We start from the raw sequence: 110,418 nt of genomic DNA, 5'->3' as shown, positions 1-110,418 counted from the left end.
TGCGGATCAGTTCCTTGGCTTCCTCGACGCCGGCGTCCTCGCCGACCGTGACCAGGCGCTTGCGCGGCGTCATGATCGACTTCACCGGCTGGTCGAGATTGGTCTCGAAACGCAGGTCGCGGTTGGTGACGATGCCGACCACCTTGCCCGACTTGTCGAGTACCGGCAGACCGGAAATCTTGTGCTGGCGGGTGATTTCGAGCACGTCACGCACCGTCATGTTCGGTGTCACGGTAATCGGGTCGCGCAGGATGCCCGACTCGAAACGCTTGACCTTGGCCACTTCAGCGGCCTGGGCGCGGGACGAGAGATTCTTGTGAATGATGCCGATGCCGCCTTCCTGGGCCATGGCGATGGCCAGCCGGCCTTCAGTCACGGTATCCATGGCAGCCGACAGCAGCGGCAGGTTCAGGGTGATGTCGCGGGTCAGGCGCGTGGCGAGGCTGACATCGCGGGGGAGAACTTGAGAATGCGCGGGGACGAGCAGGACGTCGTCGAAAGTCAGGGCTTTTTGCAGAAGTCGCATGGCCTTTAATCCAAGGTCACAAAATCGTATTATACAGAAATCCTCTGCAAACCCCGATGACCGGACCATGAAGAAATCGCTGATTGTTGCCCTGGCACTGGTTTCGAGTGTCAGCCTGATGACCGCGCAAGCCCAGACTTACCAGTGGAAGGACGCCAATGGCAAGACGGTGATCTCCGACACGCCGCCACCGACGAGTGTGCGCGACACCCGCGCGCTTGGCGTGCGTCAGCCGAATGCAGTCACCGGCACCACAGAACCTGAAAAGATAGGCAATGGGGAGGCGCCAGCCAAAGCCGCTCCCCAGACGGCAGCCGAACAAGACGTCGAGTTTCGCAAGCGCCAGCAAGAGGCCAGGGAGAAAGCCGAAAAAGCCGAGAAAGAAGCTGCTGCGCTCAAGGAAAAACGAGATACCTGCGAGCGGGCACGCAACAACTACCGCATGCTGCAATCGGATACGCCGGTCAGTCAGGCCGCCAAAGATGGCAGCGTTTCGGTCATGAGCCCGACCCAACGCCGCCAGGAGCTTGAACGCACCCGCCGCATCATGCAGGACGCCTGCAAGTAAATCTCAGGCGTCGGCGTCGCCGGCACCCTTTTTCATGACTTTGCCTTCGGCTGCCCGCTGCTTGCGCACCTCCTTGGGGTCGGCGATCAACGGGCGATAGATTTCCACACGATCGAAGTCGCGCAAGGCCGCGTCGAGTTTGGACAACTTGTTCCAGATGCCGAACTTGTTCTTCGCCAGATCGATTTCCGGATACTTCTCCAGCAGACCGGATGCAGCCACCGCCTGCTGCAGTGCACTGCCGGCGGGCAGGCGCAAACGGACAACCTCCTGCTTGCTGGGCAGCGGGTAACAGACTTCAACGTTGATCATTTCATCCGCCATGCTTGGCTCCATAGACCTGCGCGGCGCGGCGCACAAAGGCATCGACAAAGGTGTTGGCAATATGGCTGAACACCGGACCGATGATCTTCTCGAACAATTTGCTGGAAAACTCGTAATGCAGCCTGAACTCGATCTTGCAGGCATTTTCAGCCAAAGGGCGGAAATGCCAGGCCCCTTCTAGATGTCGGAACGGACCATCGACCAGACGGATTTTCATCAGGGTCGGGAATTCCTTGTCGTTCTCGGTGGTGAAACTCGACTTCACTGCGTGGTAATTGATGTGCAGCGTCGCCACGGTTTTCGTGTCGTCGCGCAATTTGAGCTCGGTGCGACTGCACCACGGCAGAAAAGCCGGATAGTCCTCGCAACGATCCACCAACTCAAACATCTGCTGCGCAGAATGTTCGATCAAGACTGTTTTTTCGACCAGGGCCATGCGGCGGCAGCGTTCCTGTAATCCTGTAGAATCGCGGATTTTAATGGATCGCGTGGCGGCATGAGCATTACGGTCAACAAAAAAGCCTTTCACGATTACTTCGTTGAAGAGAAGTATGAGGCGGGCATGGTCCTTGAGGGTTGGGAAGTCAAGGCGATTCGTGCTGGCCGCATGAACATCAAGGAATCCTACGTCATCATCCGCCATGGCGAGTTGTTCCTGATCGGCATGCACATCAGCCCGCTGTCGACGGCATCGACCCACAACCACCACGACCCGGTACGTACCCGGAAGTTGCTGCTGCACGCGCGCGAGATCGGCAAGCTGATCGGCAAGGTCGAGCGTGCCGGCTACGCGCTGGTCCCGCTCGACCTGCATTTCGTGCGCGGCCGGATCAAGCTCGAAATCGGCCTGGCCAAGGGCAAGAAGCAATACGACAAACGCGCCGACCAGCAGGAAAAGGAAGGCAAGCGTGAAGCTCAGCGGGCAATGAAGGAAAAGCTGCGCTGACATGAGCATGGACGCCCTGCTCTACTGGGTCGGCATGTCCGCCGTGGCAGTCAACGCGCTGACCGGGGTGCTCGACGCCAGCCGCAAGCAGATGGACCTGATTGGCGCATTGCTGGTTGCCGTGGCTACGGCGCTGGGCGGCGGCACGGTCCGCGACCTGCTGCTCGATCGCAACGTTTTCTGGGTTGCCGACCAGGCCTATCTGATGGCTGCCCTGGCCACCGGCATGATCGCTTTTTTCGTGGTCCGCCGCGTCAACGTGCCGCACCAGTTGTTCCAGATTCCCGACGCCATCGGACTGGCCTTGTTCACGATCATCGGCACCCAGATTGCGTTGCAATGGCACGTACCCTGGCTGGCCGCCAGCCTGATGGGCGTGATCACCGGCGTGGTCGGCGGCGTGCTCCGCGACATCCTGTGCAATGACGTCCCCAGCATTTTCCTCAAAGGGGAACTGTATGCAACGGCAGCCTGGGTTGGCGCACTTTCGCTGATTGCCATGCAGGAACTCGGACTGCCGGCGGTCAATGCAGCCTGGGCGGCGATGGGCATCGTCTTTCTGCTACGCCTGCTCTCCCTGCGCTTGGGCATAACCATGCCGGTGCTTGGCGCCCCAAGGTAAAACCCCAGTGGCTGGCACAAGGCGTCGGTTTTGGCATATGCTGTCCGCACGATGAATACCGTGCGAATAGTTTTAGTAGACGACCACTTGCTGGTCCGCGCAGGCATTCGGGCATTGCTCGAATCGCTCCCCGGCTATCAGGTGATTGCCGAATGCGCCGATGGCCGGCAGGCCGTAGACGACATCGAACGCACCCGCCCTGACGTCGTGCTGCTGGACATCGCCATGCCAGGCCTTTCGGGCATTGAAGTGGCTCGCCTGGTTCGCCGCAGCAATTCGGATGTGCGCATCCTGATCCTGTCGAGCATCGATCGGCGGGAGATTGTCGACCAGGCTTTCGAGGCTGGCGCGAACGGCTATCTGCTCAAGGATTTCATTCTCGACGAGTTGCAACAGGCTTTGCTGGCAGTGATGGAGCAACGCCCCTTCCTGTCGTCAAAAATCAACGAGCGAGCCGTTACCGATCCGGGTTCGCCTTGCGAAGGACTCACCCCGCGCCAGACCGAGATCCTGCGTCTGGTCGCCAACGGGCACACCACCAAGGAAATTGCCCGCGATCTCGGCATCAGCCCGAAGACCGTCGAATTTCATCGGGCGAGGCTGATGCAGCGGATCGGCGTCCACGATGTGACCGGACTGACTCGTTTCGCCGTTCAGAACGACCTGCTCAACTAAGGTCGGAAACCGGACTTTCTTCCTGATAGCGCTTCAGCTCATCGTGTACATCGGTGAGCGCGTTGCGCAGCGCAGCACTGCGCGCCAGCCAGTTGATACCTGTCCCATCCTGGCGGTGACAATGCAGGACGTATTCAAGCTCGCGCGCCAGCGCTACGGCACGGTGCGCCGAAAAAAGTACACAGCTGCCGCGGATGTCGTGAACGACATCCTGCATCGCGGAAATATCGTTATCCATTGCCGCTTGTTCAAGCCGGGCAACCAGTTGCGGATGATTTTCAAGGAATAGCTGAACCAAGCGATTGGCAGCTGCCCGATTACGACCAAGATTGACCAACAGGTAATCGAGATTGCAGATTGGCCCGCCGTTGTTTGCGTCGATGGAATTCGACATGGACGAACACCTTCTTCTTCTTTGTGTTGTTCGTCATAGCTTAAAAACAAAGGCATGCCGGGGGAACCGGGTATTACCCTAGGGGCTGTTAATTTTATTGATTTACCCGGTTCAGAAGGCGGCGGGCAAACAGCAGATCTTCCCAGGCCTTGGCCTTGTCCGGCAGATTGCGCAGCAGGTAAGCCGGGTGGTAGGTCACCGCCACAGGGATGCCCTTGTAGTCGAAAGTCTGGCCGCGCATGGCGCCGAGCGCCCGGTCATCGCCCAGCACCGAATGTACGGCCGCCTTGCCGAGCAGCACGATCACCCGCGGTTTGAGCAACTCGATCTGGCGTTCCAGCCAGGGACGGCAGGCTGCCATTTCGGCGGCCTCCGGCGTGCGGTTGTTGGGCGGCCGGCACTTCACGGCATTGGCGATATACACCTTTTCACCGCGAGCCAGATCGATCGCCGCCAGCATGGCATCAAGCAGCTTGCCGGCTTGCCCGACGAAGGGTTCTCCACGCATGTCCTCTTCCGCACCCGGCCCCTCGCCGATGAACAGCCAGTCTGGATTGCGGTCTCCCACCCCGGGAACTACCTGCTTGCGTTGCTGACACAGGCCGCAGTTGCGGCATTCGCGGATCGCCGCGTCCAATGCCGGCCAGTCCATCGTCTCGGTGGCGGCGGTTGATGGCAATGCCTGCTCCGGGGCTTGCTCCACGGCCGGTGCTTCTGCCGCGACCACCGGTAGCGGCTCGGGCGCCGATGCCGGCAGCGCATCCCGCAGCACCCACAGGGGCGAGATGCCCATTTCGACCAGCATCTGTTCCCGGCTCAGGCTCATGCCAGCTCCTTTTCGAAAACCAGCGCATCCTCGCGACCGATGGTGGCCGGATAATATTCCCGACGAACCCCCAGCTGCTGGAAGCCAAAATGGCGATAGAGTTCGACCGCGCGTGCGTTGCTCGGCCTGACTTCAAGGAACATCCGATGCGTACCGGCCATGCGGGCGGCGTCCATGGCATTGCGCAGCAAACGCGCACCGTAGCCCTGCCCCTGATATTTCCCGGCGACGCCGATGTTCAGCAGATGCGCTTCGTCGAGCACGCGCATCACCACCGAAAACCCGATCAGTTCGCCGCCCAGACGCGCCACCCAGGCGCTGTAGCCGGCATGCAGGGAATCGGCAAAATTACCCCGGGTCCAGGGAAAAACCTGTAACGAGGCTTCCAGCGCAGCCACTGCGTCGAGATCGGACTCGGCCATCGGAAAATACTCGACAGTCAGCAAGGGTAGCGGGTGATTCACGCGCGCCCGCCTTCGCTCAAACGTTCGCTGATCGTCTTGGCCACCTTGTCGCGAATGTACAGTGGCGCCGCCAGCGCCGGATCGATGCCCTCGCCGGCCGCAAATTTCAATGCGCCCAGACGGGCCAGCCACGTAGCCTCGGGCAGGATGGCCGGCATCAAGACCCGTCCGGCAGTGCCCAGGCGCTCAGCCAGCGCCGGATAGGCCGTCAGCGCATTGCCGCAGGCCAGCCAGTCGGCGGATGGCAGATCGACATTGTCCGGTGCCGTTACCCGGATCTCGCCTTGCAGAACCATGGCGTCGCCCTGGCGCTGATAGCTGGCGCTGTAAACTTCGCCCATGCGGGCATCGAGCAATGAAAGCACCCGAGCCGCACCCGTGGCAGCAGCCATGGCCTCCAGACTGACCACCGGCAACAGCGGCAAGTCGGCGGCGACTGCCAGTCCCTGAGCGGCACCGCAGGCCACGCGCAAGCCGGTAAAGGCGCCGGGGCCGGTATCGAAAGCAATCGCGTCGAGCTGGCCGATCGCCATACCGCTTTCGGCCAGCAATTCGCGCACCAGCGGCAACAGCGTTTCCGAATGCGAGCGTCCGGGCGGACAAATGCGTTCGATCACCGCACCGTCCTGCCACAAGGCGCAGGAGCCGGATTCGGTGGAGGTTTCCAGGGCGAGTATCTGCATGGGGCGACATTCTACCGGAGAGCCCCAAGGCAGCGGTATCAGTCGTCCTTGCGCGGGCGACGCTTGTCCCGGCGATCGTCGCGGTCGTGCTGCTCGCGCATTTCCTCGCGCAAGCGGCGACGCTCCTCGGGCGGCAAGTCGCGCCAGTTTGCCGGACGCGCATCGTCAGGACGTTGTGGGCCGGTGTTTTCGCGATGCCAGTGCTCTCGCATCTGCTGGCGTATTTCCCGTTTTTCCTCGGGCGGCAACTCGCGCCGCGGCGGCTCGGCCAGCGCCGGCGCGACTGCGGTCGCCATCAGCGAGAGAATCAGGATCAGTGAGCGGGACTTCATGGTGCGGCGTATTCTATCCTTTTCGGAGCGCTCTCATTGTCCATCCGCCTTCGCCATCGCTGCATGGCAAGTTGTAATCGAATGTTTCCCGGCGCGGCTCGTCGATATCCTTTGTTACCATTTACTGCATTCCATTTTCCGCCAGGCGCTATCCTTCGAGCATGAACGAAAACAACCAACACCTCCTGGTCGTCGACGACGACGCCCGCCTGCGTGATCTGCTCACCCGTTATCTCGGCGAACAGGGTTTTGTCGTCAAGGCGGTCGGCGACGGTCAGCAAATGGACAAGGCACGCAGCCGCGAGCATTACCACCTGATCGTCCTTGATTTGATGATGCCGGGCGAAGACGGTTTGTCGATCTGCCGGCGCCTGCGCGGCCAGGGAGACCGCACGCCGATCATCATGCTGACGGCCAAGGGCGACGAAGTGGACCGCATCGTCGGCCTGGAAATGGGCGCCGACGACTATCTGCCCAAGCCCTTCAATCCGCGCGAGTTGCTCGCCCGTGTGCATGCTGTCCTGCGCCGCCAGGGCAACATGCCGCCCGGCGCGCCTGAGGAAACCCTGGAAAGCATCCGCTTCGGCAATCTCGAAGTCGATTTTTCCGCCCGCACGCTGAAACGCGGTGACGAGCTGCTGCCGTTGACCACCGGTGAATTTGCCGTGCTCAAGGTGCTGTTGCAGAATCCCCGCCAGCCGCTGTCGCGCGACAAGTTGATGACCCTGGCCCGGGGCCGTGAGCAAGGCCCCTTTGACCGCGCCATCGACGTCCAGGTCAGCCGCCTGCGCAAGCTGATCGAGAAGGACCCGTCGCAGCCGCGCTACCTGCAGACCGTGTGGGGCTTCGGCTACGTCTTCATGCCTGACGGCGCCGCCAAGGAAAACTGATGCCGCGCTCGCTGCTGGCGCGCACCTTCCTGTTGCTGGCCCTGCTGGTACTGAGCAGCACGGCGGGCTGGCTGGCGCTGTTCAGCCATATCGATGTCGAACCGCGTGCCCGCGAATCCGCCAACATGGCCGCGTCGGCGGTCAATCTGATCCGCGCCTCGCTATTTGCTGCGGCACCGGACAAGCGCCCCGGGCTGTTCGCCGAGTTCTCGTCGCGTGAAGGCATCCGCCTGCTGCCGGCCGAACCCCAGGATCGCATCCTGCCAATGCCGGATTCGCGTTTTCACCAGTTGATGCGCGAAGCAGTCGTCGCCCGGCTCGGGCCGGCGACACGAATCGCCGCCGAGGTTAACGACGAAGCCGGTTTCTGGATCAGTTTCCGACTCGACGAGCGCGACGAGGACGAATTCTGGCTGGTCCTGCCGCGCGAACGGGTCAGCCGGAGTTTTGCCACCCGCTGGCTGAGTTGGGCGGCACTGGCGGTAGCACTGGCGCTGCTGGTGGCCTGGCTGATCGCTTCACGGATTACCCTGCCACTGAAGGCGATGGCCCGTTCGGCGCAGGCCGTTGGCCGCGGCCAGACACCGTCGCCCCTGCCCGAGAATGGGGCCGAGGAAATGCGAGCGCTGGCATCGGCCTTCAACACCATGGCCAGCGACCTCGCCCGCCATGAAAAGGATCGTTCGGAAGTGCTGGCCGGTATTTCGCACGACCTGCGCACCCCGCTGACCCGGCTGCGCCTGGAAGCCGAAATGAGCGTCGCCGACGAGAATGCCCGCCAAGGCATCGTTGCCGATATCGAGCAGATGGAAGCCGTCATCTCGCAATTCATGGACTACGCCCGTACCGAGTCCGGTGAGGCGCCGGAGACGACCGATCTGGCGGCTTTGCTCGCGGCCATCGGCGAGCGTCAGGCCGCCATCGGGCGGCCGTTGGCACTCGACCTTGATGGGATAACGACTGCGCGCATCCGGCCCAAGGCAGTCAGCCGGGCGGTCATCAACTTGATCGACAACGCCTGGAAATATGGTGGCGGTGCCGTCAGCCTGAGGGCTGAGGTGGTCGGACGGGAAGTACACCTGGAAATCGCCGACCGTGGGCCAGGCATTCCGGAAAGCGAGATGGAACGCCTCAAGCGCCCCTTCACCCGCCTGGAAGTCGCGCGTACAGATGTCACCGGCACCGGCCTCGGACTAGCCATCGTCGAGCGCATCGCCCGCCTGCATGGCGGACGACTGGAATTGCTGACCAACCCCGGCGGCGGCCTGGTCGCCCGCCTGGTGTTGGGGGATCAGCCGCGCAGCTGATCCCTTACCACCAGAACCACAGCCTGCGCCTCAATCGCTTCCTCGCGCCCAAGATAACCGAGCTTCTCGTTGGTCTTGCCCTTGATGTTGACGCAGTCAGCGGCGATGCCGAGATCGGCGGCAACATTGGCGACCATGGCCGGCGCGTGCGGTGCCAGCTTGGGCTTCTGGGCGATCAGCGTGGCGTCGACATTGACCGGTTTCCAGCCCTTTTCAGCCAATAGTGCAACAGCAGCGCGCAACAGCACGCGGCTGTCTGCGCCGGCGTAGCGCGGGTCGGTATCGGGAAAATGGCGGCCGATGTCGCCGAGCGCGACAGCCCCGAGCAAGGCGTCGGTGATCGCGTGCAGCAGCGCGTCGGCGTCGGAATGACCGAGCAGCCCGGTCGGATGGTCGATCTCGACGCCGCCAAGGATCAGCTTGCGGCCTTCGACCAGTTTGTGGACGTCGTAGCCCTGCCCGACTCGGATATTCATTTGCGTCCTCTCAGGATCATCGCGGCCAGCGCCAGGTCGGCTGGAAAAGTGACTTTCAGGTTGGTCGAATCGCCGCGTACCAGTTTCGGCTTCAGCCCAAGCGCCTCGATGGCGCCGGCTTCGTCGGTGACAGCATTGTGCTTTTCCAGCGCCTCGACCAGGCGGCCGTAGCGGAACATCTGCGGCGTCTGCGCCTGCCACAGTCCGTCGCGCGGCTCGGTGGCGGTCACGCGTTGCTGATCGTCTGCGCGCTTCAAGGTATCGGCGACCGGCACGGCGAGGATGCCGCCGACCGGGTCGTCGGCCAGTTTGTCGCACAGCGCGTCGAGCATCTGCCGGCTGAGACAGGGGCGCGCCGCGTCGTGTACCAGAATCCAGTCATCGTCGGCCGCCGCCAGCGCTGCCGCCTGCAGGCCGTTACCGACGCTCTCGGCGCGGGTGGCGCCGCCACAGCGTACGGTTTCCAGCTTGGGTCCGAGTTCGGACCAGTCGTAACGCGGCCACCAGGGGTCGTCCGGCGCCAGCACCACCCACACGCGCTCGATGGCGGGATGCGCGGTCAATGCCGCGAGCGTGTGGAAAATCAGCGGCCGACCGAGCAGGTCGAGGTACTGTTTCGGCTTCTCCGCGCCGAAGCGGGAACCGCTGCCGGCAGCGGGAACGATTGCGTAATGTCTGGGCATGGCTTAATTTTAACGAAGAACACGCAAAAGAGAGGAAAGGCATGAGTTTCGTCGCCCCAGAACTGGCCGCCCCGGTCGAAGCTTTCGCCACGGCGCTCGGCATCGGCCTGCTGATCGGCATGGAGCGCGAGCGGCGCCCGGACTCGGCGGCCGGCCTGCGCACTTTCTCGCTGGTCGCCATGCTCGGCTGCCTGTTCGCCATGCTCGGCGAGAAAAGCGGCAGCCCTTGGCTGCTGGCGGTCGGGCTGGTGGTGCTGGCGGCGTCTATGGTCGCCTCCAACTTTTCCACGCAACAGGAAGAACAGTATCGCGGCTTCACCTCGGAGGCGGCGATCATCGTCACCTACGGCCTGGGCGCCGCCGTCTGGCTGGGTTACGCGACGCTGGCGGTGATGCTGGCGATTACCACGACAGTGCTGCTCTACTTCAAGGCCGAACTGAAACAGTTCAGCGAGCGGACGACGCCGAAAGATCTCAATTCCATCCTGCAGTTCGCCGTGCTCTCGCTGGTCATCCTGCCCATCCTGCCCAACCAGAGCTTCGGCCCCTACGACGCGATCAACCCGCGCCAGGTCTGGTGGATGGTGGTGCTGATTTCCGGGCTGGCGCTCGCCGGCTACCTTGCGCTGCGCATCATCGGTGCCCGCCACGGCGCGGCGCTGCTCGGCATTTTCGGCGGTCTGGCCTCGTCGACCGCAACGACCATGATGTTCTCCCGTCACGCCGCCGAACATGGCCATCTGGTACGCATGTCGGCGATCGTCATCCTGATCGCCAACGTCATGGTCATGATCCGGCTCGGCATCATTGCCAGTGTCGTCGCGCACAGCCTGATCGGGCCGATCGCCATCGTCTTCGCCTGCGGCATCGTGCCCGGCGTGATCATGTCGCTGTACGGCTGGAAGATACTCAACGATGCCGGCGAGTTGCCGATGCCGGAAGTGAAGAATCCGACCGAGCTGAAGACCGCCGTCTCCTTCGGCCTGCTCTACGCCGTCGTGCTGCTGGCGGCCGCCTGGCTGCAGGACATCGCCGGCAACAGCGGCCTGTTCATCGTCGCATTGGTGTCCGGCCTGACCGACGCCGACGCCAGCGTGCTGTCCACGCTGCGCATGTTCAACCTGGAACGCGTGCTGCAGGCCGATGCGGTCATCGCCGTGACGCTGGCGCTGGTCGCCAACCTGGTGTTCAAGATCGGTCTGGTCGTCAGCATCGGCGGCAAGACCCTGGCCCGCCACGCCCTGCCCGGCCTGCTCGCCATCGGCGGCGGCATGGGTGTCGGCTTGGCGCTGGTTTGAGGCAGCCATGACGATCCGGGCGCCCGCCGTCGCCGGCATGTTCTACCCGGCCGACCCCGGCCAGTTGCAGGCTACGGTCGATCAACTGCTGGCCGTGGCCCAGACGACGCCCCTGCAGCAACCCAAGGCGCTGATCGTGCCGCATGCCGGCTACGTCTATTCCGGCCCGACCGCGGCCCTTGCCTACGCCACGCTGGCACCATGGCGGACGACAATCCGCCGCGTGATCCTGCTCGGCCCGACGCATCGGGTTGCCGTGCGCGGTCTGGCCTTGCCCGATTGCGAAGCATTCGCCACACCACTGGGCAAGGTGCGCCTGGATACGGCGGCACGCGCGCTGATCGCGCAACTGCCGCAGGTCGGCGTCAGCGCGGCGGCACACGCACAGGAACATTCGCTGGAAGTCCACCTGCCTTTCCTGCAGCGCGCCCTCGACGATTTCACGCTGCTGCCGCTGGCCGTCGGCAACGCCACACCGGAGGCCGTCGCCGAAGTGCTCGAACGCCTGTGGGGCGGCGCGGAAACCCTGATCGTCATCAGTTCCGACCTGTCGCATTTCCTGACTTACGCCGCCGCGCAACAGGTCGACCGCGCCACCTGCAGCCACATCCTCAACCTGGCCACCGACATCCGCCCTGAGCAAGCCTGCGGCGCCTTCCCGGTCAACGGCCTGTTGCTCGCCGCGCAACGGCATGGCCTGCGCCCGAGCTTGCTCGATCTGTGCAATTCCGGCGACACCGCCGGCGACCGCCAGCGCGTCGTCGGCTACGCCGCCTTCGCTTTCCATGAGGACGATCATGGATGAACTCGGCCAAACCCTGCTGCAACTGGCGCGTCGGAGCATAAGCGAAGCACTGGGCCAAGCCGCGCCAGCAACGCCCGACCTGCCGGCATTGCACGAGCCCGGCGCGACCTTCGTCACCCTGACGCAAGCCGGCGAACTGCACGGCTGCATCGGCAGCCTGGAGGCGCACCGACCATTGATCGACGACGTCCAGGCCAACGCCCACGCCGCCGCTTTCCGCGATCCGCGCTTCCCGCCGCTAACCCGCGACGAACTGGCGCGCACTCGGGTCGAGGTCTCCCTGCTGTCCCCGGCCGAACCGCTGTTCGTCACCGACGAAGCCGACGCGCTGGCCCGCTTGCGGCCACAGGTGGACGGCCTGATCCTGGCCGCTGGCGGACGCCGGGCCACCTTCCTGCCGCAAGTCTGGGAACAACTGCCGGAGCCGGCCGTCTTCCTCGCCCGCCTGAAGCAAAAGGCTGGCCTATCGGGGACTTACTGGTCGCCGGAACTCCGGTTATGGCGTTACACGGTGCAAAAATGGCAGGAAAATCCCCGTTGACCGCAACGAAGCTATATCACGCCCGCTGGTGGCACCCCCTGGCCGACGGGCGCATCCAGTGCGACCTGTGCCCGCGCGACTGCCAGTTGCATGAAGGCCAGCGCGGCGCCTGCTTCGTCCGCCAGATGCACGACGGGGCGATGCAACTGACCACCTACGGCCGCTCCTCCGGTTTCTGCATCGATCCGATCGAAAAGAAACCGCTCAATCATTTCCATCCGGGCAGCAGCGTGCTGTCTTTCGGCACCGCCGGCTGCAACCTCGCCTGCAAGTTCTGCCAGAACTGGGACATCTCGCGCTCGAAGGACATGGACCGCCTGATGGACGAAGCCACCCCGGCGATGATCGCCGACGCCGCCAGGCACCACGGCGCCGACGCCGTCGCCTACACCTACAACGACCCGGTGATCTTTGCCGAGTACGCCATCGACACCGCGCTGGCTTGCCGCGAACAGGGCATCCGCAATGTCGCCGTCACTGCCGGCTACATCCATGCCGAACCGGCGCGCGAATTCTTCGCCGTCATGGACGCCGCCAACGTCGACCTCAAGGCCTTCACCGACGACTTCTACCGCAGCTTGTGCGGCGCCCGCCTGCAACCGGTGCTCGATACCCTGAGCTATCTGCACCACGACACCGCTTGCTGGCTGGAGATCACGACGCTGCTGATTCCGGGCCGAAACGACAGCGCCGACGAGATCGCCGCACTGTCCGCCTGGATTGCCCGCGAACTCGGCCCGGACGTGCCGCTGCATTTCACCGCCTTCCACCCCGACTGGAAACTCGGCGACATCCCGCCGACGCCGCCAGCAACACTGACGCAGGCCCGGCGCATCGCCCGCGATGCCGGGCTGAACCATGTCTACACCGGCAATGTCCACGATAAGGAGGGCGGCACGACTTACTGCCCCAGCTGTCACGCCGCCCTGATCGTCCGCGACTGGTACGAAATCCGGCGCTACGACCTCAATCCGCTGGGGCAATGTCCACACTGCCGGAGCCGCCTGGCCGGCCGCTTCGGCAGTCAGCTCGGGCACGACGGCAAGGCTTTCGGCGCCCGGCGCATTCCTGTTCGCCTGGCGCCATGAACCGACACCTGAACATCCAGACCTCGCACGGCACCCTGCTCGGCCATCTGGCCTTGCCGGAGCATCCGCGCAGCCTTGTCCTGCTGCCACGGATACAGCCGTTGGCGGTGGACGATCCGTTCGCGGGCAATCTGTTCAACCGCGGCCATGCCGTACTGACCATGGAAGTGATCAGCGAACGTGAACGCCATTTCGTCGATACGCCCCAGGACGTCTCGCGTCTGGCACGCCGGATAACCGACATCCTCGACCTGATCCGCCGCGATGGCGACATGCAGGAACTGCCGTTGGCGATTCACGCCAGTGGCGATGTCACTCCGGCGGCGATCCGGGTAGCCGCCCTGCGCGACACCCAGGTCAGCACCTTGAGTTGCCATGGTGGTCTGGTCGACCGGGCTGGCCTGCAGGCGCTGGAAATGCTGGTGGCGCCGCTGCTGATACTGATCGATGGCAACGACCCGGCGGCGCTCGCCTCATGGCAAAGAGCGCATCGCCATGTCGCCTGCCCATGCGCAATGCACGTGCTGCAAACCGGAGAGAATCAGGAAGAGCGCGTGTCGGGGTGGTTCGTCGAACACGCAAGGCGTCTGCCGGGGATTCCGGATTCGCTTACTTGACGCCGCTACCGGCCTGTTTCTTGTAGTGGGCAAACTGGGTCGCCCATTCGACGAAGGATATTTCCATCAAGGCGACTTGTCGGCGCTCGGCAGCGCGACGTTCAACCATGTTCCTGCCGGTGCGTTCGCGCCCGACACGACGTTCCAGACCTGCACGTTTTTCTTTGAACAAGGACATCAGAGTGACCCGGATTGAGCGCTTTCAAGGTATGAGGCCGCAATAATATAATGACATCGCCAATTTGCGCATCCCCAACGGTCACTAGGACACGACATTGTTCCGAAAATTCCGCATCCTGATTCTCCTGCTCGTGCTGACCACCGTCGGCCTTGCCGCCTGGCGCGCCACGACCCGTCTCAGCGCCTGGGAACATACCGTCCATGTCGCGCTCTATCCGATCGCCGCCGACAACTCCCCGGCAACCACTGCGTATCTGAACACGCTGGAGAACGAAAGTTTCGCGGATATCGGCCAGTGGATCGCCCAGGAGAGTCAGCGCTACGGCAAGACCGTGCTGCAACCTGTGGTGGTCCGGGTTGCGCCGCCGCTGCGCGAACAACCGCCGCTGCCGGTCGAGCACGGCAGTGCACTCGACAACATGCTGTGGAGCCTGAAGCTGCGCTGGTGGCCCATGAACAACGACGCCATTGCCGGCCCGCAACCGCAGGTCCGCCTGTTCGTGCTCTACCACGACCCCGAGCGCAATGCGCAAGTGCCGCATTCGATCGGTCTGAGCAAGGGCCAACTCGGTTTGATTCACGCCTATGCCAGCCGACGCCAGCACCGCCAGAACAATGTCGTGATCGCCCACGAATTGCTTCACACCTTTGGCGCCACCGACAAATACCACCTGGCGAGTCTGCAGCCCATCCATCCGCACGGTTACGCCGAACCGGATAAAACGCCGCTGCTGCCGCAACGCAGCGCCGAGATCATGGGCGGGCGGATTCCGCTGACTGCCGAGCGCGCCGAAATACCGGCCAGCCTGCTGCACACCCTGATTGGCGAACAGACGGCACGCGAGATCGGGCTGCTCAAATAGCCATCGCCGGCAAGGCGGCCAACGGCAAGCAGCTATAATCGCAACCCCTGTCGTTGTCCCGTAGTCACGCCGTGTCCGTCACCCCGCTCCTGTTGTCCCTCCCCGCCCTGCCCAAGGCCGGCCAGCGCATCGACCTGCCGGCTCATGCCGGTTCCGCCGATGCCCTGACACTGGCTGAACTGGCGGCCAGCAACCCGCAACGGACTTTCGCCGTGGTCACCGCCAGCGCCGCCGACGCGCAGCGCCTGTTGGAAGAAATCCCGTGGTTCGCGCCGCAGCTCAAGGTGCGCCTGCTACCGGACTGGGAAACCCTGCCCTACGACCATTTCTCGCCACACCAGGACCTCGTTTCCGAACGCCTGGCGACGCTGTGGGCCGCATTGCAGGGCGAGGTGCAGATCCTGCTGGTGCCGGCGGCGACCGCGGTCAACCGGCTGGCGCCGCCGGAGTTCATGGCCGCCTACACGTTTGCATTCAGGAAGGGCCAGACGCTCGACGCCGAGAAGTTCCGCGCCCAGGTGACACTGGCCGGCTACGCCAACGTCACCCAGGTTGTCTCGCCCGGTGAATACTCGATCCGTGGCGGGCTGATCGACCTTTTCCCGATGGGCTCGCAACTGCCCTACCGGCTCGACCTGTTCGACGACGAGGTCGAGAGCATCAAGACCTTCGACGTCGACACCCAGCGTACCGTCTACCCGGTGCCGGAAGTGCGCCTGCTGCCGGCGCGCGAGTTCCCGTTGGACGATAAAGGCCGCACCCACTTCCGCCAGGCCTTCCGCGAGCGTTTCGAGGGCGACCCGGCCAAGTCCGGCATCTACAAGGACATTTCGACCGGCATCGCCAGCGCCGGCATCGAGTATTACCTGCCGTTGTTCTTCGACGCGACGGCGACGCTGTTCGACTACCTGCCCAAGGACGCGGTCTTCGTCACCCACGGCGACGCGCCGGCCGCCATCGCTGCCTTCTGGAACGACACCCGCTCGCGCTACAACCTGCTGCAGGGCGACAAGGCGCGGCCACTGCTCGCGCCGGAAGAACTGTTCCTGACCGACGAAGCCTTTTTCACGGCGGCCAAATCTTACGGTCGACTGGCGCTGGGTAAAACCGGGGACAGACCACAATTTTGCGAATCTGAAAATCGTGGTCTGTCCCCGGTTTTACTGCCCAACGTCGCCGTCGATCGGCGCAGCGACGATCCGCTGGGCGCCTTGAAGAACCATCTCGCCAGCTATCCCGGACGCGTGCTGCTGCTTGCCGAGACCGCCGGCCGGCGCGAGACGCTGGCTGCGATGTTTGCCGAACACGGCCTCAAGCCCGCTGCCTGCGCCGACTTTGCCGCCTTCGCCGGCGGCAAGGAAACGTTGGCGCTGACCGTCAGCCCGCTGCAGCAGGGCTTTGCCCTCGACCAGGTCGCCTTCATCAGCGAAACCGAGCTGTTCGCCGGCAGCCCGCGCCGCACTCGGCGCGAAGCGGCGCGCAAGGCGAGCTTCGACAACTGGCTGAAGGACCTCACCGAACTCAAGGTCGGCGACCCGGTGGTGCACGAAAGCCACGGCATCGGCCGCTATCGCGGTCTGGTACGGATGGACCTCGGCCTCGGCGAGCAGGAATTCCTCGAGCTGCACTACGCCAACGACGCCAAGCTCTTCGTGCCGGTGGCGCAACTGCACGTGATCTCGCGTTATTCCGGCGCCGAACCGGACGCCGCGCCGCTGCATACGCTCGGTTCCGGCCAATGGGAAAAGGCCAAGCGCAAGGCCGCCGAGCAGGCGCGCGACACCGCCGCCGAACTGCTTGCGCTGTACGCCGCGCGCGCCGCCCGTCAGGGCCACGCCTTCGATTTTTCGGAAAACGACTACGAGGCTTTCGCCGACGGCTTCGGTTTCGAGGAAACCGCCGACCAAGCGCAGGCCATCGCCGCCGTCATCGCCGACATGAAGTCGGGCAAGCCGATGGACCGGCTGGTCTGCGGCGACGTCGGCTTCGGCAAAACCGAGGTCGCCCTGCGCGCCGCCTTTTGCGCGGTGGCCGGCGGCAAGCAGGTGGCCGTGCTTTGCCCGACCACCTTGCTCTGCGAACAGCATTACCAGACCTTCGTCGACCGCTTTGCCGACTGGCCGGTCAAGGTTGCTGAAATCTCCCGCTTCAAGACCGCCAAGGAAACCGCGCAGGCGCTGCAGGACCTAGCCGAGGGCAAGATCGACATCATCATCGGCACCCACAAGCTGATCGGCAAGGACGTGAAATTCAATCGCCTGGGCCTGGTCATCATCGACGAGGAACACCGTTTCGGCGTGCGTCAGAAGGAGACGCTGAAGGCGATGCGCGCCGAGGTCGATGTGCTGACGCTGACGGCGACGCCGATCCCGCGCACGCTGGCGCTGTCGATGGAAGGCCTGCGCGACTTCTCGGTAATCGCCACGGCGCCGCAGAAGCGCCTGGCGATCAAGACCTTCGTCAGCCGCTTTTCCGACGGCATCATCCGCGAAGCGGTGCTGCGCGAATTGAAGCGCGGCGGCCAGGTGTACTTCCTGCACAACGAGGTCGACACCATCGAGAACATGCGCGAGAAGCTGGAAAAGCTGGTGCCGGAAGCGCGCATCGTCATCGGCCACGGCCAGATGAACGAGCGCGAACTGGAACGGGTCATGCGCGATTTCACCGGCCAGCGCGCCAACCTGCTCTTGTGCACGACGATCATCGAGACCGGCATCGACAATCCGCACGCCAATACCATCCTGATCAACCGTTCCGAGAAATTCGGCCTCGCCCAGCTCCACCAGCTGCGCGGCCGCGTCGGCCGTTCGCACCACCAGGCCTACGCCTACCTGCTCGTCCAGGACGAGAAGGCGATGACCAAGCAGGCCAAGATGCGCCTGGAGGCCATCCAGGCCATGGAGGAACTCGGTTCCGGCTTCTTCCTGGCCATGCACGATCTCGAAATCCGCGGTGCCGGCGAGGTGCTCGGCGACAACCAGTCGGGCGAAATGCAGGAAGTCGGCTTCACGATGTTCAGCGAGATGCTCAACCGCGCCGTCGCCCACCTGAAACAGGGCAAGGTGCTGGAAACCGCCGACCTGACGCAGCCGATCGGCGTCAGCGGCGAAATCAACCTGCGCACCCCGGCGCTGCTGCCCGACGCCTACTGCCCCGACGTGCACGAGCGGCTGACGCTGTACAAGCGCCTGGCCAACTGCGAAGCTGACGACGAGATCGACACGCTGCAGGAAGAACTGGTCGACCGCTTCGGCGAATTGCCGCTGCAAGCGCAGGCGCTGGTCGCCACGCACCGGCTGCGCCTCTTGGTCAAGCCGCTGCTGGTGCAGAAGCTCGACGCCGGCAACGACCAGGTGACAATCCAGTTCGCGCCGGAATTCTCGAAGAATCCGCCGATCGAACCGATCAAGATCATCAATTTGATCCAGAAGAACCGCAGCTATAAGCTGGCGGGACAGGATAAAATCTCCCTTTTGCGCCACTGCCCGGCCTTGCAGGACAAGGTTGCGGCGGTGAAAGACATGATACGCGAGCTGACCAAATGACCCAGATTCTCGAAAACATCAACGTTTCCGCCTTCGACGCCATGCCGACGCCGGCGGAAATCCACCAGAAACTGCCGCTGACCGCCAAGGCTGAAGCCACCGTCAGCGAAGGTCGCGAGTTGCTGCGCAACATCCTCGACCGCAAGGACCACCGCCTGTTCGTCGTCGTCGGCCCGTGCTCGATCCACGACCCGGTCGCCGGCATGGACTACGCCCGCCGCCTGAAGGCGCTGGCCGACGAAATCGGTGACACGCTGCAGATCATCATGCGCGTCTATTTCGAAAAGCCGCGCACCACCGTCGGCTGGAAGGGCTACATCAACGACCCGTTCATGGACGACTCCTTCCAGGTCAACGTCGGCATGGAAAAGGCCCGCGACTTCCTGCGCCAGGTCAATGAACTCGGCCTGCCCGCCGGCACCGAGGCGCTCGATCCCTACGGCCCGCAATACTACGGCGACCTGATCACCTGGACCGCCATCGGCGCCCGCACCACCGAATCGCAGACGCACCGCGAAATGTCGTCCGGCCTGTCCACCCCGGTCGGCTTCAAGAACGCGACCAGCGGCGACCTGACCGTGGCCACCAACGCCATCCTGTCGGCCTCCAACCCGCACTCCTTCCTCGGCCTGAACAACGAAGGCCGCGTTTCCATCGTCCGCACCACCGGCAACCCGCACGGCCATGTCGTCCTGCGTGGCGGCGACAAAGGCCCGAACTACGACACCGTCTCGGTCGCCGTCGCCGAAGCAGCGATGGTCAAAGCCAAGCTGCCGACCAACATCGTCGTCGACTGCTCGCACGCCAACAGCTCGAAAAAGCCGGAACTGCAACCGCTGGTCATGGCCGACGTGGTCAACCAGATCCGTGCCGGCAACAAGTCCATCCTCGGCGTGATGATCGAATCGAACCTCGAAGCTGGCAACCAGCCCATCCCCGCCGACCTCTCGCAACTCAAATACGGCTGCTCGGTCACCGACGGCTGCGTCGGCTGGGACACGACCGAGAAGATGCTGCGCGATGCGGCCGTGATGTTGCGCGATGTGCTGCCGGAACGCCTGAACTGATGAATCTCATCATCCAGGGCGGTGCCCTGCCGACTTTCCTGCTGGACCGCATTCTGGCCGCCACCAGCGCGTCGGCCGCAGAACCCTTGCCGCCGCAGGTGGTTCGTCTGCGCGATGCCCAACGTACGCCGGAATTCGATGCGCTGATTCCGCTGATCGAAGCGGAAAGACTGGACTGGGCGTTTATCGAGGCCGGGCGCAAGCTGTACGATTTCGGGTTGATCTGCTTCGACATGGATTCGACGCTGATCACCATCGAGTGCATCGACGAACTCGCCGATTTCGCCGGCAAGAAGGCTGAAGTTTCGGAGGTCACCGAGGCGGCGATGCGTGGCGAGATCGATTACCGCGAAAGTCTGCGCCGCCGTCTGGCGCTGATGGCCGGGCTGGATGCCCGCGTGCTGGCGCGGGTGTTCGGCGAGCGTCTGCTGCTTTCCGACGGCGCCCGCGAACTGCTGGAAGCGGTGCAGAACGCCGGCCTGCGTACGGCCATCCTGTCCGGCGGTTTCACCTATTTCACCGAGCGCCTGCGCATCGAGCTGGGTTTCGATTTCGCCACCTCGAACGAACTCGAAATTTCCGGCGGCAAGCTGACCGGCCGGGTCGTCGGCGACATCATCGATGCCGCCGCCAAGGCGCACCACCTGGGCCGTCTGCGCGACGAACTGGGCCTGCGCAAGGATCAGGTGATCGCCGTCGGCGATGGCGCCAATGACCTGATGATGATGGCCGAGGCCGGCCTGTCGGTGGCCTTCCACGCCAAGCCGGCGACACGTGCCAAGGCTGATGTGGCGATCAATTTCGGCGGCCTGGACGCCCTCCTCAACCTGTTTGAGGATTAAGCACCGGCCGTTTCCGGTGCGGGCGACTTGCGCCGGAAAATCAGCGGCATCAGATTGTCGGCGAGCAGCAGGCCGACGGCCAGGACGGCGCCGGTGAGCAGCATTTCGGTGATCAAGGCGATGCCGGCGGCGCTGTCCTGCGCCATCAATGCATGCAAGCCGCGAAAGCCCATGCTGCCGGGGACCAGCGTGATCAGGCCGGGAATCTGCACCAGCACCGAGGGCCGGTTGCTGACGAACTGGTAGAGATGCCCGGCCGCCGCCACGGCAAAGGCGGCGCAGAAAGCACCGACGACATTGCCCATGCCAGCCCCGACCACGGAATACACGGCCCAGGCCAGCAGGCAGCCGCCGGCCGAGACCAGCACCGCCGACCACGGCGCCTGCAGCACCGCCAGCAAGGACACGCCAAGAACCGCCACCGCCGGCCAGATCACCCAGGCCGGCAGGCTGGTGACGACGCCCAGGGTTTCGACCGGATAGAGCGTCTGGCCGATCTTGGTGCCGATGGCCAACCCCGCGCCCATCAGGAAAAGTTGCAGGAAGGCGCCGATCAGCCGGCCGCTGCCGGCGAGGTAGTTCTGGGTCGCCAGTTCGGACATGGCCACGGTGAGCATGAAGCCGGGCAGCAGGAAAACCACGCCGGCGACCGCCGAGACGAAGGGACTCTGCTGCGGGAAGAACCAGGCCAGCGCCTGCGCCATCAGTGCCGCCAGCGTGCACAGGATGACCGGTACCGCCGGGCCGAGTCGGGGAATGCGGGCACAACCGAGTACCCCGGCGACGAAGCCCATGCCGATCAGGCCGCCGCAGAGCATTTCCATCCAGCCACCGCGCAGCAGCAGGGCCACCGACGCCGACAGCAGGAAACCCATGGCGACGAAAGCCAGGCCGGACCAGGGCGCCGGCGTGGCCATCGCGGCGGCCAGGCGCTGTTCGTAGGCGTCCAGTCGTTCGCTGCCGTCGATCTCACGACATAGCGCTTCGAGTTCGATCAGCCGGGCCATGTTGTAGTCGTAGGGCGGCAGGCGCAGCATTTCCACCCGCCGCTTGCCGTCGGCGTCGACCAGCGTCAGCGCCAGGAAGGTGAGCACGGCAAAGCCTTCGACGCGCACCCCGAGCTGCCGGCCGGTTTCGTTCAGGCGGCGCTCCAGTTCGTGCGCTGGCGCCCCGCTGAGATGCAGGGCCCGGCCGAGATCGCGCAGGAAGCGGCCGAGTCGGTAGAGGCGGTCGTCAGTCATCGTTATCCGGATTTTTCCGGCGCGCCAGTTGCTTGGCAAAGGCCTCGTCGCTCTTGGTCATGCGGCGTACCGGCTGGGGGCCGGTGGCATCGACCAGGCGGACGAAATCGTCGAGCGGAAGGGCATCCGACAGGTCGCGGTCGGTGCCGTCGATGCGCTCGCGCAACTGGAATAGCCCGCCGCCGGTCATCACCATCAGGTAATGCCGGCCTGCGCTGCGCTGGTTGAGCCGGGCAACGGCGGCGGTGGCACGGGTCGAGCGCATGTTTACTTGTACTTCTTGTAGACGGCTTTGGCGTCGAGGTGCGCGCGGTCCAGCGTACAGATCGCCGGATTGTCGTCGTGGCCGCTGAAGAAATCGTCGGCCTGGGCGCGCATCACCATCTTGATTGCTGCCTGGTCGGCAACATCGTACTTTTCGGTGATCAGCGTGGTCACCTCGTCGAGGTGTTCTTCGTAAGTCATGGCTGCTCCTGTCGTGCAGGCGGGGTGTAATACAGGGTGCGCACGGCGACGCAGTCGCTGTCGCCCATGGCAAAATCACGGCAGATGTCCGGCCGGCGCTCGTAGATGGTGCAACGCATGGTGTCACGGTCGAGCGCCGCGCACCAGCCGTCGTCGAGCCGGCGCATCACCTGCCCGCCCCAGCGGTTGTCGGCGACAAAGCGCGCCGGCACGTCGCGGTCGCAGATCAGCATGACCTCAAGCTGGCAGCAACAGGCGTCGCAGCGCTCGCAGGTAACGGCCGAGGTATCGGAAGACAGGGAATTCATCGGCGGCATTTTCCCACGACTGGGCATCGGCGTCCGCAGGATTGCACCAGCACGGTGCCCGGGCACCGAAACGAGACCTGTGCCTGTCACATTTTCCAGACAATATCCGGCAAACACGCCCGTTTGCGACTAGCGGCAATGGGCATGTGACTTGCTTCTTATCACTCATCTGGCAGCAAGCAGGAGTATGGCGTGGCGAAATACAAGGGAATCGAAGTCAAGGACAACGTGCGTCAGTTGTTGCCGCACATGCCGCTGATCGAGGAATACCGGGAAATGCTGCAGTCGTTGCAGGCCGTCTGGGACAACCTCAACCTGCTCGGACAACTTTCCGGCACCACCGCCGAGATCGGCCAGACCCGCGAAGCTTTCGCCAGCCTGACCGGCGACCTGCTCAACAATCTCGCCGAACAGACGCTGGCCAAGCGCGAACAGGAAATGAAGGCGCGTTCGCAGGTGGTCATCGACATTCTGGTCCGCAATCTGTTCGAACGCACCGCCGACATCGGTTTTCTCAGCACCGACGACGCCATCCGGCAATTTGCCGCCGAACCGGGTGACCTGTGGGCCTTGCAGCAGCGCTTCCAGGAATACGTACGCAAATACTCGGTTTACGAGGATCTTGTGCTGACCGACCGCAACGGCCGCATCCTTGCCCGGCTGCAGCCCGATGACCGGGTCACCGCCATCCGCGACAACTGGGTGCGCGAGGCGGTCAACACCACGGACGCGTATGTCGAATCCTATGCCCATTCCGAACTCTTCCCCGAGCAGGGGCGCTCGCTGATCTACGCCTACCGGATCAAGTCCGAGCGCGGCGAAACGCTCGGCGTGCTGGCGCTCTGCTTCCGCTTTGCCGATGAAATGCAGCGCATCTTTCACGGCCTGGCGCTGCCCGACGATCCCGGCGTGATGGTCCTGCTGGATGGCGCCAGCCAGGTGATTTCCAGCAGCGATCCGTGGCAGATCCCGATCGGTGCGGAATTGCAACTCGCTTCCGGCAGCCTGCAGCGTCTGCGCTTTGCCGGGCGCAGCTACCTCGCCTTCGCCAGCGACACCAAGGGCTACCAGGGTTACCAGGGGCCGGGCTGGCGTGGCCTGGTGATGATGCCGGTGGCCCAGGCTTTCGACCTGCACGACGACGATACGCTCGACATCTCCGAACCGGCGCTGCTCGCTTCGGTGATGGCCGGTGGCCGCGCATTTTCCGAGGAATTGCGGGCGATTCCACTGAAGGCCGAAGCGATCCAGCGCGATCTCAGCCGCGCCGTCTGGAACGGCACGGTACGCCAGGGCACGGTATCGGCGGCGGTCAACAGCGCATTCTCGAAAATCCTGCTGCGTGAGATCAGCCGCGTCGGCATGAGCATGCGCGAAGTCTTCTCTCGCTCGATCGGCAACCTGCAGTCGACGGTGCTTTCCTCGCAGCTTGCCGACAGCCAGTTCTTCGCCGCACTGGCCATCGACATCATGGACCGCAATCTCTACGAGCGGGCCAACGACTGCCGTTGGTGGGCGCTCGACTCGACCATCCGCGCCCTGCTCGCCGACAGCGCGGCCAAGGGCCGACGTGAAAGCCTGGAGCGGGTCATCGGCTATATCAACAGCCTGTACACGGTGTACGACAACATCCTGCTGTTCGATACAGAGGGCCGGGTTCAGGCCGTTTCCAATCCGGACCATGGCGAACTGGTCGGGCAGATGCTCGATGCGCCCTGGGTCGACGAATGCCTCGGCCTGCGCGACAGCCAGGCTTACGCAGTGTCCCGCTTCGACAACAGCCCGCTCTATGGCAACCGGCCGACCTATGTTTACCTGTCGGCAGTGCGTGCGCCGGGCAATCAGCAGGTTGTCGGCGGCATCGCCATCGTCTTCGACAGTGCGCCGCAGTTTTCGGCCATGCTCAACGACGCCCTGCCGCGCGAGGCCAGCGGCGAACCAGTAGCCGGCAGCTTCGCGTTGTTCATCGATGGCGAGGCCCGAGTCATTGCCGCCAGCGACACCAGCTACCGCCCCGGGCAGCAACTGGCGCTGCTGCCGGAACTGCTCAGGCCCGACACCAATGGCTGCGCCCGTCTGATCGCGCTCGACGGCCAGGTGATGGCCGTCGGTGCCGCACCGTCCAGCGGCTATCGCGAATTCAAGGGCCAGGAGGACGCCTACCGCAACGAGGTTACGGCCCTGGTCTTCATCCCGCTGGGTGCTTACGACGCCAATTCCCGCCTGAGCGCCTCGGCCGGCGAAGTCGCCATGCGCCACACGGCCTTTGCCGCCGATGTGGCAGTACGCGAAATCGCCACTTTCCACCTCGGCGCGCACTGGCTGGGCCTGCCGGTTTCATCGGTGATCGAGGCGGTCGAACTGAACGGTGCGACAACCTTGGCCAACGCACCGAAACAGGTCTATGGCGCGATGATCCACCGCAACGAGACCCTGCCGATCTACAACTTGCACGCGGCCCTGGGGCTGCCCGAGCCGGCGGAAAATACCGGCATCCGGCAGCAGGTCGTGGTGGTGCGCGGTGACGACGGCAAGGCTTTCGGCATCCTGGTCGACCGCCTGGGCGAGATCATGGAAGTCCCGGAAAGCGACATCGACGATCTCTCGAACATCTATGTTGGCATCGCCTCGGTACTGGCCTCGGTGGTCAAGACGCAACCGGGCAGCGGCCAGCCGATGCTGGTGCTGCTGTCGGTGGCCAGCATGAGCGAGCAGTTACGCGGCAGTGGCATTGCCGTGGCGGTCGACGCCTGATCAGGCGACTTCGTCGATCCAGGCTTGCTGGATGGCTTCGAGGATTTTCTCGCCGCAGTGCTTGGGATCGTCGTCGAAGCCGGGCAGCGCCATCACCCAGTCGCGCAGGTCAACGAAATTGACCTTGAGCGGGTCGGTGTCCGGCTGGCTGTCGGCGAGTTCGATGGCGATGTCGTTGATGTCGGTCCACTTCATTTGCGATGTCCCTCCTTCGCCATGTTGATGCTGTACTTGGGGATTTCGACGACCAGCGGCGTATCGCTGACGATGGCCTGACAGCCCAGGCGCGAATTCGGCTCCAGGCCCCAGGCCTTGTCGAGCAGGTCTTCCTCGATCTCGCTTGCTTCTTCCAGCGAGGCAAAACCTTCGCGCACGATGACGTGACAGGTGGTGCAGGCGCAGGACATTTCGCAGGCGTGATCGAGTTCGATCTCGTTGGCGAGCAGGTTGTCGCAGATCGACTTGCCGGCTTCGGCCTCGATCACGGCACCGTCCGGGCACAACTCAAGATGCGGCAATACGATGATCTGGGTCATTCTTCGTCTCCCGTGCCGATTTCTTCGACCTTGCGGCCGGACAGCACTTTCTTGATGCTTTGATCCATGCGACGGTGGGCAAATTCCTGGGTTTCGAAGCCGAGGTCGTCCATCGCAATGTTGATGATGCGGCGGTTGTCGCCGGCCGCCGCTTCCTGCAGCTTGGCGATCGCGTTGCGTATCCTGGCGGTTTCCGCTTCGTTGAGCAGATGCGGGTCTTCGGCCAGTGCCGCTTCGGTCGCCTCGATCATGCGTTCGGCCTCGACCTGCGCTTCGCGCAGTGCGCGCGCCATCGCGTCGTCCTTGGCGTGGGCCAGCGAATCCTGGAGCATGCCGGCGATCTCGTCGTCGGACAGGCCGTAGGACGGCTTGACGGTAATGCTCGACTCGACGCCGGTGGTCTGCTCGCGCGCGGTGACCGACAACAGGCCGTCGGCGTCCACCTGGAAGGTGACGCGGATGCGCGCTGCACCAGCCACCATCGGCGGAATGCCGCGCAGTTCGAAGCGCGCCAGCGAGCGGCAATCGGCAATCATCTCGCGTTCGCCCTGGACGACATGAATGGCCATCGCCGTCTGCCCGTCCTTGAAGGTGGTGAATTCCTGGGCGCGCGCGGTCGGGATCGTCGAATTGCGCGGGATCACCTTCTCGGTCAGCCCACCCATGGTTTCCAGGCCGAGCGACAGCGGAATCACGTCGAGCAGCAGCCAGTCGTCCTTGCCGGTCTTGTTGCCGGCCAGCAGGTTGGCCTGCGTCGCCGCGCCGAGCGCGACAACCTTGTCCGGATCGAGATTGGTCAGCGGTTCCTGGCCGAAGAAGTCGCCAACCGCCTTCTGAATCTGTGGCATGCGCGTCGCGCCGCCGACCATGACCACGCCCTTGACGTCATCGGCGCGCAGGCCGGCGTCGCGCAGCGCCTTCTTGACCGGCTGCAGCGTCTTCGAGACCAGCGTCCGGGTGATTTCGGCAAAGGTCGCGACGTCGAGCTTGAGATCGACCATCTCGCCCGTGGACAGGCGCGCGGTGATCGGTGCCTCCGGGTTCTTGGTCAGGAATTCCTTGGCTTCCCGGCAGCGCATCATCAGCAACCGGCCGTCGGCCGCCGACAGCGGCTGCAGCTTGCCCTGCTCGATCACCCAGCAGAAGATGCGGTGGTCGAAATCGTCGCCGCCGAGCGCCGAATCGCCGCCGGTCGCCATGACCTCGAAAACACCCTTGGTCAGCTTGAGGATGGAGATGTCGAAGGTGCCGCCGCCGAGGTCATAGACTGCATAGACCCCCTCGGCGCCGTTGTCGAGCCCATAGGCGATGGCCGCCGCAGTCGGTTCGTTCAACAGGCGCAGAACGTTGAGGCCGGCCAATTTGGCAGCGTCCTTGGTGGCCTGGCGCTGGGCGTCGTCGAAATAGGCCGGCACGGTGATCACGGCGCCGACCAGTTCGCCGCCGAGACCGGCTTCTGCCCTCGCCTTCAGCGTCTTCAGGATTTCCGCCGAAACCTCGACCGGACTCTTGATGCCGGCCTGGGTCTTGAGCTTGACCATGCCCGGCGCATCGACGAAGTCGTAGGCCATGCTCTCGATGTGGGCGATGTCGTGCTTGCCCCGGCCCATGAAGCGCTTGACCGAGACGATGGTGTTCTTCGGATCGACCGCCTGGTCCTTGCGCGCGTCGTAGCCGACGACCGTGCTGCCGTCAGCGTTGTAATGGACGACCGAAGGCAGCAGCGGCCGCCCCTGTTCGTCGTTGAGGCAGACGGCAATGCCGGAACGCACCGTGGCGACCAGCGAATTGGTGGTGCCGAGGTCGATGCCGACGGCCAGTTTATGCTCGTGCGGGGCTGCGGATTCGCCGGGTTCGGCGATCTGGAACAAGGCCATTGTTATATTCTTTCAGTCGTCCAGCGACGCCAGCGCGTCGTCGATTTCGTAAAGCAGTTTTTCCAGGAACATCAGCCGGCGCACCCGGTCGGTGGCCAGCGCGTAATCCCGAGCGTCGTCGAGCAAGGCGGCAACCTCGACGTAACGACCATCGATGTCGCCGCGCAGGCGCTGGTAGAGATGTTCGAGTTCGTGATGATCGCCGCCAGCGCGCGCTTCCATCACCGCCTCGCGCCATTCCATCTGTTCCATCAGGAAATCGGCCGGCATCGCGGTATTGCTCTCGGCCTGCAGATCGTGCCCGGCCAGCTCAAGCAGGTATTTTGCCCGCTCCAGCGGCTTCTTCAGCGTCAGGTAAGCCTCGTTGGCGCGCGTCGCCCACTGCATCGACAACCGCCGCTCGCCCTCCGGCGCATTGGCGAAACGATCCGGATGCACCTGCGCCTGCACGTCGCGGTAACGCGAATCGAGCTCGGACAGGCTGAGCCGGAAAGTTTTCGGCAAGCCGAACAAAGCGAAAAAGTCAGCAGTTAAATCCATCAAACGTTGAAGGACTCACCGCAGCCGCACTGGTCCTTGACGTTGGGGTTATTGAACTTGAACCCTTCGTTCAGGCCTTCGCGGGCGAAGTCGAGCTCCATGCCTTCAAGATACGGCAGGCTCTTGGCATCGACCACGACCTTGACGCCCGAGGTTTCGAAAATCAGGTCGTCTTCATTCACCTCGTCGACGAATTCCAGCTTGTAGGCCATGCCGGAACAGCCGGAAGTCCGTACGCCAAGGCGCAGGCCGATGCCTTTGCCGCGTTTCTGCAGGAAATTGGCGACATGCTTCGCCGCCGAGTCGGTCAAGGTCACGCCCATGCTTATTCTCCGTGCTTTTTCTTGTAATCCGCCACGGCCGCCTTGATGGCGTCCTCAGCCAGGATCGAGCAGTGGATTTTAACCGGCGGCAGCGCCAGTTCTTCGGCAATCTCGGTATTTTTGATGGACAGCGCCTGGTCGACCGTCTTGCCCTTGACCCATTCGGTCACCAGCGACGACGAAGCGATGGCAGAGCCGCAACCGTAGGTCTTGAACTTGGCGTCTTCGATCACGCCGGACTTGTTGACCTTGATCTGCAGCTTCATCACGTCGCCGCAGGCCGGCGCGCCGACCATGCCGGTGCCGACGCTGGAATCGTCCTTGTCGAGCGAACCGACGTTGCGAGGATTCTCATAGTGATCAATGACTTTTACGCTATAGCTCATGTTATTTCTCCGTTGTTTCGTTCAGTGGGCAGCCCATTGAACCGTGTTCAGATCGATGCCTTCCTTGTACATATCCCAGAGCGGGGAAAGGTCTCGCAGTTTCTGGATCTTGGTGTGCAGCAGCTTGACCGCGTAGTCGATTTCTTCCTCGGTGGTGAAGCGACCGATGGAGAAACGGATCGAGCTGTGCGCCAGTTCGTCGTCGCGCCCGAGTGCGCGCAGCACGTAGGACGGCTCCAGGCTGGCCGAGGTACAGGCCGAGCCGGACGACACGGCGAGATCCTTGATCGCCATGATCATCGACTCGCCTTCGACGTAGGCGAAGCTGATGTTGAGGTTATGGGCGACGCGATGCTCGAGGTCGCCATTGACGAAAGTCGCTTCAATATCTTGAAGTCCTTTCAGAAGTTTATCGCGTAAGGCTTTGACTCGATTGTTTTCTTCGACCATTTCCTCGCGTGCAATGCGGAAGGCTTCGCCCATGCCAACGATCTGGTGCGTGGCCAGCGTGCCCGAGCGGAAACCGCGCTCGTGGCCACCGCCGTGCATCTGCGCTTCCAGGCGGATGCGCGGCTTGCGGCGCACGTAGAGGGCGCCGATGCCCTTCGGGCCGTAGGTCTTGTGGGCCGAGAAGCTCATCAGGTCGACCTTGAGCTTGCTCAGGTCGATATCGACCTTGCCAGTCGCCTGCGCCGCATCGACGTGGAAGATGATGCCCTTCTCGCGGCAGATTTCGCCGAGTTCGGCGATCGGCTGAATGACGCCGACTTCGTTATTGACGAACATGACCGAGGCGAGCACGGTATCCGGGCGGATCGCCGCCTTGAACACTTCCAGATCGAGCAGGCCGTTTTCCTGGACGTCGAGGTAGGTCGCCTCGAAACCCTGGCGCTCCATCTCGCGCACCGTGTCGAGGACCGCCTTGTGCTCAGTCTTGACGGTGATGATGTGCTTGCCCTTGGTGCCAGCGTAGAAATTGGCCGCACCCTTGATCGCCAGGTTGTTCGACTCGGTGGCACCGGAGGTCCAGACGATTTGCTTGGGATCGGCGCCGACCAGCGCGGCAACCTGCTCGCGCGCTTCCTCGACACCGGCTTCGGCAACCCAGCCGAAACTGTGCGAACGCGAGGCCGGATTCCCGAAGTTCTCGTAGAGATAGGGAATCATTTTTTCCGCAACGCGCGGGTCGACCGGCGTCGTCGCCGAGTAATCCAGGTAGATGGGCAGTTTCATCGTCATTCTCGCTAGGTCGTCGGGTGGTTTCAGACGGTCATCGCCGTCAGTCCCTGCAGGCGTCCGACCGTAGCCCGCAAGGCGTTGATGAATTGTTCGACTTCGTTTTCGTCGTTGCCGGCACCGAGGCTGACCCGGACCGCGCCGCGCGCGATCTCCGGGGCTACGCCCATCGCCCGCAACACGTGCGACGGTTCCGGGTTGGCGCTCGAACAGGCAGCACCGCTGGCCACCGCAAAGCCTTCGCGATCCAGCTTGCCGACCAGGGTTTCGCCGTCGATATCGGGAAAAGCGAAATAACTGGTATTGGGCAGGCGTGGCGCGTCGACCGCAAAAATCCTTGCCCCGAGCGCCGTCAAGCCACGCTCCAGCGTATTTCTCAGCTGCGTCAGACGTGCCGGGAGTTCGGCAACGCGCTGCGCTGCAAGTTCCGCCGCCACGCCAAAACCGACGATGGCCGGCACGTTTTCCGTACCCGAACGCAAACCGCGCTCGTGGCCACCACCGGCAATCAGCGGCTGAAGTTCGACACGCTTGTCGAGCACCAGCGCCGCCGCGCCCTTGGGACCGTTGATCTTGTGCGCCGACACCGTCAAGGCATGGACGCCAGCCGCATTGAGCAACCGGAAATCTACCGGCAGCTTGCCCAGGGCCTGCACCGCATCGCTGTGGAACCAGGCACCGCTCGAGCGCGCCGCCGCAGCCAGTGCGGCGACATCCTGAACCACGCCGGTCTCGTTGTTGGCCAGCATCACCGAAACCAGCGCCGGGCGCTGCCGCAGCAGTTCGGCGTAGTCTTGCGCCTCAATCCGGCCAGCCGCATCGACCGCGATTTCCCGCAGCGTCCAGCCCTGGCGCACCAGTTGCGCCGCCGGTTTGAGCACACAGGGATGCTCGACCGCGCTGACGGCAAGCAGCCCCGGCTTCATGCCGGCTGCCGCGCCCTTGATGAACAGGTTGTTGGCTTCGCTGCCGCCGCTGGTGAACACCACTTCGGTCGGATGCGCGCCGAGTGCTGCTGCCACTTTCTGGCGTGCCTCGTCGATCGCCTGCCGCGCCCGCCGCCCATACTCGTGCCGGCTCGACGCATTGCCGCACAGGCCGTCGAGCCAGGGCAGCATCGCCGCCTTCACCGCAGGGTCGAGCGGTGTCGTGGCGTTATGGTCGAGATAGACGGGCTGGAACATGATAGCTCTCAGGCGAGCGCCACAGCCTTTTCACGCACGACGCGACGCGGGTGCGGGCCGAGCGGACCGCTGATCACCGCTTCACCGCGTGCGGCAGCCTTGACCTTCTCGCGATCGACGAGATCGGCCAGGGTGACTGAGGCCAGGTATTCGAACATTTTCGCGTTCAGCGTGGACCACAGGTCGTGCGTCATGCAGCGATGCTCGTCCTGGCAGTTTTCCTGACCACCGCACTGGGTGGCGTCGAGATGCTCGTCGACAGCACGGATGATGTCGGCGACAGTCACCCGCTCCAGCGGCCGGGCAATCCGGTAGCCGCCACCGGGTCCGCGCACGGAATCGACCAGCTTGTAACGGCGCAGCTTGCCGAACAACTGTTCCAGGTAAGACAGCGAGATGCTCTGCCGCTCGGCAACGCCGGCCAGCGCAACCGGCCCATCCTCGCCGCGCAGTGCAAGATCCATCATCGCCGTTACGGCAAAACGTCCTTTGGTGGTCAAACGCATTTCGGTCTCCCGATCAATAACCTAGTGTTGCGGTCAACTATATACAAACCAGACAAAATCAGTCAACTATTTTGCTCAGGTATTTCGGATCAAAATCGTCGGCCGCCTGGACTTCCTGATCGCACTTCACGCCCTGCGCCTCCAGCTCCTTCAGCAGCGAGGCCAGGCGGCGGTCGGTTTCGGCAGCGTGATCGAGCAGACCATGGATGGCCTTGGCCAGCGGATCGTCCTGATCACGACCGACGGCATAGGCCGAAAAGCCCAGCTTCTCGGCCTGCTGCTCACGTTCGCGGGTCTGCGGATCGAGAATGCGCGCCGGATTGCCGACCGCGGTTGCACCGGCCGGCAACGGCTTGGTAACGACGGCGTTGGAACCGATCTTGGCGCCGGCAGCAATGATGATAGGACCGAGCACCTTGGCCCCGGCACCGACCACCACCCCGTTCTCCAGCGTCGGATGGCGCTTGCCCTTGTTCCACGACGTCCCGCCCAGCGTGACCCCGTGATAAAGCGTGACATCGTCCTTGATCTCGGCCGTCTCGCCGATCACCACGCCCATGCCGTGGTCGATGAAGAACCGCCGGCCGATGGTCGCCCCGGGATGAATCTCGATCCCGGTCAGGAAACGCGACAGATGTGCAGTGAACCGCGCCAGCCAGCGCAACCGATGCCCCCACAGCCAGTGGGCCACCCGATGCAGGATCAGCGCATGAATGCCGGGATAACAGGTCAGCACCTCCCAGAACGAGCGAGCCGCCGGGTCGCGGTCGAAGACCGCGCGGATATCCTCACGCAAGTGCCGGAACATGGGGTGCTATCTCCCTATTGAAAGGGGGTGAATTCTAGAATACTCGACTGAATTTGTCAGCTATTTCCTGCAACATCTTCGACGGCCGCCTGCGCCCTCGCCAACGCCAGCCGCCGGACCAGTTCTGGAATCATCGCCGCATCGGCCATGCCGTAACCGAGGACCAGGCCGTTGGCGGCACTGGCCCCGGCGAAGTAACGACTGAGCGCCCGGGCGCTGACGCCCTGCCCGGCTGCGGCGGCGACGATTGCGGTATCCGGTGGGGCGGCGGGCAAATGCAGCGTCAGGTGCAGGCCGGCGTTGCCGCCGGCGATGCGTGCCTCCGGAAAATGTCTGGCCAGCGCCGTGCGCAGCACCTGCTGGCGTTCGCGATAGATCGGCGCCATCGCGCGCAGATGGCGGGTCAGCCTACCGCTGTCGAGAAAACGGGCCAGCGCACGCTGTTCGACCGCCTGCCCGCCCCGGTAAAGATCGGACAAGGCCTGACCGAAGCTGTCGACCGCCCAGCGCGGCACCACCAGGTAGGCGATGCGCAGCCCCGGATAGAGCAGCTTGCTGAAGGTGCCGAGATAGACCACCGGCGCCTCCGGGCGCAGCCCCTGAATTGCCGGTAACGGTCGCGCATCGGGACGGGCGTGGTTGAATTCGCTGTCGTAGTCGTCCTCGATCAACCAGTTGCTGCCTGCCTCGAGGCGGTTGAGCAAGGCCAGCCGCCGTTCCAGGCTGAGCACGCTGCCGCCGGGGTACTGGTGGGACGGCGTCAGGAAGATCAGGCGAGGCGGCTGCGTCCGCCACAAGGTCTCGTCTGCGGCCATGCCGTCGTCGTCAACGGCAACCGGCACGGTACGCAAGCCAGCGGCCAGCATGGCATTTCGTGCCACCTGGTAAGCCGGATCTTCAATCCAGGCAATATCCCCGGGGTCGGCCAACAGACGGGCGCAGGCGTCGAGCGCGACATTGCCGCCCGGGACGATGAACACCTGTTCCGGCGCGCAGGCTACGCCGCGCCGGGCCGCCAGGAAATCGGCGACCGCCCGGCGCAGCGCCGGCTCACCGCCGGCGGCGGCATACGCCAGATGGCGCGCCCCGACCTCGCGCCAGGCCGTCTGCAGCAGACGCGCCCAGACCGGCCACGGAAAGGCGTTGAGATCGGGCACGCCCGGCGCGAAGGGCAAGGTGGCCTCACCCGCCTGCATGGCGATCAGGCTGCCGGCACGCCGCGACAGGACACCGGCCCGCGCCACGCTGGCCGTCGCCGTCTTGCGCTGCGGCAAGGCGGCGACCCGGGTACCGCCACGATCGGCTTCGAGAAACCCCTCAGCGACCAGTTGCTGATAGGCGTAGAGCACGCCGTTGCGGGACATGCCGCAATCGAGCGCCAGTTGGCGGCTGGCCGGCAAGCGCAGGCCGGCGTGCAGGCGCGCGTCGAGAATCGCCTGCTTGAGCACGCGATAGAGACGTTGCTGACGCGCTTCGCCCGCAAGCGGCAAACGAAGTTCGGCAAGGACAAGTTCGAGGGCCATCTGGCTCCGTGAAATCAGACGATCGTGGTTCCATGAATGGTGCCACATGACGCGCATACTGGCCGAACTTTCCAGGAGACCTCATGCAACACCCAGCCCCCAGCCTACGCACCCGGGTTCGTCGCAAGCCGCAACGCGGTCATTACGATCCGGCCACCATTGCCGCCATCGTCGATACCGCCCTGATCTGCCAGATTGCCTTCAACCAGGGCGATAGCGTCCATTGCCTGCCGACGGCCTGCTGGCGGGTCGGCGACGCGCTGTACATCCACGGTGCCAACAACTCGCGCCTGACGCAAACCCTGCTCGACAGCGACTGCTCGGTCTGCATCGCCCACGTCGATGGATTGGTCATGGCGCGCTCGGCCTTCCACCATTCGATGAATTTCCGCTCGGTGGTGATTTACGGGCGATTTGTCGCGGTCGACGCGCCAGACGAGAAGAGGACCGCCCTCACCGCCTTCGTCGAACACGTCAGCCCGGGGCGCGCGGCGCTGGTGCGGCCGCCGAGCGATGCGGAACTGGCGGGTACGGCCGTCCTGCGCCTGGCGTTGAACGAAGCGGCGGCCAAGATCCGCAACTGGGGCGTCGAGGACGACGCTGCCGACCTCGACATCCCCGTCTGGGCCGGCGTTGTGCCACTGCGCCAAGTTGCCGGCCAGCCAGAAAGTGATACCGGTGCGGCAGAATTCACGCCAGCCGCGCTGCCCGAATGGCTGATTTCCTGAGCACAAAAGCAATTCGCCGGCACTGGGCCGGCGAATCGTGTTTCAGGCAGTGGTAATCAATGCGCGCCGGGGTGCGATTGCGTCCGCGAAGCGCCGGCCTCCTTGTTGATCTGCTTCACTGCGTAATAGCCGATATAGACGGCCATCACCAGGATGAACAAGATCGTAAACAGGCTGAGCAAGCCGATATCGGATGTAAAAAGCAGATTCCACGCCATTGCTGTTCTCCCTCGAATTGTTTGAAAGTGCCGGTTAAGCGGACATGCCGGCGCAATAACCATGCCCGGTCGATGGTGCTACGGCAGCACTTCATGACATTCGCCAGAAACGGCCGCTGCCAGCGGCTCGCCGGACTATCGGGGGAAACCCGGTCGCAGGAAGGATGGCATCTCACAGCGCACTTCATGCCATAAATGACAGTCACACTCCGCCATGCTTGACAATTTCGACACAGTCTTAATGCCGTGCGGCCGCCAGGAAAGCGTCGAGCACGGGCGCGCAGTCGAGCAAACCGCCGTCACCGTGGTGGTGGAATTCCGGGTGCCACTGAACGCCGCAGACGAAACTACGCCCCTTCCAGCGGATCGCTTCGATGATGCCGTCGTCGGCCTCAGCCTCGACGATCACTTCGCTTCCCAGGCGATGCACCGCCTGATGATGAATCGACACCACCGCACCGCCCGCTTCGCCGCCGAACCAGCGCGCGAACTGACCGTCGGCGGAAAAGCGCACGCCATGCACATGGCGGTCGTAATCCTCATGCTCGTGGGCAATCGCCGTCGGGCACTGAGTCGGCAGATCCTGGTACAGGGAACCGCCGAGCGCGACGTTGATCAGCTGCATGCCGCGACAGATGCCGAGCACCGGCTTGCCTGCCTCCATGAACTCGTGCAGCAACTCCAGTTCATAGGCATCGCGCACCGGATCACCGGCCCACGCCGGTTGCAGTGGCGTTTCGCCGTAGGCCAGCGGGCTGACGTCGGCACCGCCCTGCAGGATCAGGCCGTCGAGATACTCGGCGTAATCGCGCAGGCGGATGTTGCTGCGCATCAGGATGCCGTCCTGCAGGACCGACGGCACCATCAGTACCAGCACGTCGCGCGACTGCACCCACTGGGCAATCGACTGCTCCAGCACCTGCAAGGTCCGCGTATGTATCCCTTGGCTATCCGGCACAGGATGATGAATCCTTGCAGAGAGCCCAACATGGATGGGACGACGGCGAAAACTCATGATTCATCTCCCCGGAAAGTGCGTACCGCGGCATCGACCATGCCGCGCAGCCCGCCCGATTCGCCATACCAGCGGCGCAGGTCGCCGGCATGGTTGCCGCTAGCGACCACCCGGCGCAGCACATCGAGCGCACCGGTGCTGCCCAGAACGGCAGCGTGCGGCGCCAGTTGGGCCAGGGTTGCCAGCACATCGTCGCGCAGGGGCAGCGTCTCATGCCGGCGCGGATGCACCAGCGTCGCGTCGAGGCCGAAACGGCAGGCCTGGAAACGGTTGTAGTTGTAGACCAGATAGTCGTCTTCGCTGACCGGCTCGCCCTGCTCGCCCTGCTCGCGCAGCATCCGGCACAGGGCCTGCAGGTAGGCGGCCAGGGCCGCCGCCCGCTCGACGCTGAGCGGGGTGTCGCAGACGCGCAGTTCGATGGTCCCGTATTCGGGCTTGGGCCGGATGTCCCAGTAGAAGTCCTTCATGCTCTTGACCACGCCGGTGCTTTCCATCTTGCCGAAATAGTCCTGGGCAAAGTCCTCCCAGCGCAGCAGGAAAGGCGCCCGCCCGGACAAGGGAAAGGCAAACACCGAGTTCAGCCGCGCCGAATCGAACAGCGTATCGACCCCCTGCAGGAAAGGCGACGACGCCGACAGCGCGATGAAATGTGGCAGGTAGCGATTGAGCGCGTGCAGGAGGTAGAGCCCCTCGTCGGCACTGGCGCAACCGATGTGCACGTGCTGACCGAAAACCGTGAACTGTTTGGCCAGGTAGCCGTACAGCGCCGATAACTCCTGAAAGCGCGGCTTGTCGAAAATGCGCTGCTCCGACCAACGCTGGAAGGGATGCGTGCCACCGCCGCAGACGCCGACGTTGAGGCGGTCGCCGGCCTCGACCAGGGCGTTCCGCATCTGCCCGAGCTGGCCGAGCAAGGCGCCGTAATCGGTGTGCACGTCGGTCGAAATCTCGATCATGCTCTCGGTGATTTCCGGCTTCACATCGCCCGGGAAAGGCTGCTTGCCGAGCAGGAAAAGCATGTCGGCCGCCGCCGCGGTCAGGTCGAAATCGGTCAGATCGACCAGTTGCAGCTCCAGCTCGACGCCCATGGTCAGCGCTTCGCCCGCCTTGAATGCTTCCAGCGTCATCTCAGCCGCCCTCCTCGCGCCCGGCCTCGCCGGCCAGGATCAACGCCCGCTGCGTCGCCACCGGCCCAAGCAGTTCGAGCGCCAGCACCAGCAGACCCAGACCGGCCACCTGGGCGAATACATCGATACCGAGATGGCGCGTCTGTTCGAGCAGCAGGATGGCGAACACCGACATCGGCGTCAGCGCCAGCCCGGTCAGCGCCCCCTTGCGCCAGCCGATGCCTGACAGACCGGCAAAGGCCACGCAGGCGCCGACCTTGCACAGCGTGCGCACCACCAGGACCGCCAGCGCCAGCCCGGCCCCCTGGGCCACCTGCGACCAGGACAAGGTCGCCGAAGCAAAGACGAACAGCAGGATGGTCAGCAGGCTGCCCAGCGTACCGAAACCACGATCCGCGCCGGAAAAGACGATGCGCCGGTAACGTACGACCAGGCCGAAGACCAGTGCCGCCAATAGGGCCGAGAACTGCAGGGCGTGCGTCAGGGACACCAGCAGCAGCGTGGCGATGGCGAAGATCACCGTCGCATCGCCACCACCGCGCCGCTGCCAACGCAGCAGGGTCGGCACGGCGACGCCGAACATCGCGCCGATCCCCGCCGACACGCCGATCACGGCCAGGCTGCTCCACAAGGCAGGAAGCAGGCCGCCGGCGCTGGTCAGCACCCAGTAACCGGCAATCGCCTTGAAGACCAGCACCGCGAAAACACAGTTGAACGCCGACAAATGCAGCATGCGTTCGGTAACCTGACCGGAACAGTGCAGTTCGTTGGCCACCCGCAGCGCCGCCACCGGCGACGAAGACATCGCCAGCGCTGCCAGCAACAGGGCCGGCAGCGGTGCCAGGCCGAAGCCCCGGGCCACCAGCAGCACGACGATAAAGGTGCCGAAGGCCTCGACCAGGCTGGTCACGGCCAGCCAGCGGTTATGCCGCAGCCAGTTCAGGTTGATGCGCTGGCCGAGTTCGAACAGCACCAGCGCAATGGCGAAATCAGCCAGCAGCGCCACCGGCGTTCCGGCCGGCTGGGGCAACAGGCCAAGCTGACCGCTGGCCAGCACGAAACCGGCCAGCGCATAACCGCAGACGCGCGGCAACGACAGCCAGCGGCTGATCGCTTCACCAGCCAGCCAGGCCAGCAGCAAAGCCAGTGGCCAGGCCATGCCGGCAAGCGGATTTCCAAGAGACTCAAGCATCATGACGACTCCCGCGATGATTCGGTTGTGTCCTGCGCAGCCTTGAGCTTAACGCAATTTTCGCCGCACATGCCAGAAGTTGCCGACATGGTGTCAGCCAGATCAATGAAAATCCCGGCTGCGGGTTTCCAGTCGCCCCAGCCAGGCGGACAGGTCGACCAGGCGCTGGGCGACCAGATGCACCACGCCATCGGCACATTGAAGTTGACCGTAAACCCCGAGCAATGGTGCCCCGAGCAATTCGCGCCGCTGTTTTTCCACCAGCCCCGGCTTGACGACGACGTTGGTCCAGCCGGACTCGTCCTCCAGCGTGACGAAGACGATGCCGGTCGCCGTGCCCGGCCGCTGGCGGCCGGTGACGATGCCGGCGACGCGGACCAGCGCGCGGTCGCCGCGTTGCGCCAGTTCGCCGGCACTGAGGAAGCGCCGCGCTGCGAGATGTTCGCGCAGCAGGGTCAGCGGGTGCGGGCGCAGGCTGTGGCCGAGCTGGCGGTAATCGGCGACCAGGTTGTCAGCCAGCGTCGGCGCCGCCAGCTCGACCGCCGTTTCTGGCGCCGGCAAGCCGGCGAAAAGATCGCCCTGGATCGCCCGCCGGCCGCTGTCGGCGACCGCCCAGGCCGCCTGGCGGCGATGACCGGCGAGACCGCGCAAGGCGTCGGCAGCAGCGAGCTGATCCAGATCGCGCTTGCCCAGGGCGCAGCGCGCCGCGAGGTCGGCGACATCGGCAAACGGCGCCCGCCGCCGCGCGTCGGCGATCCGCACGGCCGCTTCCCGGCTCAGTCCCTTGATCTCGCGCAGGCCGAGGCGCACCGCGCCGCGCTCGTCGATCCGGCTGTCCCAGTCGCTGGCCGTGACATCGGCGGGCAGCACGCTGACACCATGGCGGCGGGCGTCCTGGATCAACATCGACGGCGAATAGAAACCCATCGGCTGGCTGTTGAGCAAGCCGCACAGGAAGGCCGCCGGATGGTGGCGCTTGACCCAGGCCGAGGCATAGACCAGCAGCGCGAAGCTGGCGGCGTGCGATTCGGGGAAGCCGTACTCGCCGAAGCCCTGGATCTGGGCGACGATGCGCTCGATGAAGGCGGCCGGCACGCCGTTGCGCGCCATGCCGGCGCGCAGCTTGTCCTGATAGCGGGCGAGATTGCCTTTACGCCGCCAGGCCGCCATCGCCCGCCGCAGTTCGTCGGCCTCGCCGGGCGTGAAGCCGGCGGCGACGATGGCCAGTTGCATCACCTGTTCCTGGAAGATCGGCACGCCGCAGGTACGCGCCAGCACCGCGTCGATGGCCGGCGTGATCTCCTCGATGCGCTCTTTACCCTGGCGCCGCTTCAGGTAGGGATGGACCATGTCGCCCAGGATCGGCCCGGGCCGCACCAGCGAGACCTCGATCACCAGATCATAGTAGTTGCGCGGCTTCAGGCGCGGCAGCATGCTCATCTGCGCCCGCGATTCGACCTGGAAGACGCCCATGCTGTCGGCGCGACAGAGCATGTCGTAGGTCGCCTTGTCGCCTTCGGGGATTTCGTTCAATGCCAGCGGCCCGATCATCGCCAGCATCCGGCGCAGCGCCGACAGCATGCCGAGCGCCAGCACGTCGACCTTCATCAGGCCGACCGCGTCGAGGTCATCCTTGTCCCACTGGATCACCGTGCGCTCGGCCATTGCCGTGTTCTCGACCGGCACCAGCCGCGCCAGCGGCCCGCGCGACATGACGAAGCCGCCGACATGCTGGGTCAGGTGGCGGGGAAAGCCGCGCAGTTGCTCGGCCAGCCACAGCCACTTGGCGACGCGCGGCGACGCCGGGTCCAGCCCCTGCTCGGCGAAGCGTTCCGGCATCTGTTCGCGCTTGTCCCACCAGGCGAGCGATGCGGTCAGCGCGTCGATGCGGGCGATGTCGAAGCCGAGCGCGCGACCGGCGTCGCGCAACGCGCCCTTGGTCCGGTAGGTGATGACGGCGGCGGCCAGCGCCGTGCGCTCGCGGCCGTATTTCTCGTAGATGTAGGCGATGACCTCGTCACGCCGCTCGTGCTCGAAATCGACGTCGATGTCAGGCGGTTCGCCGCGCTCCTTGGAGACGAAGCGCTCGAACAGCATCGCCGAGCGCGCCGGATCGACTTCGGTGACGCCGAGCGCGAAGCAGACCGTCGAATTCGCCGCCGAGCCGCGCCCCTGGCAGAGGATGCCGGCGCCGCGGGCGAAGCAGACGATGTCGTAGACGGTCAGGAAATAGGCTTCGTAGCTCAGCTCGGCAATCAGCCGCAATTCGTGCTCGATGCGCTCACGCACCGCGTCCGGCACGCCCGCCGGATAGCGCCGGCGCAGCCCGGCCTCGGTTTCGTGGCGCAGCCAGGAGGTCGGCGTGTGGCCGGCGGGGACGATTTCCTCCGGATATTCGTAGCGCAACTCGTCCAGAGAAAACATGCACAAGGCCGCGATGCGCAGCGTCTCGGCCAGCAGTTCGGGCGGATAGAGCCGCGCCAGCCGCAGACGCGAGCGCAAATGCCGTTCGCCGTTCGGAAACAGCGCATGGCCGGCGTCGAACACCGAGGTCTTCAGGCGCAGCGCGGTCAGCACATCCTGCACCGGCCGCCGTGCCCGCACGTGCATGTGCACATCGCCCGCGGCCACCAGCGGCAGGCCGCAGGCGGCGCCGAGCGCCTGCAGTTCCGCGAGCTTGGCCGCATCATCCGGGCCGGCGTGCAGTTCGACGGCGATCCAGCAGCGCCCGGGAAAACGTTCGGCCAGCCAGCGCCCGTCGGCAACCGAGGGCGTCGCCTCGGGCACCCATAGCACCAGGCAGTCGGGCAGCGCGCCATTCGGCGAGATGGCGTTCAGGTCGTGGCGCTGCAGCGTGTAGGCGCCCTTCTCCGCCCGCCGCCGGGCAAGCGTGATCAGCGCCGACAGGTTGCCGTAGCCCTCCCGGTTCTGCGCCAGAAAGACCAGCTTCAGGCCGTCGACCGTGCGCATCTCGCTGCCGATGACGAGGCGCGTCGCCCCGCCCTGCGCCCGGAACGCCTGATGCACGCGCACCACGCCGGCCAGGGAGCACTCGTCGGTCAGCGCCAGCGCCGCGTAGCCCTGCGCCACCGCCTGCGCCGCCAGTTCCTCCGGGTGCGAGGCACCGCGCAGGAAACTGAAGTTGGACAGGCAGTGCAGCTCGGCGTAGCCGGGGAGCGCGGACGAGGCAGTCAATGCGGGCCTCTGACAAACAACTGTATTTTCATACAGTCATTTTAGCCCAGCCCGCGTTTCAGTCCCAGCGCTGCTGGTAGGAAAAGGTCGGCAGCTTCCAGGCGAAGCGCAGCGCCAGCATGCGGAAACCGAAACCGGCGCCGAAACAGACCAGGGTGATCAGGTCGCTGTCCCAGCCGAGGCCGCGCAGCACCAGGAAGAGCACGCAGACGAACAGCGAGACGCTGGCGTAGAGCTCGCGGCAGAAAACCACCGGCACCTGGTTGCACAGCACGTCGCGCAGCACACCGCCGGAAATCCCGGTGAGCATGCCGGCCATGATCACGACCACCACCGGGTAATCGAGTTGCAGCGCGACGTTGCAGCCGATCAGCGAGAAGGCGACCAAGCCGAGCGCATCGAGCATCAGGAAGACGCGCTTCATGTGGTGCATGAAGCGGGCGATCAGCGTCGTCGCCAGGCCGGCGAGGATGACCAGATAAACGTACTCGGGATGCTGGGTCCAGCCGATCGGGTAGTTGCCGAGCACGACGTCGCGGATCGTCCCACCGCCGAGCGCGGTAACAAAGGCGATCACGGCGACGCCGAAGAAATCCATGTCGCGGCGGCCGGCGGCCAGCGCGCCAGACATCGCCTCGGCGGCGATGGCGACCAGGTAGACGACCAGCAGCAGATCGAACTGCTTGGTGGCGAGCGGTTGAAAAACGTGGGCGAGACTGTCGAACAGCGAGGCAAACATCAAAAGGACTCCGTCAGAAAGCGGAAACCCCTGAGCGGGTGTTTCCGTGACGCCTCTCCCCCTGTCCTTTTACCTGAGAGTTTCGGCTCCTCGGAGCCTGCCCCTTCGGTGAGTTGCCAAGCGCCGGGACGCTCGCAACTACTCTCCAGCCGGCGAATCATTTCAGCAGTTCGGCATGCCTGAGCGATTATGGGAGTTTGCGCCTTCGGCGGAGCGCTGGCCAAGCAGCGCTCTCTCTCCTGCAGAGCGGCGGATTATCGGCAGCGCCGGGGCTACCTGTCAATCGGTTCAGGCGAACAGGCCGGGCAGCTCGGCGTATTCGAGAATAGCAGGACCAGATTCAACTCAAGGGATAGGCCATATGCACCCGTTCCGGGGCCAGCCGACGCAATTCCTGCATGAGTTCCGGCGCAGAAAAGCTGTATTGGTGCGACAACAGCCGCACATAACCGATCACTTGCGCGTTGCCGATGCTGTAAATGTGATCGAGCACCGAATACCCCCGCAACGGCAGCGACGGATCGATCTTGAACCACAGGCTCATGCCGTTGTAGCCCTGATGCACCTGAATGTCGTGAACCTGCGCCCAGGGGATCAAGCCATCGTACCTTAGCGGGTAATGGATGCCCTGGCGGTCGAGGCGCACGGCCATAGACGGCCGCAAGCCGCTGAACAGCACCGCGATGTGGCCCCAGAGCACATACAGGGAACCGAGCACGAACAGGAAGATGAAAACGATCAGGAAGATAAGCAGCAGCCAGTCGAAGAGCGCCGGGCCAAAAACATCCTTGCGCGTCAGCGCAAGCAACATGACGAGAGAAATGCCGGCAGCAAACCCCAGCAGGAGAATGGCCATCAGCAGCCCAGGATAATTCGGCCTGATCGTCAAGGTATCGGCATCGTCCATGAGGAACCGTCCCTACTCGGCGCCGCGATTTTCAGCCTGGACCGGCTCGGGCACTTGAGCCGGCCTGGCAATCCGGCGTCCAAGCCAGACAACGAGCAGACCTGCGCCGAGGAAAAAGATGCCTTCAATGGCAATCAGCCAGGCATAGGCGCGGATTGAGGCATCCGAGTTAGCATCCAGCAAAGCAAAGCCGTAAGTCCATAACGAATGTGCCACGCTGAACCAGCCCAGCCATTGCACGACTTTGCCGATTGTCTGATTGCTCAGGCTCATCACGGTCCCCCACCATGGTTTTGATTGACGCAATCGATTGCACCGATCTGCGTGTGGCTCATTCTAAGTCAATCATGGCAGACCCAGATAGCAAAAAGCCCGCTGATTAGCGGGCTAAGTGCTTGAATCCATGGCTCCTCGACCTGGGCTCGAACCAGGGACCTACGGATTAACAGTCCGGCGCTCTACCGACTGAGCTATCGAGGAATCTCGCTGCCTGAGCGGCGAAGGCGCGCATTATAGACGTAAAAACCGCACCCGGACCAGACTTTTTCCGCTGTCTTTCAGGCGGTCAGTGGCGGCGCGATCACCACCCGGTTGCGGCCCTGCGCCTTGGCTGCGTACATTGCCTGGTCGCCGCGTCGCATCAGAGACGACAGGCTCTCGCCTGCTCCTTCGGTAATCGCCACGCCAATGCTCACCGTCGGCGTCACCAGCCCTTCGTGGAGTTGGCAGCGTAGCTGCTCCACCGCGACACGCAGCCGCTCGGCCGCCGCGCCTGCCTCGTCGAGCCCGGTTTCCGGCATCAGGATGGCAAATTCCTCACCGCCCAGCCGGGCCAGGCAATCGTTGCCGCGCACGCTTTCGGCGCACACCGCGGCCACCGCCTTGAGCACCTCGTCGCCGGCCAGATGACCATAGGTATCGTTGATCGGCTTGAAGTGGTCGATATCCACCATCAGCAGTGCCAACGGATGGCGGTAACGCGCCGCCCGCTGCAGTTCCACCTCGCCGGTCTCGATGAAATGGCGGCGGTTGGCCAGCCCGGTCAGTGCATCACGCTTGACCTGACGTTCCAGTTCGCTGATCAACTGGTCGTTGCGCTGGCGCAGCAGCAGAGCCTCCAGCGTACTGGCATGGATCTTCAGGCCGACCAGCAGCATCAGCGCAATGTAGAGCAAGCCGAGCGCGGTCAGGCCGACACTGAACAGACTGCCGTCAATCAACGGCGGTCCGACCAGCGCCACCGCCGGCGCCACCAGATCGGACAGCAGCAGGCGCCGGTGCGGATTGCTCATCACCACAGTCAGCGAGATCAAACCCACATGCACCAGCATGACGAACATCAAGCTGCTCAGATCACCCGGCTGATAAGCCCAGACCACGATGGACGACCACATCGCCATGTGCGCCCCGTGCGCCAGCGCAATCCGCCGCGCCCAGTGTCCGGCCTCCTCGACCGGCGCACGACGGAAGCGCAGATACACGCTCACATAGACCGCGATCACCACCAGTTCCACGCCCGCCCACAGCACCGCCTGCCATACCGGCACCCACAAGGTCAGCAGCGCTGCCACCACGACGGTCAGTGGCGGTGCCAGAAAACGGTCGTGCAGATGATTGTCGACGTACAGTCGCAATTGATGCCAGCGCACAGCGGCGCCATTGACTTCTTCCATGCCCCTCCCCGAATCGGCGACAACTTCGGCCAAGGCCCATGTTAGCGCACAAGGCAGCGGACCATCATTATGCAGGGTAATTCCCCTGACAAAACCCAAGCGCCGGACTATCCTTCGGATTCCGGACCACCCCGAAACCACGACCCCCATGCTCCCGGCCCTCAGCGAGATACACTGGTATGTGGATCATCCTCATTCCTGCTGGCAATGATCGGCACCGTCTTCAAGAACAACATGCGCGAAAAAACCCTGTCCAGATTCATTGTCCTGGCAATCCTACTTGGCGTAGTCAGCTACATACTCGGTCTCAGCGACTTGCTTTCTGACGCTGACCTGAAAATCCAATTCAGATACGTCTTCATGTGTGCTTTGGGTGTAACGCCGTTACTGATAATGGTGAAGATCGTTTCGCGCTTATCCCTGGAGGCGCTCAAGGGAACGCGGCTGTCGACGCTTGAAGGCATGTTCATGCTCTACTATTTATTCCTGTCCAAGGAAGCACGTGAAGCTTGGCGAGCTTATATAGAAGAACAGAAAGCAAAGGAGACAAAATGAGCGTCAAGATCATCGGCCTGATCCGCCTGAAAGACCCGGCAGCCTTCGAAACCTACCGCAGCCAGGTCGGCGCCACCGTCGAACGCCACGGCGGCAGCGTCGTCGCCCGTGGCACGGTCGACAAGACATACTGGAACCAACTCGCCTGCACACCCTTCGAGGCCTACGTCGAACTCAGCTTCCCGAGCGCCGAAGATGCCGACCGCTGGGCTGCCAGTCTGGAATATCAGGCCATCGTGCCTGTCCGGACTGAAGCGATGGATTTGATGCTATTTCGGGTTGTTGGGTAGGGGGAAAGGCGCTGAAGTTCGTTGGACCTTTCGCCTGCAATCGGCCAACTGCGGCCATACAAAAAATTTCTGCAAAGCAGACGCTCGACAAGATGTCCGTTGCATGAATGGTTGATTGCAGCCATCAACGCCACATGGATCAGTCGAGCTGAGCAGCAAAATGCAGCAAAACCTTCGGACAACAAAAAGCCCACTCCGAAAAGTGGGCTTTTTGCTTGAGTCCTGGCTCCTCGACCTGGGCTCGAACCAGGGACCTACGGATTAACAGTCCGGCGCTCTACCGACTGAGCTATCGAGGAAAAGTCTCGCCGGGTGGCGAGCGGCGCGAATTATAACCAGCTTTTTGGAAAAGGCCTAGTGGTCGCCGTCTTCATCGGTTATTGGGGTGTTTTCCGGATTTTCCGGGGGAAGCGCTGCGGCCTGGGCCAATTGCGCCTGACGGGCTTCGCGCAGGCTCGGGGTTTCCAGGCTGATGCGGCCGAGGGTGCCGGTACGGTAATCGTTGAGCAGGATGCCGGCGGCTTTTTCGAGGTCGAGTTCGCCGCCGCGGCCCTTGATCAGGCAGCCGCGCTTTTTGGCGATGCCTTCGAGCACGGCGACCGCGTCCATGCCCTGCAGGTCGAAGCCGTAGCGGGCCTTGAGCAGCGCCGGGTAGTGGTCGAGCAGGTAGCCGGCGAGCCAGGTGGCGACTTCATCGTCGATGTAAGCGTTGACGCCGACCGAGTGGCTGGCGGCCATCATCAGGCCGTCGATCGGGTGGTCGATCTTCGGCCAGAGCATGCCCGGCGTGTCGTAGATGGTCAGCCGCGAGCTGATGTCGATGCGCTGCTGGCTCTTGGTCACCGCCGGCTGGTCGCCGACGGCGGCGACCTTCTTCTTGACCAGCGCGTTCATCAGCGTCGATTTGCCGACGTTGGGGATGCCCATGATCATCAGTCGCAGCGGCTTGACCGCGTCGTTGCGGTGCGGCGCCAGCTTCTGCGCCAGGCCGGGAATCTTGGCGACGTCGCCGGCCTTCTTGCACGAGATGGCGACCGCCATCACGCCCGGCTGCTTGCCGAAGTATTCCAGCCAGGCCTTGGTCACCGCCGGGTCGGCGATGTCGGCCTTGTTCAGCAGCTTCAGGCAGGGGCGCTGGCGGAAGGTGCGCAGCTCGTGAATCATCGGGTTGCTGGACGCCTGCGGCAGGCGGGCGTCGAGCACTTCGACGACGACGTCGGCCATGGCCAGCGTCTCGCCCGCTTTCTTGCGGGCCTGGGTCATGTGACCGGGGAACCATTGAATCGACATCGTTCAGCCTCCGGTCACGGGCGGGAAGAAGGCAATTTCGTCGCCGGCCTTGACCGGCGCGTCGGCCTTGCACATTTCCTGGTTGACCGCGCAGCGCAGGTTCTTGGCGGTCGCCAGTTCGGCCCTGCCCTGCCCGACCAGCCAGTCGCGCAACTGGCCAACGGTGGCGACGCCGGCCGGCAACTCGACGGTTTCGCCGGCAGTACCGAAGGCTTCGCGCAGGCTGGCGAAGTAAAGGATGTTCACGCTCATGCCAGCAACTCCGCAAAAGTGACGAAGCGGACGCTGTCGCCCGCTTGAACCGCCTGTCCCGGCGGATTGAGGACCAGCCCGTCGCTCCAGCACAGCGAGGTGACGACGGCCGAGCCCTGGTTCGGGTAAAGCTCGACGCGGCCGGCGTCGTTGATCCGGGCGCGCAGGAATTCGAGGCGGCTGTCCGGCCGGCTCCAGGTGAAATCGGCAGTCAGCGGCAGCACCTTGGGGCGCACGTCGGCAACGCCTTGCAGGCGCAGGATGAAGGGGCGGACCAGCATCAGGCAGGTGACAAAGGCGGCGACCGGGTTGCCCGGCAGGCCGATGAACCAGGCGGTGCCACCTTCCGGTTTATTGACTTCGCCGAAAGCCAGCGGCTTGCCCGGCTTGATCGCGATCTTCCACATGTCGAGCCGGCCTTCGGCTTCGACCGCCGGTTTGACGTGGTCTTCCTCGCCGACCGAGACGCCGCCGCTGGTGACGATCAGGTCGTTGTCGGCGGCGGCGCGGCGCAGTGCGTCGCGGGTGGCGTCGAGGCAATCGGGCACGCTGCCGAGGTCGCGCACTTCGCAGCCCAGGCCTTCGAGCAGTGCGCGCAGCGCGTAGCGGTTGGAGTTGTAGATGGCGCCGGGCGGCAGCGGCTCGCCGGGCTGGACCAGTTCGTCGCCGGTAAAGAACATGCCGACGCGAACGCGCCGATGCACCGGCAGTTCCGGCAGGCCGGCCGAGGCGGCGAGCGCGATTTCCTGGGCGCGCAGGCGGATGCCGGCGGGCAGGATTTCGTTACCGGTGGCGATGTCCTCGCCGCTGCGGCGGATGTTCTCGCCATCGCGCGGGACGTGGTTGATGACGACGCTGTCGCCGACGGCTTCGCAGCGTTCCTGCATGATCACCGCGTCGCAGCCGGGCGGCACCGGCGCGCCGGTGAAGATGCGGGCGGCGGTGCCGGGCTGCAGTGCACTGCCGACCGTGCCGGCGGGAATGCGCTGGCTGACCGGCAAGGTCACGCCGATCTGCGCCACATCGGCCAGGCGCACAGCGTAGCCGTCCATCGCCGAATTGTCGAGCGGCGGCACATTCACCGTGGCTACCTGCGCCTGCGCCAGCACGCGGCCAGCGGCGGCGGTAATCGGCACATGGCGGGTTTCGGCCACCGGGCTGGCAGCGGCGAGCAGTTGTTCAAGCGCTTGTTCGTAACTGAGCATGGTCAGACCTTGAGTTGGCAGTGATCGACGATGAAGTCGGCGACGGCGGCGATGTCGTTGAGCGGCAGCACCGGAATGGTCGCGGCAATAGCTTCGTCGCTGGCCACGGCGACGATGTCGTCGCGCTCGGCGAACAGTGGCGGCTTGCCGCTGGCCGGCCGGTGGACTTCCAGCTTGGGCACCGGTTCCTGCTTGAAGCCTTCGACCAGCACTAGGTCGCACGGCGCCAGTCGGGTCAGCAGGTCGGCCAGTTGCGGCTCGGGTTCGTCGCGGCATTCGTGCATCAGCGCCCAGCGCGTGCCGCAGGCGAGCATGACTTCGGAGGCGCCGGCCTCGCGGTGGCGGTAGGAATCCTTGCCGGGTTTGTCGATGTCGAAACCGTGGTGCGCGTGCTTGATCACCGAGACCTTGAGGCCGCGCGCGGTCAGCGCCGGAATCAGCTTTTCCAGCAGCGTCGTCTTGCCGGAGCCGGACCAGCCGGCGATGCCAAAAACTTTCATGGCCGAATTCTACCTGTTCAAGCCGCAAACACCGGCGCGAAACCGCCGCCGGGAGTACGGAAATTGGTCGTCTGCCCCTGATACAGGCGGGCGGCGACACACTGGATATGGCCGTCGTATACGAAGCAGCGGAAGTCGGCCTTCATCGTCTGCGCCTCGCCATTGACGATGACCTCGTGCTCGGACGGCGGCGCGATTTCCTGGGCAATGTAGTGGCCGGCGAGGATGTCTTCGAAGACGCGCTTGGTCAGCTTGTCGCCGCGATAGGCGGCGCGACTGCCGAAGCCGGTGGGCGGCTTGAAGAACCAGCGCTTGCGCTCGGCCCACAGCGTTTCGGCCTGCGCCGGATCGACGGCGATGGTGCGCGGCACGCCAGCCAGCAGGATGCGCTGCGTGGCGGCATCGATGCCGAGCGCGGCGAGCTTGTCGGCATCGGACAAAAGCATCAGGTGGCGCTTGTCGGCATGTGTGGCGTGCGCCGCCGGATGCGGGGTCAGGACCACGCCGCCGGCCTGGAAGAGTGCGCGGATGGCGCGGCAGGGCTCGCCTTCGAGATAGAAATCGGTCAGCCGGTTGTACACCAGATCGATCGGCTGGCCGTCGTGAAGCAGACGCTGGCCGTCGCGGACGAAATCGGCCGGGTCGGCGATCACCGCATCGATGCCGTTGGCGGCGAACAGATCGCGGAACAACTCGAACTCCGGCGCCAGAAACTGCCCGGCCGGCGCTTCATCGACGATGGCGATGCGCGTCAGCGGCGCGTCGCCGCGTTCCAGCCGCCATTCGGCGCGGAACATCTCGAGGATCTCGGCAACGAAGGTGGCCGCCTCGTCGGCATGGCCGTGCGCGGCGAGCAGGTAGGCGTTGAGCAGACCACCGCCGGCATTGGTGTTGATCTCGATGAGTTTCGGGCCGGCCGGCGTCAGATGGAAGTCGTAGCCCATGAACACGCTGCGCGCGACGACCGGCCAGCGCGCGCTTTCCGGCGCCCGGGCGAGCACCTCGGCGCGGAAGGCGGGCAAGGCCAGGACCATCTCGATGGCGCCGACAATCTCGGCCATGGCTTCGAGCTGCGCCTTGTCGACGCGGATGTCGGCGGCAGAGAAAAGTTGCGGCTGGCGGGCGGCCAGTTGGTCGAAGGTGGTTTTCATCGGTTGGCAAAAAAGTCGAGGACGACCTGCAGTTCGCGGGTGCGCTTCATCGGTGGCAGACTTTGCCATACGCGACGGCCGTAAGGCTTTGATATAAGTCGTGGATCGCAGATCATCAGCACGCCCTTGTCGGTCTCGTCGCGGATCAGCCGGCCGGCGCCCTGCTTGACGTTGATCACGGCGCGCGGCAGCTGGTATTCCATGAAGGCGTTGCGGCCCTGCTTCTTCATTTCCTCGATGCGTGCCGCCAGCACCGGATCGTCGGGCGGTGCGAAGGGAATCTTGTCGATGACCACCAGCGACAGCGCCTCGCCGCGCACGTCGACGCCTTCCCAGAAACTCTGGCTGCCGACCAGGATCGCCGCGCCGTGGTGGCGGAAGCGCTGCAGCAGGTCGTTCTTGCTGCCCTCGCCCTGGACCAGCAGCGGCATGTCGAGGCCTTCGTCTTCGAGCCTGGCCTTGAGCAGTTCGTGGGTACGGCGCATCGCGCGCAGACTGGTGCACAGGAAGAAGGCACCGCCACCGGCCGCCTTGACCGCCGGCCATGCGGCGTCGACGACGGACTCGGTGTAGTTCCAGGCGTTCGGGTCGGGCATGCCCAGCGGCGCGTAGAGCACGGCCTGCTCGCCGTAGTCGAAGGGACTGTGCCAGCAGGCCGAATCCGGTTCGCCGAGGCCGAGTTCGGCGCAGTAATGGTGGAACTTGCCCTGCACGGCTAGCGTTGCCGAGGTGAAGATCCAGGCGCGCGGATGACCGCCCATCTGCTTGCGGAAGATGTTGGCGACGTCGAGCGGCGTCGCGTTCAGTTGCAGCGAGTGGGTGAAAGCCTCACCCCAATACACATAGCCGGCGTCGGCCGGCTGCTGCCACTGACTCAGGCGCTGGACCAGTTCGCCGGCGCGCTGCCAGCATTTTTCCAGCCCTTCGGCGCGCTCGGCCTGGGTTTCGAGGATGGCGGCAAAGCGGGCGATTTCTTCGAGCAGCCCCTGCAGTGCCGGGGCGAATTCCGGTTTTTCCAGCAACTGGCCGGCGGAAAAACGGCCGGCGTCGATGCCGACGGCCAGGCGCAGATCCTTGGCCGCCTTCTCCAGCGACTTGCTGGCGACCGGCAGATCGAGGCAGTCACGGGCGTGAGTCAGCGCCTCGGTCCGCGCATCGCGGGCGAGATCGAGGAATTGCGCGGTCGACACGCTGTCGCCGAAGAACAGCGTCGCCACTTCCGGCAACTGGTGCGCCTCGTCGAAGATCACCGTGTTGCAGGCCGGCAGGAGTTCGGCCATGCCCTCGTCGCGCAGCATCACGTCGGCAAAGAACAGGTGGTGATTGACCACCACCAGATCGGCCGCCATCGCCTCCTTGCGCGCCTGCATGACGAAGCATTCCTTGTAGTCCGGGCATTCCTGACCGAGGCAGTTGTCGCGCGTCGAGGTGACGTGCCCCCACACCGGCGAGTTTTCGTTCACCTCGACGCACTCGGCCTTGTCGCCGCTCTGCGTTGTCTTGGCGAAAACCGAGATGCGGCGGGCGTCGGCGGCGTCCTCGCGGGTCAGGAAACGACCGTCGGCGAGCGAGCGTTGCAGGTGGTAGGGACAGACGTAATTGGCGCGACCCTTGAGCAGCGCAATCTTGACCGGCGCCTTGAGGATGTCGCGCACGGTCGGCAGATCCTTGTTGAACAACTGGTCCTGCAGCGTCTTGGTCCCGGTCGACACGATCACCTTGCCGTTCGACTTCAGCGCCGGCACCAGGTAGGCGAAGGTCTTGCCGGTGCCGGTACCGGCTTCGGCGATGAACACCGCGTTGTTCTTGATGGCCTCGGCGATGCGCTCGGCCATTTCGACCTGTTGCGGACGAATGCGGTAGCCGTCGATGGCACGCGCAAAGGCGCCATCGGGCGAGAAGATTTCCTGGAGGGTAGACAAGGTGCGGTTTTCGGGGGAGGTCTAGGCGGCGGATGCGGCCCGCAGCATCTTAACAGAAGCAGGCAGCAAGCATCGGAAACACCATGCTGCACCGCCGCATTGAAAACCACAAAAGCAATAAAACAATTGATAGACAGAACATTACGAATTGTTGCATTGCACAATTAATTGTCGGCAATTCGTTCCGGGCGTGATAAATTGCAGCCATAACAACAGCCAGAAAAGCGTCCGGAAAGGAAGATCAGCCATGCGCCAAATCGCCAAAACCGCCCTCGCCCCCGCCCTTCCGGAAAATCCCCCAGCCGCCGCCCGCCCACAGCAAAACGACCGGGCCCACCGGGTGCTCACCGATACCCAGCCGGCCAACAGCCGCTGGCCGGCACGTCTTGACCTGCTGCAGAGCCTCAGCGGCCTGGTGCTGGCGTTGTTTCTCGTCGCCCACATGTTTTTTGTCGCGACCATCCTGATCAGCCACGAACTGTTCTACAGCGTCGCCCGTTTCTTCGAGGGAGGATGGTTGTTCGGTGAGCCGCAGCCGGCGCTGGTGTCGATGGTTGCCGCTGGCGTCACCGGCCTGCTGGTCGCCCATGCCTGGCTGGCGATGCGGAAAATCCCCGCCGGCTATCGCCAGTACCACGCCTTCTCCACCCATCGGCGCCGGCTGCGCCACGGCGATACCAGCTTGTGGTGGCTGCAGGTGATGACCGGCTTCGCGCTGTTTTTCCTGACCACCATCCATCTTTACGACATGGTCAGCCAACCCCAGCTGATCGGCCCGTACGAATCCGCCGACCGTGTATGGACCGGCGGCATGTGGCCGATCTATCTGGCGCTGCTGTTCACCGCCGAAGTCCATGGCGGTATCGGCCTGTACCGGCTGGCGGTCAAATGGGGCTGGTTCGTCGGTGATGACGCCAATGCCGGACGCCGTCGCCTGCGCCACATCCGCCACGCCTTCAGCGCCTTCTTCATCACCCTCGGCCTGGTCACGCTGCTGGCCTACATCGACCTGGGTCGCGCCCACGCCGACCGCGCCGGCGAGCGCTACCTGCCGCCGGGACAGACGACGGTCGACCACGGAAAGCACTGAATCATGGACATCATCCACAGCGACGTCCTCGTCATCGGCGGCGGACTGGCCGGCCTGCGCGCCGGTCTGGCAGCAAAGAAACGCGGCCAGCAAGTGATCATCCTCAGCCTGGTACCGCCCAAGCGCTCGCATTCGGCCGCTGCCCAGGGCGGCATGCAAGCCAGCTTGGCCAATGCACTGAAAGGCGCTGGCGACAACGAGGACGTCCATTTCGAGGACACCGTACGCGGCAGCGACTGGGGCTGCGACCAGGAGGTCGCGCGCATGTTCACCCACGTCGCACCCAAGGCAGTACGTGAGCTAGCCGCCTGGGGCGTGCCGTGGAACCGCGTCGAGGCCGGCGAGCGCACGGTGATCATCGACGGCAAGCCGGTGACGCTGACGGAAAGCGTCGACGCCCACGGCCTGATCACCGCCCGCGATTTTGGCGGCACGCGCAAATGGCGCACCTGCTACGTCGCCGACGGCACCGGCCACGCCATGCTGTACGCCGTCAGCGACCAGACCGTTGCCGAAGGTATTCCGGTGCATGAGCGGCGCGAGGCGGTGGCGCTGATCCACGACGGCGAACGCTGCCACGGCGCCATCGTCCGCAACCTGATCGACGGCAAACTGACAGCCTATGTCGCCAAAGCCACCTGCATTGCCACCGGCGGCTTCGGCCGGCTCTACCAGGCGACCACCAACGCCGTCATCAACGAAGGCATCGGCGCTGCCATCGCGCTGGACACCGGCGTCGTGCCGCTGGCCAACATGGAAGCGATCCAGTTCCACCCGACCGCGATCTTCCCCGCCGGCATCCTGGTCACCGAAGGTTGCCGGGGTGACGGCGGCCTGCTGCGCGATGTCGATGGCCACCGCTTCATGCCCGACTACGAGCCGGAAAAGAAGGAACTGGCGTCGCGCGACGTGGTGTCGCGGCGCATGGAAGCGCACATCAAGGCCGGCAAGGGCGCCAGCAACCGTTTCGGCCAGCATCTGTGGCTGGACATCACGCTGCTCGGCGCCGCCCACATCAATCACAAGCTGCGCGAAGTGAAGGAAATCTGCCAGTACTTCCTCGGCATCGACCCGGCCAAGCAGTGGATTCCGGTGCGCCCGGCCCAGCATTATTCGATGGGCGGCATCCGCACCGACGCGCAGGGCGCGGCACGCGGCCTCAAGGGTCTGTTCGCCTGCGGCGAAGCGGCCTGCTGGGACCTGCACGGATTCAATCGGCTGGGCGGCAACTCGGTGGCCGAAACCGTGGTTTCCGGAATGATCGTCGGCACCGCCATCGCCGATTTCTGCGCTTCGCCGGACGGCGAACTGACCGTTTCCACCGCGCTGATCCGCCAATGTTTCGAGCGCGCGCAGGCGGAGTTTGCCGCGATCGCCAATCACCACGGCCAGGAAAGCGCCAGCCTGCTGCTGCGCGAAATGCAATCGACAATGACCGCCCAGGTCGGCATCGTCCGCCATGGTGAAGCCATGAATGCTGCGGTCAACACGCTGCAAAGCCTGCTTTTGCGCAGCCGCGACCTCGGCCTTTCCGGCCGGCGCGGCGGCGCCGACCCCGAACTGACGCTGGCCTGGCGCCTGCAGAAGATGCTCAAGCTGGCGCTGTGCGTCAGCTACGGTGCCTTGCAGCGCACGGAAAGCCGCGGCGCGCATTTCCGCGAGGATTACCCGCAGCGTAATGACGCCGACTGGCTCAAGCGCACGCTGGCAAGCTGGCCCGACAGCGAGCAAACCTTGCCGACCTTGAATTACGAGCCGCTCGACATCACCCGCATGGAACTACCACCTGGCTGGCGCGGCTACGGCACGCGCGATGCCATCGAACACCCGCTAACCGCCAGCCGCCAGGCCGAAGTCGACGCCACCCGTGCCGCCCTGGCCGGCAGCGACCGGCACGCCGTGCAAGCCGCGCTGATGCCTTTCCGCCATCTGCTGCCGGAGCATTTGCGCGGGGACAATGCGCACCTTGGAGAGAACGCATGATCACCCTGTTCCGCAAACCGAAACCGGGTCAGGCGCCGCGCCGGCTGACCCTGCACATCCTGCGCTGCAACCCGGCCGATCCGGCAAGCAAACCTTATCTGCAGGCCTTCGAGCTGGAAGAAGCGGAAGGCATGACGCTGTTCATCGCGCTCAATGAAATCCGCGCGACGCAAGACCCTTCCCTGCAGTTCGACTTCGTCTGCCGCGCCGGCATCTGTGGCAGTTGCGCAATGCTGGTCGACGGCCGACCGGCGCTCGCCTGCCGCACGCTGACGCGCGACTACGGCAGCGACATCACCCTCGCCCCGCTGCCCTTCTTCGAGCTGATCGGGGATCTGTCGGTGAATACCGGCAAGTGGATGCGCGGCACTGCCGAACGCCTGCAAACCTGGATCGCGCAAAGCGAAGCCGTCGACCTCGACGCCCTCGAAGCGCGCATGGAACCGGCACTGGCCGAAGCCATCTACGAACTCGACCGCTGCATCGAATGCGGCTGCTGCATCGCCGGCTGCGGCACGGCACAGATGAACGAAAACTTCGTCGGCGCCGTCGGCCTCAACAAGATCGCCCGCTTCCGCCTCGACCCGCGCGACACCCGTAGCGACGCCGAGTTTTTTGAGTTGATCGGCGACGACGACGGCGTCTTCGGCTGTATGAGCCTGCTCGGCTGCCACGACATCTGCCCGAAGGATCTGCCGCTGCAGACACAGATTGCTTTCCTGCGCCGCAAGATGGCGGTTGAGGGCTGGTGCTGAGAGCCAGCCATACCGGCTTCAACCGGCGAATAACTCCAGGGGCACACCAAAGCGTTTAGCCAAGGCCGCGGCCTGACGAAGATTGATCTGCCGTTTGCCCGACAGTATCTCGGAAATGACGGACTGCGTCGCCACCTCAGGCAAGTCCTTCTGATTCAGACCATGGCTTTCCATCAGGAAAGCCAGACGGCTGGCCGGTGTGGAATTGTCCGGCCAGGGATGTACGCGATCTTCGTATTCGCGGATGCGGTCGGCAACCAAGGCAACCAAGGTGAAGATCGGGTGTTGATCGTCATTGCCAAAACGTTCGAAAACCTCGTCCACAAAAGCCAGCAACTCGGCATGGTGAGCATCGTCCCGGACCGGACCGGACAAACCGAGGGCTGCATTGACTGTCTGCCAGGGTGCCAGCAAATCTTCAACACTCATTTCCACCCTCCTTTGTCGTATTCGGCGTGAGTCAACACGGCCTTGATCCAGAACAGCTGTGGCGCGAAGGCAATAGCGGCAATCAAGCGATACTTGTTGCCACCGATATTGAACACATAACGTTCACCGACCTTATCCACACTGCCGAACGTCAACTTCAAATCTGAGTAGCTGGCAAAACAGCCTTTTTCCACCAGCACCCGAAAATTCTGCAAAGGGGCATCCGCAGCCGGATGCCTGATCGCAAAATCCCTCAGTGCTTTGTTTGATATCAGCTTCATCGCCAATTTATAGCAAATTGCGATTTATTGCAAACCGCGATTAACAAGGCTCGTTAACTCTGATTCGAACTAACTACTCGCCTTGATCGATAATTCTTTTGTCATTGCAAAGCAACATGATAAACGGTTTCAACCCATGCGAGCTTTGTCTCAGCGCGGCGCCAGCGCCAGCCACAACGCCGTGGCCAGCAGCATCCAGGCGAAGGCTGCGCGCATGCGGCGTTCCGGCAGTTTGTGCGCGAGCGCAACGCCGGCAGCGACGGTGAACATGCCACCGAGCGCCATCGGCAGGCCTAGGCTCCAGTCTACGCGCTGGGCGCCGGCGTAGGCGCTGAGTGCGACCAGCGAACTCGGCGCGACCAGGGCCAGCGCCAGGCTTTGCGCCACGGTCTGGCGCTGACCGAGCCAGCCGGAGAGCAGCGGCGTGGCGACCAGGCCGCCGCCGATGCCGAGCAAGCCCATGCTGCTGCCGCCGGCAACGCCGACCAGCGGCAGCGCCGCCGGGCGCAACGGTACGCCGGTGAGCGGTTCGCGCCCGCAACGTCCCTGCCAGAGCAGGCGCAGCGCGAGGATGCCAAGGAAGGCGCAGAACAGGTGACCAAGCAATTGCGCGTCGAGCCGCGTCGCGAAATGCGCCAGCAGCCAGGTGGTCAGCGTCGCCGGCAGCGCAATCGCCAGCACCGCCCGCCAGCCGACCGGATGTTTGCGGCTGTAACGCCACCAGCCGATCAGCAGGTTCGGCACCATCAGCACCAGCGCCGTGCCCTGGGCCATCGCCTGATCCATGGCGAAGGCGAGCACGAACAGCGGAATGGCGATGATGCCGCCGCCGATGCCGAACAGGCCACCGAAGAAACCCAAGGCAGCGCCAATGGCCAGCGCCAGCGAGAGATCGGCAAGGGGAAGCAGGTGGAGCAGCGGCATGTGAATGTTGCGGTCAATGAGGGAAAAGCCATGATATTCAGCACAGCGAAAGATACAATGGCGCAAAATTCAATTTATTATTGCGTTTAAAGCACGAATGAACGACGTCCCCGACCTCGCCTTCTTCAGCCTGCTTGCCCGCCAGCCCAGCCTGGCAGCGGCGGCGCAGGCGCTCGGCATCACGCCGCCGGCGGTGAGTCGACGGCTGGCGGCGCTAGAACAGCGCCTGGGCGTGCGCCTGCTCAACCGGACCACGCGCCGGCTCAGCCTGACGCCGGAAGGCGAGCGTTACCTGGAAGACGGCGAGCAGATCCTGCGCGACATCGAGCGCCTGGAACGCTCGCTGCTCGACAGCCGAGAACGACCGCAGGGCTTGCTGCGCATCAACGCCGGCTTCGGTTTCGGCCGCCGCCACCTCGGCCCGGCCATTTCGGATTTCGTTCGCGACTGGCCGGACATCGAGGTCATCCTCCACCTCTCCGACCGCACGCTCGACCTGACCGAGCACGCCCTCGACATCGCCATCCGCTTCGGCCCGCCGCCGGATGCGCGCATCCTGGCCCGGCGCATCGCGCCCAACCGCCGCCTGCTGTGCGCCGCCCCTGCCTACCTCGCCGCCCGCGGCGTGCCGCAAACGCCGCGCGACCTGCAGGCGCACGACTGCATCGTCATCCGCGAGAACGAGCGCGCCTTCAACAACTGGCAACTGACCGACGGCAACCAGCAGGTCACCGTCAAGGTGCGCAGCCCGCTCGCCGTCAATCACGGCGAAATCGCCGTCGACTGGGCGCTGGCCGGGCACGGCATCATCCTGCGCTCGGAATGGGACATCGCCGCCGACCTGCGCAGCGGCCGGCTGGTCCGCGTACTGCCCGACTGGGCGGGCATCTCGGCCGACATCCACGCGCTCTATCCGCAGCGTCACCAACTCTCGGCCAAGGTGCGCACGTTCCTCGACTTCCTGCAAGGACGTTTTGCCAGCGGTGAATCCGACGCCCCCTGGTGATACAGACGACCACGCCCGCACTAGCCGGAATTCGACGACGGCGCTATCCTCGCCCCCTGATCAACAACATCAGCCGGAGACATCCATGCCCGCCCTGCTCCCCCATCCCGATCCCGACGGCCTGCTCGAATACTCCGTGGTCTATACCGACCGGGCGCTGAATCACATGTCGCAGCAGTTCCAGGGCGTCATGCGCGACATCTCGCGCATCGTCAAGAAGGTCTATAACGCCAAGGCAGCGATCATCGTTCCCGGCAGCGGCACCTTCGGCATGGAAGCGGTAGCCCGCCAGTTCGCCACGCAGCGCAAGGTCATGGTCATCCGCAACGGCTGGTTCAGCTTCCGCTGGACGCAGATTTTCGACATGGGTCACATCCCGTCCGAAAGCATCGTCCTCAAGGCCCGCCAGCAAGGCAGCGGCGCCCAGGCACCGTTTGCCCCGGCACCGATCGAGGAAGTGGTTGCGGCCATCCGCGAGCACCGACCGGAAGTCGTTTTCGCGCCGCATGTCGAAACCTCGTCCGGGATGATCCTGCCTGACGATTACCTGCACGCCGTCGGCGCCGCAGTGCGCGCGGTCGACGGCCTGTTCGTGCTCGACTGCATCGCTTCCGGCACCGTCTGGGTGAATATGGCCGCCAACGATGTCGACGTGCTGATCAGCGCCCCGCAAAAGGGCTGGAGCGGCTCGCCGTGCTGCGCGCTGATCGCCCTGGGCGAGCGCGCCCGCGCGCATATCGACGCGACCAGCAGCACCAGCTTCGCCTGCGACCTGAAGAAATGGCTGCAGATCATGGAAGCCTACGAAAGCGGCAGCCACGCCTATCACGCGACCATGCCGACCGACGCCCTGGCCTCGGTGCGCCAGGTCATGCTCGAAACCGAGGCTTACGGTTTCGACAAGGTCTGCGCCGAACAATGGGAACTCGGCCGGCGCGTGCGCGCGCTGCTGGTCGAACGCGGTTTCCCCAGCGTCGCCGCCGAAGGCTTCCAGGCCCCCGGCGTGGTCGTCAGCTACACCACCGACCCGGACATCCAGAACGGCCGCAAATTCATCGCCCAGGGCGTGCAGAGCGCTACCGGCGTACCGCTGATGTGCGACGAGCCGGCCGATTTCCGCACCTTCCGCCTGGGCCTGTTCGGTCTGGACAAGCTGCACGACCCGGCAGCGGCGGTCGCCCGGCTGAGCAAGGCGCTGGACGGTGTGACCGGCTGAAACGATTCCTTACAAATGGCAAACGACAGCTTACGTCGATGTCCTTAAGCTTCCTCCTGTCGCCGGTCCATTTCCGGCTCATCCACAGGAGAACATCATGAAGCACTTCATCCAGCCCAAGCGTCTGCTCGTCGTTGCCGGCATCGCCCTCGCCGTCCCCCTTGCCGCCATGGCTTATCCCGGCGGCAAGGCCGGTGGTTGTGACGGCAAGGACGGCATGCGCCAGACCAGCATGCATGGCGGCCACGGCATGATGGGCGACAAGATGGCCATGCGCGGCCTGCATCGACTCGACCTCAGCGAAGCCCAGCAGGACAAGATCTTCGACATCATGCACGCCCAGGCCCCGGCCATGCGTGACCAGATGAAGAGCCTGCGCAAGAGCGAAAAGGAACTGCAGGCCCTGAAGGCAACGCCTGACTACAGCGAAGCCAAGGCCCGCCAACTGGTCGACCAGATCGCTAAGCAGCGCGCCGACATGGAAATGTCCCGCCTGCAGGCCGAACGCAAGGTCATGGACATCCTGACGCCGGAACAGCGCAAGCAGCTTGCCGAGACCAAGCCGGCCAAGCGCGACGAGCGCGGCCCACGTTCCTGAGCCTCGCCCGCCCCACGTGAAAACGGCCGCTGTTGCGGCCGTTTCTTTTACTTGTCGCCCGAATCGCCGGGCGGGAATCCCGGGAACATGGAACGGGTCTGATTCTGCAGTTGGTCCTGCATCGACAGGAACATCTTCTTCGACTGATCCATGTAGGCGGTCATCATGTTCTGCATCGCCGGCTGCTGGAAATTCAGGAACTGGTTCCAGAAATCCGCCTGCACGCTGGCCGTGTCGCTACCGTACATGGTACGCGACTGCTCCTGCAGTTTCTGCTGGAAATCGACAAAGGTCTTCATGTTGTTTTCCAGGTAGCGACCCAGCATGTTCTGCGAGGTGCTGCCGTAGAAGCGGATGAAACCGGAAAGCAGATCGCAGGAGAACAGGGGCACGCCGCCGGTTTCTTCCTCCAGGATGATCTGGAGCAGGATGCTGCGGGTCAGATCCTCACCGCTCTTGGCATCCACCACCTTGAAGCACTCGAACTTGAGCACCAGTTCCTTGACATCCCCCAGCGTGATGTATGCACTCGTCTTGGTGTCATACAGACGGCGATTGGGATATTTCTTGATCAGGCGAACCGGTTCGGACATGCTGAGGCCTCAAGACTGGTTTATGTGCAGCGCAACATTATAGCCGAAAAAAAGGGCGCCCATGGGCGCCCCTTCGTGGTGCAGTGCAAAATTACTGGTAGTACAGGCCGCCGTTGATGTTGATCGTGGCGCCGGTGGTGAAACCGGAGAGTTCGTTGCACAGGTAGGAACAGGCGTAGCCGATTTCTTCCGGCTTGGCCAGGCGCTTCATCGGCACGGAATCGACGATGGTCTGCAGGACTTCCGGCTTGATCGCCATGACCATCTTGGTGGCCACGTAGCCCGGGGCGATGGCGTTGACCGTCACACCCTTGGCAGCCAGTTCGGCAGCCAGGGCCTTGGTGAAGCCGATGACGCCGGCCTTGGCAGCCGAGTAGTTGGTCTGGCCGGCCTGGCCCTTGACGCCGTTGACCGACGAGATGTTCACGATACGACCCCAGCCACGCTCGGCCATCTTGGCGGAGACTTGCTTGGTCATGTTGAACAGCGAGGTCAGGTTGGTGGCGATGACGGCATCCCAGCCATCCTTTTCCATCTTGGCGAACATGCGGTCACGGGTGATGCCGGCATTGTTGATCAGGATGTCGACCTGGCCGCAGGCGGCTTCAGCTTCGGCAACCATCTTCTGGCAGTCTTCCAGCACGGAGACGTCACCGCCGACGCAGACGAAGTCGTTGAAACCGGCAGCGGACATTTCGGCCAGCCAGGCGTCCTTGTTGTCGAATTGCGGGTGATAGGCGGCAACCACCTTGTGACCGGCCTGGGCCAGTTGCTGGCAAATGGCGGTACCCAGACCACCCATGGCACCGGTAACGAGAGCGACACGTTGCGTCATGTTATTTCCTTCCTTATTGATAAAGCGGGGTTAAAAAACGCCGGTCAGAACATATGCTGACCGCCGTTGATGGAAATGTTGGCCCCGGTGACGAACGCCGCTTCATCGGAAGCGAGGTAGGCAACGAGGCCGGCGATTTCTTCTGGTTTGCCCAGACGCCCGACGGGAATCTGCGGCAGAATCTTGGAATCGAGGATGTCCTGCGGAATGGCCGTCACCATCTTGGTGCCAATATAACCCGGCGAGATGGTATTGACCGTGACACCCTGCTTGGCGACTTCCAGCGCCAGCGCCTTGGTGAAGCCGTGCATGCCGGCCTTGGCGGCGGAATAGTTGGTCTGACCGAAGGCGCCCTTCTGGCCGTTGACCGAAGACACATTGACGACGCGCCCCCACTTGCGCTCGACCATGCCGTCCATGACCTGCTTGGTCATGTTGAAGACGGAGTCGAGGTTGGTGCGGATGACGGCATCCCAGTCGGCCTTGGTCATCTTCTTGAAGGTCATGTCGCGGGTGATGCCGGCGTTGTTGACCAGCACGTCGATCGGCCCGACTTCGCGGGTGACGGTTTCGACACAGGCCTTGGCCGAGTCGAAATCGGTGACGTCGCAGGGATAGGCCTTGAAGCCATAGCCCATGTTATTCATGTTCTTCAGCCACTCCTCCGCCTTGGCATTGCCCGGCGAATGCGTGGTCACGACCTTGTAGCCCAGCGCCGCCATCTTGATGCAGATGGCTTCGCCGAGGCCGCCCATACCGCCGGTAATCAGTGCAACTCGCAACATTTTTTGTCTCCTTGTCGGACTTGGGGAATCAGACCGCACGTTCCCTGACGTAACGGCCCGGTGCCGGCTCGATGGCTTTGTATTTTGTTGTGCCGATCTTGCGCGCGGCGCGCTGTTCTCCACAGTGCTCCTTGATCCAGTTGGCCCAGTCGAGCCACCAGCTGCCCTTCATTTCGGTCGCCGTTCCCAGCCAGGCATCGGCGTCCGCTTGTACATCGTCGTTGATCCAGTAACTGCGCTTGTTCTTGCTCGCCGGGTTGATCACGCCGGCAATATGCCCCGAGGCACCAAGCACGAAACGCAGCTTGCCGCCGAGGATGCGGGTGCTCAGGTAAGCCGACTGCCAAGGCACGATGTGATCCTCGCGCGTGGCCAGCAGGTAAACCGGCATGTCGAGCTTGCCGAGATCGACCGTCTCGCCGCACATGGTCAGCTTGCCGGGCACGCGCAGGCTGTTGTCGAGGTACATGTTGCGCATGTACCAGCAGGCGAACGGCCCCGGCAGGTTGGTCGAATCGGAATTCCAGTAAAGCAGGTCGAAGGCTTGCGGCTTCTGGCCCTTGAGGTAGTTGTTCTGGACGTAGTTCCAGACCAGGTCGTTGGCACGCAGGAAGGAGAAGGTATTCTGCAGGTCGCGCGCCGGCAGCAGCCCGCCCTGGCCGATCGTCGCTTCGCGGGTGGTCAGCGCCTGCTCGTCGATGAACAGGCCAATCTCGCCGGTATCGGAGAAATCGAGCAGCGTGGTCAGCAAGGTCAGCGAGGCGACGCTGTCTTCACCGCGCGCCTTGAGCACGCCCAGCGCCGAAGTCAGGATGGTGCCGCCGACGCAGAAGCCGAGCGCGTTGATCTGCTTGACCCGGGTCATTTCGCGGATCACCGAAATCGCGGCCAGCGGGCCGTGCTCGAGATAATCGTCCCAGCCGAGATGGCCCTGCGCTTCCATCGGGTTGCGCCAGGAGACGAGAAATACGGTATTGCCCTGCTCGACCAGGAAGCGGATCAACGAATTGTCCGGCTGCAGGTCCATGATGTAGAACTTGTTGATGCACGGCGGCACCACCAGCAGCGGCCGCGTGCCAACCTTGGGGGTCAGCGGCGCGTACTGGATCAACTGCATGACCTCGTTCTCGAAAACGACGGCGCCTTCGGTGGTGGCAATGTTCTTGCCGACCTCGAACACCGATTCGTCGGTCATCGAGATGCGGCCCTTCTCGAAATCCTTGAGCAGGTTGTTGATGCCGTCGGTAATGCTCTGGCCCTTGGTTTCCAGGGCCAGCTGGATGAATTCCGGGTTGGTCGCGGCAAAATTGGTCGGCGCCATCGCGTCGGCCACCTGGCGGGCCAGGAAACGCATCTTGTCGCGCGCCTTGTCGTCCTGCGCCGGCAGCACCTCGACCATTTCCTTCAGGTAACGGACATTGAGCAGGTAGGCCTGATGCAGGTAATCGTAGATCGGGCTGTCGCGCCAGGCCGGTGCGGCAAAACGGCGGTCACCGGGTTCGGGCTCGACCTTGAACGCCTGCGGCGCGCCCTTCTGCTTGTCGAGCATGGCCTGCCACAGCGACATCTGCTGATCCATCAGGCGCTTCTGCAGCGCCGTCAGCGCCTGCGGGTCGATTTGCGGCGGCTGATTACCCTGGGCTTGCGCATTCTTGCCGAGAAATTCCATGAACTGCTGGGCCATGGTCTGTCCTGCCTGCATGAACTGCATGGCTGACCCCAGAAAAGCCTCGTTATTGTTCGATCCTTGCGTCATGGAATTCTGTTCTCGCTGGTTGTCGTGGGCTGCAGCTTCTGGATTCTGCATACCCGTCCGGACACTGTCAATGCATAATTACCGGATGTACATCATCGCCATCGGGTGGCTCTACGTCACCCTCCTTATCGCCGTCAATGAAGCCAGCGTTGTCGCTGGCGTCATTTCCTTTGTCTTTTACGGACTCCTGCCCTGCAGCATCCTGCTGTGGATGAGCGGCAGCAAGGTACGCCGACAGCGTCGCGCCTATCGGGAGGCGATGCAGGCCAAGTCAGGCCAGCCAGATCAGGCTGGCCATGCGCCCGGTGACGCCGTCGCGCCGGTAGGAGAAGAAACGCCCGGCATCGGCGACGGTGCACAATCCACCGCCGTGGATGGCGACGACGCCGGCAGCGTTCAGCCGCCGACGGGCGAGCGCGTATAGGTCGGCCAGCCACTTGCCGCCGGCCTGCGGCCGGAATGCCTCGCCGGCCGCAGCATCGTGTGCAACAAAAGCGCTGCGCACCTCGTCGCCGACTTCGAAATTGTCGGGGCCGATGGCCGGCCCCAGCCAGGCCATGACCTCGCCCGGCGGGCACTGCATGGCCACCAGCGTGTTTTCCAGCACCCCGGCCAGCAAGCCGCGCCAACCGGCGTGCGCTGCCGCAACCACCGTCCCCTGGCGATTGCAGAACAGCACCGGAAGACAATCCGCAGTCATCACGACGCAAACTTGCCCGACCTGCGTGGCGTATGCGGCATCGGCCTCGGCACCGGCCGCAGTCTGCGCTGCATCGACGACGCCGACGCCATGCACCTGACGCAACCAGCAGGGTTCGCCGGGGAGTTCGGCACGCAGACGGGCGCGATTGGCGGCGACCCGCGCGGCTTCGTCGCCGACGTGATCACCCAGATTGAAGCTGCTCCACGGCGCCGGGCTGCAACCGCCGTCGCGCAGGGTTTGCAGCGCCCGGACATTGGCCGGCGCCGGCCAGTCGGGAATCAGGAAATCAGCCATGGCGCAGGGTGTCGAGCAGTTCGCGCATGTCCTCGGGCATCGGCACTTCCCACTGCATCTGCCGGCCGCTCAGCGGATGGACCAGGCCGAGTCGGGTCGCATGCAAGGCCTGGCGTTTGAAGACCGGTAAACGCGGATCGTTCTTGCCATAGACCGGGTCGCCGACCAGCGGATGACCGATCGATGCCATATGGACGCGGATCTGGTGGGTGCGGCCAGTTTCCAGCGCGCATTCGACCAGCGTGCAGTACGGAAACAGTTCCAGCCGCCGGTACCAGGTCAGCGCCGGTTTGCCGCCGCGGCTTTCCGGCACCACCGCCATCTTGATGCGATTGACCGGATGCCGGCCGATCGGCGAATCGACGCCGCTGTCCCGCCGGATCTGGCCGGCAGCCAGCGCCAGGTACTGGCGCTTGACGGTACGCGCCTGCAACTGGCGCACCAGATCGGTCTGCGCTTCCAGCGTTTTGGCGACCACCAGCAGGCCGCTGGTGTCCTTGTCCAGACGGTGCACGATGCCGGCGCGCGGCACCTCGGCAATGCCCGGCACATGATGGAGCAGCGCGTTCATCAGGGTGCCGCTCCAGTTGCCGCTGCCCGGATGCACGACCAGTCCGGCCGGCTTGTTGATGACCAGCAGGGTTTCGTCCTCGAAGACGATGTCGAGCGGAATGTCTTCCGGCAGTTCGGTGGTCACCGCGTCGTCCGGCACAGCGAGCAACAGGCGTTCGCCGCCGAGCACCTTGCGCTTGGGTTCGCTGACGATATCGCCATCGACTTCGACCAGGCCGTCGCGAATCCAGCCCTGCAGGCGGTTGCGCGAATGCTGCGGCAGCAGCTCGGCCAGTGCCTGATCGAGCCGCTTCCCGCCGCAGCCGTCAGGAACGCTCAGTTGGAGCGGCTCGCTTGGGCTATAATCGCCCGAGTTTTCATAAGGATCGTTCATGATGCGCAGTTTACCTGCATTCGCTTCGTTCACCGCCGGTCTGAGGTCTTTGCTTGCCATACTTGCTCTCGCCGTACTTGCCGGTTGCAGCACCACGGGCTCGGAATACGACGAAACCGCCGGTTGGTCGGCTGGACGTCTCTACGCGGCAGCCAAGGAAGCACAAGCCGATGGCTCCTGGGACACAGCCGTGAAGATGCTGGAAAAGCTCGAGGCACGCTACCCTTACGGCCGTTTTGCCCAGCAGGCACAAATCGAACTGGCCTACGTCTACTGGAAGTCCGGCGAACCCGGCTCCGCCCTGGCCGCCGCCGACCGCTTCATCAAACTGCACCCGAACCATCCGGCTGTCGATTACGCGTTTTATTTGAAAGGTCTGATCAACTTCAATGAAGACCTCGGCCTGGTCGGCCACCTGAGCAACCAGGACCTGACCGAACGCGACCCCAAGGCGGCCCGTGAGGCCTTCGACTCGTTCAAGGAACTAGTCGAACGCTTCCCGAAGAGCAAATACGCAGCCGACTCGATCAAGCGCATGAACTATCTGGTCAATGCCCTGGCCTCGCTGGAAGTTCACGTTGCCCGCTATTACATGAAGCGTGGCGCCTACATCGCTGCTGCCAACCGCGCACAGGTCGCCGTCGAAACCTACCCGCAGGCGCCAGCCATTGAGGAAGCCCTGTACATCCTCTACCTGGCCTACGACAAGCTCGGCATGGAAGATCTGCGCAACGACGCCGACCGCGTATTGCGCAAGAATTTCCCGGAAAGCCAGTTCTACGTCACCGGGATCGAACGCAAAACGCCCTGGTGGCAACTCTGGTGATTGACTGAAACCCGCCGCCCGGCGGGTTTTTGTCATCCGCCCTGCTTGATCGCCAGCACCGCCTGATTGCGCAGGGTGCGCAGCAGCGACAACTCCTTGTCCGGGATGACGATGCCGCCGGCCTCGTCGCAGTCGGCGTAGATCAGTGCCACCGGACTGCCCTTGATGTTCAGTGGCAGCAGCACGAAGGAACGCGCCGGCACCGCCTGCCGATACCAGTCCGGAATGCGCCCGGCAATCTTGGGGTCGTCGATGTCGTGGATCAGGATGTCGGCGCCCTTCGAGGTCGCGGCATGGAAGATGTCCGGGGTAAAACTGAGGGGGAAGCGGAAGTTGCGGGCAATTTCGGTCGCTTCCGGACCAAAGCCGAAACGCCCCTGCATGCTGCCCGACTTGGCATCGCGGATACACAGCAGTACCCGCTTGAAACCCATCGCCCGGTACATGGTTTCGAGAATGATGCGCAGGATGTCGTTCAAGCGATAACCGTCGACCAGGGTATTGCTGATGTCCTGGATGCCAGCCGTCAGCACCGCCTGGGCGTCGGCCGCGCCATTGCCGGTCACGTCTTCGAGCACCCCGGGGGCGACGGCATCGCGCAACAAGGTGCCGTCGAGGGAATCGTCGACCGGCGGAGCCGCCGCCTCGTCCGCGCTGCTGGCAAATTGCTGCATCTGCCGGCCGAACGCCGTTTGCTGGACGTTCAGATGAATGATCCGGGCGAAATCGGAAATTTCCTCGACCGCGCGCCGTACCGTCTGCATGACTTCCGCTTCGTCAAGCGGCACGGCTTCGTTGAAGCGCCCCAGCACCTTCTGCAACTGCTGCTTGCCGGCCTCATGCTCGCCCTGCCCGATGAGGTCACACAGCACGCCGGAAAAACCGGCGAGCACGCGCAGGCGCTCCTCGGTCGTCGCCGGCTTGCGCAGGTGACCGGGCGGCAGCCGCCGCATCGAGCCGACGATCACCGACGGGAACCCCCACTGGCGGGCGATGGCAATCCCGAGATCCTCGAAGGAAATTCCCAACACCTGCTGCGCCGCCTGGTCGTCGCTGCATCCGCGCTGGGCCATGATGCGGCGGATTTCATCGGACTCCTCGGCAAAATAGTACTGCGACAGCAGGCGGCCGAGATTGTGGAACAAGGCGCAGATGAAGGCCTGTTCGAGATCGTGCATGCCGGCCGCAGCACCGATGTCCTTGGCCAGGACACCGGCCAGGTTGGCGCGCAGGAATTCTTCCTTCAACTGGTTGGCGTTGCCCTTGTTCTGCAGGTGTTCAAACAGCAGGACGGTGATGGCGATGTTGCGCACGCTCTCGAAGCCGAGCACGACCACCGCCCGCGACACCGTGCTGATATTGCCGCCACCAGCCGGCCGGAAATAGGCCGAATTGACAAGCCGCAACAGCTTGTTGGTCAGCGCGAAGTCCTTGAGGATGGTGTTCGACAGCTTGTTGACGCTTTCCGTCTCGCTGTTGGCAATGCGGTTGATCGCGCTGACCGATTCCGACAAGGCGGGAAAATCGCTCTTGTGACGCATCCGGCGCAGCAGGAAATCGATGGTGGCCTGGCGGCCGACCGTATCGATGACCGGCGCCTCGTCGGTTTCCGAATAATCGTCGAGGGCGGCGATGAACTGCGCCATTTCCTGATAACGCAGCCCCGGGTCGCGAGCCAGCGCCTTGGCCAGGATGCTGCCCAGGCGTTCATCGACGGCCACGTCGTCGGGCAGGCGGATGTCCTCGCTGAGGATGCGGCGGAACATCTCGCCGAGACTGTCGCCGGAGATTGCCCGGCGGCCCGCCAGCATTTCGTGGAGCACCAGGCCGGCGGAAAAGACGTCGGAACGCGCGCTGCACTCGCGGCGGTCGATGTATTCGGGCGCCATGTAGGCCGGAGTGCCGCTCAGTTCGTCCCGGCTGTCGCTGGGCGCATCGACCCGGGCAGCAATGCCGAAGTCCATGACCCGGGGCGTGCCGTTTTCATCGATCAGGATGTTCGAAGGCTTCAGGTCGCGGTGGATGATGCCCCGGGCGTGGGCGTGGGCCACCGCATCGAGCACCGGGCGCAGGATGGACAGCGCCTTGAGTACCGGCAGCGCGCCGCCCTGGCGCAGGCGTTCGGCGAGATTCTGGCCGGGCACCAGTTCGAAGACGAGGAAGATGTCCCCGCCCTCCTCGCCGGCTTCGAAAATGGGCACGATATTGGCGTGGCGCAACTGGCTGACCGCCCGCGCCTCGTCGAGCAGCACCTTGTTCTGCGCCGGGTCCGGGCGCGTGAAATGCAAGGTCTTGATCGCGACTTCCCGCTGCAATTGCGGGTCGAAACCGCGATAGACCGTGCTCTGCGCACCCCGCCCCAGTTCGCCGCGAATTTCGAAGCGGCCGATTTTCCGGATCATTATTCGATGTCTTCCGTCCAGGCCAGACGGGGAATCCCGTCTGCCCCGCCCCACACGATGGCGTTCTGTCCATAATCTTCCGCCAGTGCGAGCGCATCCTCAAGTGCAATATCGGGTACGAAGCAACTTTCCTCTACCGGCCAATCCCCGCTGTCGGCGACGTTTTCGGCGGCATAGGGTTCGTAGTTGCCTTCCAGCAGGTCGCATTCGAGCGCCGACTGACGCTCGGCGTTGCGTCCGGCATCGGCCCTCTCACCGCCGGGATTGCAGGCGGTGATGATGGCAAAGCCCGTTTCGCCGCGCCCGGCCAGCCATTCGGCCAGCGCCGGGCAAGCTGCATCGATGCGCAGTTCGAAACTCCCGGCCGGCAGGAATACCCGGTAGCTTGTTGCCCGATAGGCGTTTTCCAGTTCAGCACGTTTCGTCATCGCCCTCTCCCGCTATCAGTTTTTCCGCATCGTCGGCCGGCAAGGCCTCGACGTCCTTGAGTTTTCTCGACAACTGGCGCGTCCGCGTTTCGGCGCGGACGATGCTGTTGCTCGCCTCCTCCAGCTTCTTGCGGGTATGCGCCAGCGCCTCGCCGAACTTGCCGAACTCGCCCTTGACCGCCCCGAGCACGGCCCATACCTCGGCCGAGCGCTGCTCGATGGCCAGCGTCCGGAAGCCCATCTGCAGGCTGTTGAGCAGGGCCGCCAGCGTGGTCGGCCCGGCCAGGCTGACCCGGTATTCGCGCTGCAGCAGTTCGGCCAGTCCGGGCCGGCGCAGGGCCTCGGCGTACAGCCCTTCGACCGGCAGGTAGAGCAGCGCGAAATCGGTGGTATGGGGCGGCGCCACGTATTTGTCGCGGATGCTGCGTGCCTCCAGCTTGAGCCGCGTCTCGATGGCTTTCGCCGCAGCTTCGGCGGCTTCCGGATCCTGGGCGTCGATCAGGCGCTGGTAATCCTCGATCGGAAATTTGGCATCGACCGGCAGCCAGACGACCTCGGCCTCCGCTCGCCCCGGCAGACGGATGGCGAAATCGACACGCTCGTTGCTGCCCGGCCGGGTGGCCACGTTGGCCGCGTACTGGGCCGGCGTCAGCAACTGTTCGAGCAAGGCCGCCAGCTGGACTTCGCCCCAGGTGCCGCGGGTCTTGACGTTGCTCAGCACGCGCTTGAGATCGCCGACCCCGGCCGCCAGGTTCTGCATTTCGCCCAGACCGCGATGCACCTGCTCCAGCCTGTCGCTGACCAGCTTGAAGGAATCGCCCAGACGCTGCTCCAGCGTCGCATGCAGTTTCTCGTCGACGGTACGGCGCATTTCCTCGAGCTTGCCGGCGTTATCAGCCTGCATGGCGCCGAGACGGCTTTCGACACCGGTACGCAGACGCTCGAAGCGCTCGTCCAGGCCAAGCGAGAAACGGTTGAGTTCGCGGGCGAAGGCCTCCAGGCGCTCGGCCTGCAAGGTGCCGAGCTGGCCCATCTGGGTACTGACCGCCTGGCCGAGCAGGCTCGCCGACTGGGCGCGCTCCTCCCGGTCGCGGAAGGATTCCTCGGCGTCTTCGCGCCGGCCGCGCGCCATTTCTTCGCGCAGTTCGCGCTCCAGGCGTGCCAGCCCGCGCTCGAGACTGTCGCGCAGTTCGCTCAGCGAGCGGGCATCGTCAGCCGGCCGCGTCGCCCGCCAGAGCAGGACCACTTGCAGCAGGATGACCACCATCACCCCGATCGGCAGGGCCAGCGCCATGGTTTCGCTCATCCCCTCACCTCAATGAAAACTCGACCCGTCCGCCGCCGGACGCCTTGCCCGCCTTCGGCGGCACCAGGAAGAGTTGTTCCGGGGCCACCTTACCCTGCTCGAGCAACCAGGCCTGGACCTGCTCGGCCCGCACCCGCGCCAGTTGCCGGAGGTCGTCGTCGCTGGCCGGCAAGTGCGTCAGCAGAAGCTTTTCCATTTCCTCGACCGGCAAGTCCTTCTGCAGGCCGATGAAATTCCTCGGCTTGGGAAATTTCGCCGCCTTGTACACCCGCGCCAGATAGGCCGGATATTCGGCCGGCTCGATGCTGGTGGTTTCCACATCCTTGCCCTGCTTGCGCAGATCGGCGAGCTTTTCCCGCTGCATCGCCTGCTCGATGGCGAAACGCTTCAGTCCTTCGCGATCGGTTTCCGGGTCGGCGTGGCCGGTGATATCCAGTTTCAGCGCGCTGCGCTCGTTGAGCGCCCGCGCCAGTGCTTCCAGCTTCTTGCCGGCCGCGGCATCGATCTGCGTCTGCCCCGGTGCGAAGGCCAGGGTCGACAACTCCTCGCCATCGCCGAACATCGAACCGAGCAGCGCGAACGGCGAAGTCACCGCCTTGACGAACAGGTTGACGATGACCTTGACGATCACCCCGCCGAGCGAAAACTGGGGATCGTCGAGCGAACCGGAGATCGGCAGGTTGATGTCGATTTCGCCGCGATTGTTGCGCAACAGCGCAATTGCCAGGTTCACCGGCAGACTGGTGGCATCGGGGCTGTCCACACGCTCGCCGAGCGTGAGCTGATCGAGGAACAGGCCGTTGGTGGCGGTCAGTTGCTGGTTTTCCAGCTTGTAGGCCAGGTTCAGCGACAGTTTGCCCTTGTCGATCAGGTAACCGGCGTATTTGCCCGAATACGGCGAAAACCCGGTCAGATCAACGTCCTTGACTTCGGCCTTGAGGTCGAGAAAGGACTTGGCCGCCAGTGGATTGAGCCGGGCGCTGATCAATACCGGCGCCGCCCTGCCGTAACTGCCGCGCAGTTCGAGTTCGGCCAGCGTGCCGTCAACCGACGACAGACCGGTCACCCGACCGCCGAGCTTACCGATGTCGACCGTGTAATTCGGGCGGACGAAACGGTCGGAAAAATTCACCATCCCGTTGTTCAGCGTCACCCTGGCAATGCTCAGGGGCAGCGGCGCCTTCTCCGTTGGCGCTACCGTCGTTGTCTCGGCCTCTGCCGCCGGGGCGGCCGGCTGACGGACGATGCCGGCCAGATTCAGGCGGCCGGCTTCATTGAGGATCAGGCGCGAATAGAAATCGCTGAGGGCAATTTCGCGGATGTCGATGCGCATCGGGTCAAGCCGGAAATCGATGCCGCCCAGATGCAGCGACTTCCATTTCAGGAAATCGGCCTTGTTCTCGGGATCGACCAGCAACAGGTTGCCCAGCGTCGCCGATCCCTTGTAGCCGGCCAGCAGGCGCCCCTTTTCCTGGCGCAGGCTGGCGTCACCCTTGGCGGAAAACTGTCCGCGCTGCAACAGCACATTGAGGAACTGTCCCGAATAGCCCTGCAGCGAAGCCAGCGGTATTGCCTGCCCGTCGATCTTCAGATTGCTGGCAAAAGGTTCGGCCTGCAGATCCCCATCGACCGCCAGCTTGCCCTGCTTGTTGACCGTCGCCTGCAGCGACAGCCGGCCCTTCTCGTTGGCCAGGTTGCCCAGCCCTTCGCCACTCAGGCTGAGCCCATCGATCTGCTGAACGGCCACCGGCTGCACCGAGCGGTCTTCGAAACGCAGGCCGAGATCGTCGACCGCCAGCGTCGCCACGCGGGCGAGCCAGGGCGCCGAGGCCGGCTTCTGCGCGCTGCCTGCAGCCGCTTTCAAGCGCGGCGGCGTCAGCCATTCGATTTCGCCATCGGCGTTGCGGCGCAGGACGATACGCGTGCCGGCATTGCTGACTTCGCCGATCTCGATGCGCTGCCCGGCCAGGTCGACGCGCAGCGCCTTGACGGCCAGGCTGGGCAATTGCAGTTGCTCACCGAAATCGACCTGAGCGGCGGCCTCGATCACCTCGACGGAAGCCAGTTTTTCATCCAGCGGTCCGAGTCGTGCCGAGAACTGGCGGATTTCGCCGTTGACCGGTTTGCTGCCGGACGAATCGCGCCAGCGCAAGGTCGCGTCGTTCAAGGCGAATTCACCAAGCGACCAGTGCACCGGCGCGGCAGGTGCATCGGCCGCCGGCGCGGCTGAGCTGCCGCCGGCCAGCGCCAGCAGGTTCAGTTCGCCAAGACGATTGACCGAGAGATCAAGCTCAAGTCCGTCCAGCGCCAGACGTTGCACGACGAACTGGCGATTGAACGGATCAATCTGGGACAATTCGACGGCAAGCCCTTTCCAGGCCAGCAGCGCCTGGCCGTCGCCCTGCTGCAGTTGCAGGTCGGCCAGACGGGCATTACCGACGAATACCAGCGAGTTCACACCCCCCGGCAGTTCCCGGAATACCGCCCGGATTTGCGAATCCAGACGCGCCGTAGCGATTTTCACCGGGAGACCGGCCGGCAGATAGGGCTGCAGTTGGGCCAGGTCGAAGCCGGCCAGGTCGAACCGGAGTTCGCTCTCGCGCCCGTCGGCAAAAGGCGTGGTCTGGCCGTCGAGACGGAAGAACGAACCATTGACATTGGCCGACAGCATCGGCTGGACCAGAATCTCGGCCTGGTAAGGCAGACTGGAGAGGAAGGGTAGCGACAGGTCCAGGTCGCTCACGACAAACTCGCGCGCGCGCGGAAGATCGGCAAACTCGATGCGGGCATCGACCAGCTGGATGTTGTTCAGGGAAAAACGCGGCGGCGTTTTGTCCGGCGTCTCATCCGGCTTCAACCATTCGTCGAGCAGATCGGAAATATCGTATTGCCCGTCGCCTGTCCGTGCCACCGAAACGCGCAGACCGGCCAGCTTGATTTCGTCGACGACCGCCGCCATTTTGAACAGCGAAGCCGCCGAAAGGTTGATGTAAAGCTCGTCGAAAGCAGCCTGCTCCTTGCCGTCGCGAACCACCGCCAGACCTTTGACGGTGACCGACAGCACCAGCGGATTGATCGCCAGATCGTCGATCCGGACCTCGCCGTGCAGCGCCTTCGCCAACTGTTTTTCCAGCACTGGCTCGAGCACCGGCGGGACCAGGAAAAATCCGCTGACCAGCAAAACCGCCACACTGGCCAGAACCTGCTTTCCCAGGCGACGGCCACGCGGCTGACTGGCAAACTCGCGCAAGGCTGACAGCTTTGACAACACCGACTGAAGCGCTTTGGACATGGTAATCTTGGCAAATAATTTGTATCAACGAGTCCGCCAAAGCGGACAAACAGGCGAACAGCACCAATGAAGTGGATTATCGACGATATCAAGCGCGGCTGGGCGCAATTGCATCGTGCACAAACGCAGTTAACAATTTTCCTGATCGTGCTGTTCGGCGCACTGGTTTACCTGATAGCCGGCTATGCCTTCCGGACAGACAGCGTCCTGTCCTACCTGCGGATCACCCGGGGCGGCTGCCGGACCATGGACAACGGCCTGATCATTGCCCTGTTCTCCGGCATGATCTTCTTCTCGCTGACTGCCATCCTGACCATCGGCGAAGTCCAGCGCCTGTTCCAGGCCCGGCAGCGCGGCGCCTGGATTGAAGCCGGTCGGGCGCTGCGCTGGAGTATTTTCTGGGGAAGCTGCGCCGTCGGCATTTCCGTCGTCGCCCTGTTATTCTTCAAGGCCAACTGCTACTAGCCCACCCATGAGCAAAAACCGGGTTTCCGTCGTCATCGTGGACGACAACGACATGATGCGAACCATCCTGCGCGGCATCCTCCGCGGCGAGGAGTACGACGTCGTCGGCGAAGCCCGCAACGGTGCCCAGGCGGTCGAAATGGTCGAACGCATGAAACCGGACATCGTCTGCATGGACGTGCTGATGCCGGAGAAGAACGGGCTTGAGGCGATGATCGAGATCAAGCAGACGCTGCCGGACACCGAGTTCATCATGATCACCGGCAGTGCCGACCCGGAAACCGTTCAGGACGCAATCATGAACGGGGCCGGCGGCTTCATCGTCAAACCCTTCAACGCGGCACGCGTGCTCGACGCCCTGAAGAAGGCCGCCACCCGGGTCCGCCAGCGACGCTAGAAAACGTTGCGCCAGGCGCGCAAGGCGGCAAACACGGATACCGGCGTATCGTCTGCAGCCCCCTGCTCCCGTGCAGCCGCGATAACTGCCGGCACCTGGCAACGCAGGAAGGGATTGGTCAGGCGCTCCTCACCCAGCCGCAAGGGCACGGTCGCCTGACCGGCAGCACGCAGTGCGGTCACCCGCTGCAACCTGGCCTGTACTTCGGCATTGTCCGGCTCGACCGCAACAGCGAACGGCAGGTTCATCTGCGTGTACTCGTGGGCGCAGTAAATGCGCGTTTCGTCCGGCAAGGCCGCGATGCGGGCCAGCGAGTCGCTCATCTGCGCCGGCGTGCCCTCGAACAGGCGCCCGCAACCGGCACCGAACAAGGTATCGCCGCAGAACAAGGCGCCCGGTGTCAGGTAGGCCAGATGCCCCAGCGTATGTCCGGGAACGGCCAGCACCTCGACCGGGACGCCGAGCACATCGAGGCGTTCGCCGCCGCGCAGGGCGCGGGTCCGCCCTGTGATAGACTCTTCGGCCGGTGCAAAGACCTCGCACGGCCGGTGGGCCAGCAATTCGGCAATACCGCCCTGATGGTCGGCGTGATGGTGGGTGATCAGGATGCCGCAAAGTTCCAGGCCGTCGGCCGCCAGTCGTTGCAGTACCGGCGCCGCATCGCCCGGATCGACGACGAAGGCCTGACGGTCACGGCGGAGCAGCCAGATGTAATTGTCCTTGAAGGCGGGAATGAGCGAGATTTCGAACATGCCGGAACTATCGAACCAGCGCGCCCGGATGTCAAATCGTGAACTGGATGCCTGGCTGGCGTCGCCGCAGGGGCGCTACGTGCTCGACTGGGAAATCCGCCAGATCGACGAGACCGTCCCTGACATCTTCGGCTTCAACGCCCTGCAGATCGGCCTGCCGCAGTGCGACCTGCTGCGCGCCAACCGGATGGCACTGCGCATCCGCATCGGCAGCGGCGACTCGGTGGCCATCGACTGTTCGCCGGCCGCCCTGCCGATTGCCGGGCAAAGCGTCGACCTGGTGGTGCTGCCACATGTCCTGGAATTCGCCGACGATCCCCACCAGATCCTGCGCGAAGTCGAGCGCATCCTGATTCCCGAGGGACAACTGATCATCACCGGCTTCAATCCGCTGTCGCTGTGGGGCCTGAAAAAGCAGGCCAGGCGTGGTAGCGGCTTCCCCTGGAACGGCAGCTACCTGTCGCCGACCCGGCTGAAGGACTGGCTCAAGCTGCTCGGCTTCGAGGTCGATCGCGGCAGTTTCGGCTGCTATGCCCCGCCCTGCGAACAGCAGAAATGGCTGCAGCGCTGGGGCTTCACCGAAAGCGCCGGCCGCCGCTGGTGGAAATTTTCCGGCGCCGTCTATATGCTGCGCGCCGTCAAGCGGGTGCACGGCATCCGCCTGATCACCCCCAACTGGCGCAAGAAGACCGTACGCGCCAAAGCCCTGCGCCCGGTCGCGCAAAAGGAGCAACATGGCGACTGAGATCGTCGATATCTATACTGACGGCGCCTGCCGCGGCAATCCCGGCCCCGGCGGCTGGGGTGCCATCCTGCGCGCCGGCGATCACGAGAAGGAATTGTGGGGCGGCGAAGCCGCGACCACCAACAACCGCATGGAACTGCTGGCGGTGATCCGCGCCCTCGACGCAATGAAGCGCCCGGTCAAGGCGCGCGTGCACAGCGACTCGCAATACGTGCTCAAGGGCATCAGCGAGTGGATTCATGGCTGGAAGCGCAACGGCTGGAAAACCGCCGACAAGAAGCCGGTCAAGAACGCCGACCTGTGGCAGTTGCTCGACGAACAGGCGCGCCGCCACCAGCTCGAATGGATCTGGGTCAAAGGCCACGCCGGCCACCCGGAAAACGAGCGCGCCGACGCGCTGGCCAACCGCGGCATCGATGAATTGAAGGAAACGGCATGAGACAGATCGTCCTCGATACCGAAACCACCGGCCTCAACCCGCGCGATGGCCACCGCATCATCGAAGTCGCCTGCATCGAGATGGTCAATCGGCGGCTGACCGGGCATCACCTGCATAAATACATCAATCCCGAGCGCGAAATCGACGCCGGCGCCCAGGCAGTGCACGGCATCTCGCTCGAATTCCTGGCCGACAAGCCGAAGTTCGCCGACATCGCCGACGAATTCCTCGAATTCATCAACGGCGCGCAACTGATCATCCACAACGCGCCCTTCGACCTCGGCTTCCTCAACGCCGAACTCGACCGGCTCGGCCGGGTCCCGGTCGAAACGATCTGCAGCGGCGTCATCGACACCCTGCGCGAAGCCAAGGAACTGCATCCGGGTAAGCGCAACAGCCTGGATGCGCTGTGCGAACGCTACGAGATCGACAACTCCAGCCGTACCCTGCACGGCGCCCTGCTCGATACCGAACTGCTGGCCGAGGTCTACCTGGCCATGACCCGCGGCCAGAACGCGCTGATGATCGAACCCGAGGAGGCGCCGCGTGCCCTGCTCGGCGCCGACGGCAAGGTCCGTCAGCGCAAGCCGCTGGTCGTGCGGCGCGCCAGCGACGACGAAGTGGCGGCGCACGACGCGGTGCTGGCAGCCATCGACAAGGAATCCAAGGGCAACTGCCTGTGGCTGCCCAAAGCCGCTGCCGAAGCCACCGGCTGAGCTCATGCTGCCCGTCTCCCTGCTGCTCTGGCTGATTGCCGAACTGGCCATCTACTACCACCTGGCGCTGGGCCCGGGCGGTCTGCCAGCGCCGGCCGCCGGACTGGCCGCCATACTCACCCTGCTGTTCGCCCGCGCGCTGCAGAATGCCGGTCTCTGGCTGCTGGCCCGCCGCCATCAGGCCCCCGGACAAAGGCCGGGCCTGGGCATCATGCTCGGCGAGTATCTCGCCTTCATCCGCACCTTCCTGCTGGTCCTGCCTTTCGAACGCCTGTGGATGCCGGCCGACCGGCTGGCGCCGATGGGCCGGGTAATCCTGCTGGTCCATGGTTACGGCTGCAGCCGCGGCGTCTGGTACCGGCTGCGCCGGCGCCTGGAAAACGCCGGCTGCACGGTAGCCACGGTCAGCCTGTTCCCGCCCTTCATCAGCATGGGCCGCATGGTGCCGCTGCTCAACGAACGCATCGAGGCTGTCTGCCGCCAGACCAGCGCCAAGAAACTGACCCTGGTCGGCCACAGCATGGGCGGACTGATCTGCCGCTCCTACCTCGCCCGCCATGGCAACGAACGGGTCGCCGCACTGATCACGCTGGCAACGCCCAACACCGGCACCGAGCTCGCCCGTCTCGGCATCGGCCAGAATGCCCGCGAAATGCAGCCGGACTCGCTGTGGCTGCGGGACATGGCGGCGGAAAAGACGACGGTCCCGACCATCGCCTACTGCAATCCCTGCGACAATTACGTCTATCCCCATGACCACCAACGGCTGCCCGGCGCCCACAACGTGGACCTGCCGCCGATCGGCCATCTCGCCATGCTTTACGACCGCCGCGTCGCCGACCTCGTCGTAGACGCGTGCACCACTCCGGAACGCCGCTCATGACCCGCCCAGTGACCGATACCGCCCGCGCCCAGGCGCAGGACCTGCTCGACTTCATCGATGCCAGCCCGAGCCCCTGGCATGCCGTCGCCACCTGCAAGCAACGCCTGCTGGCCGCCGGCTTCGTCCGTCTGGAGGAATTCGACCGCTGGCAACTGGAAGCCGGCGGCCGCTATTTCGTCATCCGCGGCGGTTCGTCGATCATCGCCTTCACCATCGGCAGCCAGCCGCTGGCTGAGACCGGCCTGACCATGATCGGCGCCCATACCGACTCCCCCGGACTGCGCCTGAAGCCGCGCCCGGCGGAAAATGCCGGCGGCCTGGTCCGGCTCGGCGTCGAAGTCTATGGCGGACCCATCCTGGCCACCTTTGCCGACCGCGACCTCGGTCTGGCCGGCCGGGTCATGGTGCGTAACGATGTCGGCATCGAAAGCCGGCTGGTCCATATCGACAAGCCGCTGCTGCGCCTGCCCAACCTGGCCATCCACATGAACCGCGAGGTCAACGAAGGCGGGCTGAAGTTCAACAAGCAGACCGAACTACCCTTGCTGCTGGGCGTCGGCGACGATGCGCAAACGGCCGACACGCAGTTCCGCCGGCCGCTGGCCGACGCGCTGGGCGTCGCCCCGGAAAACCTGATGACCTGGGAGCTGGCCGCCTGCGACACGCAGAAAGGCAGCTTCTGGGGCGCTGACGGCGAATTCATCGCCAACAGCCAGCTCGACAACCTGGCCTCCTGCCACGCTGCCTTGAGCGCACTACTGGCGGTGGACAAGCCGGGTCAAACCTGCCTGGTCGCCCTCTTCGACCACGAGGAAGTCGGCTCGGAAAGCGCCGCCGGCGCCGGTGGCAGCCTGGTCGGCGACGTGCTGCAGCGGCTCGCCGGCAACTTCGCCCTCGACGGCGAAGACCTGCGCCGCCTGCTCGCCCGCAGCTACTTCATCAGCGCCGACATGGCCCATGCCTGGAACCCGAACTTCCCGTCGGCCTACGAACCCGGGCACCGGGTCCTGGTCAATGCCGGCCCGGTGATCAAGCACAACTGCAACCAGCGCTACAGCACAGGTGCCGACACGGCGGCGCTGTTCATGGCCATCTGCGAACAGGCCGGCGTACCCTGCCAGAAATACGCGCATCGCACCGATCTCGGCTGCGGCAGCACCATCGGCCCCATCGTCGCCGCCCGCCTGGGCATTCCCAGCGTCGACGTCGGCGCCCCGATGTGGGCCATGCACAGCATCCGCGAGAGCGCCGGCGTCATCGACCACGCCGACATGATCGCCGCCATGACCGGCGCCTTCCGGCTCTAGACGCCGCGTTCGTCCATCCAGCGCCGCAGTTCGTCGGCCGGCAGCGGCCGGCTGAACAGGTAGCCCTGCATCACCGGGCAACCGCGTTCGGCGAGGAACTGCCGCTGGATCTCGGTTTCGACGCCTTCGGCAACGACGTCCATGCCCAGGTCGCGGGCCAGTGACAGGGTGGCCATGGCAATCGCCACGTCTTCCTGATCGCCGGGCACGTCCTTGACGAAACTGCGGTCAAGCTTGAGGCGGCGGATCGGCAGGCGCTTGAGGTAGGACAGGCTGGAATAGCCGGTGCCGAAATCGTCCAGCGCCAGGCGGATGCCGAGTTCGCGCAACTGGTTCATGCGCGCCAGCACTTCCGGTGTCGGCTGCATCAGCGCACTTTCGGTCAGTTCCAGTTCCAGGCCGGCTGGATCGGCACCGGTATCGGCCAGGATGCGGCGCACGTCATCGACGAAATCGCCCTGACGGAACTGCAGGGCGGAAATATTGACCGCCATCAGCAGATCCAGCCCCCGGGCCTGCCAGGCGGCAAGTTGTCGCGCCGCGCTTGCCAGCACCCAGTTGCCGAGCGGCAGGATCAGGCCGCTTTCCTCGGCCACGCCGATGAACTGGACCGGTTGCAGCAAGCCGAGTTCCGGATGCTGCCAGCGCACCAGCGCTTCGCAGCCGACCATGCGACTGTCGTCGGCAGCGACCTGCGGCTGGTAATGCAGCACCAGTTCATGGCGCTCGATGGCCCGCCGCAGCGCGTTTTCGAGCATCAGGCGCTCGAGCGCATGGACGTCCATTTCCGGCTTGAAATAGTGGTAAGCATTGCGCCCCTGGTCCTTGGCGCAGTACATCGCGACATCGGCATGCTTGAGCAGCGTGCTGACATCCTCGCCGTCACTGGGGAATACGGCGATACCGATGCTGGTCGACACGGTCAGTTCATGCCCCTCGATGGACATCGGTGCCTGCAGCGCGGAAATCAGCTTGCGGGCAACGACGGCGGCGGTCTCCGGATGTTCGAGATGCGGCAGCAGGACGACGAACTCGTCGCCGCCCAGGCGGGCCAGGAAGTCGTTCTCGCGCAGGCAGGCGGAGAAACGGCGGGCGACGCCGGACAGCAATTGATCGCCGACCGGATGGCCGAGCGAATCGTTGACCGACTTGAAATGATCGAGGTCGAGGAACAGCACCGCCAGGCCCTCGCCCAGGCGCGAGGCGTTGCGCAGTTCCTGGTGTGCCCGTTCGTTCCACTGGGTGCGGTTGGGCAGACCGGTCAGCACATCGTAATGGGCGAGGAAGGCGATATGTTCCTCGGCGGCCCGGGCTGTCGTCACGTCCTGCGCCGTACCACGGATGCGTACGCCGCCACCGGCGCGCTGATCACTTTCGATGCGGAAATGCAAGCGGGTGCCAATCGCCCCCGACACCGCCAGGCGGCAATCGAAAGCCGCCTGCCCCGGCGCCTCGGCCAGTTGTTCCAGCGCCCGCTGCAGGCTAGCCCGATCGTCCGGATGCACCCGGCTCAACAGGTCGTCAGAAACGATCCGCCCATGTTCGGACAAACGCATGATCCTGCGCAATTCCTCCGAACAATGGCATTCGTCGCTCGCCGGCAGGATTTCCCAACTGCCCAGCCGGGCAATGCGCTGCGCCTGAACCAGTTCCTCCTGCTGCTCGATCAGTTGCCGACCAGCGTCGGCCAGCTGCTGGGTACGCTCGTCGACCAGGCGTTCGACGCGCCGCGCGCGACCGCTGGTCAGCAACAGGAAAGCCCCCAGGACCCCCGTGGTCAGCAAGCCGATAGCCAGCGTCAACCAGACGCCCCAGCTACGCAGATTCACCAGATAGGTCTCGGTAGTGGCAATTTTCAGTTGCCAGCTGCGTCCGGCGAAATCCACCGTATCCTGCCAATGCATGCGCCGCGTCAGCCATTCCGGCTGCTCGCAGCCCCCCGGACCGAACAGCCGCTGCCCCTGGGCGTCATGATCAATCAGGCAAAGCTGCAGCCCCTTCTCCATCTCGCGGCCCAGCGTGGCATTGAGGGCGTCGTCCATGCGGAACACCCCCGAAATCAAGCCGATCTGGCGCGCCGGCGACCCCGCGAAGACGGCGTGATAGACCACCACCCCGCGCTGCTCGCCCTGCTCCTGGACCAGGCGGATCGAAGCGGACGCGACCGGCAGCCGGCTTTCCCGCGTGCGCCGGGCGGCGATTGCCGTCTGTTCGAGCACCAGCGGGTCGAGACCGACGACGCTGCGATTGCTGGCCAGCGGTTCGACGAACAGGATGGGCAGGTACTCGGCTCGCGATTCGACGACGTAGGTACGCCCCGAGGGGTCGCGCCCGAGAATGGCGAAATCCGGGATGCCCGAAGCGCGTACCGCACGCTCGAAAGCCGGCCGCCGGGCCTCGGTCACCAGCGGGCTCCAGCCGAAATTCTGCGTTCCCGGATAGCGCTCGAGCAAGGGCGTGACGAATTCCCGCCAGACGGCTGCATCGAGCGCCGGATGCACGGTGGCCAGGCGTTCCAGCGCCTGCATCTGGTCGAGTTGCGCGTCGAGGCGCTTGCGCACCAGGCTGGCCATGTGTCCGGCATCACGATTGACCCGGGACTGCAGGCGCCGCTCCTCCCAACTGCTGACCTGGATGAAGGTGGCCGCGAGAACGGCCAGCGCGATCAGCATCGGCACCGCCACATTCATCCGACGGCTGCGCCAGTCGGCGGCCGGCCGGCCAAAGAAGACCAGCAGCAGCGGCACCATGATCAACACGCCGAGCGTATCGCCGGCCCACCAGTTCATCCAGGTGAAGGCGGCGTCATTGGGCGCAATCCCCTGCATCAGGTAAATGGCGAAGGTGCCCACCGATGGACTGATCAAGGCACCGACCGGCGCCACGACCAGCATGAAGGCGATGATGCTCTCCTGGCTGTCGAGCGGGTTGTTGCGGCCGAGCAGGCGCAAGGCCAAGCGATAACCAAACCATGCCTGCAAGGCTGCTCCGCCGGCCGAAAACACCAGCATCGGCCAGACATTGCCGCTGAAACCACTCTGCATGGCGGCCGCGATCTGCACCGCCAGCGAACCGAAGAAAATACCCGGCAGGCTGCGCGGACCATGGACCAGCATGGCGGCCAACGCGATCCCGGCAGGCGGGAACAGCGGGGCCGCGTACCCCGGCGGCACGGCGATCTGCAACGCCAGCCAACCGGTCAGCGCATAAATCAGGGCAAGCAGCACATTGCCGCGCAAGAAACCAGACATCGAGAACCTGTAACAGTGGTGCATGAGTTGCAGGAGATTATAGGCGCCCGACGAGCGCTTCCCTGCGACAATCTGACGCAGCGGAGCATAACGCAGCGCGCCGCAAATCGCCGATAATTCGAAGATGCCGATTCTCTATCACGCCGCCGACAGCAAGGAGTACCTGGTCAATCTGCGCCGCCTGTTCGCGCTGCGCTGGGCCATGCTGGCGCTGATGGCGCTGACCGTGCTGATCGCCCCCGGCCTGCTCGACCTCGTCCTGCCGCAACCGGCGATGCTCGCCATCCTCGCTGTTGCCGCCGTACTCAATGCACTCGGCCACCGGCACGCCGGCCGCCAGCAATCGGCCACGGCGCATGAACTGTTCAGCCAGCTGCTGCTCGACATCTGCACCCTGTCGGCGCTGCTGTTCTTCAGCGGCGGCGCCACCAACCCGCTGGTCTCGCTGCTGTTGCCGCCGGTCGCCATCGCCGCACTCGGCCTGCCCCGCCATCTGGTGATACTGGTTGGCGGCGCAGCCATCCTCGCCTACTCGCTGCTGATGCTGTTCTACCTGCCGCTGCCGATCACCGATGTCAGCCGGGCCACCCAATTGCACCTGATCGGCATGTGGCTGACCTTCACCGTCTCGGCCATCCTGATCGGCTGGATCATCCTGCGCATGAGCCAGTTGATCCGCGACCGAGACGCCGAACTGGCCGCAGCCCGGGAGCAGGCCCTGCGCGACGAACGGGTGACCGCGATGGGCACCCTGGCCGCCGGCGCCGCACACGAGCTGGGCACACCGCTGGCAACGATGTCGCTGATCGTCGGCGAACTGGCCAACGACCGGCAGTTGCCGGAAGCGGTCCGGGAAGACCTGGGACTGCTGCGCCAGCAAATCGCCGCCTGCAAGGACATCGTCGGCGGCCTGGCTCGGCGGGCCGACGCTACCCGGAACGACACCCCGGAGCAGCAAGCCTGCGACCGCTGGCTCGACCGTTTGCGCCAGAAATGGCATGCGCTGCGCCCGCAAACCACGAGCAAGCTGATCGTCGACCGCGACGGACCGGCACCGCAGATCGCCATCGACCCGCGTCTGGAACAAGCCCTGCTCAACCTGTTCAACAATGCTGCCAACGCCTGCCCGCAGACGCTGGAAATCACCCTGAGCTGGGACCGGCAGGCCCTGAGCATCGCCATCCGCGACCGGGGCCCCGGCTTTCCACCGGCGGTGCTGGCGCTCGGCGGTCGGCAGGAACTGCCGGCGCACGAAGGCGGCAGCGGCGTCGGCCTGATGCTGACCGCCACCGCCATCGGCCAGCTCGGCGGCCGGCTGGAACTGAGCAACCCCGACGACGGCGGCGCCCTGGCCCGCATCGTCCTACCCATTGCAGAGAACCCATGACGCCTCCGATTCTGGTCATCGACGACGACCCGACCTTCAACGGCATCCTGGTGCGTACGCTGACCCGGCGCGGCCTGCCGGCCATCGGCGCGGTCGACGGCGACGAAGCCCTGCGCCTGGCCCGCGACCACGGCGTCCGGCGCGCGGTACTCGATCTGAACCTGGGCGGCATGTCCGGCCTGCTGCTGATTCCGCGCCTGCTCGACATCGATGCAAGCATGCGCATCGTCATCCTGACCGGCTACGGCAGCATCGCCACCGCCGTCGAGGCAGTCAAGCGCGGGGCCACGCAATACCTGACCAAACCGGTGGAAATCGAAGCCGTCCTCGCTGCCTTCGCCGACGAAATGCCGTCCGAAGCCCTGAACACACCGGACGAAACCCTGTCGGTCGATCGCCTGGAATGGGAACACATCCAGCGCGTGCTGACGGAAAACGACGGCAATATCTCGGCCACGGCACGCGCCCTGAAAATGCATCGACGCACGCTGCAACGCAAGCTGGCCAAGCATCCGGTACGCGCCTGATACAGGCGGTTTACGGATCATCGAATTAATCAATCCGTAAAAACCGAAACGTTTCTTACCCGTCACAGTGTTGGCGAATCAAGAAGCTGCCGCTTATACTGCCCCTTCCACAGCCTGACCGTGGTCTCCTCACCCCCGCAGTCGTACCGTTCCAACCCCGTGTCCTCCGGATCGTGAGCCCATGAGCCTTGCCCTGATTGTCATTCTCCCCTTTCTCGGGGCCATCCTCCCTGCGCTGATGATTCGCGCCGGGCGCAACGCCTGTGCGACCAGCACCTTCACCGTCACGCTGCTCGCCTTCCTACTGCTGATGACGCATGCGCCGGCCGTGTTCCGGGGCGAAGTGCTGCAGGCGCGCTGGGAATGGATTCCCCAACTCGGCCTCAACGTCAATTTCTTCCTCGACGGCCTGGGCTTCTTCTTCGCCAGCCTGATCCTCGGCATCGGCCTGCTGATCATCACCTACGCCCGCTTCTATCTGGCCAAGGAAGATCCGATGGGCAGCTTCTACAGCTACCTGCTGCTCTTCCAGGGCGCCATGGTCGGCATCGTGCTGTCGGACAACATCCTGCTGCTGCTGATCTTCTGGGAGCTCACCAGCCTGTCGTCCTTCCTGCTCATCGGCTACTGGAAACACCTGCCGGAAGGCCGCCAGGGTGCGCGCATGGCGCTGACCGTGACCGGCGCCGGCGGCCTGTCGATGATTGCCGGCATGCTGATCCTCGGCCACATCGCCGGTTCCTACGACCTGTCGGTGATCCTCCAGCACAAGGAAGCCATCCAGGCGTCGCCGCTCTACCTGCCAGCGCTGCTGCTGATTCTCGGCGGTTGCTTCACCAAGAGCGCGCAATTCCCCTTCCATTTCTGGCTGCCGCACGCCATGGCCGCACCGACGCCGGTGTCCGCCTACCTGCACTCGGCAACCATGGTCAAGGCCGGGCTGTTCCTGATGGCGCGCCTGTGGCCGGTACTCGCCGGGACCGACGAATGGTTCTACCTGGTCGCCACCACCGGCCTGATCACCATGCTGATCGGCGCCTGGATTGCGCTGTTCAAGGACGACCTCAAGGGCCTGCTGGCCTTCTCGACGGTCAGCCACCTCGGCCTGATCACCTTCCTGCTTGGCCTCGGTTCGCCGATGGCCGCCGTCGCCGCCGTTTTCCATATCCTCAACCACGCCACCTTCAAGGCGGCGCTGTTCATGAACGCCGGCATCGTCGATCACGAAACCGGCACCCGCGACATCAGGAAACTCGGCGGCCTGATGACGCTGATGCCGATCGCCGGCACCCTGGCCACCATCGCTGCCGCGTCGATGGCCGGCCTGCCGTTGCTCAACGGTTTCCTGTCCAAGGAAATGATGCTCGAGGAAGCCGCGCACACCGCCTGGCTCGGCAACGACTGGATCGTGCCGGCACTGGCGACGCTGGCAGCCTGCTTCTCGGTCGCCTATTCGTTCCGCTACATCGTCCATGTCTACTTCGGCAAGCCGGCCGGCGAAACGCCGCGGCATCCGCACGACCCGCCGTTCGGCCTGTGGGGACCGCCGGCCCTGCTGGTCGTCCTGGTCGTACTGATCGGCCTGTTCCCGGCGACCGTCGCCGGGCCGTTGGTCGCCACCGTTGCCGGCGCCGTCATCGGCAGCCCGCTGCCCGACTATCACCTGGCCATCTGGCACGGCCTGACGCCGGCACTGGGCATGAGCGCCATTGCCGTCGCCGTCGGCCTGGGCCTGCTCGCTGGCTACCTCAAGGTGCGCAAGCTGTGGTCGGCCGGTCCGCACCCGGAAGCCAAGGCCATGTTCCAGGCGGTAATCGCCGCCGCCGTCAGCGTCGCCCAGAAAATCACCCATGGCCTGCACAACGGCTCGCTGCAGCGGCACCTGGCCTTCGCCATCGGCGCCGCCGTGGTCGTCGGCTTCGGCGCCTTTGCCGCCGCCAGCCATGCACCGGGCCAGCGCGAACTGCTGCCGGCCGCGCCGGTCGCCATCGTCGTCTGGCTGCTGCTGGTCGGCGCCACCATCGCCCTGGTCGCCCTGCACCGCCAGCGCCTGGTATCGCTGATCGCCATCGGCGTGATCGGCATGGTCGTCTCGCTGGCCTTCGTCTATCTGTCGGCGCCTGACCTGGCGCTGACGCAGATTTCGGTCGAAGTCGTGACCGTCATCCTGATGCTGCTGGCCCTCAACTTCCTGCCCAAGGAGACGCCCGTCGAAAGCAGTGGCGGCCGCCGTCTGCGCGACGGCCTGATCGCCGCCCTGGCCGGCATCGGTGTCGGCGGCGCGGCCTGGGCCATGACCACCCGCGATGCGGCGACGCTGTCTGGCTACTACCTCGAACAATCGGTTCCCGGCGGCGGCGGCACCAATGTGGTCAACGTCATCCTGGTCGATTTCCGCGGCTTCGACACCTTCGGCGAGATCATCGTCCTCGGCATCGCCGCGCTGACCATCTACGCGCTGCTCGACGGCGCCACCCGTGGTGCCGTCGGCCGCAAGCTGGCCGCCTGGGTCCCGGATCAGGCGCGTTCCGCCGACCGTCACCCGCTGATGCTGGTGGTCGCCACCCGCGTCATGCTGCCGCTGGCGCTGATGGTCGGCGCCTTCATCTTCCTGCGCGGTCACAACGTCCCCGGCGGCGGCTTCATCGCCGGCCTGGTCGTCGCCATCGCGCTGATCATGCAGTACATGGCCAGCGGCTACAGCTGGGCGGCGCAGCGGATGAAGGTCGACTACCACGCGCTGATCGGCATCGGCGTGCTGATTGCCGCCGCCACCGGCATCGTTTCCTGGCTGGCCGATTACCCCTTCCTGACCAGTGCCTTCGACCACTTCCATCTACCCATCATCGGCGAATTCGAACTGGCGTCGGCCATGGCCTTCGACACCGGCGTCTTCCTCACCGTGGTCGGTGCCGTCATGCTGGCCTTGGCCAATCTGTCGCGTATCGGCGGCCTGACCGAAACACCGGTCCCGAACGAGGGACCGATGGAACCGGATCTGAGCGCCACTCACCCACGGGAGCACTGACATGGAATTCCTGCTGTCCTCCGCTGTCGGCCTGCTCACTGCCGCCGGTGTCTATCTGGTGCTGCGTGCCCGCACCTGGCCGGTGGTACTTGGCCTGGCGCTGCTCTCCTACGCCACCAATGTCTTCCTGTTCGCCACCGGTCGCCTGGTTCTCAACCGGCCGCCGGTAATCTCGCCCGAAGCCCTGGCCTATACCGATCCCCTGCCGCAGGCGCTGGTCCTGACGGCCATCGTCATTTCCTTCGCCATGACCGCGGTCATCGTCGTCATGGCGCTGCGCAGCTTCCTGGAAAGCGGCAGCGACCATGTCGATGGCGAGGACCAGCCGGTCCCGGCGGAGAATCGTGAATCAACGGAGGGCCGCGCGTGACTCACTGGATCATCGCCCCGGTCGTCCTGCCGGCCATCATGGCCCCCATCCTGCTGATGGGAGCGCGCCACGACATGGTGCTTGCCCGCATCTTTTCGATCGCTTCGACCGTTGCCCTGCTCGGCATCGCGCTAGCGCTGACGACCATGGTCAGCGACGGCACCATCCTGACCTACGCGCTCGGCAACTGGGTGGCGCCGTTCGGCATCGTTCTTGTCGCCGACCGCCTGTCGGTGATGATGCTCGTCCTCACCGCCGTCCTCGCACTGGCCGTGCTGTTCTTCGCTATCGACGGCAGCGACCGCGACGGCCGACATTTCCACGCGCTCTACCAGTTCCAGTTGATGGGCATCAACGGTGCCTTCCTGACCGGCGACTTCTTCAACCTGTTCGTCTTCTTCGAAGTGCTGCTGATCGCCTCCTACGGACTGATGGTCCATGGCGGCGGCCCGGCCCGGATGAAGGCCGGCGTTCAGTACGTGGTGATCAACCTGGTCGGTTCGACGCTGTTCCTGATCGCGGTCGGCATGATCTATTCCGTCGCCGGCACGCTGAACATGGCCGATCTGGCGGTCAAGGTGCCGCACATCGCGGCCGGTGACCAGGCGCTGCTGCAAGCCGGCGCCCTGCTCCTGCTGCTGGTTTTCTGCATCAAGGCAGCGCTGATACCGGTGCATTTCTGGCTGCCCGGCACCTATGCCAACGCGCCAGCCGCTGTCGCCGCACTGTTCGCGATCATGACCAAGGTCGGCGCCTACTGCGTGATCCGCCTCTACATCCTGGCCTTTGGTGCCGACGCCGGCGCCGCCACCTGGCTGGCTGCGCCCTGGCTGCTGCCGGCGGCCTTGCTGACCCTGGTCCTGGGCATGACCGGCGTGCTCGCCGCCCGCCGCCTCGGCCAGCTCGCCGGCTTCGCGGTGATCGGATCGATGGGTCTGCTGCTGACCAGCATTGCGCTGTTTACGCCGATTGCGCTGTCGGCTGCGCTGTATTACCTGCTGCACTCCACCCTGGCCGGCGCCGTCCTGTTCCTGATCGCCGACCTGGTCGCCCGCCGCCGTCCCGGCCATGAGGACGGCCTGTCGGTGGCACCGGGATTCACCCAGCTCAAGCTGTTGGCCGGCGCCTTTTTCATCGCCGCCATTGCCGCCACCGGCATGCCGCCGCTGTCCGGCTTCATCGGCAAGCTGCTGATGCTCGACGCGGCGCTCGACAGCGTTCACGCCGCCGTCATCTGGACACTGATACTCGGTACTTCGCTGATCGCCATCATCGGCTTCGGTCGGGCCGGCAGCACGCTGTTCTGGAAGAGCACCGGCGAACCCGGCAGCTTCCCGGAACATGCGGAAAAAAACAGCCTGTCGCTGATCGCCATCGGCCTGCTGCTCGCCGGCTGTGTCGGATTGACCCTGTTCGCCGGGCCCTTGACCACCTATCTCGACGCCACCGCTGAACAGATCTTCGCCACCGATCAATACATCGAAGCCGTGCTCGGCAACACCGTACTGCCTGGAGGATCGCTCTGATGGCCCACGTCCCTGCTCAGACTGCGCGGCCGCCGCTGCTCCGCCGCTGGTTTCCGCATCCCCTGCTCAGCCTGGCGCTGACGCTGATCTGGCTGCTGCTGATCAACAGTTTCTCGGCCGGCGGCTTGCTGGTCGGCCTGATCCTCGGCATCGCCATTCCGCGCCTGACCAGCAACTTCTGGCCGGATCGCCCGAAAATCCGCCATTACGGCAAGGCATTGCGCTACATCCTGCTGGTCATCGGCGACATCGTCGTCGCCAACATCCAGGTCGCCCGCATCATCCTCTTCCGTCCAGTCGCCAGCCTGCACACCTGCTGGGTCAGCGTGCCGCTCAGCCTGACCAACCCGGAAGCCATCACCGTCCTCGCCGGCACCATCACGATGACGCCGGGCACGGTCAGTTGCGACCTGTCGGCCGACGGCCGGGCGCTGCTGGTGCATTGTCTTGACGCGCCCGACGCCGAGGCGGCGGTGCGCGAAATGAAGGACCGTTACGAATCCCGGCTGCAGGAGATCTTCCCGTGATCGAATACGCCATCTACTACGCCTACGTCGCCATCAGCCTCGGCCTGCTGCTCAACCTGTGGCGGCTGTTCAAGGGCCCGGGCAGCGTCGACCGCGTCCTTGCCGTCGACACCATGGTCATCAACATCATCGCCCTGATCATCGTCTACGGCATCCAGACCGGCAGCACGATGTATTTCGAGGCCGCCCTGCTGCTGGCCATGTTCGGCTTCATTTCCACCGTCGCCTACTGCAAGTTCATCCTGCGCGGCGACGTCATCGAATAAAGGAACGCCCATGGAATTCATCAACGAACTCGTGGTTGCCGCGCTCATCGTCGTCGGCGCGAGCTTCGCGCTGGTCGGCTCATGGGGTCTGGTCAAGCTGCCCGACCTGATGAGCCGCCTGCATGCGCCGACCAAGGCCACGACGCTGGGCGTCGGCGGTGCGCTGGTTGCTTCGATGGTCTACTTCCTGGCACTCAACGGCACGCTGTCGATCCACGAACTGCTGATCTCGCTCTTCCTCTTCCTGACCGCCCCGCTGACCGCCCACTTCCTGGCCAAGGCCTGGCTGCACAGTCAGCAACCCAAGGATCTGCCACAGCCGGAAAACCGCAACTGGTCCACCTTCGACGCCGGCAGCGAACGGCACTGAAGGTACCGACGTAAAAATGCCCCGACCAGCGGGGCATTCTTTTTGGCGTGCACCGGCTCAGTGCGCGTGCTTCATCGGCATCGCCGCCGGCATCATCTTCACCACCTTGACCTCGACCTGCTTGCTGCTACCGTCGTCAAACGTCAGCGTGATCGGCACGACCTGCCCTTCGTTGAGCGCAGCCTTCATGTTGATCAGCATGACATGCAGGCCACCCGGCTTGAGTACTGCTTCACCCTTGGCCGGAATCGCGATTTCCGGCACCTGACGCATGCGCATCACACCGTTGTCGTTGATATGGTTATGCAACTCGGTCAACTGGGAAGCCGGATTATCCGCCTTGACCAGCTTGACCTCACGCTCGCCGGTATTCTTCAGCACCATGAAAGCGCCGGTTGCCTGGGCATTCGGCGGCGCCAGCCGGACATAGGGTTCGTGCACGACGACGGCATCGGCCGCGCCGGCAAACGCGGCACCGGACAGGCTCAGGGCGGCAACAAGGACGGACAGGCGTTTCATGCGATGCTCCTTCAGTTAGGTAAATATTGACGGATCAGTGCGGCCACCTGATCAGGCGGCGTATCGTGGGCCAGACGGGCCAGCAGGCGGCCATCGGCACCGACGATGTAGCTCTCGGCCGAGTGATCGACGACGTAATCTTCAGCGGCGTTGGCGGCCGGCTGCACGGCGTAGAAGACGCCATAGCGCCCGGCCAGTTCGGCGATTTCAGCCGGCGAACCGGTCACGCCGATCATCTGCCGGTCGAAGAATTCAACATAAGTTTTCAGATGTTCCGGCGTATCGCGCTGCGGGTCGACGGAAATGAAGAAAACCGCCAGTTTTTCGCGCTCCGCCGGCGTCAGCAATGCCATGCCGCCACTCAGGGCGGTCAGGTTGGTCGGACAGATATCGGGGCAGAAGCTGTAGCCGAAATACAGGACCGCGAGACGACCACGGTAATCGCGCAGGGCCACCGGCCCATTGGCCGACTGGAGCACGAAATCGCCGCCCGGCGGCAGTGGATTGACGCTCGCCGGCGGCGGCGAGGACTGCGGTTTCCAGAACAGGCCAAGACCGACCAGCAGGCTGAGCAGAACGACAATCACGGCGATCAGGAAACGATTCGACATGCTTACCCCGTGACAAAGCGGAAAGGGATGGCCACGCGCGCCGACGAGGTTTCGAGCAGCAAGGTCGCCTGCCAGGTCATGCGCCCGGTGACGCACACCGGCAGCGTCGCCTCGCCGGCAAACACCCCCGGCGAACGCTCGGCCAGTTGCGGGCGGTTGTAGCCCATGTCCATGTCGACGCCGGCAAAATCGACGCTGACGTTACGGATGCCGGCTGCCTCGACCCGCAGTTCGAACGGCTTGACCATGGGAATCGGCCGCGTACCGACCGAGAAACGCAGCGTGCCGCCGTCCGGCAGGCTGACCGAACACGGCCCTTCCTGCAGGCTGCACGCCGGGTCCGGCTCGACCGTCAGGTCGGCCTTGGGCAACAGCAGCGGCGACAACTTGTAACCGACGAGTACGATCAGGCCGATGAGCAGCACGCCGACGAGATCGATGAGGATTTTCCTGTTCACTACGTTCTTTCCAGAGGGGGCCGAAACCGACATTGTCGGGCATCGACAGCCTTTCAGTCACGGCGGGCATTGTGGCATGTCCACCAACGGCCAGGGTGCGACATAATGTCGCAGACACCGCGACAAGATCGCACAATGCTAATATTCAGCCCGCCCACCGATCCCAGCCCGAACAACACCCGTGAAAAAGCTGCTTGCCGCACTCCTCCTCAGCCTCTCTGCCGCCCTGGTTTCGGCCCAGGAGGCGCCCAACAGTGCGCCCTTCTTTGCCACCACCTTGCTCGATCCGGATGAGAAGCCGGTGGCCATGGCGACTTACCGGGGCAAGCCGCTGGTGGTCAATTTCTGGGCCCGCTGGTGCCCGCCCTGCCGGGCCGAGATTCCGGAACTCAATGAATTCCGCAAGCACCACGGCGGCAAGATCGAAGTGCTGGGCATCGCCGTCGAGGACACGAGCGAAGCCGACGGCGTCAAGGCGTTTGCCCGCGACTTCCCGATCCGCTATCCGGTGTTCCTGGCCGGCGGCAGCGACGGTACCCGGCTGATGCGCACGCTCGGCAACCCGACCGGCGGCCTGCCTTACACGCTATTCATCGACCGCCGCGGACGCGTCGTCGGCCACAAGGTCGGCATGCTCCGTCAGCGCGATCTCGACGCCGTCGCCCCCCGTCTGCTGGCGCCCTGAAATCGCCTACTCGCGGCCTTTGCGGCCGTCCGGCGAAACCAGCATGGCGATGCCGACGCCAATCGGAATCAGCGGCCACCAGGTACTGAGCAGGGTGAAGATATTGACGTGAAAGAGGTCGAGGTTCGACCCCAGCGCGACAACGCCAACCAGTATCAGCACGATGGCCGCGATGTTTCCCTTCATGCTTGCTGACTCCCGGTATCAGGCGCGCCGCACGCCGACCACGCCCTCGACCTCGTGAATCAAGGCCAGCGTGCGCTGCAGGTGGCGCAGATTGGTGATTTCGACGGTAAAGCTCATGTGCGCATTACCCTGCCGCGATTGCGTATTGACGCCGACGACATTGAGTTTTTCGCGGGCGAAGATTTCCGAGATGTCGCGCAGCAGACCCTGACGGTCGTGCGCGTCGACGACGATGTCGCAGGCAAAGACACCGGTGGTCTCGGTGCCCCAGTCGGTTTCGATGACCCGTTCCGGATGCAGGGCGGCGAGATTGGCGAAATTGCTGCAATCGGCGCGGTGAATGGAAATCCCCTTGCCGCGCGTGATGAAGCCCTGGATTTCATCCGGTGGCGCCGGTTTGCAGCAGCGTGCCAGTTGCGTCAGCAGCTTGTCGACGCCGACGATGAGGATGCCCTGATTGCCTTCAACCGGCTTGCGCGGCTTGGTCTCGACGGTATCCGGCACCAGCGCTTCGAGCGAGGCGTCGCCGCGGACCACCGACTGAAAATGTCGCTGATTGAGATCGCCACGGGCAGCCGCGATGTACAGGTCGTCGGCCTTGGCGAAGTCGAGCTTGCGCGCCAGTTCCTCGACATTGGCACCGGTCTGGCCGGCCCGCTGCAATTCCTTGGCAACCACCGCCCGCCCTTCGGCCAGCGTTTCTTCCAGCGCCAGGGTCGAGAACCAGTTGCGCACCTTGGTCCGCGCACTCTTGGTGTGGATGTAGCCGAGCGCCGGATTCAGCCAGTCGCGCGACGGTCCGCCCAGCTTGGCGGTCAGGATCTCGACCTGCTGGCCGGTTTCGAGCGGCGTGTTGAGCGGCAGCAACTGGCCGTTCACCTTGGCGCCGCGGCAGCGGTGGCCGAGGTCGGTATGCACGCGGTAAGCGAAATCGACCGGCGTCGACCCCGACGGCAGGTCGACCACCCGACCCTGCGGCGTCATCACGTAGATGGTCTCGTCGAGCGCCGCCTGCTTGTAGTGATTGACCCAGTCGGAGCTGTCGGCGACCTCGTTCTTCCAGGTCAGCAGCTGGCGCAGCCAGGCGATCTTCTCGTCGTAGGCATCGGCGCCCGGCGCCTTGCTGCCTTCCTTGTAGCGCCAGTGCGCGGCCACGCCGAGTTCGGCGTGCTTGTGCATTTCCCAGGTGCGGATCTGGATTTCCAGGCTGCGCCCGTCCGGGCAATGCACCGCCGTATGCAGCGAACGGTAGTGATTGCCCTTGGGATTCGAGATGTAATCGTCGAACTCCTTGGAAATCGGCGCCCACAGGTTATGCACGATGCCCAGCGCGGTATAGCAGTCCTTGACGTCGTCGACGATGATGCGCAGCGCGCGCACGTCGTAGACCTCGGAGAAATCGACGCCTTTCTTGCGCATCTTGTTCCAGATGCTGAAGATGTGCTTCGGCCGGCCGTAGATTTCGGCGTTGGTGATGCCGGCCTCGGCCAGTTCGCTGCGTACCCGGTCGACCGCATCGTTGATGAAGGACTCGCGCTCGCTGCGCTTTTCATCCAACTGCTTGGCGATGGTTTTGTAGATGTCGGGATGGATGAAGCGGAAGGACAGGTCCTCCAGCTCCCATTTCAGTTCCCAGACCCCCAGCCGGTTGGCCAGCGGCGAATAGAGTTCCAGTGTCTCGCGTGCCACCTGGACGCGCAGTTCGTCCGGATTGGCCGCATAGAAACGCAGGGTTTGCGTCCGGCTGGCCAGGCGCAGCAGGACGACGCGGATATCCTCGACCATGGCCAGCAGCATCTTGCGCAACACTTCGACCTGGGCACGCATTTCCGCCGGGTTGCTCTCGCCGGCTTCGATATCGACGGCGACGAAGCCCTTGGCAATCGGCCGCAAACGGTTCAACCGGGAAATGCCATGAACCAGATGCGCCGCCGGCTTGCCGAACTTCTCCTCGATGGTGGCAACACCGTGTTCATCCTGCGCGGGAATGGCAAAGAGCACGGCGGCGATGCGCGACTCGACGTCGAGCTTGAGGCCGGCGATGATGATGGCCATGCCCAGGGCATGCGACCAGACCCGCTCGCCACTGCCCAGCGTCCGGTCGCCGTAGGCTTCCCAGGCATAGGTGACGGCGTCGTGCAGACGCTGAACATCGGCGGCCGGCAGACCCGCCGCAAGAATGGCAAGAAATTGCTCGAAATCGCTTTGTGCAGCGACAGAATGGGCGACGGAAACCATGGGCGCAATTATAGGTCTCAGTCATCAGGAAAGACAGAGACCGGGAAGCGTGCTTACAGACTGTCACAAGAATGTTCAGCACCGGGAAAATCGGGGTTTACCCTACTCCCCCACCCCCGTATTCTGTGGGACCGTGAACGACGTTGTGCCCCGCATCGGCCGACTTGCCCATGGCCACAAGCCGAAGCGGCATCAAGAGACAAACCTTTTACGTCACCCGTAAGGAGAAAACATGAAGAAAATCACCGCACTGGCCGCCTCTCTGGCCATCATCGGCACGCTTGGTGCCACCCCGGCACAAGCCCAGCAGAAATTCGTCACCATCGGTACCGGCGGCGTCACCGGTGTCTATTACGCGGCCGGCGGCGCCATCTGCCGCCTGATGAACAAGGACCGCGCCAAGCACGGCATCCGCTGTTCGGTCGAAAGCACCGGCGGCTCGGTCTACAACGTCAATACCATCAAGGCCGGCGAACTCGATTTCGGCGTCTCGCAATCCGACGTCCAGTTCAACGCCGTCAAGGGCCTGAACCAGTTCAAGGACGGCGGTGCGATGGGCGACCTGCGCGCCGTCTTCGCGCTGCATCCGGAGCCGCTGACCATCGCTTCGCGCAAGGAAGCCAACGTCGCCAAGTTCGAGGACTTCAAGGGCAAGCGTTTCAACATCGGCGTTCCCGGCTCCGGCCAGCGCGCCACCATGGAAGTCCTGCTGCCGGCGATCAACATGAAGAACGCCGACTTCTCGCTGGTTTCCGAACTGAAGCCTGACGAGCACGGCGCCGCCCTGTGCGACAACAAGATCGACGGTTTCGCCTTCGTCGTCGGCCACCCGGCCGCCAACATCCAGGACGTCACCACGACCTGCGGCGCCAAGCTGGTCAATGTCACCGGCCCCGGTGTCGACAAGCTGATCGCCACCTATCCGTACTACGCCAAGGCCACCATCCCGGGCGGCATGTACGCCAACAACCCGAACCCGACCACGACCTTCGGCGTCGTCGCCAGCATCGTTTCGTCGGCCAAGGTACCGGACGAGGTCGTCTACACGCTGGTCAAGTCCGTGTTCGAGAACTTCGAAGAGTTCAAGAAGCTGCACCCGGCTTTCGGCAACCTCGACCCGAAGACGATGATCAAGGACGGTCTGTCGGCCCCGCTGCACAACGGCGCGGTCAAGTACTACAAGGAAAAGGGCTGGATGTAATCCGACCCGAGGCCGGTGTCGTCCGGGCGTCCTGACGATGCCGGCCAGTGAAACACCTACAGCAAGGCGCCGCTGGCGTCTTGCTGCGTTTACATCAGCCCGAAATTCTGGGGGAACCGCAGCATGACAAGCTCGGACAAAAAAGACACCATTCATGAACTGAGCGACGAACAGCTCAAGCAAATCGTCGCCGAAGCCGATACCGGCGGTCGAAAACCGACCGGCATCGCCGCCCAGCTGCTGGTCGCCATCGCGCTGGCCTGGTCGCTGTTCCAGTTGTGGATCGCCTCGCCGCTACCCTTCTCGCTCGGCATTTTCGTCCTCAACGATACCCAGTCGCGCGCCATCCACCTCGGTTTCGCCGTCTTCCTCGCGTTTGCCGCCTACCCGGCGTGGAAACGTTCGCCGCGCGCCTACGTGCCGGCCATCGACTGGCTGCTTGCTGCCGTCGCGGCCTTCTGCGCCAGTTACCTGTTCCTGTTCTACAACGAGTTGGCGCAACGCCCCGGCATGCCCACCGACCTCGACCTGGCCGTCGCCGTGGTCGGTCTGATCCTGCTGCTTGAAGCCGCCCGCCGCGCCCTCGGCCTGCCGATGGTGATCCTCGCCATCTGCTTCCTGATCTACATCTTCTTCGGCCAGTACATGCCCGATGTCATTGCCCACCGTGGCGCCTCGCTGGCCAAGGGCATGAGCCACATCTGGCTGACCACTGAAGGCGTTTTCGGCGTAGCGCTCGGCGTCTCGGCCAGCTTCATCTTCCTCTTCGTGCTCTTCGGCGCCCTGCTCGAAACGGCCGGCGCCGGCAATTACTTCATCAAGTCGGCCATTGCCCTGCTCGGCCACATGAAGGGCGGCCCGGCCAAGGCCGCGGTGGTTGCCTCGGCCAGTACCGGCGTCATTTCCGGTTCATCGATCGCCAACGTGGTGACCACCGGCACCTTCACCATCCCGCTGATGAAGAGCGTCGGTTATCGCCCCGATCAGGCGGCCTCGGTCGAAGTCTCGTCGTCGGTCAACGGCCAGATCATGCCGCCGGTGATGGGCGCCGCCGCCTTCCTGATGGTCGAATACGTCGGCATCTCCTACGTCGAGGTGATGAAGCACGCGCTGGTCCCGGCGCTGATTTCCTACTTCGCGCTGTTCTACATCGTGCATCTGGAAGCCCTGAAGATGAAGCTTGAGGGGCTGCCGCGCCGCGAGCCGCTGCCCTGGCAGAAGGCGCTGACCTCAACGCTGATGACCGTCTCCGGTCTGGTCATCCTGTCGGCAATCATCTACTTCGGCTTCGGCTGGATCAAGGATCTGGCCGGTGACGCTGCCTTCTTCATCGTCGGCCTGCTGATGCTCGGCGCCTACATCGCCATCGTCCGCTTCGCCGCCCACTATCCGGAACTGCACATGGACAAGCCGGACGAGAAGATGGAGTACCTGCCGGAAATCGGGCCGACGCTGAAGTCCGGCCTGCACTTCCTGTTGCCGGTCGCCGCGCTGGTCTGGAACCTGATGGTCGAGCAACTCTCGCCCGCGCTGTCGGCGTTCTACGCGACGCTGTTCCTGATGTTCATCCTGGTCACCCAGCGGCCGCTGTTCGCCTTCTTCCGTGGCCAGGGCGAGTTCGTCGCCGCCGGCCGCCAGGGTTTCAAGGACCTGTTCGACGGCCTGGTCACCGGTGCCCGCAACATGATCGGTATCGGCATCGCCACCGCCACGGCCGGCGTCATTGTCGGCACCGTGACGCTGACCGGCGTCGGTCTGGCGATGACCGAACTGGTTGAAATCCTTTCCGGCGGCAACCTGATGGTGATGCTGGTGCTGGTCGCGCTGATCTCGCTGATCCTCGGCATGGGCCTGCCGACCACCGCCAACTACATCGTCGTGTCGACGCTGATGGCCCCGGTGATCGTCGAGCTCGGCGCCCAGAGCGGCCTGCTCGTGCCGCTGATCGCCGTCCATCTGTTCGTCTTCTACTTCGGTCTGATGGCCGACGTCACGCCGCCGGTCGGTCTCGCCTCCTACGCTGCCGCCGGCATCGCCAAGAGCGACCCGATCAAGACCGGCTTCACCGCCTTCGGCTACAGCGCGCGGACGGCGATCCTGCCGTTCATGTTCATCTTCAACACGCAGTTGCTGCTGATCGGCATCACCGACGCCTTCCACCTGTTCCTGACCATCGGCAGTGCGACGCTGGCCAGCCTGATGTTCGCGGCGGCGACCCAGGGCTTCTTCGTTACCCGCAACCGCATCCACGAAACGCTGTTGCTGTTGCTGGTCACCTTCAGCCTGTTCCGCCCCGGCTTCTGGATGGACATGATCTATCCACCGTTTGACGAAGTGGCGCCGACCGAGCTCACCCGCCTGGTCGAGGAGGCCCCGCGCAACGCCAAGCTGCGTGTCTGGGTCGAAGGCATTACGCTGGAAGGCAAGGAGATCACCAAGGGCGTGCTGCTGTCGCTCGGCGAACCGGGCAAGGCCAGCGAACGCCTCGGCCGCATGGGTCTGACGACGATGTCGCTGGGCGACCAGGTCCAGGTTGCTGCGGTGCGCTTCGGCAGCCCGGCGGAAAAGCTCGGCCTTGAGCAAGGGTTCAACCTCAAGCATATCGAGGTACCGAACCCGGGCCGCCCGGACAAGGAATGGATCTTCATCCCGACGCTGATGTTGCTGGCGTTGGTCTGGTTCATGCAACGCGCCCGCCGCGAACGCGAAAGCACCGCAGCAACGCCAGCCTGAACTTAACCCAGGAAGGAAAGGATTCAGCATGAGCACACATGACGAAAACCAGAGCGCATCGGCCAGACTTGGCGGCCTTTCCTACCTCAACCTGGCGGCCCCCGAACCCTGGGCCAGCTTCATCGAACAGATCGAGCGCGTGCGCCCCTACCTGGGGCCGCTCGAACGCTGGATCGAAACGCTGAAGCATCCGAAACGGACGCTGATCGTCGACGTGCCGATCGAGCGCGACGACGGGACCATCGCCCACTTCGAGGGCTACCGTGTGCAGCACAACCTGTCGCGCGGCCCGGGCAAGGGCGGCATCCGCTTTCACCCGGCGGTGACGCTCAACGAAGTCATGGCGCTGGCCGGCTGGATGACCGTCAAGAATGCCGCCATCGGCCTGCCCTTCGGCGGCGCCAAGGGCGGCATCCGGGTCGATCCGAGCAGCCTGAGCAAGGGCGAACTGCAGCGCATGACGCGCCGCTTCACCTCGGAAATCGGCCTGATCATCGGCCCCGACCGCGACATCCCGGCCCCGGACGTCGGCACCAACGCCATGACCATGGCGGTGATGATGGACACCTTCTCGATGAACCGTGGCGGCACCGCCACCGGGGTCGTCACCGGCAAACCGATTGCCCTGGGTGGCAGCCTCGGCCGTCAGGAAGCCACCGGTCGCGGCGTTTACCTCTGCGCCCGCGAAGCCGGCAAGCACCAGCACATTCCGATGGAAGGCGCACGCGTCGTCGTCCAGGGCTTCGGCAACGTCGGCGGGATTGCCGCCCGGCTGTTCCGCGCAGCCGGCGCCCGCGTCATCGCCATCGCCGATCACACGGCGACGCTGGCCAACGACGCCGGCATCGACATTCCCGCCGCCCAGGCCTGGGTCGCCGAACACGGTGGCCTGGCCGGCTTCGACGGCGCGGCGCCGATCGATATCGAGGACTTCTGGCAGCTCGAGTGCGAGTATCTGGTCCCGGCTGCACTGGAAGGCCAGATCACACCGGAACGCGCCAGTCGCGTGCGTGCCAAGGTCGTCGTCGAAGGCGCCAACGGCCCGACCACACCGGCCGCCGACGACGTGCTGCGCGACCGCAGCGTACTGGTCGTTCCCGACGTGCTGGCCAACGCCGGTGGCGTCACCGTCTCGTACTTCGAGTGGGTGCAGGATTTCTCCAGCTTCTTCTGGACCGAAGACGAGATCAACGCCCGCCTCGAACGCATCATGGTCAGCGCCTTCGACGCCATCTGGCAGGTCGCGCAGGAAAAGCAGGTTCCGCTGCGCACCGCCGCTTTCATCATTGCCTGCCACCGCGTGCTCGAAGCGCGCGCCGAACGAGGGCTGTACCCCTGAAATACCTCACCAACCCCTATCTGCTGCTCACCCTGACCGCGCTGTTCTGGTCGGGCAATATGGTTCTTGGTCGCGGCATCCGTGCCGATGTACCGCCGATGGCACTGGCCTTCTGGCGCTGGGCCATTGCCTTCATGCTGGTCCTGCCGCTGGCGCTGCCGCACCTGAAAAGTCAGTGGCAGTTGCTCAAGCAAGGCTGGCGGCCGATTTTCGTCCTCGGCCTGCTCGGCGTCGGTGGCTACAACACCTTCGCCTACCTGGCCTTGCAGACGACCACGGCGACCAACGCGGTGCTGCTCAACTCCTTCATCCCGGTGGCGACCATCGCCATTTCCTGGGCCTTCCTCGGCAAGCGGCTGACACCGCTGGCCGCGCTCGGCGTCGTCGTCTCGCTGATCGGCGCAATGACCATCGTCGCCCGCGGCGACCTCGACGTGCTGCTGCACCTCGCGCTCAACACCGGTGACCTGTGGATGCTCGCCGCCGTCGCCATCTGGGCCATCTACACGGTCGGCCTGGCCTGGCGCCCGGCCGGCGTCCATCCGATGCTGATGCTCGCCGCCTTCACCGCCGTCGGCCTGGCCGCGCTGTTTCCGGCTTACCTCTGGGAAATGGCCCAGGGGCGGACAATCAATGTGCATTTCGGCTCGCTGGCCTCGCTCGCCTATGTCGGCATTTTCCCCAGCTTCGTCGGCTACATCTTCTACAACCGCGGCGTTGCCGAAGTCGGTGCCAACAAGGCCAGCCTGTTCATCCACCTGATGCCGGTGTTCGGCACGCTGCTGTCAGTCGTTTTCCTCGGCGAAATCCCGTATGCCTACCACTACGCCGGCATCGCGCTGATTTTCGCCGGCATCTGGCTGACCATGAAGAAGGGCTGACATGGGCCTGCTCGACTGGCTGCGCCGGCGCCCGCAGCCGATTCCCGAGGCCTTGTGGCAGCAGACCATGGACGGCCTGCCCTTCTTCCGTCATTTGAACGAAGACGAGCGGCAGGCGCTGAAATCCCTGAGCGAAGCCTTCCTGGCGGAGAAGGAATTTTCCACCGCCGGCGGTCTCGAACTGAGCGATGAAATCTGCGTCGCCATCGCCGCCCAGGGCTGCCTGCCCATCCTGAAACTCGGCCTGGCCGCCTACCGCGAATGGATCGGCATCATCGTCTACCCCGACGAATTCGTCGTTCGGCGCGAAATCGCCGACGACGACGGCGTCGTACACGAATACGACGACGTCCTCTCCGGCGAAGCCTGGGAAGGCGGCCCGCTGCTGGTGTCCTGGCGCGACGTGCAGATGGCCGGCGGCGACTACAACGTGGTCATCCACGAATTCGCGCACAAGCTCGACATGCTCAACGGCGACATCGATGGCATGCCGGCGCTGCATTCGGGCATCACGGCCAGCGAATGGGAAGGCATCTTCCAGCCGGCCTACGACGATTTCTGCCAGCGTGTGGACGACGGCGAAGAGACGATCATCGACCCCTACGCCAGCGAGGCGCCGGCCGAATTCTTCGCCGTGCTCAGCGAATGTTTTTTCGGCATTCCCGAGGTCGTCAGTACGGAATACCCGGCAGTCTATGACCTGCTGCGCCGCTATTTCCGCCAGGACCCCCTGGCCCGCTTGCCCGCCTAATTCCGGGCAAAATAAAGCCGGCCCCGCAGGGCCGGCCATTTAGCTAACGGCTGGAAGCGATCAGACCTTGCTGACCAGATTCGACAGCGTGACGTTGGTGGCCACCTGGGCCAGCAACTTCTGCAGGCCGACACGGGCCTTCAGGTTGATGATCAGCGGTGCGCGCAGGCTCGGTGCAATGCCGGCGCCTTCTTCTTCCTGCTTGTACAGGATCAGCATCACGGCGACGTCTTCGGCGGCCGGCGATTGCAGCAGTGCGTCTTCCTCGTCGGTCAGTTCGAGCTCATAGCTGAAACCCAGCGCAGCCGGGTCCATGATCTGGAAAGCCAGTGCCGGATCGTCCAGCGACTGCAGCGTGAAACTGGCCGGGGCGCCCTTGCCTTCTTCGTGCGCCAGCATGAAGCGGGTCTGGTTTTCGAACGCGAACAAACCCTTGGGGAAGGTAATCACTTTTTCCGGCGAAACGTCGACGGCACCAAACAGGTAAGTCTGAACTTGCATGTGTTTCCTCCTCTGTCATTGGAATACTTACAAACACATCCTACACCAGTCGGACAAGAGTTGTAATTTCAGTTTGGATTCCGCATTATTCACCCCCCATTTTTGCTGTATCGCCTTCAATGCTCGCACCCATCGAACACCGCATCGCCCTTGAACTCAACGTTCGTCCGGCCCAGGTCAAGGCCGCCGTCCAGCTCCTCGACGAAGGCGCCACCGTGCCCTTCATCGCTCGCTACCGCAAGGAAGTCACTGGCGAACTCGACGACACGCAACTGCGCACGCTGGAAGAGCGCCTGGGCTACCTGCGCGAGCTTGAAGACCGGCGCGGCGCGGTACTCGCCAGCATCGAGGAACAAGGCAAGCTGACGCCGGAACTGCGCGGCGAGATCGAGAACGCCGAAACCAAGCAGCGTCTCGAAGACCTCTACCTGCCGTACAAGCAGAAGCGCCGGACCAAGGCCCAGATCGCCCGCGAAGCCGGCATCGAACCGCTGGCGCTCGGCCTGCTGGACAACCCCGAACTGACGCCGGAAGACGAAGCCGAGAAATACCTCAACGCCGAGGCCGGTTTCGCCGACACCAAGGCGGTGCTCGACGGCGCCCGCCAGATCCTGATGGAAAAGTTCGCCGAAGACGCGCAACTGCTGCAGACGCTGCGCGATTACCTGAAAGAACACGGCCTGCTCAAATCGACGGTCATCGAGGGCAAGGAAACCGAAGGCGCCAAGTTCCGCGACTGGTTCGACTTCGCCGAATCCATCGTCGACATGCCCTCGCACCGCGCGCTGGCGCTGCTCCGGGGGCGCAACGAGGGCTTCCTGAATGTCGCCCTGGTGCTCGACTCGGAACTCAACGAAGACGCCGTCAAACCCGGCACCAACCCGTGCGAGCAGCGCATCGCCGCCCGTTTCGGCATCAAGCACCAGAACCGCCCGGCCGACAAATGGCTGCAGGACACCGTGCGCTGGACCTGGAAGGTCAAGGTCTATACCCACCTCGAACTGGAACTGGTCAATGAGCTGCGCGAGCGCGCCGAGGAAGAAGCCATCCGCATCTTCGGCAAGAACCTCAAGGACCTGCTGCTCGCCGCCCCGGCCGGCCAGCACGTGACCATGGGCATCGACCCGGGCATCCGCACCGGCTGCAAGATCGCCGTCGTCGACGCCACCGGCAAGCTCTTGGACACCGCCACCATCTACCCGCACGAACCGCGCAACGACTGGGGCGGCTCGATCTCGACCATCGCCCGCCTGGCCTCGACGCATGGCGTAACGCTGGTCGCCATCGGCAACGGCACGGCCAGCCGCGAAACCGACAAGCTGGTGCAGGACGTCATGAAGAAGTACCCGGAAGCCCGGCTGCAGAAGATCGTCGTCTCGGAAGCCGGCGCTTCGGTGTACTCGGCTTCCGAACTCGCCGCCAAGGAATTCCCCGACCTCGACGTCTCGATCCGCGGCGCCGTCTCCATCGCCCGCCGCCTGCAGGACCCGCTGGCCGAACTGGTCAAGATCGAACCGAAGTCGATCGGCGTCGGCCAGTACCAGCACGACGTGTCGCAATCCAAGCTGGCGAAGAATCTGGACGCCGTAGTCGAGGACTGCGTCAACGCCGTCGGCGTCGATGTGAACACCGCCTCGGTGCCGCTGCTGACCCGCATCTCCGGGCTGAATACCAGCCTGGCTGCCAACATCGTCAGCTACCGCGACGCCCACGGCGCCTTCAAGTCGCGCGACGAGCTGAAAAAGGTGCCGCGCCTCGGCGAAAAGACTTTCGAGCAGGCCGCCGGCTTCCTGCGCGTGCCGAACGGCGACAACCCGCTCGACGCGTCTTCCGTGCACCCGGAAGCCTATCCGCTGGTTGAAAAAATCATCGTCGACCTGAAAAAGCCGATCAAGGAACTGCTCGGCAACAGCCAGGCGCTCAAGGGCCTCAACCCGGCCAAATACACCGACGAGCGCTTCGGCCTGCCGACCGTACAAGACATCTTCAAGGAACTGGAAAAGCCCGGCCGCGACCCGCGCCCCGAGTTCAAGACGGCGACCTTCGCCGACGGCGTCGAGGAAGTGAAAGACCTGCGCCCGGGCATGATCCTCGAAGGCGTCGTCACCAATGTCGCCGCCTTCGGTGCCTTCGTCGACATCGGCGTGCACCAGGACGGCCTGGTCCATGTCTCGGCGCTGTCCAACACCTTCGTCAAGGACCCGCACGACGTGGTCAAGGCCGGCCAGGTGGTCAAGGTCAAGGTGCTGGAAGTCGATCTCGCCCGCCAGCGCATCGCGCTGACCATGCGCATGAGCGACGAGCCGAAGAAGCACGATGGCGGCAGCCAGCGCGGCGCCCCGCTGTCGAAACAGCAAGCCCGCCACAACGCCCCACCGCCGGCCGGCAACGCCATGGCCAGCGCCTTCGCCAAGCTGAAGCGCTAAGTCAGGGCTGTGCGGCTTAAAGGAACCCGTAAATCACCGGTTCAGCGCGCGCTATCGCTGCTAACCGACGATATCGGCCAAGCCGCCTCCCAACAACAAGCGTGATCGAAGTCGTCGATGACGACGACTTCGGGCGCCAGACCGGGCGGGAAGCGGGCAAGATAGCCAGCAATTCCGTGCATACCGGTCTGACGGTCCCGGCCGCCGACGAAATGGCGTTGGGGAAGATGTTGCAGCACCTGCCAATAATCCGCCGGATTCAGCGATCCGCTTAATGGTGAAACCTCCAGCCCTTGTGCCCAGCCAACATGATCCAGCACACCGGCAACGCTGACGAGTTGCACCACGTCCTGGCGCCGTGCCGCAACCAGTGCGGCGACAGCCGCCCCTCCCGAATAACCGACCAAGCGGATGCTGCGCGCGCCAAAGCGCTGTTTCATCGCATCAACCGCAAGATTCATGGCATCGACGATTTCCTCGGAGAAGCGCGCCTGCGTCCAATCCGCTGCCGAACACTGCGCGCGAATCGAATCGGGAACATACTGGCAAGGTCGTGCCAGATAAGCGCTGACCGCCTGCCCTTCCTTGAGGGCCAGGCGCAAGGCCAGCGGATCGAGGGGCGTCGGATCGCTGGCTGGCGTACGTGGGTCCAGCCAGGCGCGGCCATCGCCTTCGATGTACAAGGTTAACGTTTCCGTGTTCGTCGGCGGGGGATGCAAGGCCAGCAATTCGAAACGCCCAGCCTGCAGCCGCGTAGCCTGCCAACCTGACTGGATCGCCAGATCATGCGCCTGAGTCAGCCGGGCAGCGGGCGAGAGCTTAGCGCAGCCGGTAATCAGATATAGCACAGCAGCCAGGCAAATGAAGAAACAGGGCTTAGCCGTCCGGTTTCTTCTGAAGCGACTCGTTCCGGAATCAGAAATGCCAGAGCACACGAGCCGTCAGCTGATGCAAGCGGGACTCAGACTTGAATTCCCCGTCGTAATTCACGGAAATCGTCATCCCATCACCAACGATCTGACGATAGCCCAGTCCTAGTTGCAACGCGTCCCGCTTGGGCTTTTGCTCGTCGATCGTGAATGCTGCCCCACCGCTGCTCAGGCTGGCACGGATTTCCGGCGCATCGGCGAACTCATGCAGGTAGCGGGTACGCAGGCTCAACAAGCTGGACGACGACAACTGCCGATTCAGTTCGACACCGAGCACTGACTGCAGCGAGGTGGCACTGCCATCATCGATGCGCAGTGCGGCGGCAGCATTGCCTGTCTCGGCATAAGCCGAGGTGCTGAGGAAGGCGGCACGGGCACCGGCGAGCCAGCGACCGGACCATCCCTGAGCGATCGCAAACGGGAATCCAGCCTCAAACCGGGCGCTGACGCCAAGGCCATGATAGTCGCCGAACAGTTGACCGGAAAAACCAGGAATATCAACCCGACGCCGGCTATCGTACTTGTTGTAGGCTGCCAGCAGCGAGGCGTCGAGCGTCATCGCATCTTCCGCTCGGCTGAAATACCCGCCAAGATGATATCCGTCGACGCGCAAATCGTCGCCGTTTGCGATGTCGACACCATTAACCCTAGCCTGGGTATATCCACCGGACAAGCCGATCACGTCCCGTCCCGAGCGATCACTCTCGAAGCCGAAGGCAATACCACCGGCGCCGGTACGATAGCCGCCGACATCGGCGCGTGAATCCTGCCGCCCGGCAGCGCCCAGCACCTCCACCCAGAAGCGACCGCTGGCAGCATCGCCGCCGGCAATGCCACGTCCGGACCCGGTAACGCCACGGTTACTGAATGCCGACATCAGCATCCCCGACGACAGTTGTGAGGACTGGAACGCAGCCCCCGAACGGACCGGTGCGATCTGTCCCAACGCCTGCCTAAAGGCAGCCTGTGAAGGCTGGTTATCCAGCGCTGCGAGCAATTCATCGGACGAAGAACTGCCGCCCTGGCCGAGCGCTTCCAGTACACCTGCCAGCCCGCTGACCTCAGCACCGGCCAGGGTCGCCATCGAGTTGCTACGGCTGGCCGTCAGGATCAAATTGCCACCGACATTGCTCAGGGCATAACTGACCGTCGCCGAATCGGCGTCCGCCGCCAGCGTCGTCACACCGGATACGCCCCCCTGGATCAGGGTGTATTGAGCGCCGTTGGCTACGTAAGCAAGCGGAATCGGTTTGATCGTCGAACCGGCAGCCAGCGTAGTCGTTCCGGTAACCGTGAAGCGGTCGCTGGCATTGCCCTGCCCCACCCCCATCTCGATCAACGAGGTCGAACCGAAGGCGAGGTCTCCTGCAACGCTGACATTGCGCAGCGCATTGCCGCTGGGCCGCAAGAAAGTACCGTCAACGCCGATATTCCCGCTGGTCGAGAACTGACCGTTGACCTGCAGGCTGGCACCCGCATCAACCTGCAAGGACGTGACAGCGCCCAGGCCATAGTCGAAAACCGTACTACCAGCGCGTACGACAAAACGCTCGAAGCCGCTCAGCGTACCGCTGGCGAAACGCTGCGTGCCCCCGGTTTCCAGCGTATCGATACCGGCACCACCGGCGATGCTGCCGATAACAACACCCGTCCCGCCACCATTGAACAGCTTCAGGACATCATCGCCGTCGCCCATGTCGATGGCCATGCCGTTCCTGCCCTCGATCCTGCCGTAGTTGGTCAGCGAGTCGGCGCCACCGCCCATCTGGACCGCAGCACCGGCAGTCGTGCTGGCTGCCTCGTCGACCAGCGTCGAACCGGCGCCGCCAGTAATGCTGCCACTGGCGTAGTTGATCAATACATCATCGAAATTGCCGACCAAACCGATCGCCGTACGGTTCTCACCAACGATGCTGCCTTCGTTGAATATCCGGGCACTGGCCGGATTGGTCGACGACGTTCCTCGCCCCGCCGCTACGGCGGTACCGTTGGCCCCGTCATCGATCAGGATACCTTTGGATTGGCCGTAGATCGTCGCACCAGCATGGTTGATGATCGTACCGCCGCCGGCTGCGATACCGTCAGCACCGTTGGGATTGCCACCAGAATCGAGACCGCCTGCGCCCGTCCCGCGGATACTGCCCCAGTTCTCAACATAAGCCACACCGTCGATATCGACGCCATCGCCGTCACCGTTACTGGTGGTCAGGCCGAGCCCCTCGTGGTCGTATACATTGCCCGCACCAGCGTAGTTTCCGGTAATCGTGCCGTAGTTGATGACCACGCCGTGACCATCGAGACCAACACCCGAACCGTTGTTGCCGGTAATGACGCCGTCGGCATAGTTGATCACGACCGTATCGTCAATCTTGACGCCGGAAGTCGTGACAGCCCCAACGACCTTATCGAAGGTGACGCCGTTCGGCCCGGTCGCCGTGACGACCAGGCGGTCGATACCGATCAGATCGGCGTCGGCATTCGCCGCGACCGGATCGCCACCATCAATGCCATGACGCGGCCCGGTGATTGTTCCGTAGTTGAGGATGGCAACATTCGAACGGCCATTCTCGACCGCCACGCCATCCGCCGCCGAATAATCGTTGACGCAGCCGGCGCCGATGTAGCCCGGACAGCTGGTGTTCACCAAACCGGTCGAGAAGATGGAGCCATAGTTGGTCAGCGTGAAGTTGGTGCCGAGACGCAAGGCATCATTGCCGGTCGAACTGATGACCGCCGCACTGTTGCTCACCGAGCCGTTGATGATCCGGTTGTTGGTCGAACTGTAGTTGGCATCGGCCTTGATCGCCCGCTCGCCATTGATCGCCGGACCGGTCTGCGAAATCGTCCCCTGGTTGTCAAGCAGATAGCTGCCGGCCGCCCGGTTGAAGCGGATCGCGACGCTGCCACTGGCGGTGATCACACCCCCTTGATTGTTGGTGATGCTCAGTACCGGTGTTCCCGTATTGGCGTCAATCGTGCGTCCGCTGCCAGTCTGGCTGATGGTACCGCTGTTGGTGAGCGATGTGGTGCCGGCACCGACCGTCACCGCAACGGTCGCACCCGACGTCGTCAGTACGCCGGTGGCCGCTACCGATCCCGTATCCCCACTGGCAATGGTCTGACCGCTGGTATTGGTATCACCAGCACCGACGGTGAAACTCGCCGCATACGCCTGGGAAAGGAACAAGGTCTGCACTGCCAGTGCCAGCGGCAAACGCCGAAATACAGGATTCATCCAAAGCCCCCGTGAAAAAATGCCACGAGTCTATGAGGATGCTGTTACATGGGCGTTACACCCTGGCCGGCAACTAGCGCGGCATTGCCCGCAGATACTGCGCCGGCCAGGCA

The 110,418-nt window shown here is 64.2% G+C and carries 113 protein-coding genes, 2 tRNA genes and 1 riboswitch (2 of these 116 running past the window's edge); of the genes, 48 read left to right on the top strand and 67 right to left on the bottom strand.

Annotated elements, in window-relative coordinates; all coding sequences use genetic code 11:
• Positions 1-526, bottom strand: partial view of an IMP dehydrogenase gene (gene guaB / locus G471_RS0112110; protein ID WP_028995576.1) — the start only. 938 nt of this gene lie to the left of the window's left edge; 526 of the gene's 1,464 nt are visible here — the first part of the coding sequence; its start codon is at positions 524-526; its stop codon lies beyond the left edge, outside the window.
• Positions 527-593: 67 nt separating this feature from the next.
• Between guaB and G471_RS18410 the strand changes: the two genes are divergently transcribed.
• On the top strand, positions 594-1,094 hold the full coding sequence (locus tag G471_RS18410) for a DUF4124 domain-containing protein (protein WP_051295463.1): 501 nt from the start codon (positions 594-596) through the stop codon (positions 1,092-1,094).
• A 3-nt stretch (positions 1,095-1,097) separates the two neighbouring features.
• Here the strand turns inward: G471_RS18410 and G471_RS0112100 are convergent, their stop codons facing one another.
• Positions 1,098-1,418, bottom strand: a complete 321-nt coding sequence (locus tag G471_RS0112100) for an RnfH family protein (RefSeq protein WP_028995575.1) — start codon at positions 1,416-1,418, stop codon at positions 1,098-1,100.
• Positions 1,408-1,854: a type II toxin-antitoxin system RatA family toxin gene (locus G471_RS0112095; protein ID WP_028995574.1), complete on the bottom strand. Its 447-nt coding sequence runs from the start codon at positions 1,852-1,854 to the stop codon at positions 1,408-1,410. Before G471_RS0112095 ends, G471_RS0112100 begins: the two co-directional genes overlap by 11 nt.
• A 60-nt stretch (positions 1,855-1,914) precedes the next feature.
• Between G471_RS0112095 and smpB the strand changes: the two genes are divergently transcribed.
• Genes smpB through G471_RS0112080 form a run of 3 tightly spaced genes read left to right on the top strand, consistent with a single transcriptional unit; the run spans position 1,915 to position 3,661 of the window.
• Complete coding sequence (gene smpB / locus G471_RS0112090) at positions 1,915-2,364, top strand: SsrA-binding protein SmpB (RefSeq protein ID WP_028995573.1); 450 nt, start codon at positions 1,915-1,917, stop codon at positions 2,362-2,364.
• 1 nt (position 2,365) lies between these two features.
• Entirely contained in the window at positions 2,366-2,986 is a 621-nt protein-coding gene (locus tag G471_RS0112085) for a trimeric intracellular cation channel family protein (RefSeq protein WP_211226425.1), read from the top strand.
• Between the two features lie 51 nt (positions 2,987-3,037).
• Positions 3,038-3,661 carry a response regulator gene (locus G471_RS0112080; RefSeq protein ID WP_028995571.1) on the top strand — a complete coding sequence of 208 codons (624 nt, stop codon included), beginning with the start codon at positions 3,038-3,040 and terminating at the stop codon, positions 3,659-3,661.
• Here the strand turns inward: G471_RS0112080 and G471_RS0112075 are convergent.
• From G471_RS0112075 to G471_RS0112055, 5 genes are all read right to left on the bottom strand, one after another.
• On the bottom strand, positions 3,654-4,055 hold the full coding sequence (locus tag G471_RS0112075) for an Hpt domain-containing protein (RefSeq protein ID WP_028995570.1): 402 nt from the start codon (positions 4,053-4,055) through the stop codon (positions 3,654-3,656). The two genes, G471_RS0112080 and G471_RS0112075, sit on opposite strands and share 8 nt — an antisense overlap.
• Positions 4,056-4,149: 94 nt before the next feature.
• The gene (locus G471_RS0112070) at positions 4,150-4,881 is read right to left on the bottom strand and encodes a uracil-DNA glycosylase (protein WP_028995569.1); all 732 of its coding nucleotides are present in this window, start codon (positions 4,879-4,881) and stop codon (positions 4,150-4,152) included.
• On the bottom strand, positions 4,878-5,345 hold the full coding sequence (rimI, locus tag G471_RS0112065; RefSeq protein WP_341743136.1) for a ribosomal protein S18-alanine N-acetyltransferase: 468 nt from the start codon (positions 5,343-5,345) through the stop codon (positions 4,878-4,880). Before rimI ends, G471_RS0112070 begins: the two co-directional genes overlap by 4 nt.
• A complete protein-coding gene (tsaB, locus tag G471_RS0112060) occupies positions 5,342-6,028 on the bottom strand; it encodes a tRNA (adenosine(37)-N6)-threonylcarbamoyltransferase complex dimerization subunit type 1 TsaB (protein WP_028995567.1) in 687 nt (228 codons plus the stop codon). Before tsaB ends, rimI begins: the two co-directional genes overlap by 4 nt.
• A 38-nt stretch (positions 6,029-6,066) precedes the next feature.
• A complete protein-coding gene (locus G471_RS0112055) occupies positions 6,067-6,360 on the bottom strand; it encodes a hypothetical protein (RefSeq protein WP_028995566.1) in 294 nt (97 codons plus the stop codon).
• 161 nt (positions 6,361-6,521) lie between these two features.
• Between G471_RS0112055 and ompR the strand changes: the two genes are divergently transcribed.
• Complete coding sequence (gene ompR / locus G471_RS0112050) at positions 6,522-7,250, top strand: osmolarity response regulator transcription factor OmpR (RefSeq protein WP_028995565.1); 729 nt, start codon at positions 6,522-6,524, stop codon at positions 7,248-7,250.
• On the top strand, positions 7,250-8,557 hold the full coding sequence (locus G471_RS0112045) for an ATP-binding protein (protein ID WP_028995564.1): 1,308 nt from the start codon (positions 7,250-7,252) through the stop codon (positions 8,555-8,557). The genes ompR and G471_RS0112045 overlap by 1 nt, the downstream gene beginning before the upstream one ends.
• On the opposite strand, the gene ispF is transcribed toward G471_RS0112045, so the two are convergent.
• A complete protein-coding gene (gene ispF / locus G471_RS0112040) occupies positions 8,542-9,033 on the bottom strand; it encodes a 2-C-methyl-D-erythritol 2,4-cyclodiphosphate synthase (RefSeq protein WP_028995563.1) in 492 nt (163 codons plus the stop codon). The genes G471_RS0112045 and ispF overlap by 16 nt on opposite strands.
• Positions 9,030-9,716, bottom strand: a complete 687-nt coding sequence (gene ispD / locus G471_RS0112035; RefSeq protein WP_028995562.1) for a 2-C-methyl-D-erythritol 4-phosphate cytidylyltransferase — start codon at positions 9,714-9,716, stop codon at positions 9,030-9,032. The genes ispF and ispD overlap by 4 nt, the downstream gene beginning before the upstream one ends.
• Before the next feature lie 41 nt (positions 9,717-9,757).
• Here ispD and G471_RS0112030 point away from each other — a divergent pair, with 41 nt between their 5' ends.
• From G471_RS0112030 to G471_RS0112005, 5 genes are read left to right on the top strand one after another with little or no spacing between them, the layout of a single operon-like run.
• Positions 9,758-11,014 carry an MgtC/SapB family protein gene (locus G471_RS0112030; RefSeq protein ID WP_028995561.1) on the top strand — a complete coding sequence of 419 codons (1,257 nt, stop codon included), beginning with the start codon at positions 9,758-9,760 and terminating at the stop codon, positions 11,012-11,014.
• 7 nt (positions 11,015-11,021) lie between these two features.
• Complete coding sequence (gene amrB, locus G471_RS19350) at positions 11,022-11,819, top strand: AmmeMemoRadiSam system protein B (RefSeq protein WP_028995560.1); 798 nt, start codon at positions 11,022-11,024, stop codon at positions 11,817-11,819.
• Entirely contained in the window at positions 11,812-12,360 is a 549-nt protein-coding gene (gene amrA, locus G471_RS19345; RefSeq protein ID WP_028995559.1) for an AmmeMemoRadiSam system protein A, read from the top strand. The genes amrB and amrA overlap by 8 nt, the downstream gene beginning before the upstream one ends.
• Entirely contained in the window at positions 12,357-13,448 is a 1,092-nt protein-coding gene (gene amrS, locus G471_RS17565) for an AmmeMemoRadiSam system radical SAM enzyme (RefSeq protein WP_245580557.1), read from the top strand. Before amrA ends, amrS begins: the two co-directional genes overlap by 4 nt.
• A complete protein-coding gene (locus G471_RS0112005; RefSeq protein WP_028995557.1) occupies positions 13,445-14,065 on the top strand; it encodes a dienelactone hydrolase family protein in 621 nt (206 codons plus the stop codon). The genes amrS and G471_RS0112005 overlap by 4 nt, the downstream gene beginning before the upstream one ends.
• Here G471_RS0112005 and G471_RS0112000 read toward each other — a convergent pair.
• Positions 14,058-14,243, bottom strand: a complete 186-nt coding sequence (locus G471_RS0112000) for a hypothetical protein (RefSeq protein WP_028995556.1) — start codon at positions 14,241-14,243, stop codon at positions 14,058-14,060. The genes G471_RS0112005 and G471_RS0112000 overlap by 8 nt on opposite strands.
• A 97-nt stretch (positions 14,244-14,340) precedes the next feature.
• Between G471_RS0112000 and G471_RS0111995 the strand changes: the two genes are divergently transcribed.
• The 4 genes from G471_RS0111995 to serB all read left to right on the top strand — a co-directional run bounded on the left by G471_RS0111995 (position 14,341) and on the right by serB (position 20,562).
• Positions 14,341-15,108 (top strand): hypothetical protein, encoded by a 768-nt coding sequence (locus tag G471_RS0111995; protein ID WP_028995555.1) that lies wholly within the window; start codon positions 14,341-14,343, stop codon positions 15,106-15,108.
• Positions 15,109-15,179: 71 nt separating this feature from the next.
• The gene (gene mfd, locus G471_RS0111990; RefSeq protein WP_028995554.1) at positions 15,180-18,653 is read left to right on the top strand and encodes a transcription-repair coupling factor; all 3,474 of its coding nucleotides are present in this window, start codon (positions 15,180-15,182) and stop codon (positions 18,651-18,653) included.
• Positions 18,650-19,720 (top strand): 3-deoxy-7-phosphoheptulonate synthase, encoded by a 1,071-nt coding sequence (locus G471_RS0111985; RefSeq protein WP_028995553.1) that lies wholly within the window; start codon positions 18,650-18,652, stop codon positions 19,718-19,720. The genes mfd and G471_RS0111985 overlap by 4 nt, the downstream gene beginning before the upstream one ends.
• On the top strand, positions 19,720-20,562 hold the full coding sequence (serB, locus tag G471_RS0111980) for a phosphoserine phosphatase SerB (RefSeq protein WP_028995552.1): 843 nt from the start codon (positions 19,720-19,722) through the stop codon (positions 20,560-20,562). The genes G471_RS0111985 and serB overlap by 1 nt, the downstream gene beginning before the upstream one ends.
• On the opposite strand, the gene G471_RS0111975 is transcribed toward serB, so the two are convergent.
• From G471_RS0111975 to G471_RS0111960, 4 genes are read right to left on the bottom strand one after another with little or no spacing between them, the layout of a single operon-like run.
• A complete protein-coding gene (locus G471_RS0111975; protein WP_028995551.1) occupies positions 20,559-21,803 on the bottom strand; it encodes a threonine/serine exporter family protein in 1,245 nt (414 codons plus the stop codon). The genes serB and G471_RS0111975 overlap by 4 nt on opposite strands.
• A complete protein-coding gene (locus G471_RS0111970; protein ID WP_028995550.1) occupies positions 21,796-22,068 on the bottom strand; it encodes a hypothetical protein in 273 nt (90 codons plus the stop codon). The genes G471_RS0111975 and G471_RS0111970 overlap by 8 nt, the downstream gene beginning before the upstream one ends.
• A gap of 2 nt (positions 22,069-22,070) precedes the next feature.
• Positions 22,071-22,268 (bottom strand): hypothetical protein, encoded by a 198-nt coding sequence (locus G471_RS0111965; RefSeq protein WP_028995549.1) that lies wholly within the window; start codon positions 22,266-22,268, stop codon positions 22,071-22,073.
• The gene (locus G471_RS0111960) at positions 22,265-22,576 is read right to left on the bottom strand and encodes a YkgJ family cysteine cluster protein (protein ID WP_028995548.1); all 312 of its coding nucleotides are present in this window, start codon (positions 22,574-22,576) and stop codon (positions 22,265-22,267) included. The genes G471_RS0111965 and G471_RS0111960 overlap by 4 nt, the downstream gene beginning before the upstream one ends.
• A gap of 192 nt (positions 22,577-22,768) precedes the next feature.
• Between G471_RS0111960 and G471_RS0111955 the strand changes: the two genes are divergently transcribed.
• Positions 22,769-25,330, top strand: a complete 2,562-nt coding sequence (locus G471_RS0111955; RefSeq protein ID WP_028995547.1) for a chemotaxis protein CheW — start codon at positions 22,769-22,771, stop codon at positions 25,328-25,330.
• Here G471_RS0111955 and iscX read toward each other — a convergent pair whose 3' ends face one another.
• The 11 genes from iscX to pdxR are packed head-to-tail and all read right to left on the bottom strand — an operon-like array spanning position 25,331 to position 34,249.
• Complete coding sequence (gene iscX, locus G471_RS0111950; protein WP_028995546.1) at positions 25,331-25,525, bottom strand: Fe-S cluster assembly protein IscX; 195 nt, start codon at positions 25,523-25,525, stop codon at positions 25,331-25,333.
• Complete coding sequence (gene fdx, locus G471_RS0111945) at positions 25,522-25,866, bottom strand: ISC system 2Fe-2S type ferredoxin (protein WP_028995545.1); 345 nt, start codon at positions 25,864-25,866, stop codon at positions 25,522-25,524. The genes iscX and fdx overlap by 4 nt, the downstream gene beginning before the upstream one ends.
• Complete coding sequence (gene hscA, locus G471_RS0111940; protein ID WP_028995544.1) at positions 25,863-27,743, bottom strand: Fe-S protein assembly chaperone HscA; 1,881 nt, start codon at positions 27,741-27,743, stop codon at positions 25,863-25,865. Before hscA ends, fdx begins: the two co-directional genes overlap by 4 nt.
• Positions 27,744-27,755: 12 nt before the next feature.
• Positions 27,756-28,283: a Fe-S protein assembly co-chaperone HscB gene (hscB, locus tag G471_RS0111935; RefSeq protein WP_028995543.1), complete on the bottom strand. Its 528-nt coding sequence runs from the start codon at positions 28,281-28,283 to the stop codon at positions 27,756-27,758.
• On the bottom strand, positions 28,283-28,606 hold the full coding sequence (gene iscA, locus G471_RS0111930; protein WP_028995542.1) for an iron-sulfur cluster assembly protein IscA: 324 nt from the start codon (positions 28,604-28,606) through the stop codon (positions 28,283-28,285). Before iscA ends, hscB begins: the two co-directional genes overlap by 1 nt.
• Positions 28,607-28,608: 2 nt before the next feature.
• A complete protein-coding gene (iscU, locus tag G471_RS0111925) occupies positions 28,609-28,992 on the bottom strand; it encodes a Fe-S cluster assembly scaffold IscU (protein ID WP_028995541.1) in 384 nt (127 codons plus the stop codon).
• Positions 28,993-29,013: 21 nt separating this feature from the next.
• Positions 29,014-30,225 (bottom strand): IscS subfamily cysteine desulfurase, encoded by a 1,212-nt coding sequence (locus G471_RS0111920; RefSeq protein WP_028995540.1) that lies wholly within the window; start codon positions 30,223-30,225, stop codon positions 29,014-29,016.
• 29 nt (positions 30,226-30,254) lie between these two features.
• A complete protein-coding gene (locus tag G471_RS0111915) occupies positions 30,255-31,412 on the bottom strand; it encodes a cysteine desulfurase family protein (protein ID WP_043421582.1) in 1,158 nt (385 codons plus the stop codon).
• Between the two features lie 8 nt (positions 31,413-31,420).
• Positions 31,421-31,918, bottom strand: a complete 498-nt coding sequence (locus G471_RS0111910) for a Fe-S cluster assembly transcription factor (RefSeq protein ID WP_028995538.1) — start codon at positions 31,916-31,918, stop codon at positions 31,421-31,423.
• A gap of 58 nt (positions 31,919-31,976) precedes the next feature.
• On the bottom strand, positions 31,977-32,726 hold the full coding sequence (gene cysE, locus G471_RS0111905; protein WP_028995537.1) for a serine O-acetyltransferase: 750 nt from the start codon (positions 32,724-32,726) through the stop codon (positions 31,977-31,979).
• Between the two features lie 56 nt (positions 32,727-32,782).
• Entirely contained in the window at positions 32,783-34,249 is a 1,467-nt protein-coding gene (gene pdxR / locus G471_RS0111900) for a MocR-like pyridoxine biosynthesis transcription factor PdxR (protein WP_028995536.1), read from the bottom strand.
• Between the two features lie 83 nt (positions 34,250-34,332).
• On the opposite strand from pdxR, the gene G471_RS17560 reads away from it, so the two are divergent.
• Positions 34,333-34,977: a pyridoxamine 5'-phosphate oxidase family protein gene (locus tag G471_RS17560; RefSeq protein WP_051295462.1), complete on the top strand. Its 645-nt coding sequence runs from the start codon at positions 34,333-34,335 to the stop codon at positions 34,975-34,977.
• 56 nt (positions 34,978-35,033) lie between these two features.
• Here G471_RS17560 and G471_RS18840 read toward each other — a convergent pair whose 3' ends face one another.
• The 10 genes from G471_RS18840 to G471_RS18405 all read right to left on the bottom strand — a co-directional run bounded on the left by G471_RS18840 (position 35,034) and on the right by G471_RS18405 (position 45,043).
• Complete coding sequence (locus G471_RS18840) at positions 35,034-35,195, bottom strand: DUF3149 domain-containing protein (RefSeq protein ID WP_081700244.1); 162 nt, start codon at positions 35,193-35,195, stop codon at positions 35,034-35,036.
• A gap of 238 nt (positions 35,196-35,433) precedes the next feature.
• Entirely contained in the window at positions 35,434-36,210 is a 777-nt protein-coding gene (locus tag G471_RS0111885; protein WP_028995535.1) for a gamma-glutamyl-gamma-aminobutyrate hydrolase family protein, read from the bottom strand.
• The gene (locus tag G471_RS0111880) at positions 36,207-37,337 is read right to left on the bottom strand and encodes a YbdK family carboxylate-amine ligase (protein ID WP_028995534.1); all 1,131 of its coding nucleotides are present in this window, start codon (positions 37,335-37,337) and stop codon (positions 36,207-36,209) included. The genes G471_RS0111885 and G471_RS0111880 overlap by 4 nt, the downstream gene beginning before the upstream one ends.
• A 1-nt stretch (position 37,338) precedes the next feature.
• The gene (locus tag G471_RS0111875; protein ID WP_088177974.1) at positions 37,339-38,532 is read right to left on the bottom strand and encodes a cation:proton antiporter; all 1,194 of its coding nucleotides are present in this window, start codon (positions 38,530-38,532) and stop codon (positions 37,339-37,341) included.
• 99 nt (positions 38,533-38,631) lie between these two features.
• Positions 38,632-41,724, bottom strand: coding sequence for an error-prone DNA polymerase (locus G471_RS0111870; protein ID WP_028995532.1), 3,093 nt, complete (start codon positions 41,722-41,724; stop codon positions 38,632-38,634).
• A gap of 58 nt (positions 41,725-41,782) precedes the next feature.
• Complete coding sequence (locus tag G471_RS0111865; protein ID WP_043421580.1) at positions 41,783-42,463, bottom strand: trimeric intracellular cation channel family protein; 681 nt, start codon at positions 42,461-42,463, stop codon at positions 41,783-41,785.
• Positions 42,464-42,514: 51 nt separating this feature from the next.
• Positions 42,515-42,624, bottom strand: a riboswitch (glycine riboswitch).
• A 179-nt stretch (positions 42,625-42,803) separates the two neighbouring features.
• Positions 42,804-43,370, bottom strand: coding sequence for an SUR7/PalI family protein (locus G471_RS0111860; RefSeq protein WP_028995530.1), 567 nt, complete (start codon positions 43,368-43,370; stop codon positions 42,804-42,806).
• A gap of 12 nt (positions 43,371-43,382) precedes the next feature.
• Positions 43,383-43,643, bottom strand: a complete 261-nt coding sequence (locus tag G471_RS0111855; protein ID WP_028995529.1) for a hypothetical protein — start codon at positions 43,641-43,643, stop codon at positions 43,383-43,385.
• Positions 43,644-43,774: 131 nt separating this feature from the next.
• Positions 43,775-43,850, bottom strand: a tRNA-Asn gene (locus G471_RS0111850).
• 77 nt (positions 43,851-43,927) lie between these two features.
• Positions 43,928-45,043, bottom strand: coding sequence for a GGDEF domain-containing protein (locus G471_RS18405; RefSeq protein ID WP_051295461.1), 1,116 nt, complete (start codon positions 45,041-45,043; stop codon positions 43,928-43,930).
• Positions 45,044-45,277: 234 nt separating this feature from the next.
• On the opposite strand from G471_RS18405, the gene G471_RS0111840 reads away from it, so the two are divergent.
• Both G471_RS0111840 and G471_RS0111835 read left to right on the top strand, forming a co-directional pair.
• Entirely contained in the window at positions 45,278-45,598 is a 321-nt protein-coding gene (locus G471_RS0111840; RefSeq protein WP_169720500.1) for a hypothetical protein, read from the top strand.
• Positions 45,595-45,888, top strand: a complete 294-nt coding sequence (locus G471_RS0111835) for a DUF1330 domain-containing protein (protein WP_028995527.1) — start codon at positions 45,595-45,597, stop codon at positions 45,886-45,888. The genes G471_RS0111840 and G471_RS0111835 overlap by 4 nt, the downstream gene beginning before the upstream one ends.
• 223 nt (positions 45,889-46,111) lie before the next feature.
• Here the strand turns inward: G471_RS0111835 and G471_RS0111830 are convergent.
• From G471_RS0111830 to yoaA, 7 genes are all read right to left on the bottom strand, one after another.
• Positions 46,112-46,187 (bottom strand) — tRNA-Asn (locus G471_RS0111830).
• Between the two features lie 55 nt (positions 46,188-46,242).
• Positions 46,243-47,178, bottom strand: a complete 936-nt coding sequence (gene ylqF / locus G471_RS17550) for a ribosome biogenesis GTPase YlqF (protein WP_043421577.1) — start codon at positions 47,176-47,178, stop codon at positions 46,243-46,245.
• A 3-nt stretch (positions 47,179-47,181) separates the two neighbouring features.
• Positions 47,182-47,430 (bottom strand): molybdopterin converting factor subunit 1, encoded by a 249-nt coding sequence (gene moaD, locus G471_RS0111820; protein ID WP_028995526.1) that lies wholly within the window; start codon positions 47,428-47,430, stop codon positions 47,182-47,184.
• Positions 47,427-48,635, bottom strand: a complete 1,209-nt coding sequence (locus G471_RS0111815) for a molybdopterin molybdotransferase MoeA (RefSeq protein WP_028995525.1) — start codon at positions 48,633-48,635, stop codon at positions 47,427-47,429. The genes moaD and G471_RS0111815 overlap by 4 nt, the downstream gene beginning before the upstream one ends.
• A gap of 2 nt (positions 48,636-48,637) precedes the next feature.
• Positions 48,638-49,135 (bottom strand): molybdopterin-guanine dinucleotide biosynthesis protein B, encoded by a 498-nt coding sequence (gene mobB, locus G471_RS0111810; RefSeq protein WP_028995524.1) that lies wholly within the window; start codon positions 49,133-49,135, stop codon positions 48,638-48,640.
• A gap of 17 nt (positions 49,136-49,152) precedes the next feature.
• Positions 49,153-50,286, bottom strand: coding sequence for an ATP-grasp domain-containing protein (locus tag G471_RS0111805; RefSeq protein ID WP_028995523.1), 1,134 nt, complete (start codon positions 50,284-50,286; stop codon positions 49,153-49,155).
• The gene (gene yoaA, locus G471_RS0111800) at positions 50,283-52,208 is read right to left on the bottom strand and encodes a DNA repair helicase YoaA (RefSeq protein WP_028995522.1); all 1,926 of its coding nucleotides are present in this window, start codon (positions 52,206-52,208) and stop codon (positions 50,283-50,285) included. The genes G471_RS0111805 and yoaA overlap by 4 nt, the downstream gene beginning before the upstream one ends.
• 247 nt (positions 52,209-52,455) lie before the next feature.
• On the opposite strand from yoaA, the gene G471_RS0111795 reads away from it, so the two are divergent.
• From G471_RS0111795 to G471_RS0111785, 3 genes are read left to right on the top strand one after another with little or no spacing between them, the layout of a single operon-like run.
• Positions 52,456-53,298 carry a fumarate reductase cytochrome b subunit gene (locus G471_RS0111795; RefSeq protein ID WP_081700241.1) on the top strand — a complete coding sequence of 281 codons (843 nt, stop codon included), beginning with the start codon at positions 52,456-52,458 and terminating at the stop codon, positions 53,296-53,298.
• Positions 53,299-53,301: 3 nt separating this feature from the next.
• Positions 53,302-55,281, top strand: coding sequence for a fumarate reductase flavoprotein subunit (locus G471_RS0111790; RefSeq protein WP_028995520.1), 1,980 nt, complete (start codon positions 53,302-53,304; stop codon positions 55,279-55,281).
• Complete coding sequence (locus tag G471_RS0111785; protein WP_051295460.1) at positions 55,278-56,036, top strand: fumarate reductase iron-sulfur subunit; 759 nt, start codon at positions 55,278-55,280, stop codon at positions 56,034-56,036. The genes G471_RS0111790 and G471_RS0111785 overlap by 4 nt, the downstream gene beginning before the upstream one ends.
• An 18-nt stretch (positions 56,037-56,054) precedes the next feature.
• On the opposite strand, the gene G471_RS0111780 is transcribed toward G471_RS0111785, so the two are convergent.
• The 3 genes from G471_RS0111780 to G471_RS0111770 form a co-directional block, all read right to left on the bottom strand.
• Positions 56,055-56,465: a helix-turn-helix domain-containing protein gene (locus tag G471_RS0111780; protein WP_028995518.1), complete on the bottom strand. Its 411-nt coding sequence runs from the start codon at positions 56,463-56,465 to the stop codon at positions 56,055-56,057.
• On the bottom strand, positions 56,462-56,746 hold the full coding sequence (locus tag G471_RS0111775; RefSeq protein ID WP_028995517.1) for a type II toxin-antitoxin system HigB family toxin: 285 nt from the start codon (positions 56,744-56,746) through the stop codon (positions 56,462-56,464). The genes G471_RS0111780 and G471_RS0111775 overlap by 4 nt, the downstream gene beginning before the upstream one ends.
• 150 nt (positions 56,747-56,896) lie before the next feature.
• Positions 56,897-57,670 (bottom strand): sulfite exporter TauE/SafE family protein, encoded by a 774-nt coding sequence (locus G471_RS0111770; RefSeq protein ID WP_028995516.1) that lies wholly within the window; start codon positions 57,668-57,670, stop codon positions 56,897-56,899.
• Positions 57,671-57,767: 97 nt separating this feature from the next.
• Between G471_RS0111770 and G471_RS0111765 the strand changes: the two genes are divergently transcribed.
• The 3 genes from G471_RS0111765 to G471_RS17545 all read left to right on the top strand — a co-directional run bounded on the left by G471_RS0111765 (position 57,768) and on the right by G471_RS17545 (position 60,490).
• On the top strand, positions 57,768-58,676 hold the full coding sequence (locus tag G471_RS0111765) for a LysR family transcriptional regulator (protein WP_028995515.1): 909 nt from the start codon (positions 57,768-57,770) through the stop codon (positions 58,674-58,676).
• Positions 58,677-58,761: 85 nt separating this feature from the next.
• Positions 58,762-59,892 (top strand): pyridoxal-phosphate-dependent aminotransferase family protein, encoded by a 1,131-nt coding sequence (locus tag G471_RS0111760; protein ID WP_028995514.1) that lies wholly within the window; start codon positions 58,762-58,764, stop codon positions 59,890-59,892.
• A 97-nt stretch (positions 59,893-59,989) separates the two neighbouring features.
• Positions 59,990-60,490, top strand: coding sequence for a Spy/CpxP family protein refolding chaperone (locus tag G471_RS17545; RefSeq protein ID WP_051295459.1), 501 nt, complete (start codon positions 59,990-59,992; stop codon positions 60,488-60,490).
• A gap of 47 nt (positions 60,491-60,537) precedes the next feature.
• Here G471_RS17545 and phaR read toward each other — a convergent pair whose 3' ends face one another.
• The 6 genes from phaR to rluD form a co-directional block, all read right to left on the bottom strand.
• Complete coding sequence (phaR, locus tag G471_RS0111750; protein WP_028995513.1) at positions 60,538-61,083, bottom strand: polyhydroxyalkanoate synthesis repressor PhaR; 546 nt, start codon at positions 61,081-61,083, stop codon at positions 60,538-60,540.
• 91 nt (positions 61,084-61,174) lie between these two features.
• Positions 61,175-61,918, bottom strand: coding sequence for an acetoacetyl-CoA reductase (phbB, locus tag G471_RS0111745; protein ID WP_028995512.1), 744 nt, complete (start codon positions 61,916-61,918; stop codon positions 61,175-61,177).
• Positions 61,919-61,962: 44 nt separating this feature from the next.
• The gene (gene phbB, locus G471_RS0111740; RefSeq protein WP_028995511.1) at positions 61,963-62,703 is read right to left on the bottom strand and encodes an acetoacetyl-CoA reductase; all 741 of its coding nucleotides are present in this window, start codon (positions 62,701-62,703) and stop codon (positions 61,963-61,965) included.
• Positions 62,704-62,731: 28 nt separating this feature from the next.
• The gene (gene phaC / locus G471_RS0111735) at positions 62,732-64,414 is read right to left on the bottom strand and encodes a class I poly(R)-hydroxyalkanoic acid synthase (protein WP_245580556.1); all 1,683 of its coding nucleotides are present in this window, start codon (positions 64,412-64,414) and stop codon (positions 62,732-62,734) included.
• Between the two features lie 316 nt (positions 64,415-64,730).
• Complete coding sequence (gene pgeF, locus G471_RS0111730; protein WP_028995509.1) at positions 64,731-65,456, bottom strand: peptidoglycan editing factor PgeF; 726 nt, start codon at positions 65,454-65,456, stop codon at positions 64,731-64,733.
• Positions 65,449-66,402, bottom strand: a complete 954-nt coding sequence (rluD, locus tag G471_RS0111725) for a 23S rRNA pseudouridine(1911/1915/1917) synthase RluD (protein WP_028995508.1) — start codon at positions 66,400-66,402, stop codon at positions 65,449-65,451. The genes pgeF and rluD overlap by 8 nt, the downstream gene beginning before the upstream one ends.
• On the opposite strand from rluD, the gene G471_RS0111720 reads away from it, so the two are divergent.
• Positions 66,401-67,228, top strand: a complete 828-nt coding sequence (locus G471_RS0111720; protein ID WP_245580555.1) for an outer membrane protein assembly factor BamD — start codon at positions 66,401-66,403, stop codon at positions 67,226-67,228. The two genes, rluD and G471_RS0111720, sit on opposite strands and share 2 nt — an antisense overlap.
• Before the next feature lie 32 nt (positions 67,229-67,260).
• Here the strand turns inward: G471_RS0111720 and G471_RS0111715 are convergent, their stop codons facing one another.
• The 4 genes from G471_RS0111715 to G471_RS17540 are packed head-to-tail and all read right to left on the bottom strand — an operon-like array spanning position 67,261 to position 74,656.
• Positions 67,261-69,630, bottom strand: a complete 2,370-nt coding sequence (locus G471_RS0111715; RefSeq protein ID WP_028995506.1) for a serine/threonine protein kinase — start codon at positions 69,628-69,630, stop codon at positions 67,261-67,263.
• Complete coding sequence (locus G471_RS0111710; RefSeq protein WP_028995505.1) at positions 69,630-70,058, bottom strand: DUF3293 domain-containing protein; 429 nt, start codon at positions 70,056-70,058, stop codon at positions 69,630-69,632. The genes G471_RS0111715 and G471_RS0111710 overlap by 1 nt, the downstream gene beginning before the upstream one ends.
• Positions 70,042-71,364, bottom strand: coding sequence for a DNA recombination protein RmuC (locus G471_RS0111705; protein WP_028995504.1), 1,323 nt, complete (start codon positions 71,362-71,364; stop codon positions 70,042-70,044). Before G471_RS0111705 ends, G471_RS0111710 begins: the two co-directional genes overlap by 17 nt.
• 4 nt (positions 71,365-71,368) lie before the next feature.
• The gene (locus tag G471_RS17540) at positions 71,369-74,656 is read right to left on the bottom strand and encodes a DUF748 domain-containing protein (protein ID WP_028995503.1); all 3,288 of its coding nucleotides are present in this window, start codon (positions 74,654-74,656) and stop codon (positions 71,369-71,371) included.
• Positions 74,657-74,722: 66 nt separating this feature from the next.
• On the opposite strand from G471_RS17540, the gene G471_RS0111695 reads away from it, so the two are divergent.
• Positions 74,723-75,121: a hypothetical protein gene (locus tag G471_RS0111695; RefSeq protein ID WP_028995502.1), complete on the top strand. Its 399-nt coding sequence runs from the start codon at positions 74,723-74,725 to the stop codon at positions 75,119-75,121.
• A gap of 7 nt (positions 75,122-75,128) precedes the next feature.
• A complete protein-coding gene (locus G471_RS0111690; protein WP_028995501.1) occupies positions 75,129-75,518 on the top strand; it encodes a response regulator in 390 nt (129 codons plus the stop codon).
• On the opposite strand, the gene gloB is transcribed toward G471_RS0111690, so the two are convergent.
• Positions 75,515-76,270 carry a hydroxyacylglutathione hydrolase gene (gene gloB, locus G471_RS0111685; protein WP_028995500.1) on the bottom strand — a complete coding sequence of 252 codons (756 nt, stop codon included), beginning with the start codon at positions 76,268-76,270 and terminating at the stop codon, positions 75,515-75,517. The genes G471_RS0111690 and gloB overlap by 4 nt on opposite strands.
• Positions 76,271-76,298: 28 nt before the next feature.
• Between gloB and G471_RS0111680 the strand changes: the two genes are divergently transcribed.
• The 5 genes from G471_RS0111680 to G471_RS0111660 are packed head-to-tail and all read left to right on the top strand — an operon-like array spanning position 76,299 to position 80,360.
• On the top strand, positions 76,299-77,015 hold the full coding sequence (locus tag G471_RS0111680; protein ID WP_028995499.1) for a class I SAM-dependent methyltransferase: 717 nt from the start codon (positions 76,299-76,301) through the stop codon (positions 77,013-77,015).
• Positions 77,005-77,454, top strand: coding sequence for a ribonuclease HI (gene rnhA / locus G471_RS0111675; protein ID WP_028995498.1), 450 nt, complete (start codon positions 77,005-77,007; stop codon positions 77,452-77,454). Before G471_RS0111680 ends, rnhA begins: the two co-directional genes overlap by 11 nt.
• Positions 77,451-78,170: a DNA polymerase III subunit epsilon gene (gene dnaQ / locus G471_RS0111670; RefSeq protein ID WP_028995497.1), complete on the top strand. Its 720-nt coding sequence runs from the start codon at positions 77,451-77,453 to the stop codon at positions 78,168-78,170. Before rnhA ends, dnaQ begins: the two co-directional genes overlap by 4 nt.
• Before the next feature lie 4 nt (positions 78,171-78,174).
• On the top strand, positions 78,175-79,053 hold the full coding sequence (locus G471_RS0111665) for an esterase/lipase family protein (RefSeq protein WP_028995496.1): 879 nt from the start codon (positions 78,175-78,177) through the stop codon (positions 79,051-79,053).
• On the top strand, positions 79,050-80,360 hold the full coding sequence (locus G471_RS0111660; RefSeq protein ID WP_028995495.1) for a M18 family aminopeptidase: 1,311 nt from the start codon (positions 79,050-79,052) through the stop codon (positions 80,358-80,360). Before G471_RS0111665 ends, G471_RS0111660 begins: the two co-directional genes overlap by 4 nt.
• Here G471_RS0111660 and G471_RS17535 read toward each other — a convergent pair.
• Positions 80,357-83,611 (bottom strand): EAL domain-containing protein, encoded by a 3,255-nt coding sequence (locus G471_RS17535; protein ID WP_043421573.1) that lies wholly within the window; start codon positions 83,609-83,611, stop codon positions 80,357-80,359. The genes G471_RS0111660 and G471_RS17535 overlap by 4 nt on opposite strands.
• 124 nt (positions 83,612-83,735) lie before the next feature.
• On the opposite strand from G471_RS17535, the gene G471_RS17530 reads away from it, so the two are divergent.
• From G471_RS17530 to G471_RS0111615, 8 genes are all read left to right on the top strand, one after another.
• Positions 83,736-84,998 (top strand): ATP-binding protein, encoded by a 1,263-nt coding sequence (locus G471_RS17530; protein ID WP_051295458.1) that lies wholly within the window; start codon positions 83,736-83,738, stop codon positions 84,996-84,998.
• Entirely contained in the window at positions 84,995-85,525 is a 531-nt protein-coding gene (locus G471_RS0111645; RefSeq protein WP_028995494.1) for a response regulator transcription factor, read from the top strand. Before G471_RS17530 ends, G471_RS0111645 begins: the two co-directional genes overlap by 4 nt.
• 181 nt (positions 85,526-85,706) lie before the next feature.
• Entirely contained in the window at positions 85,707-88,553 is a 2,847-nt protein-coding gene (locus G471_RS0111640; RefSeq protein ID WP_028995493.1) for a monovalent cation/H+ antiporter subunit A, read from the top strand.
• A 1-nt stretch (position 88,554) separates the two neighbouring features.
• Entirely contained in the window at positions 88,555-88,923 is a 369-nt protein-coding gene (locus G471_RS17525; protein ID WP_051295457.1) for a Na+/H+ antiporter subunit C, read from the top strand.
• Positions 88,920-90,449 carry a monovalent cation/H+ antiporter subunit D gene (locus G471_RS0111630; protein WP_028995492.1) on the top strand — a complete coding sequence of 510 codons (1,530 nt, stop codon included), beginning with the start codon at positions 88,920-88,922 and terminating at the stop codon, positions 90,447-90,449. The genes G471_RS17525 and G471_RS0111630 overlap by 4 nt, the downstream gene beginning before the upstream one ends.
• Positions 90,449-90,976: a Na+/H+ antiporter subunit E gene (locus G471_RS0111625; protein WP_051295456.1), complete on the top strand. Its 528-nt coding sequence runs from the start codon at positions 90,449-90,451 to the stop codon at positions 90,974-90,976. The genes G471_RS0111630 and G471_RS0111625 overlap by 1 nt, the downstream gene beginning before the upstream one ends.
• The gene (locus G471_RS0111620; protein WP_028995490.1) at positions 90,973-91,242 is read left to right on the top strand and encodes a K+/H+ antiporter subunit F; all 270 of its coding nucleotides are present in this window, start codon (positions 90,973-90,975) and stop codon (positions 91,240-91,242) included. Before G471_RS0111625 ends, G471_RS0111620 begins: the two co-directional genes overlap by 4 nt.
• Before the next feature lie 10 nt (positions 91,243-91,252).
• Positions 91,253-91,612 (top strand): Na+/H+ antiporter subunit G, encoded by a 360-nt coding sequence (locus tag G471_RS0111615; protein ID WP_028995489.1) that lies wholly within the window; start codon positions 91,253-91,255, stop codon positions 91,610-91,612.
• Between the two features lie 57 nt (positions 91,613-91,669).
• Here G471_RS0111615 and G471_RS0111610 read toward each other — a convergent pair whose 3' ends face one another.
• The 3 genes from G471_RS0111610 to G471_RS0111600 are packed head-to-tail and all read right to left on the bottom strand — an operon-like array spanning position 91,670 to position 93,200.
• Positions 91,670-92,131 carry a copper chaperone PCu(A)C gene (locus tag G471_RS0111610; protein WP_028995488.1) on the bottom strand — a complete coding sequence of 154 codons (462 nt, stop codon included), beginning with the start codon at positions 92,129-92,131 and terminating at the stop codon, positions 91,670-91,672.
• A gap of 11 nt (positions 92,132-92,142) precedes the next feature.
• Entirely contained in the window at positions 92,143-92,742 is a 600-nt protein-coding gene (locus tag G471_RS0111605) for an SCO family protein (protein WP_028995487.1), read from the bottom strand.
• A 2-nt stretch (positions 92,743-92,744) separates the two neighbouring features.
• A complete protein-coding gene (locus G471_RS0111600; protein ID WP_043421571.1) occupies positions 92,745-93,200 on the bottom strand; it encodes a hypothetical protein in 456 nt (151 codons plus the stop codon).
• Positions 93,201-93,381: 181 nt separating this feature from the next.
• On the opposite strand from G471_RS0111600, the gene G471_RS0111595 reads away from it, so the two are divergent.
• Positions 93,382-93,885, top strand: a complete 504-nt coding sequence (locus tag G471_RS0111595; protein WP_028995485.1) for a TlpA family protein disulfide reductase — start codon at positions 93,382-93,384, stop codon at positions 93,883-93,885.
• Between the two features lie 6 nt (positions 93,886-93,891).
• On the opposite strand, the gene G471_RS0111590 is transcribed toward G471_RS0111595, so the two are convergent.
• Both G471_RS0111590 and G471_RS0111585 read right to left on the bottom strand, forming a co-directional pair.
• A complete protein-coding gene (locus tag G471_RS0111590; RefSeq protein ID WP_028995484.1) occupies positions 93,892-94,071 on the bottom strand; it encodes a LiaI-LiaF-like domain-containing protein in 180 nt (59 codons plus the stop codon).
• An 18-nt stretch (positions 94,072-94,089) separates the two neighbouring features.
• Positions 94,090-96,309 (bottom strand): RelA/SpoT family protein, encoded by a 2,220-nt coding sequence (locus tag G471_RS0111585; protein WP_028995483.1) that lies wholly within the window; start codon positions 96,307-96,309, stop codon positions 94,090-94,092.
• 232 nt (positions 96,310-96,541) lie between these two features.
• Between G471_RS0111585 and G471_RS0111580 the strand changes: the two genes are divergently transcribed.
• From G471_RS0111580 to G471_RS0111560, 5 genes are all read left to right on the top strand, one after another.
• Positions 96,542-97,510, top strand: a complete 969-nt coding sequence (locus G471_RS0111580; RefSeq protein ID WP_028995482.1) for a TAXI family TRAP transporter solute-binding subunit — start codon at positions 96,542-96,544, stop codon at positions 97,508-97,510.
• Positions 97,511-97,633: 123 nt separating this feature from the next.
• Complete coding sequence (locus G471_RS0111575) at positions 97,634-100,243, top strand: TRAP transporter permease (RefSeq protein ID WP_028995481.1); 2,610 nt, start codon at positions 97,634-97,636, stop codon at positions 100,241-100,243.
• A 28-nt stretch (positions 100,244-100,271) separates the two neighbouring features.
• Positions 100,272-101,582 carry a Glu/Leu/Phe/Val family dehydrogenase gene (locus G471_RS0111570; RefSeq protein ID WP_028995480.1) on the top strand — a complete coding sequence of 437 codons (1,311 nt, stop codon included), beginning with the start codon at positions 100,272-100,274 and terminating at the stop codon, positions 101,580-101,582.
• Positions 101,579-102,463 (top strand): DMT family transporter, encoded by an 885-nt coding sequence (locus G471_RS0111565; RefSeq protein WP_028995479.1) that lies wholly within the window; start codon positions 101,579-101,581, stop codon positions 102,461-102,463. The genes G471_RS0111570 and G471_RS0111565 overlap by 4 nt, the downstream gene beginning before the upstream one ends.
• A gap of 1 nt (position 102,464) precedes the next feature.
• Positions 102,465-103,214: a M90 family metallopeptidase gene (locus tag G471_RS0111560; RefSeq protein WP_028995478.1), complete on the top strand. Its 750-nt coding sequence runs from the start codon at positions 102,465-102,467 to the stop codon at positions 103,212-103,214.
• A gap of 60 nt (positions 103,215-103,274) precedes the next feature.
• Here the strand turns inward: G471_RS0111560 and fliW are convergent, their stop codons facing one another.
• The gene (gene fliW, locus G471_RS0111555) at positions 103,275-103,715 is read right to left on the bottom strand and encodes a flagellar assembly protein FliW (protein ID WP_028995477.1); all 441 of its coding nucleotides are present in this window, start codon (positions 103,713-103,715) and stop codon (positions 103,275-103,277) included.
• A gap of 119 nt (positions 103,716-103,834) precedes the next feature.
• Here fliW and G471_RS0111550 point away from each other — a divergent pair, with 119 nt between their 5' ends.
• Complete coding sequence (locus tag G471_RS0111550; RefSeq protein ID WP_028995476.1) at positions 103,835-106,141, top strand: Tex family protein; 2,307 nt, start codon at positions 103,835-103,837, stop codon at positions 106,139-106,141.
• Positions 106,142-106,182: 41 nt separating this feature from the next.
• On the opposite strand, the gene G471_RS0111545 is transcribed toward G471_RS0111550, so the two are convergent.
• The 3 genes from G471_RS0111545 to G471_RS0111535 all read right to left on the bottom strand — a co-directional run.
• Entirely contained in the window at positions 106,183-106,824 is a 642-nt protein-coding gene (locus G471_RS0111545; protein ID WP_157272514.1) for an alpha/beta hydrolase, read from the bottom strand.
• Positions 106,825-107,056: 232 nt separating this feature from the next.
• On the bottom strand, positions 107,057-110,305 hold the full coding sequence (locus G471_RS0111540; RefSeq protein ID WP_081700240.1) for an autotransporter domain-containing protein: 3,249 nt from the start codon (positions 110,303-110,305) through the stop codon (positions 107,057-107,059).
• Between the two features lie 73 nt (positions 110,306-110,378).
• Positions 110,379-110,418: the final stretch of an NADH:flavin oxidoreductase/NADH oxidase gene (locus G471_RS0111535; RefSeq protein WP_028995473.1), read on the bottom strand. It continues 1,025 nt past the right edge of the window; the window shows 40 of its 1,065 coding nt (coding positions 1,026-1,065); its start codon lies beyond the right edge, outside the window — the gene reads right to left on this strand; the stop codon is at positions 110,379-110,381.

Origin of the sequence: Azonexus hydrophilus DSM 23864 (genome assembly GCF_000429605.1) — a bacterium.
GTDB classification, from domain to species: Bacteria; Pseudomonadota; Gammaproteobacteria; order Burkholderiales; family Rhodocyclaceae; genus Azonexus; species Azonexus hydrophilus.
Note: the sequence above shows the minus strand (reverse complement) of the source record. Positions and strands in the feature narration are given on the sequence as shown.

Bases quoted from the DNA above. Each gene is read 5' to 3' on its own strand.
- hscA (WP_028995544.1), bottom strand. From the start codon at position 27,743: ATGGCCTTGTTCCAGATCGCCGAACCCGGCGAATCCGCAGCCCCGCAC.
- moaD (WP_028995526.1), bottom strand. From the start codon at position 47,430: ATGAGCGTGAACATCCTTTACTTCGCCAGCCTGCGCGAAGCCTTCGGT.
- G471_RS17540 (WP_028995503.1), bottom strand. From the start codon at position 74,656: ATGTCCAAAGCGCTTCAGTCGGTGTTGTCAAAGCTGTCAGCCTTGCGC.
- smpB (WP_028995573.1), top strand. From the start codon at position 1,915: ATGAGCATTACGGTCAACAAAAAAGCCTTTCACGATTACTTCGTTGAA.
- G471_RS0111795 (WP_081700241.1), top strand. From the start codon at position 52,456: ATGCGCCAAATCGCCAAAACCGCCCTCGCCCCCGCCCTTCCGGAAAAT.
- ispF (WP_028995563.1), bottom strand. From the start codon at position 9,033: ATGAATATCCGAGTCGGGCAGGGCTACGACGTCCACAAACTGGTCGAA.
- G471_RS0111865 (WP_043421580.1), bottom strand. From the start codon at position 42,463: ATGTTTGCCTCGCTGTTCGACAGTCTCGCCCACGTTTTTCAACCGCTC.
- G471_RS0112100 (WP_028995575.1), bottom strand. From the start codon at position 1,418: ATGGCGGATGAAATGATCAACGTTGAAGTCTGTTACCCGCTGCCCAGC.
- G471_RS0112005 (WP_028995557.1), top strand. From the start codon at position 13,445: ATGAACCGACACCTGAACATCCAGACCTCGCACGGCACCCTGCTCGGC.
- G471_RS0111790 (WP_028995520.1), top strand. From the start codon at position 53,302: ATGGACATCATCCACAGCGACGTCCTCGTCATCGGCGGCGGACTGGCC.
- tsaB (WP_028995567.1), bottom strand. From the start codon at position 6,028: ATGCAGATACTCGCCCTGGAAACCTCCACCGAATCCGGCTCCTGCGCC.
- iscA (WP_028995542.1), bottom strand. From the start codon at position 28,606: ATGGGCGTGACCTTGACCGACTCGGCGGCGAAGCATGTCGCCAATTTC.
- G471_RS0112085 (WP_211226425.1), top strand. From the start codon at position 2,366: ATGAGCATGGACGCCCTGCTCTACTGGGTCGGCATGTCCGCCGTGGCA.
- iscU (WP_028995541.1), bottom strand. From the start codon at position 28,992: ATGAGCTATAGCGTAAAAGTCATTGATCACTATGAGAATCCTCGCAAC.
- G471_RS0111550 (WP_028995476.1), top strand. From the start codon at position 103,835: ATGCTCGCACCCATCGAACACCGCATCGCCCTTGAACTCAACGTTCGT.
- G471_RS17535 (WP_043421573.1), bottom strand. From the start codon at position 83,611: ATGTCTGGTTTCTTGCGCGGCAATGTGCTGCTTGCCCTGATTTATGCG.
- G471_RS0111575 (WP_028995481.1), top strand. From the start codon at position 97,634: ATGACAAGCTCGGACAAAAAAGACACCATTCATGAACTGAGCGACGAA.
- G471_RS17545 (WP_051295459.1), top strand. From the start codon at position 59,990: ATGAAGCACTTCATCCAGCCCAAGCGTCTGCTCGTCGTTGCCGGCATC.
- G471_RS0111965 (WP_028995549.1), bottom strand. From the start codon at position 22,268: ATGACTTACGAAGAACACCTCGACGAGGTGACCACGCTGATCACCGAA.
- fdx (WP_028995545.1), bottom strand. From the start codon at position 25,866: ATGACCCAGATCATCGTATTGCCGCATCTTGAGTTGTGCCCGGACGGT.
- G471_RS0111660 (WP_028995495.1), top strand. From the start codon at position 79,050: ATGACCCGCCCAGTGACCGATACCGCCCGCGCCCAGGCGCAGGACCTG.
- hscB (WP_028995543.1), bottom strand. From the start codon at position 28,283: ATGGATTTAACTGCTGACTTTTTCGCTTTGTTCGGCTTGCCGAAAACT.
- G471_RS17525 (WP_051295457.1), top strand. From the start codon at position 88,555: ATGGAATTCCTGCTGTCCTCCGCTGTCGGCCTGCTCACTGCCGCCGGT.
- G471_RS17530 (WP_051295458.1), top strand. From the start codon at position 83,736: ATGCCGATTCTCTATCACGCCGCCGACAGCAAGGAGTACCTGGTCAAT.
- G471_RS0112070 (WP_028995569.1), bottom strand. From the start codon at position 4,881: ATGAGCCTGAGCCGGGAACAGATGCTGGTCGAAATGGGCATCTCGCCC.
- G471_RS0111970 (WP_028995550.1), bottom strand. From the start codon at position 22,068: ATGCGCTCGACCCGTGCCACCGCCGCCGTTGCCCGGCTCAACCAGCGC.
- G471_RS0111665 (WP_028995496.1), top strand. From the start codon at position 78,175: ATGCTGCCCGTCTCCCTGCTGCTCTGGCTGATTGCCGAACTGGCCATC.
- G471_RS0111915 (WP_043421582.1), bottom strand. From the start codon at position 31,412: ATGTTCCAGCCCGTCTATCTCGACCATAACGCCACGACACCGCTCGAC.
- G471_RS0111640 (WP_028995493.1), top strand. From the start codon at position 85,707: ATGAGCCTTGCCCTGATTGTCATTCTCCCCTTTCTCGGGGCCATCCTC.
- G471_RS0111580 (WP_028995482.1), top strand. From the start codon at position 96,542: ATGAAGAAAATCACCGCACTGGCCGCCTCTCTGGCCATCATCGGCACG.
- phaR (WP_028995513.1), bottom strand. From the start codon at position 61,083: ATGTCCGAACCGGTTCGCCTGATCAAGAAATATCCCAATCGCCGTCTG.
- amrA (WP_028995559.1), top strand. From the start codon at position 11,812: ATGGATGAACTCGGCCAAACCCTGCTGCAACTGGCGCGTCGGAGCATA.
- phaC (WP_245580556.1), bottom strand. From the start codon at position 64,414: ATGCAGTTCATGCAGGCAGGACAGACCATGGCCCAGCAGTTCATGGAA.
- amrB (WP_028995560.1), top strand. From the start codon at position 11,022: ATGACGATCCGGGCGCCCGCCGTCGCCGGCATGTTCTACCCGGCCGAC.
- G471_RS0111985 (WP_028995553.1), top strand. From the start codon at position 18,650: ATGACCCAGATTCTCGAAAACATCAACGTTTCCGCCTTCGACGCCATG.
- phbB (WP_028995511.1), bottom strand. From the start codon at position 62,703: ATGTTGCGAGTTGCACTGATTACCGGCGGTATGGGCGGCCTCGGCGAA.
- G471_RS18410 (WP_051295463.1), top strand. From the start codon at position 594: ATGAAGAAATCGCTGATTGTTGCCCTGGCACTGGTTTCGAGTGTCAGC.
- G471_RS0111705 (WP_028995504.1), bottom strand. From the start codon at position 71,364: ATGAGCGAAACCATGGCGCTGGCCCTGCCGATCGGGGTGATGGTGGTC.
- G471_RS0111920 (WP_028995540.1), bottom strand. From the start codon at position 30,225: ATGAAACTGCCCATCTACCTGGATTACTCGGCGACGACGCCGGTCGAC.
- rluD (WP_028995508.1), bottom strand. From the start codon at position 66,402: ATGAACGATCCTTATGAAAACTCGGGCGATTATAGCCCAAGCGAGCCG.
- G471_RS0111615 (WP_028995489.1), top strand. From the start codon at position 91,253: ATGGAATTCATCAACGAACTCGTGGTTGCCGCGCTCATCGTCGTCGGC.
- G471_RS0111610 (WP_028995488.1), bottom strand. From the start codon at position 92,131: ATGAAACGCCTGTCCGTCCTTGTTGCCGCCCTGAGCCTGTCCGGTGCC.
- pdxR (WP_028995536.1), bottom strand. From the start codon at position 34,249: ATGGCCCTCGAACTTGTCCTTGCCGAACTTCGTTTGCCGCTTGCGGGC.
- G471_RS0111975 (WP_028995551.1), bottom strand. From the start codon at position 21,803: ATGACTGACGACCGCCTCTACCGACTCGGCCGCTTCCTGCGCGATCTC.
- ylqF (WP_043421577.1), bottom strand. From the start codon at position 47,178: ATGTCGATTCAATGGTTCCCCGGTCACATGACCCAGGCCCGCAAGAAA.
- G471_RS0111645 (WP_028995494.1), top strand. From the start codon at position 84,995: ATGACGCCTCCGATTCTGGTCATCGACGACGACCCGACCTTCAACGGC.
- G471_RS0111835 (WP_028995527.1), top strand. From the start codon at position 45,595: ATGAGCGTCAAGATCATCGGCCTGATCCGCCTGAAAGACCCGGCAGCC.
- G471_RS0111695 (WP_028995502.1), top strand. From the start codon at position 74,723: ATGAAGTGGATTATCGACGATATCAAGCGCGGCTGGGCGCAATTGCAT.
- G471_RS0112075 (WP_028995570.1), bottom strand. From the start codon at position 4,055: ATGTCGAATTCCATCGACGCAAACAACGGCGGGCCAATCTGCAATCTC.
- G471_RS0111910 (WP_028995538.1), bottom strand. From the start codon at position 31,918: ATGCGTTTGACCACCAAAGGACGTTTTGCCGTAACGGCGATGATGGAT.
- G471_RS0112055 (WP_028995566.1), bottom strand. From the start codon at position 6,360: ATGAAGTCCCGCTCACTGATCCTGATTCTCTCGCTGATGGCGACCGCA.
- rnhA (WP_028995498.1), top strand. From the start codon at position 77,005: ATGGCGACTGAGATCGTCGATATCTATACTGACGGCGCCTGCCGCGGC.
- G471_RS0111860 (WP_028995530.1), bottom strand. From the start codon at position 43,370: ATGGACGATGCCGATACCTTGACGATCAGGCCGAATTATCCTGGGCTG.
- pgeF (WP_028995509.1), bottom strand. From the start codon at position 65,456: ATGGCTGATTTCCTGATTCCCGACTGGCCGGCGCCGGCCAATGTCCGG.
- G471_RS0111560 (WP_028995478.1), top strand. From the start codon at position 102,465: ATGGGCCTGCTCGACTGGCTGCGCCGGCGCCCGCAGCCGATTCCCGAG.
- gloB (WP_028995500.1), bottom strand. From the start codon at position 76,270: ATGTTCGAAATCTCGCTCATTCCCGCCTTCAAGGACAATTACATCTGG.
- G471_RS0111720 (WP_245580555.1), top strand. From the start codon at position 66,401: ATGATGCGCAGTTTACCTGCATTCGCTTCGTTCACCGCCGGTCTGAGG.
- G471_RS0111590 (WP_028995484.1), bottom strand. From the start codon at position 94,071: ATGAAGGGAAACATCGCGGCCATCGTGCTGATACTGGTTGGCGTTGTC.
- G471_RS0111760 (WP_028995514.1), top strand. From the start codon at position 58,762: ATGCCCGCCCTGCTCCCCCATCCCGATCCCGACGGCCTGCTCGAATAC.
- dnaQ (WP_028995497.1), top strand. From the start codon at position 77,451: ATGAGACAGATCGTCCTCGATACCGAAACCACCGGCCTCAACCCGCGC.
- G471_RS0111880 (WP_028995534.1), bottom strand. From the start codon at position 37,337: ATGACGCTGGAAGCATTCAAGGCGGGCGAAGCGCTGACCATGGGCGTC.
- G471_RS17560 (WP_051295462.1), top strand. From the start codon at position 34,333: ATGCAACACCCAGCCCCCAGCCTACGCACCCGGGTTCGTCGCAAGCCG.
- cysE (WP_028995537.1), bottom strand. From the start codon at position 32,726: ATGTTCCGGCACTTGCGTGAGGATATCCGCGCGGTCTTCGACCGCGAC.
- G471_RS0111785 (WP_051295460.1), top strand. From the start codon at position 55,278: ATGATCACCCTGTTCCGCAAACCGAAACCGGGTCAGGCGCCGCGCCGG.
- G471_RS0111715 (WP_028995506.1), bottom strand. From the start codon at position 69,630: ATGATCCGGAAAATCGGCCGCTTCGAAATTCGCGGCGAACTGGGGCGG.
- G471_RS0112080 (WP_028995571.1), top strand. From the start codon at position 3,038: ATGAATACCGTGCGAATAGTTTTAGTAGACGACCACTTGCTGGTCCGC.
- serB (WP_028995552.1), top strand. From the start codon at position 19,720: ATGAATCTCATCATCCAGGGCGGTGCCCTGCCGACTTTCCTGCTGGAC.
- G471_RS0111815 (WP_028995525.1), bottom strand. From the start codon at position 48,635: ATGCTCAGTTACGAACAAGCGCTTGAACAACTGCTCGCCGCTGCCAGC.
- G471_RS0111885 (WP_028995535.1), bottom strand. From the start codon at position 36,210: ATGAGTTTTCGCCGTCGTCCCATCCATGTTGGGCTCTCTGCAAGGATT.
- G471_RS0111775 (WP_028995517.1), bottom strand. From the start codon at position 56,746: ATGAAGCTGATATCAAACAAAGCACTGAGGGATTTTGCGATCAGGCAT.
- G471_RS0112045 (WP_028995564.1), top strand. From the start codon at position 7,250: ATGCCGCGCTCGCTGCTGGCGCGCACCTTCCTGTTGCTGGCCCTGCTG.
- G471_RS0111765 (WP_028995515.1), top strand. From the start codon at position 57,768: ATGAACGACGTCCCCGACCTCGCCTTCTTCAGCCTGCTTGCCCGCCAG.
- G471_RS0111585 (WP_028995483.1), bottom strand. From the start codon at position 96,309: ATGGTTTCCGTCGCCCATTCTGTCGCTGCACAAAGCGATTTCGAGCAA.
- G471_RS0111855 (WP_028995529.1), bottom strand. From the start codon at position 43,643: ATGAGCCTGAGCAATCAGACAATCGGCAAAGTCGTGCAATGGCTGGGC.
- G471_RS0112030 (WP_028995561.1), top strand. From the start codon at position 9,758: ATGAGTTTCGTCGCCCCAGAACTGGCCGCCCCGGTCGAAGCTTTCGCC.
- G471_RS0111780 (WP_028995518.1), bottom strand. From the start codon at position 56,465: ATGAGTGTTGAAGATTTGCTGGCACCCTGGCAGACAGTCAATGCAGCC.
- G471_RS0112095 (WP_028995574.1), bottom strand. From the start codon at position 1,854: ATGGCCCTGGTCGAAAAAACAGTCTTGATCGAACATTCTGCGCAGCAG.
- G471_RS0111690 (WP_028995501.1), top strand. From the start codon at position 75,129: ATGAGCAAAAACCGGGTTTCCGTCGTCATCGTGGACGACAACGACATG.
- G471_RS0111770 (WP_028995516.1), bottom strand. From the start codon at position 57,670: ATGCCGCTGCTCCACCTGCTTCCCCTTGCCGATCTCTCGCTGGCGCTG.
- phbB (WP_028995512.1), bottom strand. From the start codon at position 61,918: ATGACGCAACGTGTCGCTCTCGTTACCGGTGCCATGGGTGGTCTGGGT.
- G471_RS0111625 (WP_051295456.1), top strand. From the start codon at position 90,449: ATGGCCCACGTCCCTGCTCAGACTGCGCGGCCGCCGCTGCTCCGCCGC.
- G471_RS0111875 (WP_088177974.1), bottom strand. From the start codon at position 38,532: ATGATGCTTGAGTCTCTTGGAAATCCGCTTGCCGGCATGGCCTGGCCA.
- G471_RS0111540 (WP_081700240.1), bottom strand. From the start codon at position 110,305: ATGAATCCTGTATTTCGGCGTTTGCCGCTGGCACTGGCAGTGCAGACC.
- G471_RS0111710 (WP_028995505.1), bottom strand. From the start codon at position 70,058: ATGACGAAACGTGCTGAACTGGAAAACGCCTATCGGGCAACAAGCTAC.
- G471_RS18840 (WP_081700244.1), bottom strand. From the start codon at position 35,195: ATGGCGTGGAATCTGCTTTTTACATCCGATATCGGCTTGCTCAGCCTG.
- fliW (WP_028995477.1), bottom strand. From the start codon at position 103,715: ATGCAAGTTCAGACTTACCTGTTTGGTGCCGTCGACGTTTCGCCGGAA.
- mobB (WP_028995524.1), bottom strand. From the start codon at position 49,135: ATGAAAGTTTTTGGCATCGCCGGCTGGTCCGGCTCCGGCAAGACGACG.
- iscX (WP_028995546.1), bottom strand. From the start codon at position 25,525: ATGAAGTGGACCGACATCAACGACATCGCCATCGAACTCGCCGACAGC.
- G471_RS0111680 (WP_028995499.1), top strand. From the start codon at position 76,299: ATGTCAAATCGTGAACTGGATGCCTGGCTGGCGTCGCCGCAGGGGCGC.
- G471_RS0111960 (WP_028995548.1), bottom strand. From the start codon at position 22,576: ATGAATTCCCTGTCTTCCGATACCTCGGCCGTTACCTGCGAGCGCTGC.
- ompR (WP_028995565.1), top strand. From the start codon at position 6,522: ATGAACGAAAACAACCAACACCTCCTGGTCGTCGACGACGACGCCCGC.
- G471_RS0111570 (WP_028995480.1), top strand. From the start codon at position 100,272: ATGAGCACACATGACGAAAACCAGAGCGCATCGGCCAGACTTGGCGGC.
- G471_RS0111805 (WP_028995523.1), bottom strand. From the start codon at position 50,286: ATGAAAACCACCTTCGACCAACTGGCCGCCCGCCAGCCGCAACTTTTC.
- G471_RS0111605 (WP_028995487.1), bottom strand. From the start codon at position 92,742: ATGTCGAATCGTTTCCTGATCGCCGTGATTGTCGTTCTGCTCAGCCTG.
- ispD (WP_028995562.1), bottom strand. From the start codon at position 9,716: ATGCCCAGACATTACGCAATCGTTCCCGCTGCCGGCAGCGGTTCCCGC.
- G471_RS0112000 (WP_028995556.1), bottom strand. From the start codon at position 14,243: ATGTCCTTGTTCAAAGAAAAACGTGCAGGTCTGGAACGTCGTGTCGGG.
- G471_RS18405 (WP_051295461.1), bottom strand. From the start codon at position 45,043: ATGGAAGAAGTCAATGGCGCCGCTGTGCGCTGGCATCAATTGCGACTG.
- G471_RS0111840 (WP_169720500.1), top strand. From the start codon at position 45,278: ATGCGCGAAAAAACCCTGTCCAGATTCATTGTCCTGGCAATCCTACTT.